The sequence below is a fragment of the Salmonella sp. SAL04213 genome (assembly GCF_046550535.1).
Classification (GTDB): domain Bacteria; phylum Pseudomonadota; class Gammaproteobacteria; order Enterobacterales; family Enterobacteriaceae; genus Salmonella; species Salmonella enterica.
Genome location: NZ_JBGDXS010000001.1, coordinates 57672 through 171782 on the forward strand (window position 1 = coordinate 57672; position 114111 = coordinate 171782).

General features: G+C 50.7%; 117 protein-coding genes, 2 tRNA genes and 5 pseudogenes (1 of these 124 cut by a window edge). 54 read left to right on the forward strand and 70 right to left on the reverse strand.

Annotation, left to right across the window (positions count from 1 at the left end; all coding sequences use genetic code 11):
• The first annotated feature begins 148 nt into the window (after window positions 1–148).
• The 3 genes from hxpB to tcyP all read left to right on the forward strand — a co-directional run bounded on the left by hxpB (window position 149) and on the right by tcyP (window position 3082).
• Entirely contained in the window at window positions 149–817 is a 669-nt protein-coding gene (gene hxpB / locus ACLJPQ_RS00295) for a hexitol phosphatase HxpB (RefSeq protein WP_076932756.1), read from the forward strand.
• 137 nt (window positions 818–954) lie between these two features.
• The gene (locus ACLJPQ_RS00300) at window positions 955–1554 is read left to right on the forward strand and encodes a metal-dependent hydrolase (protein ID WP_000505804.1); all 600 of its coding nucleotides are present in this window, start codon (window positions 955–957) and stop codon (window positions 1552–1554) included.
• A gap of 136 nt (window positions 1555–1690) precedes the next feature.
• Window positions 1691–3082: a cystine/sulfocysteine:cation symporter gene (gene tcyP, locus ACLJPQ_RS00305; protein ID WP_001010654.1), complete on the forward strand. Its 1392-nt coding sequence runs from the start codon at window positions 1691–1693 to the stop codon at window positions 3080–3082.
• Between the two features lie 102 nt (window positions 3083–3184).
• On the opposite strand, the gene cedA is transcribed toward tcyP, so the two are convergent.
• Window positions 3185–3427: a cell division activator CedA gene (cedA, locus tag ACLJPQ_RS00310; RefSeq protein WP_000977510.1), complete on the reverse strand. Its 243-nt coding sequence runs from the start codon at window positions 3425–3427 to the stop codon at window positions 3185–3187.
• 216 nt (window positions 3428–3643) lie between these two features.
• Between cedA and katE the strand changes: the two genes are divergently transcribed.
• A complete protein-coding gene (gene katE / locus ACLJPQ_RS00315; RefSeq protein WP_080184914.1) occupies window positions 3644–5896 on the forward strand; it encodes a catalase HPII in 2253 nt (750 codons plus the stop codon).
• A 43-nt stretch (window positions 5897–5939) separates the two neighbouring features.
• Here the strand turns inward: katE and chbG are convergent, their stop codons facing one another.
• The 7 genes from chbG to osmE form a co-directional block, all read right to left on the reverse strand.
• Window positions 5940–6698, reverse strand: coding sequence for a chitin disaccharide deacetylase (gene chbG / locus ACLJPQ_RS00320; protein WP_000442735.1), 759 nt, complete (start codon window positions 6696–6698; stop codon window positions 5940–5942).
• A gap of 12 nt (window positions 6699–6710) precedes the next feature.
• Window positions 6711–8066 (reverse strand): 6-phospho-beta-glucosidase, encoded by a 1356-nt coding sequence (locus ACLJPQ_RS00325; RefSeq protein WP_080184913.1) that lies wholly within the window; start codon window positions 8064–8066, stop codon window positions 6711–6713.
• A 124-nt stretch (window positions 8067–8190) separates the two neighbouring features.
• Complete coding sequence (gene chbR, locus ACLJPQ_RS00330; protein ID WP_000983393.1) at window positions 8191–9033, reverse strand: transcriptional regulator ChbR; 843 nt, start codon at window positions 9031–9033, stop codon at window positions 8191–8193.
• Between the two features lie 10 nt (window positions 9034–9043).
• Window positions 9044–9391 carry a PTS N,N'-diacetylchitobiose transporter subunit IIA gene (chbA, locus tag ACLJPQ_RS00335; protein WP_000459883.1) on the reverse strand — a complete coding sequence of 116 codons (348 nt, stop codon included), beginning with the start codon at window positions 9389–9391 and terminating at the stop codon, window positions 9044–9046.
• A 50-nt stretch (window positions 9392–9441) separates the two neighbouring features.
• Window positions 9442–10800: a PTS N,N'-diacetylchitobiose transporter subunit IIC gene (gene chbC, locus ACLJPQ_RS00340; protein ID WP_000073063.1), complete on the reverse strand. Its 1359-nt coding sequence runs from the start codon at window positions 10798–10800 to the stop codon at window positions 9442–9444.
• An 82-nt stretch (window positions 10801–10882) separates the two neighbouring features.
• The gene (chbB, locus tag ACLJPQ_RS00345) at window positions 10883–11203 is read right to left on the reverse strand and encodes a PTS N,N'-diacetylchitobiose transporter subunit IIB (RefSeq protein ID WP_000412161.1); all 321 of its coding nucleotides are present in this window, start codon (window positions 11201–11203) and stop codon (window positions 10883–10885) included.
• 300 nt (window positions 11204–11503) lie between these two features.
• Complete coding sequence (gene osmE / locus ACLJPQ_RS00350) at window positions 11504–11845, reverse strand: osmotically-inducible lipoprotein OsmE (protein ID WP_001039301.1); 342 nt, start codon at window positions 11843–11845, stop codon at window positions 11504–11506.
• A 218-nt stretch (window positions 11846–12063) separates the two neighbouring features.
• Between osmE and nadE the strand changes: the two genes are divergently transcribed.
• Window positions 12064–12891, forward strand: a complete 828-nt coding sequence (gene nadE / locus ACLJPQ_RS00355; RefSeq protein WP_000174981.1) for an ammonia-dependent NAD(+) synthetase — start codon at window positions 12064–12066, stop codon at window positions 12889–12891.
• A 120-nt stretch (window positions 12892–13011) separates the two neighbouring features.
• Window positions 13012–13893, forward strand: a complete 882-nt coding sequence (gene cho, locus ACLJPQ_RS00360; RefSeq protein WP_197403522.1) for an excinuclease Cho — start codon at window positions 13012–13014, stop codon at window positions 13891–13893.
• 74 nt (window positions 13894–13967) lie between these two features.
• Here the strand turns inward: cho and spy are convergent, their stop codons facing one another.
• From spy to ACLJPQ_RS00390, 6 genes are all read right to left on the reverse strand, one after another.
• The gene (spy, locus tag ACLJPQ_RS00365; RefSeq protein WP_080184911.1) at window positions 13968–14453 is read right to left on the reverse strand and encodes an ATP-independent periplasmic protein-refolding chaperone Spy; all 486 of its coding nucleotides are present in this window, start codon (window positions 14451–14453) and stop codon (window positions 13968–13970) included.
• Window positions 14454–14788: 335 nt separating this feature from the next.
• Window positions 14789–15757 carry a succinylglutamate desuccinylase gene (gene astE / locus ACLJPQ_RS00370; RefSeq protein ID WP_079842418.1) on the reverse strand — a complete coding sequence of 323 codons (969 nt, stop codon included), beginning with the start codon at window positions 15755–15757 and terminating at the stop codon, window positions 14789–14791.
• Entirely contained in the window at window positions 15750–17093 is a 1344-nt protein-coding gene (gene astB, locus ACLJPQ_RS00375; protein ID WP_000123932.1) for an N-succinylarginine dihydrolase, read from the reverse strand. Before astB ends, astE begins: the two co-directional genes overlap by 8 nt.
• Entirely contained in the window at window positions 17090–18568 is a 1479-nt protein-coding gene (gene astD, locus ACLJPQ_RS00380; RefSeq protein ID WP_080184910.1) for a succinylglutamate-semialdehyde dehydrogenase, read from the reverse strand. Before astD ends, astB begins: the two co-directional genes overlap by 4 nt.
• The gene (gene astA, locus ACLJPQ_RS00385; RefSeq protein WP_001263885.1) at window positions 18565–19599 is read right to left on the reverse strand and encodes an arginine N-succinyltransferase; all 1035 of its coding nucleotides are present in this window, start codon (window positions 19597–19599) and stop codon (window positions 18565–18567) included. Before astA ends, astD begins: the two co-directional genes overlap by 4 nt.
• Window positions 19590–20816: an aspartate aminotransferase family protein gene (locus ACLJPQ_RS00390; RefSeq protein ID WP_031565788.1), complete on the reverse strand. Its 1227-nt coding sequence runs from the start codon at window positions 20814–20816 to the stop codon at window positions 19590–19592. The genes astA and ACLJPQ_RS00390 overlap by 10 nt, the downstream gene beginning before the upstream one ends.
• Before the next feature lie 445 nt (window positions 20817–21261).
• Here ACLJPQ_RS00390 and xthA point away from each other — a divergent pair, with 445 nt between their 5' ends.
• Window positions 21262–22068, forward strand: coding sequence for an exodeoxyribonuclease III (xthA, locus tag ACLJPQ_RS00395; protein WP_000673951.1), 807 nt, complete (start codon window positions 21262–21264; stop codon window positions 22066–22068).
• Between the two features lie 72 nt (window positions 22069–22140).
• Window positions 22141–22557, forward strand: a complete 417-nt coding sequence (locus ACLJPQ_RS00400) for a pyrimidine (deoxy)nucleoside triphosphate diphosphatase (RefSeq protein ID WP_000592136.1) — start codon at window positions 22141–22143, stop codon at window positions 22555–22557.
• Here ACLJPQ_RS00400 and ACLJPQ_RS00405 read toward each other — a convergent pair.
• The gene (locus ACLJPQ_RS00405) at window positions 22517–22792 is read right to left on the reverse strand and encodes a YnjH family protein (RefSeq protein WP_000336847.1); all 276 of its coding nucleotides are present in this window, start codon (window positions 22790–22792) and stop codon (window positions 22517–22519) included. The genes ACLJPQ_RS00400 and ACLJPQ_RS00405 overlap by 41 nt on opposite strands.
• Window positions 22793–23030: 238 nt before the next feature.
• Here ACLJPQ_RS00405 and gdhA point away from each other — a divergent pair, with 238 nt between their 5' ends.
• The gene (gdhA, locus tag ACLJPQ_RS00410; protein WP_000372865.1) at window positions 23031–24374 is read left to right on the forward strand and encodes an NADP-specific glutamate dehydrogenase; all 1344 of its coding nucleotides are present in this window, start codon (window positions 23031–23033) and stop codon (window positions 24372–24374) included.
• 29 nt (window positions 24375–24403) lie between these two features.
• Here the strand turns inward: gdhA and topB are convergent, their stop codons facing one another.
• The 3 genes from topB to ACLJPQ_RS00425 all read right to left on the reverse strand — a co-directional run bounded on the left by topB (window position 24404) and on the right by ACLJPQ_RS00425 (window position 28070).
• Complete coding sequence (topB, locus tag ACLJPQ_RS00415; protein WP_001235874.1) at window positions 24404–26353, reverse strand: DNA topoisomerase III; 1950 nt, start codon at window positions 26351–26353, stop codon at window positions 24404–24406.
• Window positions 26354–26357: 4 nt separating this feature from the next.
• Complete coding sequence (gene selD, locus ACLJPQ_RS00420) at window positions 26358–27401, reverse strand: selenide, water dikinase SelD (RefSeq protein ID WP_001294900.1); 1044 nt, start codon at window positions 27399–27401, stop codon at window positions 26358–26360.
• Window positions 27402–27518: 117 nt separating this feature from the next.
• Window positions 27519–28070, reverse strand: a complete 552-nt coding sequence (locus ACLJPQ_RS00425; RefSeq protein ID WP_080184909.1) for an NAD(P)H nitroreductase — start codon at window positions 28068–28070, stop codon at window positions 27519–27521.
• A gap of 173 nt (window positions 28071–28243) precedes the next feature.
• Between ACLJPQ_RS00425 and sppA the strand changes: the two genes are divergently transcribed.
• The 3 genes from sppA (at window position 28244) to pncA (ending at window position 31895) form a co-directional block, all read left to right on the forward strand.
• Complete coding sequence (gene sppA / locus ACLJPQ_RS00430; protein ID WP_080184908.1) at window positions 28244–30100, forward strand: signal peptide peptidase SppA; 1857 nt, start codon at window positions 28244–28246, stop codon at window positions 30098–30100.
• Between the two features lie 95 nt (window positions 30101–30195).
• Window positions 30196–31212 carry an asparaginase gene (gene ansA, locus ACLJPQ_RS00435; protein ID WP_001170134.1) on the forward strand — a complete coding sequence of 339 codons (1017 nt, stop codon included), beginning with the start codon at window positions 30196–30198 and terminating at the stop codon, window positions 31210–31212.
• 26 nt (window positions 31213–31238) lie between these two features.
• The gene (gene pncA, locus ACLJPQ_RS00440) at window positions 31239–31895 is read left to right on the forward strand and encodes a bifunctional nicotinamidase/pyrazinamidase (protein WP_000184701.1); all 657 of its coding nucleotides are present in this window, start codon (window positions 31239–31241) and stop codon (window positions 31893–31895) included.
• A 350-nt stretch (window positions 31896–32245) separates the two neighbouring features.
• Here the strand turns inward: pncA and ACLJPQ_RS00445 are convergent, their stop codons facing one another.
• Entirely contained in the window at window positions 32246–32524 is a 279-nt protein-coding gene (locus tag ACLJPQ_RS00445) for a YeaC family protein (RefSeq protein WP_001046864.1), read from the reverse strand.
• Between the two features lie 41 nt (window positions 32525–32565).
• A complete protein-coding gene (msrB, locus tag ACLJPQ_RS00450; protein WP_001519539.1) occupies window positions 32566–32979 on the reverse strand; it encodes a peptide-methionine (R)-S-oxide reductase MsrB in 414 nt (137 codons plus the stop codon).
• Window positions 32980–33320: 341 nt separating this feature from the next.
• Here msrB and gapA point away from each other — a divergent pair, with 341 nt between their 5' ends.
• Both gapA and ACLJPQ_RS00460 read left to right on the forward strand, forming a co-directional pair.
• Window positions 33321–34316 (forward strand): glyceraldehyde-3-phosphate dehydrogenase, encoded by a 996-nt coding sequence (gapA, locus tag ACLJPQ_RS00455; RefSeq protein WP_000153505.1) that lies wholly within the window; start codon window positions 33321–33323, stop codon window positions 34314–34316.
• Window positions 34317–34650: 334 nt separating this feature from the next.
• Complete coding sequence (locus tag ACLJPQ_RS00460) at window positions 34651–35535, forward strand: D-hexose-6-phosphate mutarotase (RefSeq protein WP_000608660.1); 885 nt, start codon at window positions 34651–34653, stop codon at window positions 35533–35535.
• A 98-nt stretch (window positions 35536–35633) separates the two neighbouring features.
• Here the strand turns inward: ACLJPQ_RS00460 and ACLJPQ_RS00465 are convergent, their stop codons facing one another.
• The 3 genes from ACLJPQ_RS00465 to ACLJPQ_RS00475 form a co-directional block, all read right to left on the reverse strand.
• The gene (locus ACLJPQ_RS00465) at window positions 35634–36491 is read right to left on the reverse strand and encodes an aldo/keto reductase (RefSeq protein ID WP_080184907.1); all 858 of its coding nucleotides are present in this window, start codon (window positions 36489–36491) and stop codon (window positions 35634–35636) included.
• A gap of 96 nt (window positions 36492–36587) precedes the next feature.
• The gene (locus ACLJPQ_RS00470; RefSeq protein ID WP_080184906.1) at window positions 36588–37784 is read right to left on the reverse strand and encodes an anaerobic sulfatase maturase; all 1197 of its coding nucleotides are present in this window, start codon (window positions 37782–37784) and stop codon (window positions 36588–36590) included.
• 289 nt (window positions 37785–38073) lie between these two features.
• Complete coding sequence (locus ACLJPQ_RS00475) at window positions 38074–38820, reverse strand: MipA/OmpV family protein (RefSeq protein ID WP_000163762.1); 747 nt, start codon at window positions 38818–38820, stop codon at window positions 38074–38076.
• 425 nt (window positions 38821–39245) lie between these two features.
• Here ACLJPQ_RS00475 and yeaG point away from each other — a divergent pair, with 425 nt between their 5' ends.
• Both yeaG and ACLJPQ_RS00485 read left to right on the forward strand, forming a co-directional pair.
• Window positions 39246–41180: a protein kinase YeaG gene (gene yeaG, locus ACLJPQ_RS00480; RefSeq protein ID WP_001518010.1), complete on the forward strand. Its 1935-nt coding sequence runs from the start codon at window positions 39246–39248 to the stop codon at window positions 41178–41180.
• A gap of 122 nt (window positions 41181–41302) precedes the next feature.
• Window positions 41303–42586 carry a YeaH/YhbH family protein gene (locus ACLJPQ_RS00485; RefSeq protein ID WP_000219721.1) on the forward strand — a complete coding sequence of 428 codons (1284 nt, stop codon included), beginning with the start codon at window positions 41303–41305 and terminating at the stop codon, window positions 42584–42586.
• Window positions 42587–42730: 144 nt separating this feature from the next.
• Here the strand turns inward: ACLJPQ_RS00485 and ACLJPQ_RS00490 are convergent, their stop codons facing one another.
• A complete protein-coding gene (locus ACLJPQ_RS00490) occupies window positions 42731–42931 on the reverse strand; it encodes a hypothetical protein (protein ID WP_016705258.1) in 201 nt (66 codons plus the stop codon).
• Window positions 42932–43225: 294 nt separating this feature from the next.
• Here ACLJPQ_RS00490 and dgcJ point away from each other — a divergent pair, with 294 nt between their 5' ends.
• Window positions 43226–44719 carry a diguanylate cyclase DgcJ gene (dgcJ, locus tag ACLJPQ_RS00495; RefSeq protein ID WP_001048654.1) on the forward strand — a complete coding sequence of 498 codons (1494 nt, stop codon included), beginning with the start codon at window positions 43226–43228 and terminating at the stop codon, window positions 44717–44719.
• Window positions 44720–44768: 49 nt separating this feature from the next.
• On the forward strand, window positions 44769–45287 hold the full coding sequence (locus ACLJPQ_RS00500; protein ID WP_010989016.1) for a YbaK/prolyl-tRNA synthetase associated domain-containing protein: 519 nt from the start codon (window positions 44769–44771) through the stop codon (window positions 45285–45287).
• Here ACLJPQ_RS00500 and yoaI read toward each other — a convergent pair.
• Entirely contained in the window at window positions 45284–45391 is a 108-nt protein-coding gene (gene yoaI, locus ACLJPQ_RS00505; protein WP_000272239.1) for a small membrane protein YoaI, read from the reverse strand. The two genes, ACLJPQ_RS00500 and yoaI, sit on opposite strands and share 4 nt — an antisense overlap.
• Window positions 45392–45596: 205 nt before the next feature.
• On the opposite strand from yoaI, the gene ACLJPQ_RS00510 reads away from it, so the two are divergent.
• Window positions 45597–46043 (forward strand): DUF441 domain-containing protein, encoded by a 447-nt coding sequence (locus ACLJPQ_RS00510; RefSeq protein WP_000460698.1) that lies wholly within the window; start codon window positions 45597–45599, stop codon window positions 46041–46043.
• Here ACLJPQ_RS00510 and ACLJPQ_RS00515 read toward each other — a convergent pair.
• On the reverse strand, window positions 46023–46817 hold the full coding sequence (locus ACLJPQ_RS00515; protein WP_000579793.1) for an AraC family transcriptional regulator: 795 nt from the start codon (window positions 46815–46817) through the stop codon (window positions 46023–46025). The two genes, ACLJPQ_RS00510 and ACLJPQ_RS00515, sit on opposite strands and share 21 nt — an antisense overlap.
• Before the next feature lie 100 nt (window positions 46818–46917).
• On the opposite strand from ACLJPQ_RS00515, the gene ACLJPQ_RS00520 reads away from it, so the two are divergent.
• The gene (locus tag ACLJPQ_RS00520) at window positions 46918–48102 is read left to right on the forward strand and encodes a CynX/NimT family MFS transporter (protein WP_080184905.1); all 1185 of its coding nucleotides are present in this window, start codon (window positions 46918–46920) and stop codon (window positions 48100–48102) included.
• 118 nt (window positions 48103–48220) lie between these two features.
• Entirely contained in the window at window positions 48221–48568 is a 348-nt protein-coding gene (locus ACLJPQ_RS00525) for a DUF488 domain-containing protein (protein WP_001222527.1), read from the forward strand.
• On the opposite strand, the gene ACLJPQ_RS00530 is transcribed toward ACLJPQ_RS00525, so the two are convergent.
• Together ACLJPQ_RS00530 and ACLJPQ_RS00535 are read right to left on the reverse strand one after the other, a co-directional pair.
• Window positions 48554–48865, reverse strand: a complete 312-nt coding sequence (locus ACLJPQ_RS00530) for a hypothetical protein (RefSeq protein WP_080184904.1) — start codon at window positions 48863–48865, stop codon at window positions 48554–48556. The genes ACLJPQ_RS00525 and ACLJPQ_RS00530 overlap by 15 nt on opposite strands.
• Window positions 48866–48933: 68 nt before the next feature.
• Window positions 48934–49185 (reverse strand): DUF333 domain-containing protein, encoded by a 252-nt coding sequence (locus ACLJPQ_RS00535; RefSeq protein WP_000673492.1) that lies wholly within the window; start codon window positions 49183–49185, stop codon window positions 48934–48936.
• 195 nt (window positions 49186–49380) lie between these two features.
• Here ACLJPQ_RS00535 and ACLJPQ_RS00540 point away from each other — a divergent pair, with 195 nt between their 5' ends.
• Window positions 49381–49479, forward strand: a complete 99-nt coding sequence (locus ACLJPQ_RS00540) for a YoaK family small membrane protein (protein WP_001589065.1) — start codon at window positions 49381–49383, stop codon at window positions 49477–49479.
• A gap of 138 nt (window positions 49480–49617) precedes the next feature.
• On the opposite strand, the gene ACLJPQ_RS00545 is transcribed toward ACLJPQ_RS00540, so the two are convergent.
• The 6 genes from ACLJPQ_RS00545 to ACLJPQ_RS00570 all read right to left on the reverse strand — a co-directional run bounded on the left by ACLJPQ_RS00545 (window position 49618) and on the right by ACLJPQ_RS00570 (window position 53152).
• On the reverse strand, window positions 49618–49866 hold the full coding sequence (locus ACLJPQ_RS00545) for a GlsB/YeaQ/YmgE family stress response membrane protein (RefSeq protein WP_000512149.1): 249 nt from the start codon (window positions 49864–49866) through the stop codon (window positions 49618–49620).
• Between the two features lie 313 nt (window positions 49867–50179).
• Window positions 50180–50821 carry a hypothetical protein gene (locus ACLJPQ_RS00550; protein ID WP_052938198.1) on the reverse strand — a complete coding sequence of 214 codons (642 nt, stop codon included), beginning with the start codon at window positions 50819–50821 and terminating at the stop codon, window positions 50180–50182.
• Between the two features lie 229 nt (window positions 50822–51050).
• Window positions 51051–51233 (reverse strand): DUF1869 domain-containing protein, encoded by a 183-nt coding sequence (locus ACLJPQ_RS00555; RefSeq protein WP_000513733.1) that lies wholly within the window; start codon window positions 51231–51233, stop codon window positions 51051–51053.
• Between the two features lie 2 nt (window positions 51234–51235).
• A complete protein-coding gene (gene yeaR, locus ACLJPQ_RS00560) occupies window positions 51236–51598 on the reverse strand; it encodes a DUF1971 domain-containing protein YeaR (protein ID WP_001248993.1) in 363 nt (120 codons plus the stop codon).
• Between the two features lie 172 nt (window positions 51599–51770).
• Complete coding sequence (gene leuE, locus ACLJPQ_RS00565; RefSeq protein ID WP_000457190.1) at window positions 51771–52409, reverse strand: leucine efflux protein LeuE; 639 nt, start codon at window positions 52407–52409, stop codon at window positions 51771–51773.
• Window positions 52410–52606: 197 nt separating this feature from the next.
• On the reverse strand, window positions 52607–53152 hold the full coding sequence (locus ACLJPQ_RS00570) for a chorismate mutase (RefSeq protein ID WP_000617988.1): 546 nt from the start codon (window positions 53150–53152) through the stop codon (window positions 52607–52609).
• Window positions 53153–53234: 82 nt separating this feature from the next.
• Here ACLJPQ_RS00570 and ACLJPQ_RS00575 point away from each other — a divergent pair.
• A pseudogene (locus tag ACLJPQ_RS00575) lies at window positions 53235–53389 on the forward strand (hypothetical protein).
• A gap of 78 nt (window positions 53390–53467) precedes the next feature.
• The gene (locus tag ACLJPQ_RS00580) at window positions 53468–53716 is read left to right on the forward strand and encodes a biofilm/acid-resistance regulator YmgB/AriR (protein ID WP_000208086.1); all 249 of its coding nucleotides are present in this window, start codon (window positions 53468–53470) and stop codon (window positions 53714–53716) included.
• A gap of 254 nt (window positions 53717–53970) precedes the next feature.
• Here the strand turns inward: ACLJPQ_RS00580 and ACLJPQ_RS00585 are convergent, their stop codons facing one another.
• From ACLJPQ_RS00585 to ACLJPQ_RS00610, 6 genes are all read right to left on the reverse strand, one after another.
• A complete protein-coding gene (locus ACLJPQ_RS00585; RefSeq protein WP_000190263.1) occupies window positions 53971–54819 on the reverse strand; it encodes a MerR family transcriptional regulator in 849 nt (282 codons plus the stop codon).
• 68 nt (window positions 54820–54887) lie between these two features.
• Complete coding sequence (locus ACLJPQ_RS00590) at window positions 54888–55481, reverse strand: helix-turn-helix domain-containing protein (protein WP_023258668.1); 594 nt, start codon at window positions 55479–55481, stop codon at window positions 54888–54890.
• A 144-nt stretch (window positions 55482–55625) separates the two neighbouring features.
• On the reverse strand, window positions 55626–56414 hold the full coding sequence (aadA, locus tag ACLJPQ_RS00595; RefSeq protein WP_023195346.1) for a cryptic aminoglycoside nucleotidyltransferase ANT(3'')/ANT(9): 789 nt from the start codon (window positions 56412–56414) through the stop codon (window positions 55626–55628).
• A gap of 108 nt (window positions 56415–56522) precedes the next feature.
• Window positions 56523–57170, reverse strand: coding sequence for a metal-binding protein ZinT (gene zinT / locus ACLJPQ_RS00600; protein WP_001537483.1), 648 nt, complete (start codon window positions 57168–57170; stop codon window positions 56523–56525).
• A 111-nt stretch (window positions 57171–57281) separates the two neighbouring features.
• Window positions 57282–57358: transfer RNA gene (locus ACLJPQ_RS00605), tRNA-Arg, on the reverse strand.
• Window positions 57359–57366: 8 nt separating this feature from the next.
• Window positions 57367–57693, reverse strand: a complete 327-nt coding sequence (locus tag ACLJPQ_RS00610; RefSeq protein WP_001183699.1) for a four-helix bundle copper-binding protein — start codon at window positions 57691–57693, stop codon at window positions 57367–57369.
• Window positions 57694–57886: 193 nt separating this feature from the next.
• Between ACLJPQ_RS00610 and ACLJPQ_RS00615 the strand changes: the two genes are divergently transcribed.
• The gene (locus tag ACLJPQ_RS00615; protein ID WP_000456065.1) at window positions 57887–59020 is read left to right on the forward strand and encodes a mechanosensitive ion channel family protein; all 1134 of its coding nucleotides are present in this window, start codon (window positions 57887–57889) and stop codon (window positions 59018–59020) included.
• 81 nt (window positions 59021–59101) lie between these two features.
• Here the strand turns inward: ACLJPQ_RS00615 and ACLJPQ_RS00620 are convergent, their stop codons facing one another.
• The 5 genes from ACLJPQ_RS00620 to ACLJPQ_RS00640 are packed head-to-tail and all read right to left on the reverse strand — an operon-like array spanning window position 59102 to window position 63887.
• Window positions 59102–59692 carry an ATP-binding cassette domain-containing protein gene (locus ACLJPQ_RS00620; RefSeq protein WP_000947454.1) on the reverse strand — a complete coding sequence of 197 codons (591 nt, stop codon included), beginning with the start codon at window positions 59690–59692 and terminating at the stop codon, window positions 59102–59104.
• Window positions 59686–60483: an ATP-binding cassette domain-containing protein gene (locus ACLJPQ_RS00625; RefSeq protein ID WP_080184903.1), complete on the reverse strand. Its 798-nt coding sequence runs from the start codon at window positions 60481–60483 to the stop codon at window positions 59686–59688. The genes ACLJPQ_RS00620 and ACLJPQ_RS00625 overlap by 7 nt, the downstream gene beginning before the upstream one ends.
• The gene (locus ACLJPQ_RS00630; RefSeq protein WP_000966637.1) at window positions 60477–61289 is read right to left on the reverse strand and encodes an ABC transporter permease; all 813 of its coding nucleotides are present in this window, start codon (window positions 61287–61289) and stop codon (window positions 60477–60479) included. Before ACLJPQ_RS00630 ends, ACLJPQ_RS00625 begins: the two co-directional genes overlap by 7 nt.
• Window positions 61279–62253, reverse strand: a complete 975-nt coding sequence (locus ACLJPQ_RS00635) for an ABC transporter permease (protein WP_001520270.1) — start codon at window positions 62251–62253, stop codon at window positions 61279–61281. Before ACLJPQ_RS00635 ends, ACLJPQ_RS00630 begins: the two co-directional genes overlap by 11 nt.
• Window positions 62253–63887 (reverse strand): ABC transporter substrate-binding protein, encoded by a 1635-nt coding sequence (locus tag ACLJPQ_RS00640; protein ID WP_080184902.1) that lies wholly within the window; start codon window positions 63885–63887, stop codon window positions 62253–62255. Before ACLJPQ_RS00640 ends, ACLJPQ_RS00635 begins: the two co-directional genes overlap by 1 nt.
• A 681-nt stretch (window positions 63888–64568) precedes the next feature.
• Between ACLJPQ_RS00640 and ACLJPQ_RS00645 the strand changes: the two genes are divergently transcribed.
• Window positions 64569–64883, forward strand: coding sequence for a TRL-like family protein (locus tag ACLJPQ_RS00645; protein ID WP_000182479.1), 315 nt, complete (start codon window positions 64569–64571; stop codon window positions 64881–64883).
• A gap of 148 nt (window positions 64884–65031) precedes the next feature.
• A complete protein-coding gene (locus tag ACLJPQ_RS00650) occupies window positions 65032–65562 on the forward strand; it encodes a cytochrome b (protein WP_000929974.1) in 531 nt (176 codons plus the stop codon).
• Window positions 65563–65644: 82 nt separating this feature from the next.
• Here ACLJPQ_RS00650 and ACLJPQ_RS00655 read toward each other — a convergent pair whose 3' ends face one another.
• The 3 genes and pseudogenes from ACLJPQ_RS00655 to ACLJPQ_RS00665 form a co-directional block, all read right to left on the reverse strand.
• On the reverse strand, window positions 65645–66688 hold the full coding sequence (locus ACLJPQ_RS00655) for a sialidase family protein (RefSeq protein ID WP_080184901.1): 1044 nt from the start codon (window positions 66686–66688) through the stop codon (window positions 65645–65647).
• 338 nt (window positions 66689–67026) lie between these two features.
• The gene (locus ACLJPQ_RS00660; RefSeq protein ID WP_001218118.1) at window positions 67027–67494 is read right to left on the reverse strand and encodes an Hsp20 family protein; all 468 of its coding nucleotides are present in this window, start codon (window positions 67492–67494) and stop codon (window positions 67027–67029) included.
• Window positions 67495–67646: 152 nt separating this feature from the next.
• Window positions 67647–67918 (reverse strand): annotated as a pseudogene (locus ACLJPQ_RS00665) (hypothetical protein).
• Window positions 67919–68620: 702 nt separating this feature from the next.
• On the opposite strand from ACLJPQ_RS00665, the gene ACLJPQ_RS00670 reads away from it, so the two are divergent.
• Window positions 68621–68965, forward strand: a complete 345-nt coding sequence (locus ACLJPQ_RS00670) for a c-type lysozyme inhibitor (RefSeq protein ID WP_000977728.1) — start codon at window positions 68621–68623, stop codon at window positions 68963–68965.
• Window positions 68966–69718: 753 nt separating this feature from the next.
• Here ACLJPQ_RS00670 and ACLJPQ_RS00675 read toward each other — a convergent pair.
• The 3 genes from ACLJPQ_RS00675 to ACLJPQ_RS00685 form a co-directional block, all read right to left on the reverse strand.
• Window positions 69719–69795 (reverse strand) — tRNA-Arg (locus tag ACLJPQ_RS00675).
• 405 nt (window positions 69796–70200) lie between these two features.
• Window positions 70201–70758, reverse strand: a complete 558-nt coding sequence (gene pagC, locus ACLJPQ_RS00680; protein WP_000789472.1) for a virulence membrane protein PagC — start codon at window positions 70756–70758, stop codon at window positions 70201–70203.
• Between the two features lie 379 nt (window positions 70759–71137).
• Entirely contained in the window at window positions 71138–71266 is a 129-nt protein-coding gene (locus tag ACLJPQ_RS00685) for a hypothetical protein (RefSeq protein WP_023215762.1), read from the reverse strand.
• A gap of 298 nt (window positions 71267–71564) precedes the next feature.
• Here ACLJPQ_RS00685 and pagD point away from each other — a divergent pair, with 298 nt between their 5' ends.
• From pagD to ACLJPQ_RS00720, 7 genes and pseudogenes are all read left to right on the forward strand, one after another.
• Window positions 71565–71828 carry a virulence protein PagD gene (pagD, locus tag ACLJPQ_RS00690; RefSeq protein WP_024137295.1) on the forward strand — a complete coding sequence of 88 codons (264 nt, stop codon included), beginning with the start codon at window positions 71565–71567 and terminating at the stop codon, window positions 71826–71828.
• Between the two features lie 131 nt (window positions 71829–71959).
• A complete protein-coding gene (gene cspF, locus ACLJPQ_RS00695; protein ID WP_001537306.1) occupies window positions 71960–72172 on the forward strand; it encodes a cold shock-like protein CspF in 213 nt (70 codons plus the stop codon).
• 414 nt (window positions 72173–72586) lie between these two features.
• Window positions 72587–73108, forward strand: coding sequence for an RICIN domain-containing protein (locus ACLJPQ_RS00700; RefSeq protein WP_023195340.1), 522 nt, complete (start codon window positions 72587–72589; stop codon window positions 73106–73108).
• A 180-nt stretch (window positions 73109–73288) separates the two neighbouring features.
• A complete protein-coding gene (msgA, locus tag ACLJPQ_RS00705; RefSeq protein ID WP_000497451.1) occupies window positions 73289–73528 on the forward strand; it encodes a virulence protein MsgA in 240 nt (79 codons plus the stop codon).
• 488 nt (window positions 73529–74016) lie between these two features.
• Window positions 74017–74805, forward strand: coding sequence for a putative envelope lipoprotein EnvF (envF, locus tag ACLJPQ_RS00710; RefSeq protein WP_023203476.1), 789 nt, complete (start codon window positions 74017–74019; stop codon window positions 74803–74805).
• 321 nt (window positions 74806–75126) lie between these two features.
• Window positions 75127–75375, forward strand: a complete 249-nt coding sequence (locus ACLJPQ_RS00715) for a hypothetical protein (protein ID WP_080184899.1) — start codon at window positions 75127–75129, stop codon at window positions 75373–75375.
• Window positions 75376–75494: 119 nt separating this feature from the next.
• A pseudogene (locus ACLJPQ_RS00720) lies at window positions 75495–75587 on the forward strand (tail fiber assembly protein); the annotation flags it as partial.
• Between the two features lie 140 nt (window positions 75588–75727).
• Here ACLJPQ_RS00720 and ACLJPQ_RS00725 read toward each other — a convergent pair.
• On the reverse strand, window positions 75728–75952 hold the full coding sequence (locus tag ACLJPQ_RS00725) for a PagK family vesicle-borne virulence factor (RefSeq protein WP_322968085.1): 225 nt from the start codon (window positions 75950–75952) through the stop codon (window positions 75728–75730).
• A 32-nt stretch (window positions 75953–75984) separates the two neighbouring features.
• Between ACLJPQ_RS00725 and ACLJPQ_RS00730 the strand changes: the two are divergent.
• Window positions 75985–76164 (forward strand): annotated as a pseudogene (locus ACLJPQ_RS00730) (hypothetical protein); the annotation flags it as partial.
• A 285-nt stretch (window positions 76165–76449) separates the two neighbouring features.
• On the opposite strand, the gene sopF reads toward ACLJPQ_RS00730, so the two are convergent.
• A complete protein-coding gene (gene sopF, locus ACLJPQ_RS00735; protein WP_080184898.1) occupies window positions 76450–77574 on the reverse strand; it encodes a type III secretion system effector SopF in 1125 nt (374 codons plus the stop codon).
• A 445-nt stretch (window positions 77575–78019) separates the two neighbouring features.
• Window positions 78020–79270 carry an NADP-dependent isocitrate dehydrogenase gene (gene icd / locus ACLJPQ_RS00740; protein ID WP_080090903.1) on the reverse strand — a complete coding sequence of 417 codons (1251 nt, stop codon included), beginning with the start codon at window positions 79268–79270 and terminating at the stop codon, window positions 78020–78022.
• A 171-nt stretch (window positions 79271–79441) separates the two neighbouring features.
• Between icd and rluE the strand changes: the two genes are divergently transcribed.
• The 9 genes from rluE (at window position 79442) to roxA (ending at window position 87631) form a co-directional block, all read left to right on the forward strand.
• The gene (gene rluE / locus ACLJPQ_RS00745; RefSeq protein ID WP_001249412.1) at window positions 79442–80107 is read left to right on the forward strand and encodes a 23S rRNA pseudouridine(2457) synthase RluE; all 666 of its coding nucleotides are present in this window, start codon (window positions 79442–79444) and stop codon (window positions 80105–80107) included.
• Window positions 80104–80433, forward strand: coding sequence for a lysozyme inhibitor LprI family protein (locus tag ACLJPQ_RS00750; protein WP_000825956.1), 330 nt, complete (start codon window positions 80104–80106; stop codon window positions 80431–80433). Before rluE ends, ACLJPQ_RS00750 begins: the two co-directional genes overlap by 4 nt.
• Window positions 80434–80444: 11 nt before the next feature.
• Window positions 80445–80906 (forward strand): NUDIX hydrolase, encoded by a 462-nt coding sequence (locus tag ACLJPQ_RS00755; RefSeq protein ID WP_080184897.1) that lies wholly within the window; start codon window positions 80445–80447, stop codon window positions 80904–80906.
• A gap of 53 nt (window positions 80907–80959) precedes the next feature.
• Window positions 80960–82066 carry a tRNA 2-thiouridine(34) synthase MnmA gene (mnmA, locus tag ACLJPQ_RS00760; RefSeq protein WP_000004540.1) on the forward strand — a complete coding sequence of 369 codons (1107 nt, stop codon included), beginning with the start codon at window positions 80960–80962 and terminating at the stop codon, window positions 82064–82066.
• Window positions 82067–82152: 86 nt separating this feature from the next.
• Window positions 82153–82794, forward strand: coding sequence for a high frequency lysogenization protein HflD (gene hflD, locus ACLJPQ_RS00765; RefSeq protein WP_001519653.1), 642 nt, complete (start codon window positions 82153–82155; stop codon window positions 82792–82794).
• A 3-nt stretch (window positions 82795–82797) separates the two neighbouring features.
• On the forward strand, window positions 82798–84168 hold the full coding sequence (gene purB, locus ACLJPQ_RS00770; protein ID WP_000423763.1) for an adenylosuccinate lyase: 1371 nt from the start codon (window positions 82798–82800) through the stop codon (window positions 84166–84168).
• A gap of 126 nt (window positions 84169–84294) precedes the next feature.
• The gene (gene phoP / locus ACLJPQ_RS00775; RefSeq protein WP_001537766.1) at window positions 84295–84966 is read left to right on the forward strand and encodes a two-component system response regulator PhoP; all 672 of its coding nucleotides are present in this window, start codon (window positions 84295–84297) and stop codon (window positions 84964–84966) included.
• Window positions 84966–86429, forward strand: coding sequence for a two-component system sensor histidine kinase PhoQ (gene phoQ / locus ACLJPQ_RS00780; protein WP_001031685.1), 1464 nt, complete (start codon window positions 84966–84968; stop codon window positions 86427–86429). Before phoP ends, phoQ begins: the two co-directional genes overlap by 1 nt.
• Before the next feature lie 80 nt (window positions 86430–86509).
• Complete coding sequence (roxA, locus tag ACLJPQ_RS00785; RefSeq protein WP_000456514.1) at window positions 86510–87631, forward strand: [50S ribosomal protein L16]-arginine 3-hydroxylase; 1122 nt, start codon at window positions 86510–86512, stop codon at window positions 87629–87631.
• 39 nt (window positions 87632–87670) lie between these two features.
• Here the strand turns inward: roxA and ACLJPQ_RS00790 are convergent, their stop codons facing one another.
• Window positions 87671–89005, reverse strand: a complete 1335-nt coding sequence (locus ACLJPQ_RS00790) for a hypothetical protein (RefSeq protein ID WP_080184896.1) — start codon at window positions 89003–89005, stop codon at window positions 87671–87673.
• Between the two features lie 3 nt (window positions 89006–89008).
• Window positions 89009–90238 (reverse strand): annotated as a pseudogene (gene pepT / locus ACLJPQ_RS00795) (peptidase T).
• A 250-nt stretch (window positions 90239–90488) separates the two neighbouring features.
• Between pepT and potA the strand changes: the two are divergent.
• The 5 genes from potA to potD all read left to right on the forward strand — a co-directional run bounded on the left by potA (window position 90489) and on the right by potD (window position 95977).
• Window positions 90489–91625, forward strand: coding sequence for a spermidine/putrescine ABC transporter ATP-binding protein PotA (gene potA / locus ACLJPQ_RS00800; RefSeq protein WP_000531607.1), 1137 nt, complete (start codon window positions 90489–90491; stop codon window positions 91623–91625).
• Window positions 91609–92472, forward strand: a complete 864-nt coding sequence (gene potB, locus ACLJPQ_RS00805; protein ID WP_000799391.1) for a spermidine/putrescine ABC transporter permease PotB — start codon at window positions 91609–91611, stop codon at window positions 92470–92472. Before potA ends, potB begins: the two co-directional genes overlap by 17 nt.
• 328 nt (window positions 92473–92800) lie before the next feature.
• Window positions 92801–93811, forward strand: a complete 1011-nt coding sequence (sifA, locus tag ACLJPQ_RS00810) for an SPI-2 type III secretion system effector SifA (RefSeq protein WP_080184895.1) — start codon at window positions 92801–92803, stop codon at window positions 93809–93811.
• 315 nt (window positions 93812–94126) lie between these two features.
• Window positions 94127–94906, forward strand: a complete 780-nt coding sequence (potC, locus tag ACLJPQ_RS00815) for a spermidine/putrescine ABC transporter permease PotC (RefSeq protein ID WP_000580299.1) — start codon at window positions 94127–94129, stop codon at window positions 94904–94906.
• Between the two features lie 24 nt (window positions 94907–94930).
• Complete coding sequence (gene potD / locus ACLJPQ_RS00820; protein WP_000759329.1) at window positions 94931–95977, forward strand: spermidine/putrescine ABC transporter substrate-binding protein PotD; 1047 nt, start codon at window positions 94931–94933, stop codon at window positions 95975–95977.
• Window positions 95978–96058: 81 nt separating this feature from the next.
• Here the strand turns inward: potD and cobB are convergent, their stop codons facing one another.
• The 5 genes from cobB to lolC are packed head-to-tail and all read right to left on the reverse strand — an operon-like array spanning window position 96059 to window position 100976.
• Entirely contained in the window at window positions 96059–96880 is an 822-nt protein-coding gene (gene cobB / locus ACLJPQ_RS00825) for a Sir2 family NAD+-dependent deacetylase (protein ID WP_001191856.1), read from the reverse strand.
• 18 nt (window positions 96881–96898) lie between these two features.
• Complete coding sequence (nagK, locus tag ACLJPQ_RS00830; protein WP_000291320.1) at window positions 96899–97810, reverse strand: N-acetylglucosamine kinase; 912 nt, start codon at window positions 97808–97810, stop codon at window positions 96899–96901.
• 28 nt (window positions 97811–97838) lie between these two features.
• Window positions 97839–99083, reverse strand: coding sequence for a lipoprotein-releasing ABC transporter permease subunit LolE (gene lolE / locus ACLJPQ_RS00835; RefSeq protein WP_000168091.1), 1245 nt, complete (start codon window positions 99081–99083; stop codon window positions 97839–97841).
• The gene (gene lolD, locus ACLJPQ_RS00840) at window positions 99083–99784 is read right to left on the reverse strand and encodes a lipoprotein-releasing ABC transporter ATP-binding protein LolD (protein WP_001033714.1); all 702 of its coding nucleotides are present in this window, start codon (window positions 99782–99784) and stop codon (window positions 99083–99085) included. Before lolD ends, lolE begins: the two co-directional genes overlap by 1 nt.
• Window positions 99777–100976: a lipoprotein-releasing ABC transporter permease subunit LolC gene (gene lolC, locus ACLJPQ_RS00845; RefSeq protein ID WP_001534775.1), complete on the reverse strand. Its 1200-nt coding sequence runs from the start codon at window positions 100974–100976 to the stop codon at window positions 99777–99779. Before lolC ends, lolD begins: the two co-directional genes overlap by 8 nt.
• Window positions 100977–101313: 337 nt before the next feature.
• Here lolC and mfd point away from each other — a divergent pair, with 337 nt between their 5' ends.
• Both mfd and ACLJPQ_RS00855 read left to right on the forward strand, forming a co-directional pair.
• On the forward strand, window positions 101314–104760 hold the full coding sequence (gene mfd, locus ACLJPQ_RS00850) for a transcription-repair coupling factor (protein WP_023203483.1): 3447 nt from the start codon (window positions 101314–101316) through the stop codon (window positions 104758–104760).
• 147 nt (window positions 104761–104907) lie between these two features.
• On the forward strand, window positions 104908–105873 hold the full coding sequence (locus ACLJPQ_RS00855; protein WP_000482961.1) for a L,D-transpeptidase family protein: 966 nt from the start codon (window positions 104908–104910) through the stop codon (window positions 105871–105873).
• Window positions 105874–105969: 96 nt separating this feature from the next.
• Here the strand turns inward: ACLJPQ_RS00855 and bhsA are convergent, their stop codons facing one another.
• Window positions 105970–106227: a multiple stress resistance protein BhsA gene (gene bhsA, locus ACLJPQ_RS00860; RefSeq protein ID WP_000800159.1), complete on the reverse strand. Its 258-nt coding sequence runs from the start codon at window positions 106225–106227 to the stop codon at window positions 105970–105972.
• Between the two features lie 241 nt (window positions 106228–106468).
• Between bhsA and comR the strand changes: the two genes are divergently transcribed.
• Entirely contained in the window at window positions 106469–107104 is a 636-nt protein-coding gene (gene comR, locus ACLJPQ_RS00865; RefSeq protein WP_000205986.1) for a TetR family copper-responsive transcriptional repressor ComR, read from the forward strand.
• Window positions 107105–107178: 74 nt separating this feature from the next.
• Here the strand turns inward: comR and ACLJPQ_RS00870 are convergent, their stop codons facing one another.
• From ACLJPQ_RS00870 to hinT, 8 genes are all read right to left on the reverse strand, one after another.
• Window positions 107179–107718: a glycine zipper 2TM domain-containing protein gene (locus ACLJPQ_RS00870; protein WP_001043449.1), complete on the reverse strand. Its 540-nt coding sequence runs from the start codon at window positions 107716–107718 to the stop codon at window positions 107179–107181.
• Window positions 107719–107896: 178 nt separating this feature from the next.
• A complete protein-coding gene (gene ndh / locus ACLJPQ_RS00875) occupies window positions 107897–109201 on the reverse strand; it encodes an NADH-quinone dehydrogenase (RefSeq protein ID WP_000211053.1) in 1305 nt (434 codons plus the stop codon).
• Between the two features lie 253 nt (window positions 109202–109454).
• Window positions 109455–109997 carry an alpha/beta hydrolase YcfP gene (gene ycfP, locus ACLJPQ_RS00880; protein WP_000587943.1) on the reverse strand — a complete coding sequence of 181 codons (543 nt, stop codon included), beginning with the start codon at window positions 109995–109997 and terminating at the stop codon, window positions 109455–109457.
• 24 nt (window positions 109998–110021) lie between these two features.
• On the reverse strand, window positions 110022–111047 hold the full coding sequence (nagZ, locus tag ACLJPQ_RS00885) for a beta-N-acetylhexosaminidase (RefSeq protein WP_000529340.1): 1026 nt from the start codon (window positions 111045–111047) through the stop codon (window positions 110022–110024).
• Between the two features lie 10 nt (window positions 111048–111057).
• Window positions 111058–111882, reverse strand: coding sequence for a thiamine kinase (gene thiK / locus ACLJPQ_RS00890; RefSeq protein ID WP_001257320.1), 825 nt, complete (start codon window positions 111880–111882; stop codon window positions 111058–111060).
• Complete coding sequence (lpoB, locus tag ACLJPQ_RS00895; protein WP_000164353.1) at window positions 111863–112501, reverse strand: penicillin-binding protein activator LpoB; 639 nt, start codon at window positions 112499–112501, stop codon at window positions 111863–111865. Before lpoB ends, thiK begins: the two co-directional genes overlap by 20 nt.
• Before the next feature lie 13 nt (window positions 112502–112514).
• The gene (locus ACLJPQ_RS00900) at window positions 112515–112889 is read right to left on the reverse strand and encodes a YcfL family protein (protein WP_000589563.1); all 375 of its coding nucleotides are present in this window, start codon (window positions 112887–112889) and stop codon (window positions 112515–112517) included.
• A 2-nt stretch (window positions 112890–112891) separates the two neighbouring features.
• On the reverse strand, window positions 112892–113251 hold the full coding sequence (gene hinT, locus ACLJPQ_RS00905) for a purine nucleoside phosphoramidase (protein ID WP_001532068.1): 360 nt from the start codon (window positions 113249–113251) through the stop codon (window positions 112892–112894).
• Between the two features lie 341 nt (window positions 113252–113592).
• Between hinT and fhuE the strand changes: the two genes are divergently transcribed.
• On the forward strand, window positions 113593–114111 hold the start of the coding sequence (gene fhuE, locus ACLJPQ_RS00910) for a ferric-rhodotorulic acid/ferric-coprogen receptor FhuE (protein ID WP_080184894.1). Its footprint extends 1656 nt past the window's final position; 519 of the gene's 2175 nt are visible here — the first part of the coding sequence; it begins with the start codon at window positions 113593–113595; its stop codon lies beyond the right edge, outside the window.

Genomic DNA, 114111 nt, shown 5'->3' on the forward strand with positions numbered 1-114111 from the left:
GAGTTCCCCTTGATAAAGACGCGTCGTTTTGGCCTAAGTCTACCTGTTGATTCCCGTTTTCGCCTGATCTTTAAGGGCGATATACTAAGAACATGGTCATAATGAACGCTTAATTCGTTATTTTTTAATCTCAACAGGAGAGGTTGTGATGTCAACCCCACGTCAAATTCTTGCTGCAATTTTCGATATGGATGGACTACTGATCGATTCCGAACCGCTCTGGGATCGAGCTGAACTGGACGTGATGGCAAGTTTAGGCGTAGATATTACTCGGCGCCATGAGTTACCAGACACGCTTGGGCTACGCATTGATATGGTTGTCGATCTCTGGTTTGCGCAGCAACCGTGGAGCGGCCCCGATCGCCAGGAAGTGACAAACCGTGTTATTGCCCGCGCGATTACGCTTATCGAAGAGACGCGCCCTCTTTTGCCGGGTGTGCGCGAGGCCGTGGCACTGTGTAAAGCGCAGGGGCTATTAGTGGGGCTTGCCTCGGCATCGCCGCTGCATATGCTGGAAAAAGTGCTCACCATGTTTGGGCTGCGCGACAGTTTTGACGCGCTGGCCTCTGCGGAAAAATTGCCCTACAGCAAACCGCATCCGCAGGTCTATCTGGATTGTGCGGCCAAATTAGGCGTTGATCCATTAACCTGCGTGGCGCTGGAGGATTCGGTGAATGGTCTAATCGCGGCAAAGGCGGCGCGAATGCGCGCCATTGTGGTGCCAGCAGAAGAAAACCAGCATGATCCGCGCTTTGCGCTGGCGAATGTCAAACTTAACTCACTGACAGAGCTGACGGCGGCGCATCTACTCGGTTAAGATGTTTCCGAAACAAAGTCAACGGGCAATTAGCCGCTGAGCCAGACGGCAAGCGGCTTTGACAGAGACAAAGAGTTACAACGTCACCACTTCCGCCTACTGTATAAAAACCCTATACTGTATGAATTGACAGTTTAATGGGTTTTATCATGACGGCGGAAGGACATCTTCTTTTTTCTATAGCCAGCGCGGTTTTCGCCAAGAATGCCGAGTTAACGCCCGTCCTTGCACACGGCGACTGGTGGCATATTATTCCTTCGGCTATTTTGACCTGTCTGCTGCCGGATATCGACCACCCCAAATCTTTTCTTGGTCAGCGCCTGAAATGGGTATCGAAACCGATCGCCCGCGCGTTCGGTCACCGGGGGTTTACCCATAGTCTGCTGGCGGTCTTTGCCCTACTGGCGACCTTTTATCTCAAGGTACCTGATACGTGGATTATCCCGGCGGATGCGCTGCAAGGCATGGTACTTGGCTATTTAAGCCATATCGTCGCGGATATGCTCACCCCCGCAGGCGTTCCCTTACTGTGGCCGTGCCGCTGGCGTTTCCGCCTGCCTATTCTGGCGCCGCGCAAAGGCAATCAACTGGAGCGATTTTTATGTATGGCGTTGTTTGCCTGGGCGGTGTGGATGCCGCAGTCCATGCCGGAAAACAACGTCATACGCTGGTCTTCGCAGATGATCACTATCCTGCAAATGCAGTTCAATCGTTTTATAAATCACCAGATTGATTAGTAAATCAACACCAAAGTCATTTTTGGTATAAACCATTCCATTTGAATATAAGAGCCAGCTCACAGTTCTGCTAATCTTGCGCGAACAGAATCGCTAAAACACAGCGCTTCATAATAAAAAAATCAGGAGAACGGGGATGAATTTTCCATTAATTGCGAACATTGCGGTGTTCGTCATTCTGCTGTTTGTACTGGCGCAGGCCCGTCATAAACAGTGGAGTCTGGCTAAAAAAGTGCTTGTCGGCCTTGTGATGGGCGTGATCTTTGGTCTGGCCCTGCACACCATTTATGGCGCTGACAGTCAGGTGTTAAAAGACTCCATTCAGTGGTTCAATATTGTCGGCAACGGCTATGTGCAATTGCTACAAATGATTGTGATGCCGCTGGTATTCGCCTCTATTTTAAGCGCCGTGGCACGACTGCATAACGCCTCTCAATTGGGGAAAATCAGTTTTCTGACTATCGGCACGCTGCTGTTTACTACCCTTATCGCAGCGCTGGTGGGCGTGCTGGTCACCAATCTGTTCGGACTGACGGCGGAAGGTCTGGTTCAGGGCGGCGCGGAAACCGCGCGTCTGAATGCCATTGAGACGAGCTATGTCGGCAAAGTGGCCGATCTCAGCGTGCCGCAACTGGTGCTGTCTTTTGTACCGAAAAATCCGTTTGCGGATCTGACTGGCGCAAATCCTACGTCTATTATCAGCGTGGTGATTTTCGCCGCATTCCTGGGCGTGGCCGCGCTTAAACTGCTGAAAGATGATGCGCCAAAAGGCGAGCGTGTGCTTGTTGCTATCGATACCCTGCAAAGCTGGGTGATGAAGCTGGTGCGTCTGGTGATGCAACTTACGCCTTACGGCGTACTGGCGCTGATGACGAAAGTGGTTGCCGGCTCTAATTTGCAGGACATCATTAAGCTTGGAAGCTTCGTGGTAGCGTCATATCTTGGTCTGGCGATAATGTTTGTGGTTCACGGCATACTATTGGGCGTGAACGGGATTAGCCCGCTGAAATATTTCCGCAAGGTGTGGCCGGTGCTGACATTTGCCTTTACCAGCCGCTCCAGCGCCGCCTCCATTCCACTTAATGTCGAAGCGCAAACCCGCCGCCTGGGCGTGCCGGAGTCCATCGCCAGCTTTGCTGCCTCTTTTGGCGCGACCATCGGCCAAAACGGTTGTGCCGGTCTTTATCCTGCAATGTTAGCGGTAATGGTTGCGCCGACGGTCGGCATCAACCCCTTAGACCCCGTATGGATAGCCACGCTGGTGGGTATCGTTACCGTAAGTTCGGCGGGTGTTGCCGGCGTTGGCGGCGGCGCGACCTTCGCCGCGCTGATTGTGCTGCCTGCCATGGGCTTACCGGTCACGCTGGTCGCGCTGTTAATCTCCGTCGAACCGTTGATTGATATGGGCCGTACCGCACTGAACGTGAGTGGCTCAATGACCGCGGGTACGCTGACCAGCCAGTGGCTGAAGCAGACCGATAAAACCATTCTCGATAGCGAAGAAGACGCTGAACTGGCGCATCGATAATACATTATCGGGAGTTCACATCGTCTGAGACACGACGATCGGCAACTCAAAATGTCTGTCACTAAAAACGCCGGTCTCCAGTACCGGCGTTTTGTTTTTTTCTTAGTCAGCGATTTCGTTTTCCTGGCGAACCTGATTCGCCCAACGCTGCGCCGATTCTGGCACGCTAAAGGCGGGCGACCGTTGAAATGACTCCCCCGTCAGAACAAAGGCAACATATTTACCGCGCAGTATCCAGACGTCGCGAAACGTATCCATTTTTATCGCATGTTCCGGCGGCGCGGGTTCAACACGCGGAATATAGCTAATAATCTGGCGATTTTGCTGGCGAAGAGGTTTCATCATTAATGCTTCACTAAAAGAGGCTAAGGCTAAAAATCAGAAAAACACTATTTTAGCCGATCTTCGCCCCCGACGTCCTGTTCCGCGCGTGCGATTTCCCTATTGAGCCTTGTCTGCCGTTCCGCTCTCCCCCGGCATAATTGCTGAAATGTTCTATAGTTAGAGTGATTTTGACTACTACCACGCCCATTTCAGTGATGAAAGCAGGAGACGAGTTCAATGTCGCATAATGAGAAATCCCCCCATCAGTCCCCCGTGCATGATACCCGTGAATCACAGCCCGGCCTGGACTCCCTGGCACCGTCAGACGGTTCACATCGCCCCACGCCAGAACCGACGCCGCCGGGCGCGCAACCAACGGCCCCCGGCAGCTTAAAAGCGCCCGAGACCGCGAATGATAAGCTCACTGCCCTCAACGCCTTTCGTAAAGGCAGCGAAAATTATGCGCTGACCACCAATCAGGGCGTGCGCATCGCCGACGATCAAAATTCTCTTCGCGCCGGCAGCCGTGGCCCTACGCTGTTGGAAGATTTTATCCTGCGCGAGAAAATTACCCACTTTGACCATGAGCGTATCCCGGAGAGGATCGTTCACGCCCGCGGATCAGCAGCGCACGGCTATTTTCAGCCATATAAAGACCTGAGCGACATCACGAAAGCCGCGTTTCTGTGCGATCCACAGAAAATTACCCCGGTCTTTGTTCGCTTTTCGACAGTACAGGGCGGCGCGGGGTCTGCTGATACCGTACGTGATATCCGCGGTTTTGCGACCAAATTTTATACCGAAGAGGGAATTTTCGATCTCGTCGGTAATAACACGCCGATCTTTTTTATCCAGGATGCGCATAAGTTTCCGGATTTTGTGCACGCCGTTAAGCCCGAACCACATTGGGCTATTCCGCAAGGACAGAGCGCGCACGACACCTTCTGGGACTATGTTTCCTTACAGCCTGAGACGCTGCACAACGTCATGTGGGCAATGTCGGATCGCGGTATTCCACGGAGTTATCGGACGATGGAAGGGTTCGGCATTCACACCTTCCGTCTGATCAATGCACAAGGGAAAGCGACCTTTGTCCGTTTCCACTGGAAACCGTTGGCAGGTAAAGCCTCGCTGGTGTGGGATGAGTCACAAAAACTGACCGGTCGCGATCCGGATTTTCACCGCCGGGATCTGTGGGAGGCCATCGAAGCGGGCGATTTTCCGGAATACGAGCTGGGCCTACAACTCATTGCCGAAGAGGATGAATTTAAATTCGATTTTGATCTGCTCGATCCGACCAAACTGATTCCGGAAGAGTTGGTGCCAGTACAACGCGTCGGCAAAATGGTGTTAAACCGTAATCCGGATAACTTTTTCGCTGAAAACGAACAGGCGGCATTTCATCCAGGACATATTGTTCCCGGCATTGATTTTACCAACGATCCGCTGTTACAGGGGCGTCTGTTCTCTTATACCGACACGCAAATCAGTCGTCTGGGCGGGCCAAACTTCCACGAAATTCCGATTAACCGCCCTACCTGCCCCTACCATAACTTCCAGCGTGACGGTATGCACCGGATGGATATCGACACCAATCCGGCGAACTATGAACCGAACTCCATTAATGACAACTGGCCGCGCGAAACGCCGCCAGCGCCAAAACGCGGCGGCTTCGAATCATACCAGGAACGGGTGGATGGCAATAAAATCCGCGAACGCAGCCCCTCTTTCGGTGAATATTACTCGCATCCTCGCCTGTTCTGGCTCAGTCAGACGCCGATAGAGCAGCAGCATATTATTGACGCGTTCAGCTTTGAGCTGGGTAAAGTCGCCCGCGCGTATATTCGGGAGCGGGTGGTCGATCAGTTAGCGCATATTGATGTCACGCTGGCTCAGGGCGTCGCGCATAATCTCGGTTTTGCACTCACCCATGAGCAAACGCAAATTGCCCCGCCTCCTGATGTCAACGGTCTGAAAAAAGATCCGGCGCTCAGCCTGTATGCGGTGCCGGACGGCGATGTTAAAGGTCGCGTGGTCGCTATTCTGCTAAACGACAAGGTTAACGCCGCCGAACTGTTGACCATTTTGCAGGCTTTAAAAGCCAAAGGCGTCCACGCAAAACTGCTCTATTCACGGATGGGTGAAGTAACGGCTGATGACGGTTCAACATTAACTATTGCGGCAACCTTTGCCGGCGCGCCGTCGCTAACGGTCGATGCGGTAATAGTACCGTGCGGCAATATTGCCGATATCGAGAGTTGCGGCGATGCCCGCTACTACCTTCTGGAGGCCTACAAACATCTGAAGCCCATCGCACTGGCAGGCGACGCCCGACGGTTTAAGGCGCTTTTAAACATTGATAGCCAGGGGGAAGAAGGACTTGTTGAGGCAGATAACGTTGACCACCACTTTATGGACACTCTGCTGACGCTGATGGCGGCACACCGTGTCTGGTCGCGTGCGGGGAAAATTAACGCGATTCCTGCATAAACGGCAAAAAATGCGGCGCATTCTTGCGCCGCAAACTCAGGAGCTAAATATCAAGAAAACTGCCAGGACGATATCCACGTTCCGCAATCGCTGCCTTGAGTGACGCAGACGTCAATACCTCCAGTTCAGTTAAGCGGGGGTAACAATAGGCGCTCTGGCGAATAATGTTGTCCACAAACGCCGGATGACACATCACCTCCAGAGAGGTTTCTCCTCGATGCGTCGAGGCATCCAGAATGCGTAAAAAGCACGCTTCGGTGATCTCCTCGCCGTAAAATTCACTGCTAAATCCTTGAGTGCTGCGCAAATCCGACGGCAGATCGTCGGCGTTCAACACCGTCTGGCGGTCAATACGTAACGCAATCCCGCGCTGCGCCGCAAAACGGGCGACGATGGGGAAAATTTGCGGGAACATATGCACATGATGGTGACTGTCGAGATGCGTTGGCTCGCGGCCAAATACGTCGATGAAACGCTGATACTGACACGCCAGTTCATGCGCAATTTCATCCAGCGGAAGCGTATCCTCCTCCGCCATTTGCCAGATCCATTTCCCCAACAGGCCGTCTCGCGTCAGGCCCGGCATCTCTGACACCGGTTTGCCTAACGTCAAAACAAAATGCATTCCCACCCCAAGCGCAGGCAGCTCGCGGCTAAGCTGCGCCGCATGGTCAATAGCCTCGCCATTGACCAGCGCCGTCGTGGAGGTCACAACGCCGTTGCGATATGCTTCAACAATGCCGTAATTTTGCCCTTTACTCAGGCCAAAATCATCGGCATTCACAATCAACACGCGTTCCATAGCCTACCTCTGTCAGTGGTGCTTACCTTTAAGCGCTTCGATGCAAGCGGCAAAATTAGGCAGCCATTTTTCATGCGCCAGGATGAGCTCACGCGCCAGGACTTCTGCGTCGCGGTCGGAATGCACCAGCGGACTCAGGTTAAGCGCCAGCAGCACATCATTAAAGTTTCCGCTCAGCGCCGCATTGCTGGCCGCGACCTCAAATCCTTTAATAGTGTGGATAAGCCCCAGCACTTTTTCGTCAAAACGGGTGATACGCGGGTGCGGCGTCGCGCCATTGCGTCCCAGAATGCAGGTCATTTCCACCGCCCAGTCCGCCGGGATATTCTCGACATGCCCATGATGTGGAATATTAACGTAATGCTCAGTCTGCTTGTCATTATAAATAGCGTTAATGACTTCACAAGCGGCATCGGAATAATAAGCGCCGCCGCGTTGCTCAAGCTCTTTCGGCTTCACGTTTAGCTCAGGATTTTTGTACAAGTCGAAGAGTTGTTTCTCCACTTTTTGTACGACCTGAGCGCGCGCGCCGCCTTTGTAATATTCGCCCATTTCAATCGCCAACATCTCTTTTTGCTTGAAGTAATACAACAAATAAGAGCACGGCAGCATGTTCAGCGAGCGAATCAATCCTTCACTAAACGGCAGATCAAAGATATTTTTTACGGTTGACGCTTTCAACTGACCGGACGCCACGCCATCCAGTAATTCTGCGAACCGTGAGGTGCCATTCACCAGCACATCTTTAATAAAGACCATATGGTTTAGACCAAACAGGTCAATGGAAAGATCGTCATTCTCATTCAGCACCAGCACGTCATGAATAAACATTTTCATGCCGACAGGAATATTACATACGCCGATGAATTTTTTAAAGTTGGTATGACGATAAACCGCTTCCGTCACCATCCCCGCCGGGTTAGTAAAGTTAATGACCCACGCATTCGGACATAATTCTTCAACATCCTTAATGATGTCAAAAATAACCGGAATGGTACGCAACCCTTTAAATAAACCGCCAGCGCCGTTGGTTTCTTGCCCCAGATAGCCGTGGCTAAGCGGGATACGCTCGTCCAGTTCACGGGCTTTGAGTTGACCAACGCGTAGCTGGGTAGTGACAAAATTAGCGTCTTTCAGCGCTTCCCGGCGATCCAGCGTTTTATACAATTTTAGCGGAACGCCTGCTTTATCAATCATTCGCTGGCAGAGATCATAAATAATGTCCAGCTTCTCTTTCCCGTCTTCAACATCAACCAGCCATAATTCGGTGACAGGTAATTCATGGTAGCGCTTAATAAAGCCTTCAAGTAATTCAGGGGTGTAGCTGCTCCCGCCACCAATAGTGACGACTTTTAATTTCTGGCTCATAATATCTCCCTTCAGTGTATGACACTGATATGTATTACGCTATGCCCGCTCGTAAGAAATAGCGTGACGTTCCCCGCGCTATTGGGGCAAGCGTGAAATGTAATTAATCGAGCAATGCAAACCGTTACTCATTAATTTCCGTCAATCGCTTCCGATAACTATTCGGCGTAAATGAGGTCATCTTCTTAAACGTTTTAATAAACAGACTTGGACTGCTATACCCGGCTTCATAAGCAATATCCGTAACCGAATAGTTGGTCATTTCCAACTGTTTCTTGGCAAAATTAATGCGAATCTCATTAATGATTTGCATCGGCGTTTTGCTGTAATAACGTCGGGTGGCGCGCGTCAGATACTCCTGGGATTTTGCCGACAGGCGCACCATATTTTCCAGCGCATGTTCGCCAAACTGCGTTTTATCATGCATTATCTCCACGGTTGCTTTCAGCCATTGTGGAATATCATCATAAACCTGCTCTTCGCGGTAATGACGTAAGCGGTTTATAATATAAAATGTCACCACTTCGATAAATTCGTCGAGCCCATTGCCGCGAAAATTCAACGACGCAATCACCGTTTCAATATAGGTAAGGAAGGTGCTATTCGCCCTGTATACCTGCGATGCCACAAAACAAAACGGCAGTAACGGAAGATAATGCTGTTCAAAAAAACGTTTACTAATTCCTACGTTCAGAATACGCGTTGCGCCAAACTCATAGAAACTTTGGTGATTCGACCCCACCGGGATAAAAACAAAATCTCCACGTTCCAGCAGCACACGCTTCCCGTTGATCTCCTGGTAATAACGTCCGGTTAATACCAGGGTAAATTCATAGTAGTCGTGCTGATGCAGCCCGGTGACGCTTTCCGTCTTGTTATAGATAAACACATGGAAATTTTTGCCATTGAAGAGCTGCTGCTCATAAACCGTTTTGATTTCCGTTGCGTTAACCTGTAGCTGCATCATCCGCCCCCTGTTATTTCAGTTTCTCATGGAGCTCAATCAACTCAGCGATCAGTTCACGAGCCAGCATTGAGGTCATCAAATGATCCTGAGCGTGAACCAGGACCAGACTGACTTTCATTTTGCCTTCGCCCTGATCGCCTTCGATGAGTTTTGTCTGCACAAGATGCGCTTCATTGAGCGCTATGCGCGACTGGTCCATCATCGCTTTCGCCGCCTCAAAATCGCCTTCTTTCGCTTTTCTGAGCGCGCCATATGCCAGGCTGCGCGCCTGACCAGAATTGATGATAAGCCCCATAACGACTTCTTCGAGTTCCTCAGCCGCTGTCTGGTTATCTACAACATTTTCAAGATCAAACATAGTCTTTCCTCTGATTCAGCCCGGCATGGCATCCCATGCCGACGCGGAGTTTAGAATTTCAGTGCGTTAGCGATATCTTCTTCGCTTTCTTCCTGCTCAATGGCGTTCTGCGCTTTGTTAGCCACCACCACGAAGGGGAGATAAATCAGGGTAGCGACCGCCAGGTTAAATAGCGCAACCAGTAATGCGGCGACGCTGCCGTTGGTGTTAAAGAACGCCCCCAACCCGGTTGGCATGGTCCACGGCGCAATATTGGTAATCGGCGGAATAATACCCAAATAGTAAGCCACCAGCGTAATCGCCGCCAGAATCGGCTGAACCAGAATGAAGGGGATAAACATCACCGGGTTCATAATAATCGGCAGGCCAAACAGGATGGGTTCGTTAATCTGGAAGATACCTGACGGCAGCGCCAGTTTTGCCACCTGGCGATAGTCCGCGCGACGGGATGCGAGGAAGATAGCGATGATCAGACCCAGCGTTGCGCCGCTACCACCGAGGAAGATATAAGAATCCAGCATCGGTTTCGCCCAGATATGGAACGTTTTACCGGCTTCCAGCGCCGCATCGACGGAGCCATACTGCTGGTAAATAGAGATGTTTTCCAGCGCCCAGGGCGTCATGATGCCGCTGTCCAGCGCGGTCAGCGCCAGCGAACCATGAATACCAAAGAACCACAGCAGCGGTACAAAAATGACATATGCCCACCCTACCACGCTACCCAGCGATGCCAGCGGCGTAGAGATAGTGTCCATAATAATCTGATGGAAGTTAGAACCGTAATTAGACAGCGCCCAGGCAATAATCCCCATAATAGAGAGAATAATAAAGCCGGGAATTAATGCTGAGAATGAACGAGACACCGAAGCCGGTACGCTGTCCGGTAGTTTAATCACCCAGTTGCGCCGGACAATAAATGTAAACATCTCCGCGACCACCAGGCCAATAATAATACCGGAGATAATATTCGCGCCGCCCAGCCAGTTAGCGCCTACGGCATAGGCCTCGCCGACACTATACGGCGTTACGGTCATAAATGCCGCCACGGAGAGCAGTCCGGCGGCCAGCGCATCAACCTTGCGCTCTTCCGCCAGCGCCATGCCGATAAAAAATGGCGCCATGAGCGACATAATGCCCAATGTGCCGTTATAGACGTTCCCGCCGATGCCTTTCAATCCATTAAGTGTTTCAATGGTTGAGGCATCAAGCCGAATGCCCATGGAATAAAAAAACGACCCCTCCCCAAAGCTCAGGAAAACGTTATTAATTAATACAAACATCGCCCCCGCAAGGGTTAATGGCATTAAACGAATAAAGCCGTTCTTGATTGCATTAACGTGTGGCTGCTTTCCTATTTTTACAGCAAAAGGAAGGAGTACCTTTTCAAGTGAAGCAATAACGTTACTCATAGAAAAATACCCTTAAATACCGCAATAAAATATTGCGGTTAGTGTATGAAATAACTCTTTGACGGGAAAAATTAAAAAATAATTAATTCGCGGCGGCTTTTTTAATTGCCGCTACCGCAGCTTTAAGCACGCCTAAGCCATCTACCTTGCCGTACAACATTGAATCAATGACTTCTACCGGTTTACCGGGTAATAAACGCTGAATTTCGGGGAGCATATAAGCAATTTGCGGGCCTAATAACACGACGTCCGCTGCCGGGCCTTTTTCACCGGCCAGGGTTTCAGGGAATGCTTCAATAATCACCGGCACTTCATATTTTTCAGCCTGAGCGCGCATTTTTGATACCAGTAAGGATGTTGACATGCCCGCAGAACAAAACAGATAAATGTGTTTCTTTTCCATAAAAACCTTCCTCATGTGCGATTATCTGTCAACCAGATACGCCGCAAGCCTCAACCTGCATCCATACTCTGGGCGACTTGCGTAACCGGATTTACTTTTTTAGGTGGCTGAAATGAGTATACGGGATCGGACCGCCGGATGGTATTTCCTTGACCCACTAAATTGTCTCTCATTGACCTGGCGTTATGACCCCCCTCACATTTCGGGCAAATAATTCGCGATAATAAATAAGGTTATGGCAGGCACAAAAAAACCGGCTCGCAGGCCGGTTTCCTTGAATGTTCAGGCAATGTACAGTTGTTACTGCTTCGGCGCCTGTGGGTCAGTGTCGTACTCCGCACAGGTCTGATAGCCGGAGTTAATCACGTGCCCGGTATCATCCAGCGCAACAAAGTAGGTTTCCGCTTTACCATCACGTTGACCCAGGATGTAGGTCTGACAGGTACCGCGCGCATGAATCATGCTCACTTCAGATGACGGTTTGCCCGCAATCTGCGCAACTTGCGCCCTGCTCATTCCTTTTTTAACATCTTTAACGACAGGCTCAACAAATTGGTCTTTTGTACGATCATACGCCGTACAGCCTGCCAGCATAGTCATTACCGCCGCTGCGCTTAAAATTCCTGCTACGTTCTTGTTCATTTTCCGTCCTCTTGTTTATCAGCGTGTTATGTAAGCCTGGAATACATCAGAACATTTTTCAAGCCGCGCCTCGCGACAAAAAGTCTTTCGGAAAATTCTCTAACGCAGCGATATGTTGTTTTAAACACCGCTTAGCCCGCCAAACCTTGTCGTTTCAGCGGCGAAGGGTTAGCTTTAACAGGGTAAAGATTCATTTTTTTAATGTCGAAGGGGGTTAAATGACTCTGCAGCAAGAGATAATCCAGGCGCTTGGCGCGAAACCGCATATCAACCCTGAAGAAGAAATTCGCCGCAGCGTGGATTTTCTTAAAGCGTACCTGAAAACCTATCCCTTTTTGAAATCGCTGGTGTTAGGCATCAGCGGCGGGCAGGATTCGACGCTGGCCGGGAAACTCAGCCAGATGGCTATCGCCGAATTGCGGGAAGAGACCGGTGATAATGCGCTGCAGTTTATCGCCGTTCGTCTGCCTTATGGCGTGCAGGCCGATGAACAGGATTGCCAGGACGCCATTGCTTTTATTCAGCCGGACAGAGTACTCACCGTCAATATTAAAGGCGCCGTCCTCGCCAGCGAACAGGCGCTGCGCGAAGCGGGAATTGAGCTGAGCGATTTTGTTCGCGGCAATGAAAAAGCGCGTGAGCGAATGAAAGCGCAATATAGCATCGCCGGTATGACTCATGGCGTCGTGGTGGGCACCGACCATGCGGCGGAAGCGATAACCGGGTTCTTCACCAAATATGGCGACGGCGGTACCGATATTAACCCGCTTCATCGCCTTAACAAACGCCAGGGCAAACAGCTTCTCGCAGCGCTGGGCTGTCCTGAGCATCTGTATAAAAAAGTCCCCACCGCCGATTTGGAAGACGACCGCCCTTCACTGCCTGATGAAGCCGCGCTGGGCGTAACGTATGACAATATTGACGATTACCTGGAAGGCAAAACGCTGGACCCCGCCATCGCTAAAACTATCGAAGGCTGGTATGTAAAAACTGAACATAAGCGCCGTTTACCGATTACGGTATTCGACGACTTTTGGAAAAGGTAAGCGTACTTCTACTGTTGTGCCGGATATCGCTCGTCTATCCGGCCTCCTCTCTTCCCAGCCTCTTTTTTAATCACCCATCCGCTGTTATACTGGATGAATAACCAGTTAACGGAGATCACTGTGGTACGGCGTCAATCAGCCCCCCGCCTTGAGTTTGAAGCGGCGGCCATTTACGAATATCCAGAACATTTACGTCCTTTCCTCAGCGAAGCGCCAGCCTTACCGGGCGTCTATATATTTCATAGCGAAAGCGATACGCTGCCGCTTTATATCGGTAAAAGCGTGAATATTCGCAGCCGGGTGCTCTCACATCTGCGAACGCCTGACGAGGCCGCTATGCTGCGACAGGCGCGGCGGATAAGCTGGATCTGCACCGCTGGGGAAATGGGCGCGTTGCTGCTGGAGGCGCGGCTGATCAAAGAACAACAGCCGCTGTTTAACAAACGGTTACGGCGTAATCGCCAGCTTTGCTCTCTACAGTTGAGCGAACAAAAGATTGAGGTCGTTTCCGCCCGCAGCGTCGATTTTTCCCATGAGCCGAACCTGTTTGGGCTCTTCGCCAACCGTCGGGCGGCGCTGCAAAGCTTGCAGAACCTCGCCGATGAACAAAAATTGTGTTATGGCCTGCTGGGGCTTGAACCGGTAAGCCGTGGGCGCGCCTGTTTTCGTTTCGCTCTGAAGCGCTGCGCTGGCGCGTGTTGTGGGCAAGAAACCCCGCAGACGCATTTTCTTCGTCTGCAGGCCTCGCTGGAACGGTTACGTGTGGTTTGCTGGCCCTGGAAAGGCGCTATCGCGTTAAAAGAGAGCCGCCCACAAATGACCCAGTTCCACATTATCAACAACTGGTTATGGCTGGGGGCGGTCCCCTCGCTGGATGAGGCCGCCACCCTGGTGCGCACCCCTGCGGGCTTTGATCAGGATGGCTATAAAATTCTCTGTAAGCCACTAATGTCAGGTCAATATGAGATCATTGAACTGCACACCGACTGTCGCCAGTCATAAAGAAAACCGCCGATCCTGTCCACCTCAACGATTGTGTTGTCGACAAGACCGGCGGTCTTAAATTATGCGGAAAGTTATTCTGCCGCAGCAGGCATTTTACCTTCTTGCGCCGGGCGTTCTGTCAGACGCTTCTCAAAATTAGCGTTATATTGCTTTTTCTGCTCCGGTGTCAGAACGTTATAAATTTTATTCTGGGTTTCCATATGCGCCAGCATATTGGCCTTGCGCTGCGCTTCCATTTTCGTAATTTGCGCTTCGGCTTTGGCTTTATCGAAGGTATCGCTGGCAATAATATCATGCATGGCGCGACGCTCTTCCAGCGGCGGACGTTTCATTTGCTCGCGCTGCGCTTTCATAATGTCGCGAATTTGTTGCTTCTGCGCGTCTGTCAGGTTCAGGTTTTTAAACATCATATCGTGATGTGGGCCAAATTTACCTTTATGCTGCATCATTGGCTTCGCATCCGTTGGCGCGGCGGTGGTAGTCTCAGCGGCATGAGCCAGATTCGCAGCACCCATCGCCAGGGTAGAGGCAACAAATAGAGCAGTCAGTTTACGCATATTTCCATCCTTCCTTTCAGTTATTTTTACGGCATATTTAAAACAGCGCCGTGTTGTCGTGATTAACTTTAACCGTCTTAGCGTCAATTAGTCATAACAACGGTAAAACAATGAAAGTATAAAAAACACTTTTTCGCCAATTGTGAAGAAAAAAAGAATAAATTGCGCAGAGTTGAAAGAGAAATATACAACAGCATGATATAGCAGAAATTATGCAGAACTATAACGCAGCAACGCTTATTAATAAAGCAATTCTCCAGGAATAATCCGTAATAGCATGAAACTGTGTCCCAAATCATCCCTGTAATCCTAACGTGAGCTTACAGGGACATTTATCAGGGAAGTCTTTCCAGCATTAATCCAGCCCGCAATCCGCAGGCGACAGAGGGATTAGGAAAGAGAACATATTCAACGTCATGCGTCACCGTCACGCGCTTATCCCCCTCCTCGGCCAGCAACGTTCCCTTCGCAAAGGCAGTAAAATTCAGCGTTTGCGCATCCATATAAAGCGCGAACTTGTCGCTGTGACGCGTGATTTGCGACACTACCCGATAGCGTAGCGGCGGCGAAAACGAGGTTGACGTTTCGACACCGCTCAGCAGCGCCGACAACGCCTGCGAGGTTACACTGAACTGCGTCAGATCGTTTTGCCCAAACGGCAACGCCTTTCCCAACTCCAGGGTACAGGAAAGCGCGCCGAAATGTTCAGAGCTAAAGTGCGTAAACGTACCGCCGGGCGCCTGATGAAATACCAACGCCTCCAGTCCTGCCGCGCCCAGCCACGCCAGAAAATCCGCCTCCCACGGGCGGTCGCGCTGCGGCAATACGCCAAAACGCAAATGATGCGAGCCACGAATGGCGGTATGCAGATCCAGATGCCAGCGTACCCGCGCCTGGCCAGATGAAAAGAAGGTTTCCAGACTTAGCTCCAGCTCACGCGCCCGCCGCGTTTCATCGCTTTCGGCAAAGGACTGCCAACGCCCGCCAAACATACGGTTCATATCGCTGTGACAGTAGCGTATTCCCGCCGCCAGCGCCTGCGGATTGCCGAGTACCACCAACACTCGCCACGTTAACGTCAAGCTGCCTGAATACAGCGCCGACAGCAGCTTATCCAGCATCTCGACCGGCGCGGTTTCATTACCGTGTATCCCCGCAGAAAGAATTAACGCACGGTCGACCGGCGCATCGGGCGTGAGTTCAAGCAGACCATGGCCTAACCAGCGCCAGCGAAAACCCGCGCCCTTCCCCTGCGTCACCCGTGGTGTCGTGCCGCTTAGCGTCAACGCCAGAAAGTTATCCATCAGCCGCCCCCGTTTGCTGGAAAGGATAAACCGACCCCAAATCCAGCAGACGCGTTAACACATCCAGCGCCTCCCGGCCTTCTCGCAATAATAACGGATCGGCCAGATCGGCGGCGGTCAGGCGATCGCGATAATAACGATCCGCCCACGCGTTAAGGGCCGTAAACAGAGCGTCATTCATCATTACCGCTGGATTCACCGCCCGTCGTTCTTCTTCTGTTAACACCACGCGTAATCGCAGACAGGCCGGGCCGCCGCCGTTGGCCATACTTTCTCGCAAATCAAACACCTGCATCGCGCTGATGGGGTTATCCTCCGCCACCAGCTTATTCAGATAGCGCCAGACGCCGACATGGTCCTGACATTCCCGCGGCAACACTAACAGCATTGAGCCGTCGTCACGGCTTAACAACTGACTATTAAACAGGTAGGTGGCCACAGCATCTGATACAGAAACCTCTCCGGCGGGCACCTCTATCGCCATAAAACCGTCAACGCGCGTACGCAACTGATTAATGAGCACTTTCTGCCGGGCAAATGCCGCTTCGTGACAAAACAATACCTGTCGATTCGAAACGGCGATGACATCATTATGGAATACGCCTTGATCGATGACCTCCGGGTTTTGCTGAGCGAAGATAACCTGTTGCGGATTCACCTGATTAAGACGCGCCACGGCCTCGCTGGCTTCGCGGCTCTGGCGCGCCGGATAACGAGCGGGTCGTATTTCATTCTCCTCTTCGCGCCCATAGACAAAAAGCTGCACGCCTGCCGAACCATACTCGCCGCCAAGACGGTTATGATTCGCCGCGCCTTCATCTCCCAATAATGCGACCTGCGGTAACGCGCTATGCACTGAAAACTGACTTTCATCGCGAAATATGGCGCGTAGCAGCGCTTCGGTAACAGGCGCCTCAAGAGCGCGATGAAATTTATTGTTTAAATTCGCCACCGTCAGGTGAACTTTTCCGTCCAGCGCGTCTGCCGATGGGCAAACCGTCGCCGCATTCGCAACCCACATTGGCGACGCGGAACTCACGCTGGAAAGCCAGCGTGGCGCCTGACGCGCAACCTTATCCAGAATCTGCTCATCGCTACCCGTGAAGCCGAGCTGACGCAACGCCGGAATAAAAGGCCGCTCATGCGGCGGGATCACCGCCTGGGGAAAGCCGGCATCCGCCAGAGCTTTCATCTTTAGCAGCCCCTGCTTTACCGCCAGACGAGGATTCGACATCTGAAAACGGTGGCGGGTCGATGCCTCATTGCCGAAGGATAGCCCGGCATAATGGTGCGTAAGCCCCACCAGCCCGTCAAAATTAACTTCATGCGCCGTCATACCGCCTCCCTGCGAGAAAAGTCGAGGCCAGGGCTTAATGTCGCAGGCAACGTCAGTTCGGGAGATTCCAGACTGGCCATCGGCCAGGCGCAATAATCGGCGGCATACCAGGCGCTGGGCCGATGGTTGCCAGACGCGCCGACACCACCAAACGGCGCAGTACTCGCTGCCCCGATGAGCGGTTTATTCCAGTTAACGATCCCTGCCCGTGCCTCCAGCAAGAGCTGTTCGAACTGCGCGCGATCCGTCGACACCAGCCCACACGACAGACCAAAACGGGTATTATTCGCCAGACGAATCGCCTCATCGAAATGCGCATAACGCCAGACGTTCAGCAGCGGACCAAACACCTCTTCATCCGGCACATCCGCGACGCCGGTCAGCTCAATGATGCCAGGCGTCAGCAGAGAGGTTCCCTCTTTGACCTTCCGCGGCGCCAGTAGCGTGCGACCGCCTAATGCCTCTCGTTGACGCCAGGCCTCCATCACATGCTGTGCCGCCTGCGCTGAAATCAGTCCGCCGATAAACGGCTGCGGATCGTCGTCCCATCTACCGGGCTGCAGACGTCCGGCGACGTCAACCAGCCGCGCCAGAAATGCATCTCCCTGCGCACCCTGTTTTACCAGAAGGCGTCGCGCGCAGGTACAGCGCTGTCCGGCGGTAATAAACGCCGATTGCAGCGTCAGATGTACCGCCGCATCTATATTTGCCACATCCTCAATAATGAGCGGATTGTTTCCGCCCATTTCAAGGGCCAGTATTTTTTCCGGCTGGCCGGATAGCTGGCGATGAAGCTGATATCCGGTACTGGCGCTGCCGGTAAACAGCAGTCCGTCGAGATCGTCGAGCGAACTCAGCGCTTGTCCGGTCTCCCGGCCGCCCTGCACCAGATTAAGAACGCCTGCCGGTAGCCCCGCCCGTTCCCAGAGTTTTATTACCGTTTCCCCGGTCCATGGCGTTAGCTCGCTAGGTTTGAAGATCAGCGTATTGCCTGCCAGCAACGCGGGCACAATATGACCATTCGGTAAATGGCCGGGAAAGTTATAAGGGCCGAATACCGCCAGCACACCGTGAGGACGATGGCGCAACGTCGCGGCGCCATCGACAAGTTCGCTTTTTTGTTCGCCTGTTCTGGCGTGGTAAGCCTTAATCGAGATGGCAATCTTATTGATCATCGCCGTCACTTCCGTCGCCGCCTCCCAGCGCGGTTTACCGGTTTCACGCGCGATGACCTCCGTGAGATCGACTTTATGCGCCTCCAGCAGGGCGGCAAATTTCTCTACGATAGCCTGTCGTGCCGCAAAAGGCTGTCTGGCCCAACGAGGAAACGCCGCGCGCGCCGCCTGACAGGCCTCGGCGACCTGTGCCGCATTAGCGTCATTCCCCTGCCAAAGTATCTCCGCGCTCACCGGATTCGTTTTGCGGCGGCGTTCGCCCTGACCGGTTATCCAGTCGCCGTTTATCCATAGCGTCATACGGTTTTCTCCTCAGCGCAAAGGCGTACCAGCCGAACGTGGTCGCCCGCGCGACATTTCAGCGCATCCAACTGCGCTGCGGTCAGTACAAGTCGTGAAGTCTGAGGATCGGCACGCACCAGCGCGGCCCGAAAGTGGTGATAGTTTTCATTGGCGACCAGACATGCCGGATAGTCGCCAGGCGCGGGTTGCCCTTCCGCGACTTCCACCAGTCGGCTTTTACGAATGGCCCGCACGCGGTCAATATCACACTCCAGCGTCGGCCCACCGTCGAAGATGTCGATATAGTGGCGATAGCGAAAACCTTCCTTTTCCAGCACCGCGCGGGCTGGCGCCGTTTGCGGGTGGACTTCGCCAATCACGGCCTGTGCCTCTTCAGATAAGAAGTGGGTATAAATAGGATGTTTGGGCATCAGCTCGGCGATAAACGCTTTTTGCCCGGTACCGCATAAAAAATCCGCCCGGCTGAAATCCATAGAGAAAAAGCGTTTGCCGAGACTTTGCCAGAAGGGAGAATAACCGTGCTCGTCAATGACGCCGCGCATTTCCGCCACCACTTTCTCATTGAATTTATCGCGAAACGCGGCCATAAACATAAAGCGCGATTTTGACAACAGGTAGCCGTTACCCTCTTTACGCCATTCGGGATCGAGAAACAGCGTGCAAAGCTCACTGCTGCCAGTGTGATCATTACTCAGGAATAATGTTGGCAACGCGTTATATACATTCAGCTCTTTGGAGGCATGAACCAGCGTACCGACACGATAGTTATACCAGGGGTCGTTAAGACCGACCGCGACCTCAATGGCGCAGATCCCGCCGACCTCACCCGTTTCACTGTCCTCGAGAACGAATACATACCCTTGTTCGCCTTTTGGCAGCTCGTCGGACCAGGTTTTTAGCGCGCGTTCAATGCGGGCCGCCAGCGTCGCTTCATTTGCCGGTAGCGAGGTTAAGCCGCCGCCCGTTTTGCCTGCAAGCTGCATCAGCGCGGCGATATCCGCATGTTCGACAGGACGAATCACCCGCATGATGCGCCTCCCGTCTGAAGGCGTTCGCACGCCAGGGCAAAACGATCAAGCCCGGTGGCTATCTCCTCGTCGCTCACATTTAACGCTGGCGCAAAACGCACCACGTCGCCGCCGGCGATGAGCACCATCACGCCTGCTTTTGCCGCTTCCTGAGCGATGAGTTTGGCTTTTCCGGCAAACTCCGTCTGTAGCACACAGCCAAGCAGTAGCCCCAGCCCGCGAATTTCACTGAACATGCCAAAACGTACATTAAGGGTATTTAGACGTTCAATAAACGCATCGTGGCGCTGTCTGACGCCGTTTTGCATCTCCGGCGTATTGATGATATCCAGTACTTTTCCGGCAACTGCCGTCGCCAGCGGATTACCGCCGTAGGTGGTGCCATGCGTGCCTGGCGTCATAACGCTGGCATAGTCTTGCGTGGTCAGCATCGCGCCGATCGGGAAGCCGCCACCCAACGCTTTAGCGGTCGTCAGGATATCGGGCGTAACGCCATAATGCATATATGCATACAGTTCGCCGGTACGTCCGACGCCCGTCTGCACCTCATCAAAAATCAGTAACGCCTGATGCCGGTCGCACAATTCACGCAGCCCCTGCAAAAAAGCTTTCGTGGCGGGGATCACGCCGCCCTCGCCCTGCACAGGCTCTACGATCACGGCGCAGGTATTGTCATCAATTAGCGCGCTGGCGGAGTTCAGATCGTTATAGGCTGCATGACGAATATCCGGCGGCAGCGGCGCAAAGTCCTGTGAATAGGAGGGTTGACCGCCAGCGCTGACGGTAAAGAGCGTGCGACCATGGAACGCGTTTTTAAAGGCCACAATGCCGCTTTTATGATTGCCGACACGATCGTGGGCATATTTGCGCGCCAGTTTTAATGCTGCTTCATTTGCTTCAGCGCCTGAATTACAAAAGAAAACGCGTTCGGCGAAGGTCGCGTCGATCAGTTTTTTCGCCAGTCGCAGCGCCGGCTCATTGGTGTAACCGTTCCCGGTATGCCAGAAGCGATTCGCCTGTTCATTTAACGCCTCGCGCAACGCCGGATGCGCATGTCCCAATGCGTTGACCGCGATCCCGCCAGCAAAATCAATGTACTCTTTCCCCTGCTGATCCCACAGGCGTGAGCCTTCTCCGCGTACAGGAATAAAAGGCGCGGGAACATATACCGGCACCATCCATTCATCAAAGTTTTCGCGCGTAACTGACAGAGACATAGCGACCTCTTTTGGTAAAAATAAAGTTATCTATATGTTAATTAATATGAGTGTTTGCGCTGTAAATGTAGATTGCAGCATTCGTGCCAGCCAGCGTTAACATTGCATAAACAGAAGTGATAAACGGTAAATCAATGGGTTACAGCGTAGCGATATTCACTTTTACTGCATGAAAAGTGAATATTTCCGCATAATCGGTGGCTAAAAAGAGGAAAAAGCGAAATATTATTCAGTTGCCAAATATAATTCTGGAATTGTGATCTTATACGAAATTTACTGGAAATTACCGCCCCGTTCTGGCGCATCTGCACGCAAACCGTGCCATTTTCGCGCTATAGAAAACACCATACGCTTCCATTGGCCGAATCTGACGATGAGTGGCAGTCACCCGGTAAAATTTCTGCTACCATCCCAACACGATTCACCTTGCAAAGTGGCAGTGACTATGAAATTTGTCTCTTTTAATATCAACGGCCTGCGCGCCCGTCCCCATCAGCTTGAAGCGATTGTCGAAAAACACCAGCCCGATGTGATCGGTCTACAGGAGACAAAAGTCCACGACGAAATGTTCCCGCTCGAAGAGGTCGCGAAGCTGGGCTATAACGTTTTTTATCATGGACAAAAAGGCCATTACGGCGTCGCGCTGCTAACAAAAGCCACGCCCATTTCCGTCAGACGCGGTTTCCCGGATGATGGCGAAGAGGCGCAACGCCGCATTATCATGGCGGAAATCCCCTCGCCGCTGGGTAATATCACCGTCATTAACGGCTATTTCCCGCAGGGGGAAAGCCGGGATCATCCGTTGAAGTTCCCCGCAAAAGCGCAGTTTTACCAGAACTTGCAAAACTATCTTGAAACGGAACTCAAGTGCGATAATCCGGTATTAATTATGGGCGACATGAATATCAGCCCGACCGATCTGGATATTGGCATCGGCGAAGAGAACCGCAAACGCTGGCTGCGTACCGGTAAATGCTCCTTCCTGCCGGAGGAGCGTGAATGGATGTCACGGTTACTGAAGTGGGGATTAGTGGACACGTTCCGTGAGGCGAATCCGCAAACGATGGATAAATTTTCGTGGTTTGATTACCGCTCAAAAGGTTTCGTGGATAATCGCGGGCTGCGTATCGACCTCTTGCTGGCAAGCGCTCCGCTGGCGGAACGTTGCGCAGAAACCGGTATAGACTACGACATTCGCAGTATGGAAAAACCCTCCGACCATGCGCCGGTCTGGGCGACGTTTCGTGTTTGATTCCGCTTTCTGATTAACCGTAAGGCCGGGATAGCGCGACGCTCCCCGGCAGGAATAACGACCTTAACGACAATGATAAAAAAACTCGATGTTGTTGCCGCCATCATTGAACGCGACGGCAAAATTCTGCTGGCCCAGCGCCCAGCTCATGCGGATCAAGCCGGTTTATGGGAGTTTGCCGGCGGTAAAGTCGAACCCGGCGAAACCCAGCCGCAGGCGCTTATCCGCGAGCTACGCGAAGAGTTAGGGATTGACGCCACGCCCGGCGTCTATATCGCCAGCCATCAACGCGACGTGTCTGGCCGACGAATTCATTTGCACGCCTGGCATGTGCCTGCGTTTAACGGTCTGATACGTGCGCTGGAACATCAGGCATTAGCCTGGTGTACGCCGGAAGAGGCGCTGGAGTACCCCCTCGCCCCGGCGGATATTCCGCTATTGCAGGCGTTTATGGCTTTACGCGACGCCAGACTAACGGATTCGTGCTGATGGTTTTTTCGTCACGCTGGCACTGGAGCAAGACGCCTTCCACTTTTATTACCGCGCCTTCGGAGTAATTCTGATCCTGGTAAACGCAGCACTGAATGCAGGGCTGGGACGACTGACCGCGCGTGCTGAAAACTTCCGGCGGGACATTCACCTGAATATCAGGACGACTGTTCTGGTTTGCCAGCCCGACCATTGGCATTATCGCCATCACGGCGACCACGAGGCTTCGGCACATAGGATTTCCTTATTTTTCTAAGTATATTCTCAGTATAACGGTAAGCCGCCGTGAAAACTTTAATCCTCTTTTGTCATCGCTTTTAGTTATGACCCTCGCCCCGTTATGAATTTACTTAGCAGCGTCATTTTTTTCTTGCTTACCGTCACATTGCTGATGGTATAGTCGAAAACTGCAAATACATATTCTGATAAAACGCAAATACAACCACATTAATATATAAGAGGTTTTTATATCTATGGATCAGACATGTTCTCTGGAATCGTTCCTCAACCATGTACAAAAGCGCGACCCGCATCAAACCGAGTTCGCGCAAGCCGTCCGTGAAGTCATGACCACCCTGTGGCCGTTTCTTGAACAAAACCCCCGTTACCGCCACATGTCTTTACTGGAACGTTTGGTTGAACCAGAGCGCGTAATTCAGTTTCGCGTAGTGTGGCTGGACGACAAAAACCAGGTGCAGGTAAATCGCGCCTGGCGCGTGCAGTTCAACTCTGCTATCGGCCCCTATAAAGGCGGTATGCGCTTTCATCCTTCGGTAAACCTTTCCATCCTTAAGTTCCTCGGCTTTGAGCAAACCTTTAAAAATGCCCTCACCACGTTGCCGATGGGCGGCGGTAAAGGCGGCAGTGATTTCGATCCGAAAGGGAAAAGCGAAGGCGAAGTGATGCGTTTCTGCCAGGCGCTGATGACTGAACTGTATCGCCATTTAGGGCCGGATACCGACGTACCTGCCGGGGATATCGGCGTGGGCGGGCGCGAAGTGGGCTTTATGGCGGGAATGATGCGCAAGCTTTCCAATAACAGCGCCTGCGTCTTCACCGGCAAAGGGCTTTCCTTCGGCGGCAGCCTGATTCGCCCGGAGGCGACGGGCTATGGCCTGGTCTACTTCACTGAAGCGATGCTTAAACGTCATGGTCTTGGTTTCGAAGGGATGCGCGTCGCCGTGTCCGGCTCCGGCAACGTAGCGCAATACGCCATTGAGAAAGCGATGGCCTTTGGCGCGCGCGTGGTTACCGCGTCGGATTCGAGCGGGACAGTGGTCGATGAAAGTGGCTTCACGCCAGAGAAGCTGGCGCGTCTGTGTGAAATTAAAGCCAGCCGTGACGGTCGCGTCGCTGACTACGCCCGTGAGTTTGGCTTAACCTATCTGGAAGGCCAGCAGCCCTGGAGCGTACCGGTGGATATCGCCCTGCCATGCGCGACGCAGAACGAACTGGACGTTGACGCCGCGCGCGTACTGATTGCCAATGGCGTAAAAGCCGTGGCGGAAGGGGCAAATATGCCAACCACGATTGAAGCGACCGATCTCTTCCTTGAGGCAGGCGTACTGTTTGCGCCGGGTAAAGCCGCCAACGCGGGCGGCGTGGCGACATCGGGGCTGGAAATGGCGCAGAACGCCGCGCGGTTGAGCTGGAAAGCCGAGAAAGTGGACGCCCGTCTGCATCACATTATGCTGGATATCCACCACGCCTGTGTCGAGTACGGCGGCGATAATAAGCATACCAACTACGTTCAGGGCGCCAACATCGCCGGTTTCGTGAAAGTCGCCGACGCCATGCTGGCGCAGGGCGTCATTTAATCCCGTCGTCAGGCCAGATGGCTTTACGCTTATTCGGTCTGACGGCCTGTCTCCTCAGCAGGCGGGCTTTTTTTGCCCGCTCGCTTACGCGGCGCGCTCTTTTTCTTGTCTCCACCGCCTGGCGCGACTATCCCTCTGAAGCGCTTCACCGGCGTGCGCTTAGCCTGCTCGATCAGCTGATATAACGTGCCGACCAGCGGTTGCATAAAATCCTGGTAACGGCACTGTTTTTCGCTGATTTGCGTCAAAACAGATTCCCAGTGAGCGGTCATATCTGGACGGGCCGCCATTTCCGGCAGCGAATGTATTAACGCTTTGCCAGCATCGGTAGAATGAATATAGCGCCCTTTTTTGGTCAGAAAGCTACGTTTGAACAGCAGCTCGATAATCCCGGCGCGCGTGGCTTCCGTCCCCAGCCCATCGGTCGCGCGCAGAATCTTTTTCAGATCTTTATCCTGCACGAAGCGGGCAATTCCGGTCATCGCGGAAAGCAATGTCGCATCGGTGAAATGACGCGGCGGCTGGGTTTGGCGCTCGACCACTTCCCCCTTTTCACACAGCAACTCATCACCTTTGGCGACAACCGGCAGCGGCGTACCGTCGTTTTCCTCGTCGCGCTCTTTACTGCCCAGTAACGTCCGCCAACCGGCCTCCGCCAGAAAACGCGCTTTGGCGACAAATTTCCCTTTGGCGATTTCCAGTTCAATAACGCATTTACGAAACACCGCGTCCGGGCAGAACTGCATCAGATACTGACGCGCAATCAGGGTGTACACTTTCGCTTCGTTTTCCGTCAGATGGACAGAAGAACTGCGCGCCGTCGGGATAATCGCGTGGTGCGCATCCACTTTTTTGTCATCCCAGCAGCGATTGCGCGTATCAGGATTAACCACAGACTGCGGCAGTAAATCCGGGGCGTGGACGCTAATCGCGTTCATGACCGCCTGCCGTCCGGCAAAGTGTTCTTCCGGCAGATAACGGCAGTCGGAACGCGGATAGGTAATCAGTTTGTGGGTTTCATATAGCTTCTGACAAATATCAAGCACGTTTTGCGCGCTCAGGCCAAAGCGTTTGGCGGCTTCAATCTGTAGCGTCGAGAGCGAAAACGGCAGCGGCGCGGATTCTGATTCCCGTTTATCATTATAACTGGTTACCAGCGCGGGCTGACCGTTGATTCGGTTCACTACATGCTCCGCCAGCGGACGATGCAGCAAGCGCCCTTCTTCATCCTGATAAGGTTCACACGCCTCGCTCGGCTGCCAGATAGCGGTAAAACGCTCGTCGGCAGGCGTAACGATGTGCGCCTTCACTTCAAAGAAGTCTTTGGCGACGAAGTTCTCAATCTCTTCGTCTCGCCGCACCACCAGCCCCAGTACCGGCGTCTGTACGCGTCCCACGGATAACACGCCCTGATAGCCAGCATTACGGCCCAGGATCGTGTAAGCGCGGGTCATATTAATGCCATACAGCCAGTCCGCTCGCGCTCGCGCCAGCGCGGAGACGCACAGCGGCACGAAGTCACTGTTCGCCCGCAGCCTGTCGATAGCACGCTCGACCGCCTGCGGATTAAGGTCGTTTATCAGACAACGCCGCACCTGCTGGCGCTTTTCGGCAGGAAGCTGGAGATAATCCAGCACTTCATCAACCAGAAGCTGTCCTTCGCGATCCGGGTCGCCGGCGTGAATAATTTCACCGGCTTGATGCAAAAAGCGCTTAATCACATTGAGCTGTTTGGTGACGGAAGGACGAGGCTGAAGCTGCCATTTTTCCGGCACGATAGGCAGGTCAGCCAGATTCCAGCGCGCATAACGGCTGTCATACGCATCCGGCTGCGCCTGTTCCAGCAAATGACCAATACACCAGGTGACGACCTGCCCGTTTCCGCACTCAATAAAACCATCGCCTTTACGGTGCGGTTTTGGCAGCACATCCGCAATGGCGCGCCCCAGACTCGGTTTTTCGGCAATAAACAACCGCATCAGGTTAACGAATCTCAACCATAGCGCGACCGCCGCGGGCCTCGACCAGTTCGCCAATCGCGGTCAGATCGATACCAAATTCCGCCGCGGTGGCTTTAACATCGTCTTCGGCGTCCGGCGTTACCGCCAACAACAGACCGCCTGACGTTTGCGGATCGCACAGCAGGCTACGAACTTCACGCGACATGTCGCCCATCAAATGACCATAGCTGGCGAAGTTGCGCTCTGTGCCGCCCGGTACGGCGCCCAGGGCAATATACTCTTCCACGCCCGGCAGTTTAGGGATGTCCTGATAGCAAAGCAGCGCCTGCACGCCTGCGCCCTGGCACATCTCGCTCAGGTGCCCCAGCAGGCCAAAACCGGTAACGTCAGTCATAGCTTTTACGCCATCGATATTGGCAAACGCCGCGCCAGCAACGTTCATCCGACACATGACTTCCGTCGCCAGCCCCTGATGTTCAGGCTTAAGCAGCGATTTTTTCTCGGCGGTGGTCAACACGCCAATCCCCAACGGTTTGGTCAGAAAGAGTTTGCATCCCGCCTGCGCGGTACTGTTTTTCTTCACCCGTTCGGTCGGCACTACGCCTGTGACCGCGAGACCAAAGATCGGCTCCGGGGCGTCAATAGAGTGTCCGCCCGCCAGCGCGATACCGGCCTGACGGCAGGCAAAGCGCCCCCCCTCGGTCACTTCACGCGCAATATCGGGCGACAGGGTATTAATCGGCCAGCCAAGGATCGCGATCGCCATAATCGGTTTGCCGCCCATCGCAAAAATATCGCTGATGGCGTTTGTTGCCGCAATGCGGCCAAAATCGAACGGGTTGTCGACTATCGGCATAAAGAAGTCGGTGGTGCTGATGATACTGGTGCCATTACCCAGATCGTAAACCGCCGCATCATCGCGGGTTTCATTACCCACCAGCAGATTCGGGTCGACGAACTTCGCCTGCTCGCTATGCAGGATAGTCTCCAGCACTTTAGGGGAAATTTTACAACCACAACCAGCGCCGTGGCTGTATTGCGTTAAACGAATGGCTTGCTCGCTCATGGACATCTCCTGTCATTGCATTCGCGCTATGGTAGCGCTCATTCCCTGATGTGGTAAGTATCACTGTCTGAATTACCGCGCCTTTGCTCAGAATCCAGACAGTTTTATCCCTCAGCGTCAGAAATAACGCACAAACGGCGTGGGGTCGAGGGTACCGATCGTCGTTGACGCTTTGAGCTGCGGCGTGCCGAGATAGAGAAAACCAACAATTTTATCCTGCGGGCGGCACTCAAAGGCTTCCCGCAGGATAGCGCTCTCCGTTAATGCGCCGCTACGCCAGATACCATTAAACCCTTGCGCAATCGCCGCCATTTGCATCGCCATCACCGCGCATCCGGCAGACATCTCCTGTTCCCACACCGGAACCTTATGGTTTTCTTCGCATTTCGCCACCACGGTAATGATCAGCGGTGCGCGAAACGGCGCATTACGCGCTTTTTCGATCGCTTTCTCATCGCCCCCGGCAGCGACAGCGCCTTGTTCAAGCACGGCGCTGAAGCGGTCGCGCCCCTCTCCTTCAATCACAAAAAAACGCCACGGCTGTAGAGATTTATGATCGGGAACACGCATTCCCGCCCGCAGAATGTTCTGTAATTGCTCTCCGACAGGCGCCGGTTCTGCGAGACGAGAGGCGCTACGACGGTTGACCAGCAGTTCTAGTGCATCCATTTGATTAACTCCAGCAATGATATTTATTCACAAAATTAACACGGGAGCGGATTTTGTTACAGCGCAGGCAGTGATTCCTGCTGACAACTGCCTGATGGGTCATTACGATAGCCACATCTTAATGCTTTATCCTCACCAAGGTATAAGCGTTGTTACTCAGATAGGGAGAATACATGCGAACCCTGTGGCGATTTATTGCCGGATTTTTTAAATGGACGTGGCGAGTGTTGAACTTCGTCCGTGAAATGGTACTCAACCTGTTCTTTATTTTTTTGGTTCTGGTGGGCGTTGGGATCTGGATGCAGATCGGTAACGGCAGCAACAGTGAGCAAACCGCGCGCGGCGCTCTGCTGCTGGATATTTCCGGCGTCATTGTGGATAAACCGTCTACCAATCACCGTCTGGGCGCGCTGGGTCGCCAGTTATTTGGCGCCAGCTCCGACCGTCTGCAGGAAAACTCCCTGTTTGACATCGTCAACGCTATTCGTCAGGCGAAAGATGACCGTAACATCACTGGTATCGTTCTGGATCTGAAAAACTTCACCGGCGCCGATCAGCCGTCAATGCGCTATATCGGTAAAGCGCTGCGCGAATTCCGCGACAGCGGCAAACCGGTTTTTGCCGTGGGTGAAAACTACAGCCAGGGTCAGTATTACCTCGCCAGTTTCGCCAATAAAATTTGGCTTTCCCCACAGGGTCAGGTAGACCTTCACGGCTTCGCTACGAATGGCCTGTACTACAAAACGCTGCTGGATAAACTGAAAGTCTCTACCCACGTTTTCCGGGTCGGCACCTATAAATCCGCCGTCGAGCCGTTTATCCGCGACGATATGTCGCCCGCCGCCCGCGAGGCCGACAGCCGCTGGATAGGCGAACTGTGGCAGAACTACCTGCATACCGTTTCCGCCAATCGCCAGATTTCGCCGCAACAACTCTTCCCCGGCGCGCAGGCTATTATCGACGGGTTAACCAGCGTGGGCGGCGACACCGCCAAATATGCGCTCGACCATAAACTGGTGGACGCCCTCGCCTCCAGCGCAGATGTTGAAAAAGCGCTGACGAAGCAGTTTGGCTGGAGCAAAACCGAAAATAACTATCGCGCGATCAGCTATTACGATTATTCGCTGAAAACGCCTGCGGATACCGGCGGTACTATTGCGGTTATTTTCGCCAATGGCGCGATTATGGATGGCGAAGAAACGCCAGGGAATGTCGGCGGCGACACTACGGCATCGCAGATCCGCGACGCACGCCTTGATCCTAAAGTGAAAGCGATTGTGCTGCGCGTCAATAGCCCAGGCGGTAGCGTCAACGCCTCCGAAGTTATCCGCGCCGAGCTGGCGGCAGCAAGAGCGGCTGGCAAACCGGTGGTGGTCTCAATGGGCGGTATGGCGGCCTCCGGCGGTTACTGGATCTCTACGCCGGCAAACTATATCGTGGCCAGCCCCAGCACGCTGACGGGTTCAATTGGCATCTTCGGCGTCATCAATACGGTAGAAAACAGCCTGTCGTCGATTGGCGTACACAGCGACGGCGTTTCCACCTCGCCGCTGGCGGATATTTCGATGACCAAAGCACTGTCACCGGAAGTGCAGCAGATGATGCAACTCAGTATTGAGTACGGCTACAAACGCTTTATCACACTGGTGGCAGACGCGCGTAAGCGTACGCCGGAGCAGATTGATAAAATCGCACAAGGCCATGTCTGGACCGGAGAAGACGCGAAAGCCAATGGTCTGGTGGACAGTCTCGGCGACTTTGACGACGCCGTCGCCAAAGCGGCGGAGCTGGCGAAACTGAAACAGTGGCATCTTGATTACTATCAGGACGAACCGACGGTCCTTGATATGGTCATGGACAGTATGACCGGATCAATACGCGCCATGCTGCCGGAGGCCATTCAGGCGATGCTCCCGGCGCCGCTCGTTTCCGCCGCCAACACGGTGAAGGCCGAGGGGGATAAACTGGCGGCATTTAACGATCCGCAAAACCGTTATGCGTTCTGTTTGACTTGCGCGAACGTTCGCTAATGCTTCATCAATAGCCATACCGGATGGCGGCGTCTGCTCATAGCCGCCATCCGATAATCATTAATACGTCCTTCGCGACACGACTGAACATTATCATGCAAAAGAAATCAATTTACGTTGCCTATACCGGCGGCACTATCGGTATGCAGCGCTCAGATAAAGGGTATATCCCGGTGTCCGGGCACCTTCAGCGTCAGCTGGCGCTGATGCCGGAATTCCACCGCCCGGAGATGCCGGATTTTACCATCCATGAATATGCCCCGCTGATGGATTCATCAGATATGACGCCGGAAGACTGGCAGCATATCGCTGCAGATATCAAAGCGCACTACGATGAGTATGACGGTTTTGTTATTCTGCACGGCACCGACACGATGGCGTTTACCGCATCGGCGCTCTCTTTCATGCTGGAAAATCTGGGCAAACCGGTCATTGTGACAGGGTCACAAATTCCGCTGGCTGAGCTGCGCTCCGACGGGCAAATTAATTTGCTGAATGCGCTTTATGTCGCCGCCAACTACCCTATTAATGAAGTAACGCTGTTTTTTAATAATCGTCTGTTCCGCGGCAATCGCACGACCAAAGCCCATGCGGATGGTTTTGACGCTTTTGCCTCTCCTAATCTGCCGCCCTTGCTGGAAGCAGGAATTCACATTCGCCGTTTAAATACGCCTCCCGCGCCCTACGGTTCTGGTGAATTAATCGTTCACCCTATTACGCCGCAGCCGATAGGCGTAGTGACGATTTATCCGGGGATTTCCGCCGAGGTAGTACGTAACTTTCTGCGTCAGCCGGTAAAAGCGCTGATTCTGCGCTCTTATGGCGTAGGCAACGCGCCGCAAAATAAAGCGTTTTTACAGGAGCTGAAAGAGGCCAGTTCGCGCGGCATCGTGGTGGTTAACCTGACGCAATGCATGTCAGGGCGAGTCAATATGGGCGGGTACGCTACCGGTAATGCGCTGGCGCACGCTGGCGTGATTGGCGGTGCCGATATGACCGTCGAAGCTACCTTAACCAAACTGCATTATTTGTTAAGCCAGGGTCTGGACACTCAGGCGATTCGTAGCGCGATGGCGCAAAACTTGCGTGGTGAATTGACGCCGGATGATTAAAAAATCCCGACGACAAGGAGAAGATAATGACAAACCGGGCCTTATTACTGGTCGACTTGCAAAATGACTTTTGCGCCGGCGGCGCGCTGGCTGTAGCGGAAGGCGACAGTACCATCGACATCGCCAACGCTCTTATTGACTGGTGCCAGCCCCGGCAGATTCCGGTGCTGGCCAGCCAGGACTGGCATCCCGCGCAGCATGGCAGCTTCGCCAGCCAGCATCAGGCGGAACCCTATAGTCAGGGAGAGCTGGACGGGCTGCCGCAAACGCTCTGGCCGGATCACTGCGTTCAACATACCGACGGCGCGGCGTTACATCCCCTGCTTAACCAACATGCGATTGACGCCTGCATCTATAAGGGTGAGAACCCGCTGATTGATAGCTACAGCGCGTTTTTTGACAACGAACATCGGCAGAAAACTACCCTTGATACCTGGCTTCGCGAGCATGACGTTACCGAGCTTATCGTGATGGGGTTGGCGACCGATTACTGCGTAAAATTTACGGTGCTGGATGCGCTAGAGTTGGGCTATGCCGTTAACGTTATCACCGATGGCTGTCGCGGCGTGAATATTCACCCGCAGGATAGCGCACACGCGTTTATGGAGATGGCGGCGGCAGGCGCGACGCTGTATACGCTGGCAGACTGGGAAGAGACGCAGGGCCAGGCTGTCGCCAGGTAGCGGAGCAGGTATCGTATCCGGTCAATACATCACGCAACGATGAGACCATTGCATAGATCTTTGGGCCGGATACGTCACGTCAGCGTCGCTACCAGGCAAAGCTCAACGCAGGCTGGAGAGCGCTTCTAACGAAACAGATTAAAAAGCGCGGGCTGGCCGGCGCAATGTTCTGGGAATAGGCCGCCAATGACAATAATCAGTTAGCGAAACAGTTGGCGGACTCGCTGGACATTAAGCGTAATGGGTAAAAATATGGCGGGCCTGTGCCTGACAGCAATGTGCAGGCCCGGTAAGCACAACGCATCGGCAATGAAACCGCCGGATGGCGACTACCTCTTATCCGGCTGCCGTTACTGCATTTTCAATGTCGCAATCGGCTTTGACGTAATACCGAAATCCGCTTTGAGCTGCTGCTTGCTTTTCATCACCATCTGACCGTGAGTATCGATCGTCATATGTTGCGCTTCGGTATTGTGCCGCGCCTGCCATAGCATCACCAGTTGCAGGCTGTTTTCTTTCTGTTCCGGCGTCAACGCCACGCCATCCGGCCATTTACCCAGCTCAACGGCGGTGGATAAACGTTGATACACTTCCGGCGTCATGCTGTTAATGATCTCATCAAGATTCATGATGTGTCCGCTCCTGTGGAATAATTTGCTGAATCGTTTTTTCAGCCTTTCAGTTGATCGCCGTTTTTCTCGTCAGAAAAGGCCAGCGAGGCCGAGTTAACGCAATAGCGCTCACCGGTTGGCTGCGGCCCGTCCGGGAAAACGTGTCCGAGATGCGCATCGCAGTTACCGCAACGAATTTCGACACGCTGCATGCCATGAGAAAAATCGTCTATGTAACGAATCGCCTCTTCGCTGACAGGCTGGTAAAAGCTAGGCCAGCCGCAGCCTGAATCGTATTTGGTGTGGGAGTGAAAAAGCGGCGTATCACAGACCAGGCAGTGATAAACCCCATCGCGTTTATTATGTAGCAGGCGTCCGGTAAATGGCGGTTCTGTGCCACGATCCTGCGTCACATAGAATTGCATTTCGGACAATTTTTTCTTGAGTTCTTCTGCTGAAGGTTGGTTAGCCATTTGCTCACATCTCACTTTAAACGTGCTCACATTGCCTGACCGATTCTAACAAAACATTAACACCTCAGTACCAACTTTTGTTCTAAACTTGATCATTGCGAAATGGCGGCTCACGAATCGTGACTGATGTCACATTATTATCTCGGTTGCCCTTTAAAATTCGGGGCGGCGCCCCCATGTGGTTTCAAGCCGAAAGGAAGAGTGAGGCGAATCAGCCGCGCAAAGGTTGTGCAGAGGATTGATTTGTCGCAATGATTGACACGATTCCGCTTGACGCTGCGTAAGGTTTTTGTAATTTTACAGGCAACCTTTTATTCACTAACAAATAGCTGGTGGAATATATGACTATCAAAGTAGGTATCAACGGTTTTGGCCGTATCGGTCGCATTGTTTTCCGTGCTGCTCAGAAACGTTCTGACATCGAGATCGTTGCAATCAACGACCTGTTAGACGCAGAGTACATGGCATACATGCTGAAATATGACTCCACTCACGGCCGTTTCGACGGTACTGTTGAAGTGAAAGACGGTCATCTGATCGTTAACGGTAAAAAAATCCGTGTTACCGCTGAACGCGATCCGGCTAACCTGAAATGGGACGAAGTTGGTGTTGACGTAGTGGCTGAAGCTACCGGTATCTTCCTGACTGACGAAACCGCGCGTAAACACATCACCGCTGGCGCGAAAAAAGTGGTTCTGACGGGTCCGTCTAAAGACAACACCCCAATGTTTGTTAAAGGCGCTAACTTTGACAAATACGAAGGCCAGGACATCGTTTCCAACGCTTCCTGCACCACCAACTGCCTGGCGCCGCTGGCTAAAGTTATCAACGACAACTTCGGCATCATCGAAGGTCTGATGACCACTGTTCACGCGACTACCGCAACCCAGAAAACCGTTGACGGCCCGTCTCACAAAGACTGGCGCGGCGGCCGCGGCGCATCTCAGAACATCATCCCGTCCTCTACTGGCGCTGCTAAAGCGGTAGGTAAAGTACTGCCGGAACTGAATGGCAAACTGACTGGTATGGCGTTCCGCGTTCCGACTCCGAACGTATCCGTTGTTGACCTGACCGTTCGTCTGGAAAAAGCGGCTACCTACGAGCAGATCAAAGCTGCTGTTAAAGCTGCTGCCGAAGGCGAAATGAAAGGCGTTCTGGGTTACACCGAAGACGACGTTGTATCTACCGATTTCAACGGCGAAGTATGCACTTCCGTGTTCGATGCTAAAGCAGGCATCGCGCTGAACGACAACTTCGTGAAACTGGTCTCCTGGTACGATAACGAAACCGGTTACTCCAACAAAGTACTGGACCTGATTGCTCACATCTCCAAATAAGTTGAGATGACACAGTCATTGGTAAGAGCGACTCAGGTCGCTCTTTTTTTTGCTTAAAGATATACCCGTCATACTTCAAGTTGCAGGTGTGTTGGCTATGCTTTCTCACCCGAATCACTGACGGAAGTCGAACTTATCGGGATGAATCAGGGATGTCCATGTCCCTGGCCGGAGATGACCTACGGTTGTTCAAATTCGTTCCCGATGAATTTGTCGTTCACTTGCCGCGTTACTCGGCCTGCGGCCTCGCCTCTACGGGCCAGCGCAAGCACTGGTCAAGGCACAAGCGCCTTGTCATGCAACTCGAATTATTTAGGGTTAAGAGGATTGCGTAATGATTAATAAAATTTTTGCCCTCCCGGTTATCGAACAGCTTACCCCTGTCCTTTCCCGTCGTCAGCTTGATGACCTGGATCTGATCGTCGTTGACCATCCGCAGGTTAAAGCCTCTTTTGCATTACAGGGCGCGCACCTTCTCTCCTGGAAACCCGTTGGCGAGGAAGAGGTATTGTGGCTCAGTAATAATACGCCTTTCAAAACCGGCGTGGCGCTACGCGGCGGTGTACCGATCTGCTGGCCCTGGTTTGGACCTGCGGCTCAACAGGGTCTGCCGTCACACGGCTTTGCGCGTAATCTTCCGTGGGCGCTAAAAGCGCATAATGAAGATGATAATGGCGTAATGCTGACATTTGAGCTGCAAAGCAGTGAGGCCACCCGGAAATACTGGCCGCACGATTTCACGCTGCTGGCTCGTTTTAAAGTGGGCAAAACCTGTGAAATTGAACTGGAAGCGCATGGCGAGTTTGCAACCACATCCGCGCTCCACAGCTATTTTAACGTTGGCGACATCGCCAACGTTAAGGTCAGCGGACTCGGCGATCGGTTTATTGATAAAGTTAACGACGCTAAAGAAGGTGTCCTGGCCGGCGGTATACAAACCTTTCCGGACCGTACCGATCGCGTTTACCTCAATCCTGAAGCATGTAGCGTGATCCACGATGCGACATTAAACCGCACGATTGATGTGGTCCACCACCATCACCTTAACGTCGTAGGCTGGAACCCTGGCCCGGCGTTGTCCGTCAGCATGGGCGACATGCCGGATGACGGCTATAAAACGTTTGTCTGCGTTGAAACGGTTTACGCTACTGCGCCGCAACAAGCCACAGAAGAAAAACCCTCTCGTCTGGCGCAGACTATCTGCGTCGCTAAACGCTAAAAGTGAATGGATAACGGCGTTGCTATAGGATCTGAAAGGCGTCAGCCGCCATCAGGCATGACCTGCCGGATGGCGGCGCTTACACATTTTATCCGGCGTCACACCATATCCAACGCGGTTTTCCCTTTTGGCGCAGGCCAGGCGTTGTCCAGTAAGGCAAGTTCGTTTGCTGACAAGGCGATCTCAAGCGCCGCCGCATTTTGCTTCACGTGTTCTGTACTTCCGGCTTTCGGGATCGCCATCACGCCCGGATGCGCAATCACCCACGTCAGTAAGATTTGCGCCGCCGTTGCGTTATGCGCTTGCGCAATTTCATTCACCACCGGATGATTCAGTAAACCGCTACGTAACCGGCCAGCCTGCGCCAGCGGGCTATAGGCCATCACTGGCATTCGCTGTTGTTGACACCACGGCAATAAATCATACTCAATACCGCGTGACGCCAGATGATAGAGCACCTGATTTGTCGCGCATTGCTGTCCCCCAGGGATGCGCCACAGCGCCTGCATATCGTCATAATCAAGATTAGAGACTCCCCAACGGCGAATTTTCCCCTGCGCGATTAGCCGCTCCATACCTTCTACGGTCTCTTCGAATGAAAAGCTTCCGGCCCAGTGCAATAGATAGAGATCGAGATAATCTGTTTTCAGACGACGCAGGCTTTCTTCACAGGCGGCAACTATCTTCTGACCGCCAGCTTTCCACGGGTACACTTTTGACACCAGAAATGCCTCATCGCGTCGCCCTGCTAACGCCTCGCCCACGACCTTTTCCGCCCCGCCGTCGGCATACATTTCCGCTGTATCAATAAGGCGTAACCCCAAATCCAGCCCCGCGCGCAACGCCGAAACCTCGCGCTGACGTTGATCCGCGCGCTCGCCCATATACCATGTTCCCTGTCCGATGGCAGGAAGCGTCACCTGCCCGCAAAACGTTACGTTTTTCACTGATTTCATTTCCTTTTCAATGTCACTCGACGGTAAAACAATACAGGACTCTTAGACCCTACGGTAATGTCCGGCATCATACCGCGCAAGGGGGCGATTTTCTTGTCACAGACGAACGTCATCCGCAATCATGTCGACGATGCGGGTAATATGCGCGGCGGGTCGCTGATTCAGTAATAATTGCCGCATCACATTCATATAGGGCGTCACATGTTGAAAGAACTCCAGATATCCTTTACAGAGATAATTTTGCCGTTCGCCGCCGTCCATGCAAATTCGATGTTTCGGACAACCGCCGTGACAGGCAAAGCGCCACGTACAGTTCTGGCAGCGTGAGGAAAGGTTTGCTTTAGCCGCGCCAAACTGCTGCTGAAAAGGAGAGGCCGCCATTTCTTCTAAAGAGTGTTGCTGCAGATTGCCCAGTTTATAGGCGGGAAAAACAAAATGGTCGCAGCTAAACACGTCGCCATTCTGCTCCACCAGCAAACTTTGCCCGCAGGTCGACTGCATCGTACAAAGCGTGGCGGGCTCCCCCATCCAGACGCCAAGTAAGTTGTCAAAAAGCTGTACGAATATGCGTCCGACATCGTGACGTATCCATTGATCAAAAACATCGCACATAAAGGCGCCCCACCCTTCAGGCGTGACGGAAAAGGGCATCAGCGAAGGCGAATCCTCATTGTCAGATAACGTCAAAGAACGCTGCGCTTTTTGCGCGAGCGGCTCAACAATGGGAATAAATTGCAGGTGTTTACTTTCCAGTTCCTGCGTCAAAAAATGATAAATAGCGTTGCCATGACGGCATGACGCATCATTCACGACAGTGAGCGTGTTGAACTCGACATCATTTGCCTGCAGAAGGCGGATAGCATTAACGACTCGGGAAAAAGACGCCCGCCCTGACGGCGTTTTCCGGTAATTATCATGAACGGCTTGCGGCCCATCAATCGATATACCAATCAGGAACTGGTGCTGCGCAAAGAAAGCCGCCCACTCTTCATTGATTAATACGCCATTGGTTTGCAGACTGTTGTAGATAGTTTTGCCGTTGGCATAGCGTTGCTGCAAGCGCACCACTTTTTGGTAAAAAGAAAGACCGCATAGCGTCGGCTCTCCCCCCTGCCAACAAAACGAGACCTCTGATGATGGCGTATCATCAATTACCCGGCGGATATACATCTCCAGCACATCGTCAGACATGACGCGCTGGCCCCGGGGTTTATCAAGATAGAAACAGTACTTGCAGGATAAGTTACACAGACTGCCGCTGGGCTTGGCTACGGTATTGAATACTATGCTCATTCGTCTTACTCGCTGTGAAGAATGGGTATAGCATAAGCGGGACGTGACAGGGCGATATCAGCCAGCATTGCAACAATTATTACGCTAATTGTTAGCGCAGTTGTAATCACCTGGATTTTTCATATAAAAGGCTAGTTTTTTAAATTGATGTAACAAAGTATAAATCACATAAGGCTGCGCCATACCCGGTCAACAGCGCATTTATGCAAGCCGTCATGTTCGCGTTTCAGACAGCACAAAGCCCGCATAACGCAGGCTTTGTCGTGGTTTTTCCGGCAAATTCAATCAATCAGAATCTATAGGTCACGCCAGTAGAAAGGATACCGGTCCAGGATTTATCCACCATCGGGCTGTCGGTAATTTCATCCGACAGACGGGTGTAGCGCGCAGTACCATATACGCTCCAGTTACCGGCGAAATTATAGTTAGCGCTCAGTTCAAGATACGGGTTCCAGCTATCGTTCGGGTTATAGCCGCGCAGGCCGCTACGCGAAGATTCTTTACGTGATACGCCGTAATAGTAATCGTTCTGGTTCTCGCTATTCCATTCAACCCCGATACCAGGCGTTAAGGTCAGCCCGCCATTGGTATACCGATACAGCCAGGCCAGATCCCAGACAATACCGTTACTGTTATCCAACGTATCCCCTGCCAGTGAGGTACGCAGGAATCCATACTGGGTGTGGTGCGCGTAAGAAACGCCCGCCATCATAGTACTTTTACGCCTGTCCAGACGACGCAACTGATGGTCATCGCTGTCGCCCGGTTTGAAGTACATCGGGGACCAGTATGCCATGATTGACAACTTATCGGCATTGTCATTCCACAAGTAGTACCCGCCGCCCAGACCACGGAACCAGAAGTTTTCGCTTTCATAAGCGATGACCGGTATCGGATAAACGTCGCTATCGTAATCTTTATAAGGGTGTTCAACCACACCAACGCCTGCGCCCAACGTCAGGTTGCTTTCAGCGTGCGCGACGCTGGCGGATGTTGCAATAAACACGCCAAGAGCCAGAAGTTTAAGTTTGGTCACAATCCATAATTCCTTATTCAAATGTTCTGCGGCAAAAGTGTAACCGCCAATACCTGTAAGCCCAACTATTTTACACAATGTAACCGTTTAATATCACCATCACCGATTATTTTCAGATGATCGGCTGATGATCGTTATGTGACCGGGAACGCTTTTTCTGATATCCACCAGCCTTTTCTACCTGATGAGTTATTGATATGTCATCGAAATCCACTGACGCGTACAGGCAAGTTTTGCAAATGCCATCTACGCTTAATGTTAAGAAGGTGTATCACCGGACACGTTGATCTTCTGACCAATAAAATGGCATGAGAGTTGCTTTTTTTCCTTAGCAGAGACGGCGTTCAGTCTACCTCTTCCGGGAGCCTCTACTATTCATATGAACGGCTCTTAACATGTGCGAAAAAACGAAAGGATGGCATATCATGAATATATTCGATCACTATCGCCAGCGTTACGAAGCTGCCAAGGACGAAGAGTTCACACTGCAGGATTTTCTTACCATTTGTCGGCAAGATCGCAGTGCTTATGCCAACGCGGCAGAGCGGCTATTAATGGCTATCGGCGAGCCTAATATGGTCGACACTGCCCAGGAACCCCGACTTTCCCGACTCTTCTCCAACCGGGTTATTGCTCGCTATCCTGCGTTTGAAGAGTTTTACGGCATGGAAGACGCGATTGAACAGATTGTCTCTTATCTGAAACATGCGGCGCAAGGGCTGGAAGAGAAGAAGCAAATTCTCTATTTGCTGGGACCTGTGGGGGGTGGCAAATCATCGCTCGCTGAACGGCTGAAATCGCTAATGCAGCGCGTGCCAATTTATGTTTTAAGCGCCAACGGCGAGCGTAGTCCGGTCAACGATCATCCATTATGCCTGTTTAATCCGCAGGAAGACGCGCAGATTCTGGAAAAAGAGTACGGTATTCCGCGCCGCTATCTAGGTACGATTATGTCCCCGTGGGCGGCCAAACGCCTGCATGAGTTTGGCGGCGATATTACTAAATTCCGCGTGGTGAAAGTCTGGCCCTCCATTCTGGAGCAGATTGCCATCGCCAAAACGGAACCCGGCGATGAAAACAACCAGGATATTTCGGCGCTGGTCGGCAAGGTGGATATTCGTAAACTCGAACATCACGCCCAGAACGATCCGGATGCGTATGGTTACTCTGGCGCGCTATGCCGCGCTAACCAGGGGATCATGGAGTTCGTCGAGATGTTTAAAGCGCCTATTAAGGTGCTGCACCCCTTGCTGACCGCAACTCAGGAAGGTAACTACAATGGTACGGAAGGTATTTCTGCCCTGCCCTTTAATGGCATCATACTTGCCCACTCAAACGAATCTGAATGGGTGACTTTCCGTAACAATAAAAATAACGAAGCGTTCCTCGACCGTGTCTATATTGTGAAGGTGCCTTATTGCCTGCGAATCTCCGAAGAGATCAAAATCTACGAGAAACTACTTAATCATAGCGAGCTGGCTCATGCGCCCTGCGCGCCGGGCACATTGGAAACGCTTTCGCGCTTCTCGATTCTCTCCCGCCTGAAAGAGCCGGAAAATTCCAGTATTTACTCGAAAATGCGCGTTTATGACGGTGAAAGCCTGAAAGATACCGACCCTAAAGCCAAATCGTACCAGGAGTATCGCGACTATGCGGGCGTGGATGAAGGGATGAACGGTCTCTCCACCCGATTCGCCTTTAAGATCCTCTCCCGAGTATTCAACTTCGACCATGCGGAAGTAGCGGCAAACCCGGTACATCTGTTCTACGTTCTGGAACAACAAATCGAGCGTGAACAGTTCCCGCAGGAGCAGGCTGAGCGTTATCTGGAGTTCCTGAAAGGCTACCTGATCCCGAAATACGCCGAATTTATCGGCAAGGAGATCCAGACGGCCTATCTCGAATCTTACTCTGAGTACGGGCAGAACATTTTTGATCGTTACGTGACTTATGCGGATTTCTGGATTCAGGATCAGGAGTATCGCGACCCGGATACCGGTCAACTGTTCGATCGCGAGTCGCTGAACGCCGAACTGGAAAAAATTGAAAAACCAGCGGGTATCAGTAACCCGAAAGATTTCCGTAATGAGATAGTAAACTTTGTCCTGCGCGCCAGAGCCAACAATAGCGGCCGTAATCCAAACTGGACCAGTTACGAGAAGCTGCGCACGGTGATTGAGAAAAAAATGTTCTCTAATACTGAAGAGCTGTTGCCGGTCATTTCTTTTAACGCCAAAACGTCGACTGACGAGCAGAAAAAGCATGACGACTTTGTCGATCGGATGATGGAGAAAGGGTATACCCGTAAGCAGGTTCGTTTGCTGTGCGAGTGGTACCTGCGCGTGCGTAAATCGTCGTGATGTTAATGCCCGGTGGCGCTTGCGCTTACCGGGCCTACAAAGTAATGTTCTGTAGACTGGCTAAGCGTTAGCGCTATTCGGCACTGACAGAACAGGCGCTCAGTTGGCAGTACGGGGGGCATATGACCTGGTTCATAGACCGACGTCTTAACGGCAAAAATAAAAGCACGGTGAATCGCCAGCGCTTTTTGCGTCGTTATAAAGCACAAATTAAGCAGTCGATTTCCGAAGCGATTAATAAACGCTCAGTGACCGATGTCGACAGCGGAGAGTCCGTCTCTATTCCAACCGATGATATTAGCGAACCGATGTTTCATCAGGGGCGCGGCGGTCTGCGCCATCGCGTCCATCCGGGTAACGATCACTTTATCCAGAATGATCGCATTGAGCGTCCGCAAGGCGGTGGCGGCGGTTCCGGCAGCGGTCAAGGTCAGGCCAGCCAGGACGGCGAAGGCCAGGATGAGTTTGTTTTTCAGATTTCAAAAGATGAGTATCTGGATCTGCTCTTTGAAGATTTAGCGCTGCCTAATCTGAAGAAAAACCAGCATCGCCAGCTTAACGAGTATAAAACTCACCGCGCCGGTTTCACCTCAAACGGCGTACCGGCCAATATCAGCGTGGTACGTTCGCTACAAAACTCTCTGGCGCGCCGTACAGCAATGACGGCAGGAAAACGCCGCGAACTGCACGCGCTGGAAACGGAACTGGAGACCATCAGCCACAGCGAACCAGCGCAACTGCTTGAAGAGGAGCGGTTACGTCGGGAGATTGCCGAACTACGGGCTAAAATCGAGCGAGTGCCGTTTATCGACACCTTTGATTTACGCTATAAAAATTATGAAAAACGGCCTGAGCCCTCCAGCCAGGCGGTGATGTTCTGTCTGATGGACGTCTCGGGTTCGATGGACCAGGCAACCAAAGATATGGCCAAGCGTTTTTACATTCTGCTCTATCTGTTTTTGAGCCGAACGTATAAGAACGTAGAGGTGGTTTATATCCGCCACCATACCCAGGCGAAGGAAGTGGATGAACATGAGTTCTTTTATTCGCAAGAGACCGGCGGGACGATTGTCTCCAGCGCGCTTAAACTCATGGACGAAGTGGTTAAAGAGCGCTACGACCCCGGTCAGTGGAACATCTATGCGGCGCAAGCGTCAGACGGTGATAACTGGGCCGACGATTCACCGCTGTGTCATGAGATTCTGGCGAAAAAGCTGCTGCCGGTAGTGCGCTATTACAGCTATATCGAGATTACCCGCCGCGCCCACCAGACCTTATGGCGCGAGTATGAACATCTGCAGGCGACGTTCGATAACTTCGCCATGCAGCATATTCGCGATCAGGAGGATATTTATCCGGTATTCCGCGAATTGTTTCAGAAACAGAGCGCCAATCAAAGCGCATAAATAAATCCGCCCGTTCATATGTCGGGCGGGTTTTAATAAGCCTGGTGTTCGGTTTTTATGACTGAAGCAATTACCCACGAATAGTCTGAATGAAGGTATTCCAGCATATCGGGTAATTTAACCCATTAATAGAATTCCATCATGTTAATAACACCAAGGCCAAGACCAAGGCCCCAAATGTCCTGGTTGCCCCACTCCAGGAGGAACAATGTGACAGGCAGGGACTTTATCAAAAACATGATCCAAAACATGTGAAAAAGGATCATCCGCCATCGCCGACGACGTAAAACCTGCTGCCAGTAATGCAAAAAATAAAATCACAGCCATCTCTTTAAATCGTTTCATAGAGCCTCAGAACGGAAGTAAATTATTATCCTTACCACTTCACACTCCTTTCATCATCATAATAAAGGTTATTTTCTTTTTGTCACAAATAGATCAGTATTGTTGGTTAAAAATTTAGTTTTTATCACAATAGTCACACCTGAAAATATAAACAAAGCGTATTAATTGGTTTATTAAACCGAGAATGATTTTTATTCCATAACATCAACACGTTTTATTTTTAAACAGTCTATTAGAGGAATTCTCATCGCTATGGTAAACTAACGCATCCGACTTTCAGGGCTGTAGTTCATCATGAATTTGCATCATAAAGCGCTCAGGCACTTTATCTCGGCAAGCGTCATCGTTTTGACATCGTCCTTCCTGATTTACGAACTTATTGCCAGCGACAGGGCAATGAATGCCTATATGCGTTATATCATGGAGAGAGCCGATTCGTCGTTTTTGTACGATAAGTACCAGAATCAGAGCATCGCCGCACATTTGATGCGAACTTTTGAAGCGCCGGGAGACCCCGTCACTGCAGAAAAACGCCGCGCGTTTTGCGACGCCTTTGAGGCTATTAACGGTACGCACGGCGTCAACCTGACCCGGCATAATTATCCGGCGCTACATGGCACCCTGCAAACCGCCGCTACACAGTGTACCGATAATCTTGATGACGCCCTTTTACTGCCTGCGTTTGATCAGGCGGTAAGCATCAACCGTTCGCAGGACGACCACAGCCACGGGCTGGGCACACTGGAGCTTAAATTCCGTTATTACGTTGATTTAAATAAACATTATGTCTATTTCTATGATTTAATCAACTCACGGCGCTTCGCCATGCATCGTTGGACTTTTTTACAAAAAGGCACAATGGGTATTAACAGAAAAGATATAGATAAACTTTTTACCGGCCGTACGGTTATTTCAAGTATTTACATGGATGATATTACCCAGGAAAACGTCATGAGCTTTTTAACGCCAGTCTATCTGGCGGGAACGTTAAAAGGTATCGTGATGGTGGATGTTAACCAGGATAATTTAAAAAATATTTTTTATACCCAGGACCGTCCGCTGGTTTGGCGTTATCTTAACGTAACACTAAAGGATATGGACTCCGGAAAAGAAATTATTATTAATCAAAGCAAAAATAATCTGTTTCAATATGTGAATTATAGCCATGATATCCCTGGTGGGCTGCGCGTTTCGTTGTCCCTTGATTTTACCTATTTCCTTGTCTCGTCCTGGAAGGCGCTGGCCTTTTACTTACTGGCAACGGCGCTCCTGCTTAATATGGTACGGATGCACTTTCGGCTTTATCGCAACGTCACACGCGAAAATATTAGCGATGCCATGACCGGGCTTTACAACCGTAAAATATTAACACCGGAGCTGGAACAGCGACTGCAACGCCTGGTCAATGCCGGGACGCCGGTGACATTTGTCGCTATTGATTGCGATAGGTTAAAACTGATCAACGATACCCAGGGGCACCAGGAAGGCGACCGAATTATTACCCTGTTGGCGAAAGCGATTAAAACATCGATTCGTAAAAGCGATTACGCCATTCGCCTCGGCGGCGATGAGTTCTGTATTATTCTTGTTGATTACGCGGCGGATTTGGCTATCCATCTGCCGGAGCGTATTATTCGTAACCTGCAAATTATCGCACCGGATAAGACAGTCCATTTTTCTGCCGGGATTTATAATATGCAGCCCAATGATACGATTAATGATGCCTACCAGGCTTCCGATGCGCAGCTCTATCTGAACAAACAACAAAAACAACATCGTTCATCATAGTGCTTCGCAGTAAATGTTCATATTGCACCAGGAGTGAGAAATGGCCGAAATGACTGAAGTCGCGAAGGGTGTCGCTACACACCAACGTTTAGTGGCTTTATTAACCCAGGAGAACGCGCGCTATCGTGTGGTGAACCATGAAGCTGTAGGGAAATGCGAAGCGGTATCTGAAATACGCGGTACTGCGCTGGGCCAGGGCGCAAAAGCGCTGGTCTGTAAAGTCAAAGGCAACGGCGTCAACCAGCACGTTCTTGCTATTCTGGCGGCCGATCAGCAAGCCGACCTCTCTCAGCTTGCTTCACATCTGGGCGGCTTACGCGCTTCCCTTGCCAGCCCGGCGGAAGTCGATATGCTGACCGGCTGCGTTTTTGGCGCGATCCCGCCTTTCAGTTTTCACCCCAATCTGAAACTGGTCGCCGATCCGCTCCTGTTTGAGCGTTTCGATGAAATTGCCTTTAATGCCGGCCTGCTGGAAAAATCAGTCATTATGAATACACAGGACTATCTGCGCATCGCCCGGCCAGAACTGGCAGTCTTCCGCCGCTTTCAGTCATCGCCAACGGCTTAGTCCCCTTCACCTTCAAGGAGCAATACAGACACAACGATAATGATAAAAATGGCGAAAAACGACGCCGTAATCATCAGCGCTTCAAGAAACGGTGGATCGTACATAATTGTATCCTCAGGAAGACAACAATGACGGTTCACCGGTTAGCAATACGCGGCGTTGATGACAATTTAATGATAACGTCGTTTTTCACGTAGAGATTGTCTTTCAGGCAGTTGCCTGAAATCCGCATCAATCGTTAAAAAGGCCTGTGCGCTTTGCCGTTTGGGCGTAAAGTAGTCAGGCTTACTTTTTGGCAAGGAAACCATAATGTTTGATGTCACTCTGCTGATCCTGCTCGGACTGGCAGCTCTGGGATTTATCAGCCACAACACCACTGTCGCCGTCTCAATTCTGGTGCTGATTATTGTCCGCGTAACCCCGTTGAATACCTTTTTTCCCTGGATTGAAAAACAGGGGCTCACCGTCGGGATTATCATTCTGACCATCGGCGTAATGGCTCCCATCGCCAGCGGAACCCTACCGCCCTCCACATTGATCCACTCTTTTGTGAACTGGAAATCGCTGGTCGCGATTGCCGTCGGCGTTTTCGTCTCCTGGCTGGGCGGTCGCGGCATTACGCTGATGGGAAACCAACCGCAGCTCGTCGCCGGGCTGCTGGTCGGTACGGTACTTGGCGTCGCGTTGTTTCGCGGCGTGCCGGTCGGCCCACTGATTGCGGCAGGGCTGGTCTCCTTAATTGTGGGGAAGCAGTAACTCGCCCGTCAGATACTGGCCTGGCGTCTGCCCCAGGCCTTTTTTAAACATGGTAATGAATGCCGTGGTGGAATCATAACCCAGCATTTGCGCCGTCTGCTGTACATTACGTCCCGCGATCAGCGCTTGTAGCGCCAGAATTAATTGCAACTGATGACGCCAGCGACGAAAGCTTAGCCCCGTCTCTTTGACGACCAGCCGGGCAAGGTTACGCTCGCTCATCGCGAATACGCTGGCCCACTGCCCTAACGTATTCCATCGCGCGGGCTCCTGCGCCATTGTCTCAACCATTTGGCGGATTTTCGGATGCCCCGATACCGGTAATTGCAATTGTTCCTGCGGCTGCTGCGGCAGTTCATCAAACAACACCTGAATAAGGCGCTGCGTCGGCATTTGCGCTCTTTCGGGATCGGTTCTGCGCGCCAGCGACAAAATCAACTCCCGGCATAACGGCGAAATTTTCAGCGTGCAGCAACGCTCCGGCATGACGACCGCTGCAGGTTCAATAAATAAAAAGCACAGCTCCGCCCCTGCGGTCACATGGTTACTGTGCGGCAGCGAGCCGGGGAGCCAGACGGCATACTGGGGCGGAACCATCCACATCGCATTTTCCACCTCGCAGGTAATCGCGCCGTGCAGAGCGAGAATCAACTGTCCCTTGCGATGCTGATGGCGAGGGCTAAACAGTTCATCATCCCTGGCGCGAATACAAAAGGCCACAGCGGCATCGTGGTGAAGGTCGGGATCGTAACCGTCCAGTCTCAGGCCAATCATTATATTGTCCGATTTTAGCGATAAATTGTCATTTTAGCTTGATTCATCCAAACAGTAAAAACTGTTAAGGTATCGCCTCGCCTGACGAGATGAGAAAACGATGACGACAGCCCTTTCACCACGCGGCAAACAGGGCGCTTTACTGATTGCCGGTATTTTGATGATAGCCACTACGCTGCGCGTAACATTTACCGGCGCTGCGCCGTTGCTGGAGACAATCCGTTCGGATTACGGTCTTTCCACCGCCCAGACGGGCCTGCTAACAACCTTGCCGCTTCTGGCGTTTGCGCTGGTTTCGCCGCTGGCGGCCGGTATTGCCCGCCGGTTTGGGATGGAACGCAGTCTGTTTGCCGCAATGCTGCTGATTTGCGCGGGTATTGCTCTCCGCTCCCTGCCCTCCGCTGCATTGTTGTTTGCCGGAACTGCCATTATTGGGTGCGGGATAGCGCTGGGTAATGTGCTGCTACCAGGATTGATTAAGCGCGATTTTTCACAACATGTCGCCAGGCTGACGGGCGCGTACTCATTGACGATGGGCACCGCCGCCGCGTTGGGGTCTGCGCTGGTGGTTCCGCTGGCGTTGCACGGTTTTGGCTGGCGCGGCGCGCTGTTAATGCTGATGCTGTTTCCGCTGTTGGCGTTTCTTATCTGGTTGCCGCAGTGGCGCACTACCCGCTCAGCTAACCTGAGTAGCTCCCGGGCATTACATGAACGCGGTATCTGGCGTTCGCCTTTAGCCTGGCAAGTTACGTTGTTTCTGGGACTTAACTCACTGATTTATTATGTGATTATCGGCTGGTTACCAACAATACTCATCAGCCACGGTTACAGCGAAGCACAGGCAGGATCGCTACATGGCCTGCTGCAACTGGCGACCGCGGCGCCTGGGTTAGCCATTCCGCTTATTTTGCACCGCTTTAACGATCAACGCTGGATTGCCGCGCTGGTCTCACTCTTGTGCGCAGTGGGCGCGGCGGGGCTTTGGTTTGTGCCGGGCCAGGCGATCATCTGGACGCTACTGTTCGGCTTCGGTTCAGGCGCGACGATGATCCTCGGCCTGACGTTTATCGGCCTGCGCGCCAGTTCGGCGCATCAGGCGGCGGCGCTTTCCGGCATGGCGCAGTCGGTCGGGTATTTACTGGCGGCATGTGGGCCGCCCGTCATGGGAAAACTTCATGATGCCAGCGGTAGCTGGTATCTACCGCTGTCAGGCGTGACGGTTCTGGCTATCATCATGGCGATTTTCGGCCTCTACGCTGGACGCGATCGAGAGATAGCGTCATAAATAAACCTGATACCCACTTGAATGCCTGATGACGCTTCGTTTATCAGGCCTGATCCATTAAAATCATTACCGCTATCCGACAAAAGTACCGTAAGCGACACCATCACAGGAGGGAAAAATGCGAATCCAGTGTAAGCGCGTCTATTTCCCGGCGGAAAAAGACGATGGTTATCGGGTATTGGTTGACAGGCTATGGCCGCGCGGCATTAAAAAAGCAGCGCTGGTCTATGATGAATGGAATAAGGCCATTACGCCCTCCACCGAATTGCGCAAAGCCTTTCATAGCGAACTGATTGATTTTAACCACTTCGCGCAGCAATACCGGGCAGAACTTGCGCAACAGCATCAAGAAGGCAAACGGCTGGCGGATATTGCCCGACACCAGCCGCTAACGTTGCTATACGCCGCTAAAGATACTCGCCAGAACCATGCCATTGTGCTGGCAGAGTGGCTACGAGAGCTGTGATTGTCGTGCCGCCACCTGGTCTGGTTGTCTGTCCGGGGACAACGGCATCAAATGTTCTGCCCGCACCCAGGCAAAACCGTGCTGACCATCGGCGGAGGCTACGTCGCCCGTAACCAGCCACAGCGCCCGAGGCGCTTCTTTCGGCAGTAAGGTGACGTGTCCATTTACTGGATTAATGAATTCATCTCCGGGTTGGCACAGGCAAAATAGCTCAACCGATTTACCAATATTCTGCCGTCCGGCGGGTGTTTTAGCGCCAATAACTATTGCCAACGCGCCCGGCTTTAACTGAAACATATTTTCTTGCGCCGCATGAAACTCATTATCAGATTGTTCTTAATCATATCCCGTCGGACCGCAGGTTGTCACTTTTTCGTATCAGGGTGCTCTCTGCGCCATAATGTCCACTCATCAATGATTTCGCCATTGGGCAATTTGCAATCGGAACGCACGCCTTGTGGGGTCTGCACCGGCATCAGCGTACCGCCCTGTTGCTCACAGTAGACGGCTGCCGGATTAGGCATCCCAATACGCGGCGGCCTGGGGGCGTTGGGTTGCGACGATGAACAAGCGCTCAGCAGCAATACGCCTGGCAACGCAATCCACGTAAATTTCATAACGACTCCTTAAAGCGATATTTTGTCCAGGATAACCTGGCGGGTACGCTATTTCCATACTTTCTGTCAGCGCTTTAGTGGGTGTTTATCCCGGGTTAAGTCAGTAATAACCACGCTCTGTCACAAAGCAACCGACCTTTTGTCGCTGAGAAAACCCTGCTATTCTGGCGCCCCCTGAACAGTGAAGGTAATAGCATGAGAGTGGGTATCCTCTTCCCTGTCGTCATTTTCATTACGGCAATATTATTTTTGGCATGGTTTTTTATTGGCGGTTACGCCGCGCCGGGAGCATAACCATGAGGAAAACAACGATGGTGTTGATGGGCATCGCGCTAATTGCGGCGGCGGGTACCGAACTGGGCTGGTGGTAAATTCATTTTGAATAATAAAGGCTACCTGTCGTAGCCTTTATTATCTCTGAAAGTTCTGCGTTTAGCTTTTGATTTTTCTGTAGATTAACAGCACGACAATCGCGCCGATCACCGCGACTGCAAAGCTGCCGAAGTTGAAACCATCCACTTTGCCAAAGCCAAAGAACGTACTGATCCATCCTCCGACTACCGCACCAACGATCCCCAGAATGATCGTCATAAAGAATCCGCCGCCATCTTTACCTGGCATGATCCACTTAGCCAAAATACCCGCAATAAGTCCAAAAATAATCCATGAAAGAATGCCCATTTTTTCCTCACTTATGTCTTAACGTTAGCGGTTTATTTGCCGTTAAAAAGAATAGCACATCGTCAGGAAAGTGAAGTTTGTGATATCCATCACCTTTTAGCGTCGTGGATAAAAGCGCATAAATATCAGGGTTGCAATCATTAATGATAACGATTATCTTTATCAATACCGAGTGGTTGAGTTTATAACCCACCTGTTCGGTACGACATTGCTCACATTGCTTCCAGTATTATTTGCCCGCCTCACCGAGTGCGGGCTTTTTTTGCTAACCGCTATCTATCCCATGGCGAATTCATGGTCTTTTTCAGCCGCGCTATTTTGCGTGATACGGGGTCATCTCCAGCGCAGTACATTCATCCTGCTTGTCCTGCTGCATAAACCCCACGGTCACCATAAACAAACCGATCATAAATGGCACTTCATAAAGCTCTTCAATCAAATCTGTGTAACGAGCGTTATGCAGGAATATCGGCGACAACCACCGATGATGCTCGACAGTGTCGGAAATCAGATATGAACATGCCGTCACGGTAAACAGCCACAATGGCAGAGGAGCGTCCCGTAGGCGACGAACAATCTCCTTACGGAGCCCGGCAGAAAACAGGACTGGCAAGACTAACGCAGCAATTAATAGCACTGAAATCGTTCTGAACAGCATACGCGGCTCGTCAGGGAAATAGTCACGCCCCCAACTGGTGCTTCTACCCAATAGCACCACCCACCAGACAACAGCCCATAGCCAAAACTGCTTTGCCCCTTCGGGACGGGAAAGTGGCCGTATATACCAGGCGGTAAATAGCGCCCCAAACAGTAACCATAACGCTTGTCCGTTTTCAATCCATCGGACCACCACGCCGTTAAGCAAAGGCAATTGCCAGTCCGCCGTAAACGGGATGACCACAGCGGCAAGCGCAAGAGTAAGTGCTGACGAAGTTAATCGGGTATCGAGTTTCATGATTATAAGACTCTTCTGGTTTTTAATACCCAATCATAAGTTTTATGAATACGCTCTCATTAGCAAACAATGCGATATTCTTAATGTTTTCTTAATGTTTCTTTTCAACCCATGTCTGATGTAAATAAACAGCGCTTTTCAATACGCAAAAACCGCATCACGCTGGCGACGCGCGATGCGGCTTCTGATTTAAAAAATCACTTTATATCAAATAGATACTACAATATCCTTACCAACCGCAAACGTCGTGTTCGTTTTCGGTATCGTAGGAACGCACGGTATTGACCAAATCCTTCACAACTTCTGCTGCAACTTCAGGTACCAGCAACGTCATCGGTGCTTCCGTTTCATAGTCCACAGAGACGCCGTTGCTATTATTCGTGACCGTGACGGTATAAGTAGCTTTTCCCATTATTATTCTCTCCCGGCATGAATGACTTTTCGTGAGGTCGCCCCTTCCATCAGTACTTCCGGCGCGACAAAAAAGTCGATGTTAAAATAGGTATCATCCGTCATGACCTCAATATTGTGCCACTTTTCCGGAGGAAACACGCCAAACTCGCCGGCATTGATCACCATGATCTCTTCCGGCTCAGAGCAATGTTCATCAGCGTATCCGAGATATTTGACCGCCCCCTGCATCACCGAGAGGCGAGGATAAACGCCGGGTCGCGTTCCCTTATCAAGGTGGCGTTCGAAAATTCCGGCAGGCGCCGTCTCTTTGTTCCAGAAGGGCGTGGAACGTGTATGGATATGATTTTGTGGAATTTGCCGCATTTGCTTCCCTCTTCCCGCAGGTTACTCAGCGATAATCTCATCGCTGTCGTAAAAAGGTTACGCTCCAAAAACAGCATTTTAAATACCATTTATTGGTTACTATTTTGCTGTTTTCCACGCAATAAAACCGAAAGGAGAGCAATGACCCGCCGTTGACGACGGGTCCAGGTGGTTAAGACTGGAGCGTTGCCAGGCGGGCGGCAAACCCGACGAAAAGAAGGCCAATCAACGAATTGCCCACTTTTGCCAGTTTCTTTTTGGTACCAATATAGTGGGTTACAAAAGCGCCAGAAAGAATTAAAAAGCTCAGATAGCAAAAACTGACGATTTCAAGGGTGGTGGCCAAAATAAAAAATGACACCCCAGTATGCGGCGCAGTAACGTCAATAAATTGCACAAAAAAGGAAACATAAAAAAGTATGGCTTTAGGATTCGTCAGGCTAAGAATTAAAGCACGCTTAAAAATAGCGCCAAAAGGAACTACCGTTTCCGTCGCCGCACGCCCTTTTGAGGTCAGCGTGGCGTAAAGGATTTTTGCGCCAAGGTAGAGCAGATAAAACGCGCCGAGATAGCGAACAATGTTAAACAGAACCGGCGTTGTTTTGATCAGCGTCGCCACGCCCGCATACGCCAGAAACATTAATATCGCATCGCCGATAAACACGCCGCATGCGGCAAGATATCCTCCTTTAACCCCGCGTCCCACGCTGTTTTTAAGCACAAAAAGCGTATTCGGCCCCGGTACCAGAACGATAAAAATCGCCCCAACCAGGTACGTCCAATAATTCAGAACACCATACTCCGCGAACACATTAACCTCTTCCTGAAAACATTTACGCTTAGCTGCGAAACAGTATGCTAACGAATGCACCGGAAGATGGGAAGCGAAACCACGTCTCTCCAGGCCGCTATTCCGCCACGCTTATATCCACATCACCCAAAAACGTTCTTGTATCGCGCCCCCCGCAGGCAATCACCAGGTATTGGCCCACGTTTCCTCATGGGGAATTAACGCGCGCGTCGTACCAAAGATAGGGCTGCCAACACATCACTGATATCGCTCTCATTCAGATTCGGCGCATTAAACTTCGCTCTCAGCCACACCATATCCTCGTGGCTGAAAGCGCCGACCATCAAGCGCTGGCTGATAATGATCAACATTTGATTATCAAGTTGTCGAATACGTTGCCGGGTGACCGACAAGGTTTGTATCGGAAAGGAGGGTTCTGAGCCGGTTCGCCACTGCGCTAAATAGCGGTACTGTATCGCTTTACTGGCATCCATTAGCGAACGAATAAAAGGGGTTATCGAATGCGGGTCCAGACCGTTATTTTTCGCTTCTTCTTCGGCCTCGGCAAAAACATTTTGTTCACGCGTGAAATCCTCTATCGGCAGATGGTGCTTCATTTTATAAGCAGCCACATCTTTCATTAATAACATGCGTTCATTGAGCGCGGTTAAGAGCGCGCCAAGCGATACCGACGTTACCGAATCGGCAAAAGTGGTGCTGCACATCAATAAAGAACAAAGAAAAATGGCGATATGACGAATCATTAATCAACCTCCTTTTACGGAGGCCTGACAGTAATTTACCTTTATTAAGATAACATTAAGTAATTATTACAGATGGGTATTAATGCTTATTCGTTTAAACTGGAGTGATAAAAAGAACAGGCCGTTGATTCTACGGAATCTTCACCTTCACTTAAAGTGTATAAAATATACAACAAATCACACAAATGTGATGCACATCACGTTTTTATGATTTTTTATTACGGTTTTATGATATAGGTCTAATTTTAATAGGTCACTAATTTCTCTCCCCCGCTCAGGGAGATCGGCTTCAATTTACATCGAATATGGTGAAATATGACTACCATTACACTAGTCAACGAACAAAATAGTACTGGCAATCCTTTTTCTGCACATATGTTATGTGAACAGCGAGCTATTCAGGAAATTACTTACGAACTATTGCAATCGCAGCAGCATGTCTCAAATAAGGATATCATCGCCAAACTTATTGAAAAACTGGAAACAGAAAAAGACGTAGTGCAGCTTGATATTTACCGTAATGCCTTAGAAGCCGTTTTGTTTCAGACACCTGACGACATCTAATATATACCCAAAATAATTCGAGTTGCTTAAAGGCGGCAAGGGAGTGAGTCCCCAGGAGTATAGATAACGATGTGACTGGGGTGAACAACAAATCTGCCGGGAGCAGATTTGAACGTCGCGTGCGACGGCCCGTCAGAGCGAGGCCCATCAATGGGCCGAGTAATCCGTAGCCAACACATAAGCAACTTGAAGTATGAAGGGTATAAACAAGGGAGGGGGTTACTCCTCCCCTGTTCGTTAATAATGCAGATGCCTCAACGTGCGGTGCCTGATTTTTCGTAGCCGTTTGCATGGATTTGCGGTGCAACATGCTGCATACTTTCCGGCATCTCATGCTGCCGATATACGGCTGGCAGTAATGTTAAGCCTGAGCCATTTTTCACATGAAGACTAAATTTACCCGATTCTTTTAAAGCCTGAATAAGATTTTCCTGCGCGGGGGTTAATGTCTCATCATGCCACAGAACAATATGCTCGAAAGACGTTGATAAAAGATCGGGCATCGGCGCCTGCCAGGGGATGACTTCAACTCGCATACCTTCACTACAATATTTAATCGTTTCGAGCCATAGCTCAATGGGGTCGTTCAGCGAAAACGCAGCAATAAGCATTGTGCCTGCTGGCGCCTTTCGTACGCTACTTAGCTGGAACGTGGCGTATTCAATAATCGCAGTATCCAGTAATGCCTTTTCAAATCGGCGTGCATCATCATCGCCTGCGGACAACCACAGCCGTAAAGGACGCAGTATTGACTCAATGACGATACACGGCGGAATTTCCCGACCATAACGCCAGAGTAATTTTCGCAATTTGGCGGGTTCGAATTTTCTACACTGCGCTAAAATCTCTTCCTGGTAAAATAACCATCCCGAGCGGCAATGCGTTTCTTCACCATAGAGTGCAGGTTTAATCTCTTTTAATGAGAAGCCTTTGCTTAACGCGTCGATAATATGCTGTATTCTGATAGCATCTTCTATGCAATAAAAACGATTGCCAGCTTCATCTTTGGTAGGTTGAAGCAGGCCATAGCGTTCCCAGGACCTGATATTTGCTGTTGTGACACCACACTGCGCCGCCATTGCGCTAATACTAAAAGTAGCCATGCCTGTCTGGCCTCATGATGATGTAAGAAAGCATAGTGAACCTAAACGCCATCAGAAGCAAATCATTATTAAGCAATGACCTTACTATTTACACGGGAAATTACATTATCAACATTATTTATTGTAAGCCAGTGCATAAAAGCTTTAGAGACGGACAGTATTTGATAATCCAGAACTGTTCTACAACCTAATTTAGTCAGAACATGGTAGCGTACTGAGTAAATAGTTTTTAAATGTACATTTAGCTCACAGCTTATTTGTCGGATATCCATTCCTTTAACAAGCATCGCCAAAACATTTCTTTCATTCGCCGTTAATCTGACTTTCTCTGACCTGGGAAAAAATTGACCAGCAGCGGCCAAAATCAGTAACTCACGCCACTCAGCAATAGAGGCATCGACCTTTATTCGATATATGGCATGATGTTCATCAATAAAGTTATATTCATTATGGGTAACAATTCCAATGAGTACCGTTTTAAATGCGGAAGTAATATACTGCTGTACGGTGTAGTAATCGTCGATATCAAAAATAATATAATTTACGTTACCAGCTATTATTGCGACGTCCTTAAATAAGGACTCCAGACCATAATTAAGAAACAGGTTTTCGCTCAATAGTCTTGTATCTGTCTTTAAAACAGATGATGCGGAACCAGTCATATCCACCTCAACAAAACGAGAGCCATGTGGAAATATCCATTCGATGGCCCGCATAAGATCATCTGCTTACTTCAGCGATGAGAACCTATTAAGTAGTAGTTGAGGAACGCCGTTTGCGCAACCTGACAGACGTCCTGGGGCATCTTATGTGAACTGCGTGGGGATGTGCGCTTTCGCAAAATCCACAAAGCGTACGACCGCAGGCAGCAAAATATGCCAGTCCTGTTGCTCCAGACCTAAATATTCACGCTGCGCCGCACGCAACGTGGCAGCATACTCTTCCGGCAACTGAGGTAACAGCCAGTCAGCCGCCGCATCCTTAGAGGTAAATCTCCCGGTAGAAAGGGTGTACCAGATACGCGCCAGGGTTAAAACGATATGATACTCATCTCCCTGCACATCTGCCGTGGATTGCCAAAGGTCGAGGGGATAACGCAAGGCCTTCAGCAACTGCGCCGCAGGGGCTGGCGTGAACAGCCGTTCCGCGCGTTCGCCCTTTAGCGGTATACTGGTTTCCAGAATTTGGGTTATCAGTAACACAATGTCCCAGTCCTGCTGCGCTGGTTCATAAATCCCCTGACAAATGTCCTCTCTTAGCCACTCGCCAAATTGCATTTCCCGGGCAGGTGGAAAACACCAGGGAACCAGCTGCGAATAAAGCACGACAGTGACCTCCAGAGCGCGTTTTTCTGCTGACGCCCCCGGCGGCGATGAAAGCGCCAGCAATTCCTGCATCAGCGTTGCGCGTTGGGCCTCCGTCAGCGGCTGGCATATTGTCACCAGTAGATCAATGTCGCTGTTTGGCTTCAGACCGCCCGCAACAGCGGAACCATATAAATGAATAGCACGCAACGTATCGCCTGTAACACGAGTAATCAGGCGACATGCCGCTTCCGTTTGGCATTGAATCGAGGGCGGTATGGACAGCGTCATCATCGCTCCGGGGGCGCAGGTATTTTTTATATTGATTGCCAGAAATATGGCATAACGGCAGAAAAAAAGCTCGCTATTCATAGCGAGCTTTTAACATTGCAATCAGACTTAATGATGTAGCATTTCGTCAACGACCTCATTCGCCTTTAACTGATAAGGATAATAGGTAGGCCAGTTTTCCATCTCTTGCAGCAATGCCTGCTGCGAGGTATTTCCCATAAAGATATGGAAGTGCGCCGATTTGCGCGGGGCAATGATATGATCGCTAAACTGAACATATTTAGGCGCTTTGCTATTCGCATCTTTACATTCGAACAGGTAGCGCACCCCTTTTTTACCCGATGCGTAAGTCAGAATTTTATAGCCGGCATAATTGTATTTACAGGATGCAACGTTATTGTCGCGATGGAATTCTATAACGCCATTTTCAATGCCAATAGTCTCAACATTTGTCGCGTATCCTTTGCGATAATACGCTTTAATATCCTCAAACGTTTTCTCCGGGTCTTTCTTCGCCTTTTGCCTGAAGACAGGGTCCAGCTCGCCGCTGACCAGATAAGGATAGACGGATTGCCACATACCATCCCAGTCGGTGAGCGCGCGATCGCGTACATTAGCGTCATCAAACACGCCCGCTGCCGCTTTTTGCTCAACCTCCGTCATCGGCGCGCCATGAGCATGATGACCATGCGCGAAGGCAGGACTATTTACCAACAGCATTCCCAGAAGCATTGTCAGTTTTTTTAAATGAATCACCAAAACGTTACCCTCATCTTTCTTAGAAAGATGATTGTTATATTATAACATTGCATTTATTTCAACAGAAACTCAGCGGCCACCGCGCAGGTGGCCTTTTTTGATATCAACTGGTCCGCCATCGAGGAATTGAACCCCGAACCTTAGAGGTAGAAGCTCTATGCTCTATCCGGTTGAGCTAATGGCGGAAGAAAAATTACGCGGCCATTTTAAGGCAGGCGTCTGCGCATTGGCTGCATGCCCGCGCGCAATTCTGGCAATGGTCGTGATCGTGCCTTGCACACTCTTCGGCGCAGGCTTTGCAGATATCCGCGCACAGGCGGCATAATTTTTGTGAGTACTCGCTTTCCAACGCCATAAATTGCGCCGCCAGGCGACAAATGGCCGCACATTGCATATCTAACTGGATGCAGTGCTTCATCATTTCGACGTTATCTTCACGCAGACAAGAAGAGGCGCAGATATCACACGCCGCCGCGCATTCATAACACTGCTCAATACACTCACGATGTTCTTGTTGCATAAATGACTCCTTATTTTATTAAGAGGAGTAGATAAGTCTGCACAGAAACGCCGGGATAGCCAAACGGCTACCCCTCTTTTTCATACTTTTTGAACAAAAGTGCTGAATAAAACAGCAATAGTAAAGCCGGAAATCGGCCTCCGTGATGTGACGTCTATACTGTAATGTTCATCTGCTTTTCATCGGAGGTAAAATGGAGTATTTAGCACGACTAAATATCGTTGCGATGCTGATGTCAACGACGTTCTGGATCAATCTGGCGGTCGTTTTTTTCGTCACCCTCATTACTTACTGGCTCATCAACTGGCTACTTAATGTGGTCTATAAAGCGCTACAACGCCCGGATAAAAAGGATGATGCTCATGGGCGGCTGCGGCCTATTGTTTTCGAGATGCTGAAAAAGACCAGTAAGATGCTAATCTTTTTTGCCGCATTTCTCTTTAGCCTGCGCTTTGTCGCCCTGCCCGACCGGTTATTCTCTACCCTCTCTCACGCCTGGTTTTTAGTGGTTGCGATTCAAATGGCGATTTGGCTTGATCAGGGCGTACAGTCATGGATGCGTCATTTACTGTATGCCCCAGGCTCCAATAAAAACCCGGTGACGTTAGTCATTCTTGGTATGATTTTGCGCGTGCTCGTCTGGTCTATGATGTTGCTCTCCATCCTGGCGAACGTCGGCGTGGATATTACCGCACTGGTAGCCAGCCTCGGCGTGGGCGGTATTGCTATTGCCCTGGCGGTACAAACCGTTCTGAGCGATGTCTTCGCTTCGCTGTCGATTGGTTTCGATAAGCCCTTCGAGATCGGCGATTTCGTCGTCTTTAATGATGTAGCCGGTACGATTGAACATATCGGTTTGAAAACCACTCGCATCCGTAGCCTCAGCGGCGAACAGATCGTTTGTGCGAACGCGCAGTTGTTGCAGCAAACCATACATAACTATAAGCGAATGCAAACGCGTCGTATCGTGTTTACTTTTGGCGTCGCCACTGCGACACCGCCGGAAAAGTTACGCCTCATCGGCGATATGGTGAAAAAGATTATTACCGATGTCGGCGAAACACAATTCGACCGCGCCCATCTACTGGCCTTTGGTCAGGATCGGCTGACCTATGAGGTGGTGCATATCGTCAATACCGCGGATTACAATAAATACATGGATATTCAGCAAGAGATAAATATCCGTATTATTGAAAAACTCATTGAGAATGATATCGAACTGGCGCTGCCAAGTCTGGTCGTTAGAGCCCCTGTACAGGTTGAAGAGACCAGGGACTACAGTAATACCGCTGATGCAAAAAACGCAGATAAACGCGTCATGCAGTAAAATCTCTGCCGACAATACCGGGAACCCATGGGTTCCCGGTGCGTTAACGGCGACACGGCAATGCGGAGAAACGACTTGCGGCTATTCCACCTGTAAATGGCGGGTACAGACTTGATCAAGTAGCGCAGACTGATGACTAATCACCAACATCCCTAATGAACGGCTGCGGCACACCTCAAGCACGTATCCCCATATCGCTTTTTGAATAGACGGATCGAGTTGCGCCGTCATTTCGTCGGCAATCAGAAAACGCGTTCGTGGGTCAAGCGCGCGCAGTATCGCAATACGCGCCAACTCCCCGCCTGAGAGCTGCATTGGCCGACGCGTCAGCCACTCGGGCTGCACATGCAAACGCCTCATCGTTTCCAGGTCAGGCTGCCAGGCATCACGCACAGCGTCTCCGGCGCTTCGCCAGGGATTAAACGTCAGTTCAGGATGCTGGGGAACAAGCTGTACCGGACAATACTGATGCAGGGGTAACGGGCTGCCGTCCAGCAGAACGTCGCCCGCCGTCGGCTTTTGCCATCCGGCCAGGACGCGCCCCAACGTTGTTTTCCCCGTTCCGCTTGGCGCATGAATTCCTACCCGTTCACCGGCAGAAATCGTAAACGTCAGGTTCTGCCATAAGACTTTCCCGCCCTGACGAATAACGAGGTCGCGGCAGCTTAGCATTCTATTCCCTCTCCGGTCGGCATAAATAACGGGTTTAGTTCAGGCAATGCCTGCCATTGCCGTTTTAACGGCTCACTCATCTCTTCCGGCTGTAACTGCTCGCAGCGGATATTGTCCGTGATATAACCCTGATGCAGCGCCACAATGCGATCGGCATACCGCGCCGCCAGCAGCAGGTCATGAGTCACCCACAGCACGCCGCATCCCCGCTTGCAAAGACCTCGCAAGTGCTCGAGCAACTGGTTTGCCAGTGCGGTATCAAGCCAGGCGGTGATCTCATCCGCGAGGATATAACGAGCCTGGCTAAGCGAGGCGTGGCACGCCAGAATTCGTTTAGCCATCCCGCCGGAGAGCTGGCGGGGAAAGCGTTCCAGGACTGTCGGTGCAAGATCGCTCTGCTGTAATAGCTGTACCATTTGCGTCTCATCCCAGGCGCGTCCGGTCAGATGACATGCTCTGTTCAAATGTTTTCTAATATTCAGCATGGGATTAAGCGCCTGTACCCCCTGCGGCACGTAGCTAAACGTATTGCCCCTAAGCTGCCTGATGGTATGTCTGTCCAGCCGGTTGCCATCAAGCGTAATCTCCCCCCGAAAGCGTAAATTTTCCGGCAGCAGATCGAGCAGGCATTGCAGCAGCAGACTTTTGCCCTCCCCGCTGCCGCCAACCAATGCCACCATTTCGCCGGGCGCGATATCAAAAGAGACATTCTGTAATAACGGCGACCAGCGTCTCGCGCCATACCAGCGATAACGCGCGCTTTCCAGCGTAACCTGTTGTAAACTCAGCATACGTCACTCCTTAGCCACAGCCGCTGAATGGCGCGCGCAAACTGATCGAAGAGCATCACCAGCGTGAATAACATTAGGCCGGGAAACAGCACCAGCCACCAGTTACCATGGCTAATAAACCGTAACGCATCCGCCAGCAACAGCCCCAGCGAAGGCTCATGCGGCGCCAGCCCAAACCCCAGAAAACTTAACGCCGCGCTGTGCAATACCGCATGAGGAAACATCAATAACGTTCCCGTCAACCATTGCGGCAATAGCGCCGGAAAATAGTGATATCGCCAGCAATAAAGGTGTCCATGCCCCAGACGATAGGTCAATGTCAGGTAGTCACTCTGCGCTACCCGCTCCGCGTCGGCGCGCAGAATCAGCGCCAGACGGGGCCAGTGCGTTAACGCCACGGCCGCAATGACGCCGCTTTTACCGCCGCCGAGTGTAAAACAGATAAGGATCAGCAGAAGTAAATGCGGCATGGCGAGCATAGCATCGGTTATCAGCCGCATCAGGAGGTCCAGCCGGGGATGAATACGCGCCACTGCCGCCATCACTAGCGCGATAACGCCGCTGCACAGCGCGGCGCCAACGCCAATTTGTAAACTGGTGAAGGCCCCCTGAAAGCAACGAAGCCATACATCACGCCCCAGATTATCGGTGCCAAACCAGTGCTGGATATCAGGCGACAGATGCCGGGCAAGCAGATTAACCTCTGGCGGCTGGCTCAACGTGGCATAACCGTATCCGGCAATAAACAGCAGACAGGTAACGGAGAGGATCAGACGAAACAACGTCGGGGCAGGATTATAGAGCATCGGGACGCTCCAGCGATCGATTAAGCACCACCACAAGCCAGGCTGAAATCGTATTTCCGGCAAACACTAATAGCGTACAGAATAAAACGATCCCCATGAGTAGCGGGACATCGCCACGCAGGCCGGCATCGATAGTAGCCTGTCCCAACCCCGGATACGCAAAGACTTTTTCTGCCAGTAACGCCCCCCCCATCAGTTCGCCCAGAGAAGCAAATTGTAAGCAGAGCGCTGGGGTAATCGCATGACGTAACACCTGGTGACGTAACAGCGACCATCCTTTATCCCCCTGAGCGCGCGCAAAACGAATAAATTCGCTCTTCATTACGCTGGCTATTTTTTCTCGCGTATGCAGCGCAATTTGCCCCATGCCCAACAGACTTAATGCACATACCGGCAACACAAGATGGCGTAAACGTTCCGATAAAAGAGCTGTTCCTGCATTATTTCCGGGGTCCCAGGCGCAACAAACAGGTAACACCGGCCAGCGGACGGCAAACAGCGCCAGCAGCAGCATTGCTATCCAGAAAGTGGGCAACGATGACAATAAGTAGCTGATACGGCAAATCATCTTATCCGGCCAGCGGTGGAGAAAACGTCCGGCCAGAAAACCCAATGTCACGCCCAGCACACCAGACAATAGCCAGGCGCCTGCCAACAGCGCGAATGACGTCGCAAAACGTTCCCGGATCACGCTGGCGACAGGCATGTTGAACAGCATGGAATACCCCATGTCACCCTGGAGCAGACGCCAAAACCAGTGACCGAAACGCTCCCACAGCGGCTGGTCAAGCCCCCAGCGCGCCGCAATCCGCGCATATTGTTCTGGTGGAACATGGAGCAGATCGTTGCCAATATAAGCGCGGATAGGATCAACGGGCGAAAAGCTAAGCAAAATGAAGGTGCCGGCAGCCACCAGCACCAACAGAATAATCAGCCGCAAAAAATGACTGAAGAACAATTTCATCACCGACAGGTCCAGGTCCAGTCATCAAGATTGTTTAACACCGACCAGCTACCGTGGATTTCTGGCGCGCCTTTTCCCAGATCAATACAGGGGTTGGCCAGATAGGTATGCTGAATATTAAGCAGCCATGCCCATGCCGCATCGCCCTGAACGCCCGCGCCCTGCTTCCCATCCCACTCAACCTGCTGCCAGAAAGGAATCGCCTTTTGCCAGTCAGGCGCATCTATAGCCTGTTTCAGATGTGCTTCTACCGCAGGGTTGCTGTAATAGCCCGGGTTATAATATTCCACACCAGCGGCTTTCCCGCTGTAGTGATGGAAGAGTTCCATCGGGTCCAGACTTCCCCAGCCAAACAGCGTAGGGTTAGCGTGCATATGGCGCTCTACAGTTTCCCAGCTTCCCGATTGCAACGAGACGACAATGCCTAAAGGCTGCAACATGGCGCGCACCGCCTCGGCCAGATCCCGTCGGGTGCTGTCGCCACTGGCATACCATAAGGTCAGACGCGCTTCTTTACCTGCTTTTTCACGCACGCCCGCACTGTTTATCTTCCAGCCGGCCTCTTCCAGGATGGCGCGCGCTTTTGCAATATCGCCATCGCTGAATATCACTGAAGGATTTTGCCACGGCAATCCCTGCACCGCGCTATAGGCGGGTATCGCATGGCCTTCCATCACCTGTTCCGCCAGTTGCTTACGATTAATGGCATAGTTAATTGCGCGTCTGATAGCGACATCAGCGGTCACATCGTTGCCGACAGGATAACCGTTAGCATCCTTTTTACCGGCAGGCACCATCGGGAAGACAATGCCCCGGTTTTCAACGCTATCGCGTACCCAGAGTTTAAGATTATCCTGCTGCGGGGCCACCGCCATAGAAGGGGCAATGCGCACCAGACCTAACTGTCCGCTGCGCGCGGCGGCATAAGCATTATCTTCATCCAGAAAGACAAAAACCAGCCGGTTAAAGTCATTCTTTTTACCCGCATACCAGGGATTAGCTTCAACGATCAGTTGCTGACCCGGCTGAAAGCTGACCAGTCGGTATGGACCGGCGCCTATCGGTTCACGGGCGAACGTTTTTTCATCATAACGGCTGGCCGGAACAATCCCTAACGATCCTAATACATTCACAAAGGTGCTCTGCGGATGGCTCAGCGTCATCTCAATTCGGCGCGCATCCAGCGCTCGCGCATGACTAAAGTTGCCCATGTCAATTTTACCGCCGCTCTTCGCCGCTTTGTTATATGTAAAAACGACATCTTCGGCAGTTAATGGCGAGCCATCGGAGAATTTCAGCCCGGGTTTTAAGGTCAGTATCCAGGTTTTACCATCGGGGCTGGTGTCCACTTTTTCCGTCAGTAAATTACCCCAACTCATATCGGCGTTTTGCTTGAGCAACGGCGCATGAAGCAATAAGTAACTGCCGTGGCTCCAGCCCAGCATAGGATCAAAGCCTTCCGTTGGCTCAGGGCCAATGGCCAGCTTTAAGGTATGGCCATCTGCCGTGTCCGACGCGGCGAAAAGCGGCGAGGTGAATGCCAGAGTCAGCGCGCACGTTATGAGCGCCAGTTTGCCTTTAATCATCAGTTTACCCCAGATTATACGTTGTTTTTGTTTCTCCCGGCGCAGCATAAACGTCGAGAGACCTCCTGAGGACGGCATTATGGCGAGCATTTGTAAGGAAAAAATTGATGCAGAACAGAAAGTATGACGATCTTTTAAAAACATCATACGCACAAACGTCGGGAGCGCCAACGTGGGCTAAAGGCCGCTTTTGACGGGGATAAAACGCAAGGGAAATGACGCCAGGAATACCGGGTTAATTAACGCCATCTTATTCTCTTATTTCCTTTCTATTCTGTATTACGTCTTCCCATCCGACGCTGTTCATTTTCTCAACGTTATTAGTCAGTACTGAAACGTAAGAAGGTATCGTAATTAGCGCTTCATGGCTTTAAACCTAAACCAATATTAAACGAACCGGGCGTTAATGAAACTTACCAGCAGAACGCCAGTCATATGGCAACCCGATGAAATGACATGCTATGGAGTCCAACCGAAAAATGTTAACGCCGCCAGGGCTCGTGATGATTTTTTTAGCCGTACTGTTCTCATTGCTGACAGGGTGCGCAAGTTATAAAAACACGGCATGGGGAATATATCCGGCTTCAACGGATATTTGTCCATCAGGTACGACATCAACAGGAGGGTGCAAAGAGTAATACCGCATATTTAATATACACCACTTTTTAAATGACTGTCCGGACATTTTCGGACGGTAAGTTTTCTATTAATTTATAATGGACTAATCCCATGACAAATAAAAAACACATTTTTTCAATTATCTTTATTGGTTCTCTTTTAACGGGGTGTGCTACAGGACCATCACCGACAGGGATTGGCTTATATACGGATGTTAAAGGGCCAATTACTGCCACGAGTCTCCCGGCAACCAAAACCGGTAAAGCGTGTGCGCAAACGGTATTGGGTATTGTAAATACCGGCGACGCATCTATTGATTCAGCGAAAAAAGCGGGCGATATTTCTTTAGTGTCGAGTGTTGATTATGAAACTACAGGCTCATATCCGTTTTATGGTAAAACCTGTGTTGTCGTAAGAGGACAATAACAACAGTAAGCCGGCGATGCCGCCGGCTTTTTATCCCATTTTACGTGCCGCTATCTCTGTCTGTTCCTTGCGACTCAGCCCCCGCTTTAAGGTTCTGTTAAGATTTTACGCATACCCTACAAGCAGTTGTTAATAAAGGATAATAATAATGGCACATTTCTCAAGACTGCAAATAACGCTTCACTGGTTAACACTGCTCCTGACAGGCATCGCATATGCGGCTATTGAGTTACGGGGGTGGGCGCCAAAAGGCTCCAGCGTTTACCTGTTTATGAAAGACATGCACTATGACATGGGCGTTCTGGTCTGGGCGCTGATGTTTTTACGGTTATATCTTAAACACAAATACCCGGATCCGGTCATTACGCCTCCCCCTCCTCACTGGCAGCACGTAGCCGCTAAATTAATGCATATCGCGCTTTATCTCACTTTTCTCGCCTTACCGCTGCTGGGCGTCGCGATGATGGCATCAGGCGGGAAAAGCTGGAGCTTTTTTGGTTTTACTGTACCGGTATTTTTGACGCCAGATAGCACCCTAAAATCGGATATAAAGCGTATTCATGAAATGCTGGCCAATATCGGCTATTTCCTGATTGCCATGCATGCAGCAGCGGCGTTGTTTCACCATTACATACAAAAAGACGATACATTTTCAAGGATGTTACCCGGTAAATCATGACTATTTCGGCCATCCCGACGTGAGAGAGCACGCCGGGCAAGGCATTATTATTCCAGCGCTATCGGTTTCGACTGATAGCGCCTTATACCGTTTGTAATCGACAATATACGATATTTTTCCGGTTCCACGTGTAGGTGATATGTACGACGCCGCCCTCGCTAATAATAGCGGGATAAGAATACTCACCGTGGTCACTTTCCAGGTCCAGTAGCGGTAGCCATGATTCGCCATTATCCTGGGAAGCAATCAGTGAAAGCGGATAGCGCTTTCCCCAGTTGCCGTTGACCGGATTTAACGCAAGAATCAGCGTACCGTCCTGCATACTAACCAGATCGATACCACTATTATTATTCGGTAAAGATGTCGCGCGGGCAACAGACCAGGTAGCGCCATAGTCGATTGAATCACTGCGAAAAATTGCCCCGCGTGTGCTTCGTAACAACATATGGATATGCCCCGGAGAAGACTCCCACAGCGTAGGCTGAATAACGCCATCCCAGCGCAGGAGGTTTTCCAGACAACATTCCCACAACATCCCCTTTTTTACACCATCCCACAACGCTACGTTTGTCCCGGAAATAGCGTTATCAGGCTCCAGCGGAACAAAAGAGATATTCCAGTGTTTTCCTTCGTCAGAGGATCGATCCACAAATGCCCTCCACCGTTCAGGACTTTCAATCGACCCTGGCGCAATCCAGGCGCCATTTGATGCCAGCAGGAGTTTATTTTTTACGGGACCGCGCGGCAAAATATCATCGTTAACCAACGGAGCTGGCGTACTCCAGGTAAATCCTCGATCGCTGGAGGTGATAAACCAGGTTTTCCACACGTGTACGTCGCTGCCTACTTTATAAAATAACCACAATTTATCCGACGGGTAAAATAACACCGGATTCCAGTGCGCTTCCCCCTCGCGTGCCGCCACTCGCTGCGGTGTTGTCCAGAGATTATGTTCATAGCGAGATAGCCAGATGGCTGTATCTTCGCTTCCTTCGCGCAACCCCGCGAACCATGCGGCCACGAGCGTACCGCACGGTAAGCGAACAAGCGTAGAGGCATGGCACTGGAAGGACTCGGTTCTGCTTTCCGGTAAAATGACCTGCCGATTGACGAGCGCTAATTTCATACCTGCCTCTATTAAATAAGGTAAAAAGCATCAGCTTTTTTACGTATGAAAGTAGTGTTAGCAGAAATAGCATCAACGCGGTGAAAACGATGAACCGCTATACGAATTTATGTTCAGATATCGCGCCCATAACAGGCAGAATGTCAAGAGTGGACAAAAATTGGACTGACCTCGCGGATAATTCCAACTTACCGCCGTCCAATGGCGACGAGGTCAGTGGCACGGGATAATATAGAGGTCAGAGCTATAATATTTAGCGATCTGTGCCTACAAGCATGACGGGATACTTTTCGCTACAGGCAATGAAGGCCCGTCTAAACGGGCCTCTATTAACGCGATTATGATTTGTGTTCAATCGCCTTTGGTTTGCTTTCTATGGCAATTTTTTTCGGTTTCTCGCTTTCAGGGATCTCCTGGTAAATCTCGACCAACAAGAGGCCCTGTTCCAGTTTCGCATTATTCACCTTAGCATGTTCAGGCAAAGAAAAACTCAACTGGAAATCCGCCTTACGAATACCACGATAAATCCAGTGCGTCTGATCCTCTACCGTCTCTTCAGTGTGTTTACCCGTAATATTCAGGTTGCCGCCAACCGTTTCAATTTCAAGCTCTTCCTCTTTCCAGCCAGGAACGCTCACGGTAAGCAGATAGTTATTCGCATCGCGCTTTTGCAGATCGTAAGCTGGCGTCGCAGCGACTGGCGTATCTCCTGTTAATTGACTGAAAAGTCTATCAATACGGTTGAAACGGTCAGAGAAAAGAGAATCAGCAAACACGGGAAGTGCTGACAAGGTTCTGAGTGCCATCATTAACCTCCTGAATCACTATTCAAAAGTTCAACATCAAGGCAAGCATTGCTTGTCCACTGACTACATAGGGACGGAAAAAACATTTTCAAGTCTATAAAAGCCTTTTTTTAGTCACGAATTTAAGTAGTTAACGAAAAGTCTCATCCCGTTCATTGCCATTTCCGCTGTCCCTTCATCTTTACAATTTTCTTCACCACCACAATTGATAATGATTATCAATTGCATTAGTGTATACAGGTTGGTTATGGCAGTGACCAACGCCCTTCTCCATTATCAAACCCAGCGCCGCCTTCGGGCGGCCTTTTGGGAGGAAATATGGTCGCCAAAAATAAAATTCACGGTCGTCGTATTCGTCAGTCTCTGCAACAGTTACATCATCGTTGTCTTTTTCAGCAACTGGCGGTAAGCCCACCAGGAACAAAATATGTTTCAGTCACCGCTGAAACAAAAAACTGGCTTATTCATCTTGTGACTTCAGAGGGCCGCTAGCACGCGGTAGTGACTGTCCATGTTGTCGCTAAAATTTTAATGAAATGACATTTATACACCTACGATTTGCGCCCGGCTACTCCGGGCGCCATACCTGAAGATATGACCCCCGTTGCCAACTGACTGGAATTTTAGCTATCGTCTCCGACGTAGAAAAATTCGATATCTTTATTAAACCATTTATCAATGTTGTGCCACATCAGACAACCGGTCAGAAAACTTGCGATCAATATCCCTCCTATAAGCCACTTTTTCACATATACTCCTGAATAACCCCTGTTGATGCCATTATCTGATCGATAATAAAAAGACCATCATTTGAAGAAATAGTTTCACTGACAGATACCGTATGAAACGAGACAGTGAACAGTACCGTTTTCTTCGATTTTTATGCCATAGTATTGAGCAGTGGTGACAATCATTTTCTATCGCACCATAATGATTTGCAGCCTATAGTTTATGATTTTAAGATTTGTCTACTCATCACATATGCCAGTGATGGATAAATTATAATACGCTTTTCTGGCGCACTTTTCGTCAGTAAACAGGAATACTACAGCATTCATCGTATTGATGCCGCCTTATCTCCCGTTCTTCAGGGAATTAACGACAATTTTATGCACAAAGGATACTAATGATGAAACGTAAATTGATCCCATTTACCCTCTTTCTCGCGACACTTAGCGCCAGTTCCACATCTATAGCAGCTTCGCAGGAGATTTCTAAATCTATATACACCTGTAATGATAACCAGGTTATGGAGGTGATTTACGTCAACACCGAGGCTGGAAACGCCTATGCGATTATCAGTCAGGTAAACGAGATGATCCCGATGCGGTTAATGAAAATGGCCTCCGGAGCAAATTACGAAGCCATAGACAAAAATTATACTTATAAACTTTATACCAAAGGCAAAACGGCTGAACTGGTGGAAGGTGATGATAAACCTGTTCTCAGTAACTGTTCCTTAGCTAACTAACCTTAAGAAATGCCTGAAGGCTCATCAGGCATTTCCACTTCAACCTTTCTGTAACGTAACGTTAAAGAATATGTGAATCACTACCATAGTATAATGGCTAATTAGTAACCACTTTTGAACGTGGTTAATCCTATTTTTAAAGAAAAGTTCGAACTGTCTGAATTGTCGTTGTTGAGTGTTTAAATGTTTTGCTTTATTAAGTGACCCAGGTAGAATTCGCAGCGGCTGGTAACCATTCATATTCGCACTATTGAACGATCACCGGCCAACCGCGCCAGGGTCTTGCATACGCTCTGGCGCGGTTAAATCCCCAGGCCATAAACGAAATCACTGGTTTCTACTATTGATCGTATCTTTCACGTTAACCTGCATTATGCTTGCCCACCTGATGTAAAAATACACCGCTCTGAACCATAGGGTGTGAATTTCATTTTATAAAAATTGCGGTGCCGGGTGCCTCCCGGTGAACCATACCACAGTCAATATGGTTCGCGAGGAACATTAACTATTTGACTGGACGCCCCGCCGCAAAGGGGGATTCACCGCATAAGAAAAATCTACAACTCACAAGTAATAAAAGACAATAACATTTTTGTGCATTTTTTATAAATGACTATCTTGTCACGTAATAAATGAAATTATTCTGTAACAGGATTGCAAGACAATACTTATTCAAAACTGAAGTGGTCAGTGGGAGTCGAACCCACATCATCAGCCTGACACTGAGGTAATAACATTATACGATAACCACATTGGACCGCCACCGAGGCCTCGAACCTCGCACCATCAACTTAGGAGGTTGATGCTCTATCCAGCTGAGCTAGTGGCGGCTGGGGACTTCTGCCAGGCGCAAAAAAGGTGCTCTCCTGGATAAAATACATACCTTGCTACTTTTCAGTAGTCGTTCAACGGCAGGTACAATATGCGAAGGCGGTCACAAAATCTTGATGACATTGTGATTAATTCCAGGAAAATTTTTCAGAGTGAATCTTGTGAGATCTGGCGTTATTTACACCAGATTTTCCTTCCTGCTTATCACCTACCTGAGCAACCTTGATTGCTTACCACAATCCTTTATCTGTGCTTATGCTGGTGAGATGTTATGTACAGCGTCACTATGACGAAGAGAGTATGACGAAGAGAGAAAAGACAGGCAGGTACGTGTCACTGGTAAAGAAGCCCTGTTTTATTGACTGGCGGTGCGGAAGGCGAACCTTCCGCATAGCTTATGCTTTTCAGAAACGGTATCCAACCCCGACGTTGAAGCCGTTTATTTTTGTAGAGGAGATGTTGCTTCCTTCATACCCAACATCAACGACGATATTCTCCAGCGGATTCATCTGTACACCCGCGCCCCAGGCAAATCCCGTTTTCCTTGAGGAAATTTTGTTAGAAAAAGAATCGCCATCCTGAGTGGAATGTTCTTTAAACGTCGCCTTTACCGTGCCGACACCCGCCAGCGCGTATAACGAAAAATTGTCAGACAATCGATAGGCTGGCCCAACCATAAAAGAGCCGTACTTCACCTCAAACTTGTCATGGTAATGAATACCTTCAGGCTCAATAGACCCGGAAGCCTGGCTGTCTCCATATAAGTAACTTAGCGAGGAAATAAAACTTACCGGAGAGTCATCCTCATAACGGTATTTCACATTTACCCCTCGGATATTTTTGAAATCCTGAACTTTACTTTGTGCATACCCCACGGAAAAGGCGTTAGTATCGGCCTGTGCAACATTTACAACCAAAACGCTTGTAGTAATAACTAAAGTGGATAAAATAATATTTTTCATAACAACTCCTTAATACTACTTATTATTTACGGTGTGTTTAAACACCTGCAGTACCGATCCGGCATTCAGTTATCGCCACTATGCCGAATCGACAAAACCACGAATAATTCACCGCTATCGCTCCTGATGTGTTTACTTCCTGAAAGATATTTTTACTACCGAAGCACTCTATCGCTCATTTAGGTAACCGGTTCTACAATGTCATCTAACTTTTATAGATTTGAATGCTAATTTTTCTCACGCATATATATTTAACAGAAACCATAAAGTATTTAGCCACTATAGAACAACAAACTCGCCATACAACCATTTAATATTTAAAGCAAAAACCTCACAACCACATTAAGAAACCTGACGCCGATCGGCTAAAAACATGTCATTAAGCAAACTCGCCATATAACCAGAACATATCGCATTGTGCTTCACAGTCCTCACGTGACGCTCCAGCCGCAATACCGTTATATGCCATCGCTGGCACCGTAATCATATTCACCATGATGCTTAGCACGATTTATTCCCGCTCCGATTTAATCTTTTAATATGTCTATCAGTTACAACATTTCTTGTTATAAGAATAGAATCAACACCACAATTCCAACATAAATATCACCCGTGTTGAGAGAAAATTTACATTCCAGAAAAATAATAACGGACGCAAATATTAAACACTCGATAAAAAAGTCTATTTCGCTATAAAACCCATTATTATTAAGAGTGGTTAACTCTTCGTTGAATAAAAAATGTCAATGACGCTCCATAATTCAGGAGATGAACTTCACAAGTCATTACATATAACAGGAGGTGCTATGAAACATCATGCTTTTATGCTTTGGACATTACTTATTTTTTCATTCCATGTTTTGGCCAGTTCAGACCATTGTTCTGGTTTACAACAGGCATCATGGGAAATTTTTATCTACGATTTTGGTAGTAAAACCCCGCAACCACCTACAAATACCGATAAAAAGCAAGCCAGGCAGATTAGTTCACCTTCCTGCCCGACGACAAAACCCATGATGTCCGCACCAACCAACGACGCCAGGAAAGGGAATACTTTCTCCAGAACATAATGTTATTTATCTACAATGGTGCCGAACGACTACTTTTAGCCATCCGGAAATCTTAATTGCCATCAAATATAGCTGGCATTATTTTTCCTGACGTGTATAGTGCGCCTCGTTATCCCCATTAAGGAATTTGTTTGTCTCGTAAAATGACAGGAATTGTCAAAACCTTTGATTGTAAGAGCGGTAAAGGTCTCATCACCCCCTCCGATGGACGCAAAGATGTTCAGGTCCACATTTCAGCATGTCGCCAACACGAAACAGAAGCGCTTATCCCCGGTATACGCGTTGAGTTTTGTCGTATTAATGGCCTCCGCGGACCTACCGCCGCCAACGTTTATCTTTCATAATTCGTCACTCGGCATTTTTTCAGAAAAATTTAGCGAGCCCGTATACCTCCGCAGTCTGCTATGAGGCTTTGCCTGAAAGGCTGCAGAATGTTTTCAGTGGCGAAGATCTAAAGGATTTATTTTGCTAATGACTCCTGTGAGCTCTTTTATCATATATCGGGTGTCCCCCCTTCTCACTTTGTTTAACGTGAAGAAATGTACAGCCGTTTTTCACTGTGATAGCATCTAATATTGCAAAAGTATTTAACGCTATATACCCATCGTCACAGGAGTGGCTGGCTGCGCGCATTTAACCGAAGTATTTATGTGATTCTATCGGAATTATCTCTATTGCCGCTCAATGCTACGTCATATTCAGTGGGTATAAATCGCCAATATAGTTGTAACGCTATTTATTTTTAGGGTAATAATTGAATGACTTTGCTTTCAGGAAAAACCACACTGGTTCTCTGCCTCTCCTCTATTTTATGTGGATGTACGACGAACGGCTTACCCGCACCTTATAGTATTAATTTGTCGTTCCCGGTCATTACACAAAACCAAATTAATTCCGGTGGTTATTACATAAATGACGCGGAACAAATTCGGACAACTGATGGTCTGTGCCTTGATGCAGGCCCAGATCAACAGAATCGTTTGACGCTGCGGGAGTGTAAGCATGTGCAATCTCAGCTTTTCTCATTTCACCGAGATAGAATCACGCAGGGTGAGAAATGTCTGGATGCCGCAGGACAAGGTACAAAAGAAGGCACACCAATCATTCTTTATTCATGCACGGGTAATGATAACCAGCGCTGGCTCACTGATGATAACAAAATTAAGGGGAAACAGAGCCGAAAATGCCTGGGCACAAATAGCATTATTGTCAGAAAAGGCGACCCTGTTGTGTTGGCCGATTGCGATTTTAGTCGCGCCCTGGAATTTACCATCAGGTAGCAGGACACCGCTGTGAAGAGAGAGCCGCTAACCTCATGACACGACAACAGGTTAGCGACCTTTACTTCCACGTGCGGTCACGTCCGCAACGTCAGGATGACAAAACGGCGGCTAAACCTTGACACCAGTTATATACCCAGCTTAAATACTGGTCATCCAACCAGTAAAAAGGAAATGGCGATGTTCGTCGAACTCGTTTATGACAAGCGAAATGTTGAAGGTTTGCCAGGCGCACGCGAAATCATCCTCAATGAACTCACAAAACGCGTACATCAACTTTTTCCCGACGCGCAAGTGAAAGTTAAGCCAATGCAGGCGAACGCATTAAACAGTGACTGTACAAAAACCGAGAAAGAACGGCTGCACCGTATGCTGGAAGAGATGTTTGAAGAGGCTGATATGTGGCTGGTCGCCGAATAACGTCCCCTCCTGCGAAAGCGACATGTCCGATCGAAAACAGCGCCCTGAGGCGCTGTCTGTGACGATATAACGCAAACGCCACCACTCAGAACATGTTGTTGTTGATATCTCAGACCGGTATGTGGAACCGACATTCATCGCTTCACTGGCCTGTCGGTATGAATAGCCCTTATCAACAATCAGCTATGCGCATTCCAGCCTGAACTCTGAAAGTACGTTTGGTTTTTTTGTTTATTAAGAGGCTATCCCATTAGACTCTTTTATTCGCCAAACTGGCTTTAACGATTACGCCTACTGGGATAGGTTCTAAACTTATCATCAATACGTAAAATACCTATTTACGAACAAAAAGTAACAGGTAAAAATCCGAAATAAAACCAGCATAACTAAAACTTACTGCAGATATGCACACGCATTATTACTATGTTTCCAGGATAGTCTCGACCAGTCAAGGCATCTATTTTATATAAAAAAGGGAAATACTTCACATGAATAAGATACATGTTACATATAAAAATCTCTTACTTCCGATTACCTTCATCGCGGCAACTCTAATTAGCGCCTGTGATAACGATAAAGATGCCATGGCGGAAGCTGAAAAAAATCAAGAGAAATACATGCAAGAAATCCAGCAAAAAGAGCACCAGCAATCAATGTTCTTTTACGACAAATCCGAAATGCAAAAAGCTATTGCCAATATCAACGCAAAAGGTGGAGCCAATCTTGCGATTATTGAAGTCCGTTTCTTCAAGGGCGGGTATTCATTCATTCGACAGAGCGTTAACACCCCTGCTAAAGTAGAGATGTTTAAATTTAACAACGGCTACTGGGGGGGACCTTCGCCTGTCAACTTAACCATCTTTGGCACTATAACAGAGGAGCAAAAACAAGAAGCACTAAAAGAGGCTTTATTCAAATTCGACTCGATCAATTTCAGCATTATACCAGAGCGTATTCAGGAAACAATTAAACGCGCTAACGCCAGTGGCATCATTTCCGTTACGGAAGATAGCGATATCGTTGTACGAGCAGAGATAGCTCATAATGGCGAATTCGTCTATGACATTACCATCACTGCTAAAAATACAGCACGTGCGGTAATGACCTTAAATAAGGATGGTTCTATTGCCGGATATGAGATCAAAGAACCTTTCGACCCAAAAAAAGAAGCCGAAAAAGCACAGCAACTTGTTGAACAATCGAGAAAAGACATTGAAAGTCAGCGTAAAAAAGCAGCTGAAAAGATGAACGAAATACAGCAGACATTTAAAAAATAGTAGGCGATACAAACATTGATAAAAATCATAGCGCGAAAGAACACGTGCCAGGTACTAAAGCACTGCCTGAAGACAGCGAATCGCCATTTCATTCTCTGACACTGTAATTTTTCGTACTCAAAATGTTTATTTATTGAGCCTTTTGTGGATAAACAGGTGAAGTTATGTGACGCCAGGAACCAGGTCCAGCGGGCGTACTTGTTGGAGCCAGTGTGAAGCCGGGCAGCGCGCAGAAACCGGAGCGTACACGTTGTACGTGAGAATTTCGATCACTGCCCGACCTAAAAATGGCGAATAAGATAGATATTTTAAAGAGGTAATATGAAGAATTTTTTCAAAATAATTACTGATTTCATCGCGAATATTTCCCTTGATCTATTTGCTATATTTTTATGCATGCTATTCGTATACAAAACAGGACCATCAATTGGTGTGATGTCATTTTTTATTGCATTAATTATGTATATCATTCTTCATTTTATTTTTTACTCATTTCGTGAAAAAATCATAAAAAAATATTCAAATAAGTATTTAAAATTACTGTTTTTAGCTACAAATTCAGCGCAATAAAACAGAGCAACTTAAAAACAAAAAATTAGATGTAGCGAGGTGGAAGAGGACTGCCATGTACTGGACCATGCGACAGGTCGGGAGAGGAACGTACGGGAAAGAGCGCAATACTGTCATTGATGGCAACAGATGATGAGCGACGAATGGAAAAATACAGGGTGTTGGTAAACCGTGTGGACACATCAAAACCTGACTGGCCTGACAGGCCTGTAAGCCAGCAATATAACGTTGTGAAAAATCAGGCTGGCGTTAATAAAACACACCAGCCTGAGGTAATATTCAGTTCAGGATGAGCTGATGAAACATAATAGCCTGATATACCCTCAATCCTGATATGGTTTTCTGTAAAAAACTAACAACCACAAATATCACACCACCCCGGTGGCGTCAGCTCACCTGCTGGATAATGGTCACACCAGCCTGGGCGAATAAATGCTTCGGGGCCTGACTGCCAGCCACGGGAGGCGTGTTTTGTATTATCTGGTGGGGGTTTTGAATCACTGGCAGCCATCGCCGACGCCGAAAAGGCTGTAGCCGACAACACCAGAAGCAATGGGAAAAATACACGATGTCTCATAATATCACCCGTAAATATTAAGATTATCCTTGCTGTTAACTTCCCTCACTTTCAGCATAACTCATGCTTCATCATCATTGAATAAACAATTAAGTTTGTTGAACGAAAATTTACTTAAAGAAAAAATAATAAGCCTTAATATTTTTTGCAGTATTTCAACTTATAGCAGAATAAATGTGCGTAGATGGCGTAAAAACCTGATGAGCAGGAATATCGATAGCCAGTAAATCACTCCTGTGGTAATGCTGGACACCTGATGACTGTTAAGGTCGCTTCATCTGTAGCGCCGGTGAATTCCAGCGATTTAAGTGAAAAGTAGCCAGCAGGCGCCTCTGCTGGTCCATGTTCCTCTATTTTTCAGGCCATACTGAGGTGCCACACAGGTATCTGCCAGAGCGGTCCTGCTATAATAAATATAAAAGCAGTTACTGCCTACCTCAAGAAGTATGTGCTCATGATCATTTAAAGCTCTTTTAAAGAGACTGATAATAAGCTTGTCAATATAATATTATGCAGTCTCTATTAAGCGCCTGGTTTATTTGTTTTGCATAATCATATAGTTGACTTTCCGAGTAAGAGTTTTCTTGCAAAGACAAATAAACGTGCTTTATATCTCTGAATAAACATACATCACCATGAATATGAGCCTCTATATAATTCCCTTCATAGCCTGTACCATAATTAGAATGAGCTAAAAATTTTTCGCCCTTAGCCATTTTAACCAAACTCTTAAAGCAATTATAACCAAAAAAATCATTTTGACAGGATGCAATCAGGTTCTCCATATGGCAAAATGTAGATAATTTACTCGTATCCAGGCCAAATCTGTGGCCGTAGATATCAAAAGGTGAGAATGTACAATTTGTTTTTACATTATCATTTAATTCAAAAAATGATTTCCCATAGGCGCTGGCACCTCCATTTTCACCGTTCAGAAAGTCCAGTGCAGCATAAATTGGTCTGCTTGTAGGGCTAAAAATTCTACTGTTGGGAGTATATGCTACGGAAAAACCGCCTGTCTGACCATATGGGGCATAAGGTGAATCTGCAAGCTTCTCCAGTTCAAATGCTTTAGTTTCAACTGAATCACGTCCGACATTATAAGCGGGTAAATCGCCTGGTCTGCAACCTAATGCATAAGAGTTCAGATATTCTTTATTTTTTAAGAGAGAGACAAAGTCAATTTTGGCTGCATTAAAATTTATTGTCAGCCGGGCATTTTGTAAAACATCCACCATCTTATTTAGCAAGAGAGCGCAATCTATTTCGGCACCACACTCACGGCTTATCCGCCTGAGCGCTTTTTCTCTTATTATGTCAGCGTCGCGCTGACACCTGGAATGAATATGCGCAAGTACTTGTTTTCCAAAAAGGCGACCATACACCTTTTTACGCTCTTCATTGCTGAGACCGCAAAACACTTCGTCAAAAGAAAGCTTGTACGCTGCGCTTACAGAACCGCTCACCGCTCTGCTTTCTGGAAATGGTGGAACATCTTCAACAACATTTTTAACTTGCTGAATATCTGAAGACAGAGGAGTACGTCCGACATTTTTTTCCTTATCTGTTTCCAGATATTCCGGAACCTTTACACTTCCACTATAGCAGATAGGTTTGAGCATATGACTCCTGAATTTTTACGACTAATAGTATTCACTTTCGCTGACGTATTCTTTACCAGGCTGATATTTCAACACCTCTTAACAGTCTTGTAGAAGTGCAAATAAAGACACTAATAATTTCATAAAATGCTTAATCTACCTACTATTGCAGGCAATAAATCATCACCTTTTATTGAAATAATCCCCTGATAATAAAAACAAATCTGGTAAGGCACTTTCAAAAAATAGCCAAACCACACATCATAAAGAAAACCACCACAATCAAAATCGGTAACTATCAGCTTTCAGGGGGTCTCAGGTTATCATGACGATCGGGGTAAAGGATGGATTACTATTGCGGTCAGAATTGAGGGAGTTTTGATAAATTTTTTTGATAACCGTTCGAATGCTAATAATAAAAACGGGGACGTTAAGTCCCCGTTTTTGTTTTTAACAATTATCGTTATTACATATTTGCGATAATCGCGTCGCCAAACTCACTACATTTCAGCAGCTTAGCGCCGTCCATCAGACGTTCGAAGTCATAGGTCACGGTCTTCGCGGCAATCGCGCCTTCCATACCTTTAACAATCAGGTCTGCGGCTTCGAACCACTGCATGTGGCGCAGCATCATCTCCGCAGACAGAATAATGGAGCCTGGGTTGACTTTATCCTGGCCCGCATATTTCGGCGCAGTCCCGTGAGTCGCTTCAAACAACGCGCATTCGTCGCCGATATTCGCACCCGGTGCAATACCGATACCGCCAACCTGAGCCGCCAGGGCATCGGAAATATAGTCACCGTTCAGGTTCATACAGGCGATAACGTCGTATTCCGCCGGACGCAACAGGATCTGTTGCAGGAACGCATCGGCGATAACGTCTTTAATCACGATCTCTTTACCCGTGTTCGGGTTCTTAATTTTCAGCCACGGACCGCCGTCAATAAGCTCACCGCCGAACTCGTCGCGCGCCAACTGGTAGCCCCAGTCTTTAAACGCGCCTTCGGTGAACTTCATGATATTGCCTTTATGTACCAGCGTAACGGAATCGCGATCGTTGGTAATAGCGTATTCAATCGCCGCGCGAACCAGACGTTTAGTGCCTTCTTCAGAACACGGTTTGATACCGATACCGCAGTGCTCCGGGAAGCGAATTTTCTTCACGCCCATCTCTTCGCGCAGGAACTTGATCACTTTCTCAGCGTCTGCAGAGTCAGCTTTCCATTCAATTCCGGCGTAGATGTCTTCAGAGTTTTCACGGAAGATGACCATATCGGTCAGCTCCGGATGTTTCACCGGACTTGGCGTGCCCTGATAGTAACGAACGGGACGCAGACAAACGTACAGGTCAAGCTCCTGACGCAGGGCAACGTTCAGAGAGCGGATACCGCCGCCAACCGGCGTGGTCAACGGACCTTTAATCGCTACGCGGTAATCACGAATTAAATCAAGGGTTTCAGCGGGAAGCCAGACATCCTGGCCGTAAACCTGTGTGGATTTTTCTCCGGTGTAAATTTCCATCCAGGAAATTTTACGCTCGCCTTTATAGGCTTTCTCGACGGCGGCATCGACCACTTTAAGCATGGCTGGAGTGACATCAACACCGATACCATCGCCTTCAATAAACGGGATAATCGGATTCTCAGGAACGTTGAGTTTGCCGTTTTGCAGGGTGATCTTCTTACCTTCCACCGGAACAACTACTTTGCTTTCCATTCACCTCTCCTTCGAGCGCTTCTGGTTTGCTCGTCTGTCATCGCGCTGCATGTGCAATGGCGTCCTGCTGCACGACTGCGTTAGAGCAATTTTTTGTTAATGTTTTGTAATGAGCATGTCAATACTACCCTATTGTTTGCCGCCATGAAAGACACTCATTATTGCGCTATAATGCGGCAATTAATAAGTTCTGAAAACACCATGCAAAAAACTTCTTTTAGAAATCACTACGTTAAGCGATTCAGCTCACGACAAGCATCTAAATCACGGAAAGAAAACCAGCCAAAACGCGTGGTTTTGTTCAATAAACCTTACGATGTGTTGCCGCAGTTCACGGATGAAGCAGGTCGCCGCACGTTAAAAGATTTTATTCCTGTGCAAGGCGTTTATGCCGCAGGCCGCCTGGACCGCGACAGCGAAGGGCTTTTGGTGCTGACTAATGACGGCGCGCTGCAGGCGCGCCTCACGCAACCGGGCAAACGCACCGGCAAGATTTACTATGTTCAGGTAGAAGGTATCCCGGATAATGCAGCGCTGCAGGCGCTTCGTACTGGCGTCACGCTCAACGATGGCCCTACCCTGCCCGCCGGTATTGAGATTGTCGCGGAGCCTGACTGGCTGTGGCCGCGCACCCCGCCGATTCGCGAACGGAAGAATATTCCCACCAGTTGGCTAAAAGTCACCTTATATGAAGGCCGCAACCGCCAGGTAAGACGCATGACAGCGCATGTCGGTCATCCCACTCTACGATTAATTCGTTACAGCATGGGCGACTACACGCTCAACGGCCTCGATAATGGACAGTGGCGCGAGATCGCACAGGAGAAAGACAGATGAAACGGCTTCTCATTGCTTTTGCTTTATTAACACCGTTATCCGTTAATGCGGCCAGCTTCGACTGCCAGAAAGCGCAGGCTGCGGATGAAAAGGCTATCTGCGCGCACCTGACGCTGAATGATAAAGACGTGGAAATGCACACCAAATATCAGTTTCTGAAAGGGTTGTTCGCGATGGGCAGTCGCGGCGCCCTGCAGGACGCCCAGCAGAGCTGGCTTAAACAGCGTCAGCAGTGCAAGGCCGACGTCACCTGCCTGACAAAAGCTTATAACGAGCGTCTGAAACAGCTTGACGCGATCTATGACCACATTGATAAACCGCTTTAATAAGGATGCCTATGTTCAAGCCGCACGTGACCGTTGCCTGCATCGTACATGCCGAAGATAAATTTCTGGTGGTGGAAGAGACCATCAACGGTAAATCGTTATGGAATCAACCTGCCGGACACCTGGAGGCAGATGAAACGCTGGCGCAGGCCGCCGCGCGTGAACTGAGGGAAGAGACTGGCATCACGGCGCAACCACAGTATTTTATCCGTATGCATCAGTGGATTGCGCCGGATAAGACCCCGTTCCTGCGCTTTTTATTCGCTATCAAGCTTGATCATATTTGCGCGACCGAACCCCATGACAATGACATCGATTGCTGCCGTTGGGTGAGCGCCGACGAGATTCTGAACGCGCCGAATTTACGTTCTCCGCTGGTGGCTGAAAGCATTCGCAGTTATCAAACGGGACAACGTTACCCCTTATCTATAGTGGGCGAATTTAACTGGCCGTTTACAGAGGGTGTCAAGTAAAGGGCTGCGTGGTAGAATACGCCGCCTTGAAGTTCAATGTCGCGAGTATTCCAATGTCAGAAAGCCCAAAAAAAGTGATCGTCGGCATGTCCGGCGGTGTCGATTCCTCCGTTTCCGCCTGGCTGTTGCAACAACAGGGTTATCAGGTAGAAGGCCTGTTCATGAAGAACTGGGAAGAGGACGATGGTGAGGAATACTGTACCGCAGCAGCCGATCTGGCTGACGCGCAGGCCGTGTGCGATAAGCTTGGCATTGAACTGCATACCGTTAATTTTGCCGCAGAATATTGGGATAACGTCTTTGAACTGTTCCTTGAAGAGTACAAAGCAGGCCGTACGCCGAACCCGGATATTCTGTGCAATAAAGAGATCAAATTTAAAGCCTTCCTTGAATTTGCCGCAGAAGATTTAGGCGCCGACTATATCGCCACCGGTCACTACGTCCGCCGCGCGGATGTAAACGGCAAAAGCCGGTTGTTGCGCGGGCTCGACGGCAACAAAGATCAGAGCTACTTCCTCTACACACTTGGCCATGAGCAGATTGCGCAAAGTCTGTTCCCGGTTGGCGAGCTGGAAAAACCGCAGGTGCGTAAAATCGCCGAAGATCTGGGGCTGGTAACCGCAAAGAAAAAAGATTCTACCGGTATCTGCTTTATCGGCGAGCGCAAATTCCGCGACTTTTTAGGGCGCTATCTGCCTGCGCAGCCGGGGAAAATCATTACCGTTGACGGCGATGAAATCGGCGAGCATCAGGGTCTGATGTATCATACGCTCGGTCAGCGTAAAGGGCTGGGAATCGGCGGCACCAAAGACGGTAGCGAAGACCCCTGGTATGTGGTGGATAAAGACGTTGAAAACAATGTGTTAATTGTCGCCCAGGGGCATGAGCACCCACGTCTGATGTCGGTAGGCCTCATCGCCCAGCAGCTACATTGGGTCGATCGCGAACCGTTCACCGGCACCCTGCGCTGTACGGTAAAAACCCGCTACCGCCAGACCGATATTCCGTGCACGATTAACGCGCTGGATGACGATCGTATCGAGGTCATTTTTGACGAGCCGGTTGCCGCCGTTACGCCGGGCCAGTCCGCTGTCTTTTACAGCGGCGAAGTCTGCCTGGGCGGCGGCATTATCGAGCAGCGACTGCCGCTGACGGTCTGATTATTCAATACACAACACCATTCAAGTCGCCTCAAAGCGGCTTAAAAGATGAAGTGTATTTTATTTGATACAAGGAAGCAGTGATTGTGGCAAAGAATTATTATGACATCACCCTCGCGCTGTCTGGCATTTGCCAGTCGGCACGCCTGGTGCAACAACTGGCGCACCAGGGGCACTGTGATGCCGACGCGTTGCACGTTTCACTCAACAGTGTCATTGATATGAATCCCAGTTCTACTCTGGGCGTGTTCGGCGGCAGCGAAGCTAACCTGCGTCTTGGTCTGGAAACACTGCTCGGCGTGCTGAATGCCAGCAGCCGACAGGGACTTAACGCCGAACTGACGCGTTATACGCTTAGCCTGATGGTGCTGGAGCGCAAGCTGTCATCCGCCAAAGGCGCATTGAATACGTTAGGCGATCGCATTAACGGCCTGCAGCGCCAGCTTGATCATTTTGATTTACAGTCAGACACGTTAATGAGCGCCATGGCGGGCATCTACGTGGATGTGATTAGCCCATTGGGCCCGCGCATTCAGGTGACGGGCTCCCCGGCCGTTCTGCAAAGTCCGCAGGTGCAGGCCAAAGTCCGCGCCTCGCTACTGGCAGGCATCCGTGCAGCCGTGCTCTGGCATCAGGTAGGCGGTGGTCGCCTACAGCTTATGTTTTCTCGTCATCGCCTGACGACTCAGGCAAAACAAATTCTTGCTCATTTAACCCCGGAGTTATGATCTATGGAATTATCCTCACTGACCGCCGTTTCCCCTGTCGATGGACGCTACGGCGATAAAGTCAGCGCGCTGCGCGGAATTTTTAGCGAATACGGTTTGCTGAAATTTCGTGTACAAGTCGAAGTACGTTGGCTGCAGAAATTAGCCGCGCACGCAGCGATCAAGGAAGTTCCTGCTTTTGCTGCCGACGCAAACGGTTACCTGGATACGCTTGTGGCAAACTTCAATGAAGAAGATGCCGCGCGCATTAAAACCATTGAGCGCACCACGAATCACGATGTGAAAGCGGTTGAGTATTTTCTGAAAGAAAAAGTCGCCGCGATCCCAGCGCTACATGACGTTTCCGAGTTTATCCACTTTGCCTGCACTTCTGAGGACATTAACAACCTGTCGCACGCGTTAATGCTCAAAACCGCGCGCGATGAAGTGATCCTGCCTTACTGGCGTCAGGTGATTAACGCGGTTAAAGATCTCGCCACGCAGTATCGCGATATTCCTCTGCTCTCCCGCACCCACGGCCAGCCGGCAACGCCTTCCACTCTGGGTAAAGAGATGGCGAACGTGGCGTATCGAATGGAGCGTCAGTTCCGCCAGCTCAACCAGGTGGAGATCCTCGGTAAAATTAACGGCGCCGTAGGCAACTATAACGCGCATATCGCCGCCTATCCGGAAGTTGACTGGCATCAGTTCAGCGAAGAGTTCGTCACCTCGCTGGGCATCCAGTGGAACCCTTACACCACCCAGATTGAACCACATGATTATATTGCGGAACTGTTTGACTGTATCGCGCGCTTTAACACCATCCTGATCGATTTCGATCGCGATGTCTGGGGCTATATTGCGTTGAACCATTTCAAACAGAAAACCATCGCCGGGGAGATCGGTTCTTCTACTATGCCGCATAAAGTTAACCCCATTGACTTTGAAAACTCAGAAGGCAACCTCGGTCTGTCTAATGCAGTGTTGCACCATCTGGCAAACAAACTGCCGGTTTCCCGCTGGCAGCGCGATCTGACCGACTCAACCGTCCTGCGTAACCTGGGTGTCGGCATCGGCTATGCGCTTATCGCTTATCAGTCCACCCTGAAGGGCGTCAGCAAGCTGGAAGTAAACCGCGATCATCTGCTTGACGAACTGGATCACAACTGGGAAGTATTAGCTGAACCGATCCAGACCGTCATGCGCCGCTATGGTATTGAAAAACCATATGAAAAACTGAAAGAGTTGACCCGTGGCAAGCGTGTTGATGCCGAAGGAATGAAACAGTTTATTGATAGTCTGGCCCTGCCGGAAGCAGAAAAAACGCGCCTTAAAGCCATGACGCCGGCAAATTATATCGGTCGCGCTGTGACTCTGGTCGACGAACTTAAATAATGTCTGCCTCACCCTCTTTTCTTCAGAAAGAGGGTGACTATTTGTCTGGTTTATTAACTGTTTATCCCCAAAGCACCATAATCAACGCTAGACTGTTCTTATTGTTAACACAAGGGAGAAGAGATGATGCGCGTACTGGTTGTAGAGGATAATGCATTATTACGCCACCACCTGAAGGTTCAGCTCCAGGATTCAGGTCACCAGGTCGATGCCGCAGAAGATGCCAGGGAAGCTGATTACTACCTTAATGAACACCTTCCGGATATCGCTATTGTCGATTTAGGTCTGCCGGATGAAGACGGCCTTTCCTTGATACGCCGCTGGCGCAGCAGTGATGTTTCACTGCCGGTTCTGGTGTTAACCGCGCGCGAAGGCTGGCAGGATAAAGTCGAGGTTCTCAGCTCCGGGGCCGATGACTACGTAACGAAGCCATTCCACATCGAAGAGGTAATGGCGCGTATGCAGGCGTTAATGCGCCGTAATAGCGGTCTGGCCTCCCAGGTGATCAACATCCCGCCGTTCCAGGTGGATCTCTCACGCCGGGAATTATCCGTCAATGAAGAGGTCATCAAACTCACGGCGTTCGAATACACCATTATGGAAACGCTTATCCGTAACAACGGTAAAGTGGTCAGCAAAGATTCGCTGATGCTTCAGCTGTATCCGGATGCGGAACTGCGGGAAAGTCATACCATTGATGTTCTCATGGGGCGTCTGCGGAAAAAAATACAGGCCCAGTATCCGCACGATGTCATTACCACCGTACGCGGACAAGGATATCTTTTTGAATTGCGATAATGAATAAATTTGCTCGCCATTTTCTGCCGCTGTCGCTGCGGGTTCGTTTTTTGCTGGCGACAGCCGGCGTCGTGCTGGTGCTTTCTCTGGCATATGGCATAGTGGCGCTGGTCGGCTATAGCGTAAGTTTTGATAAAACCACCTTTCGTCTGCTGCGCGGCGAAAGCAACCTGTTTTATACCCTCGCCAAATGGGAAAATAATAAAATCAGCGTTGAGCTGCCTGAAAATCTGGACATGCAAAGCCCGACCATGACGCTGATTTACGATGAAACGGGCAAATTATTATGGGCGCAGCGCAACATCCCCTGGCTGATTAAAAGCATTCAACCGGAATGGTTAAAAACGAACGGCTTCCATGAAATCGAAACCAACGTAGACGCTACCAGCACGCTGTTGAGCGAGGACCATTCCGCGCAGGAAAAACTCAAAGAAGTACGTGAAGATGACGATGATGCCGAGATGACCCACTCGGTAGCGGTAAATATTTATCCTGCCACGGCGCGGATGCCGCAGTTAACCATCGTGGTGGTCGATACCATTCCGATAGAGCTAAAACGCTCCTATATGGTGTGGAGCTGGTTCGTATACGTGCTGGCCGCCAATTTACTGTTAGTCATTCCTTTACTGTGGATCGCCGCCTGGTGGAGCTTACGCCCTATCGAGGCGCTGGCGCGGGAAGTCCGCGAGCTTGAAGATCATCACCGCGAAATGCTCAATCCGGAGACGACGCGTGAGCTGACCAGCCTTGTGCGCAACCTTAATCAACTGCTCAAAAGCGAGCGTGAACGTTATAACAAATACCGCACGACCCTGACCGACCTGACGCACAGTTTAAAAACGCCGCTCGCGGTTTTGCAGAGTACGTTACGCTCTTTACGCAACGAAAAGATGAGCGTCAGCAAAGCTGAACCGGTGATGCTGGAACAGATCAGCCGGATTTCCCAGCAGATCGGCTATTATCTGCATCGCGCCAGTATGCGCGGTAGCGGCGTATTGTTAAGCCGCGAACTGCATCCCGTCGCGCCGTTGTTAGATAACCTGATCTCCGCGCTCAATAAAGTTTATCAGCGTAAAGGGGTGAATATCAGTATGGATATTTCACCAGAGATCAGTTTTGTCGGCGAGCAAAACGACTTTGTCGAAGTAATGGGCAACGTACTGGACAACGCTTGTAAATATTGCCTGGAGTTTGTCGAGATTTCGGCTCGCCAGACCGACGATCATTTGCATATTTTCGTCGAAGATGACGGCCCAGGCATACCCCACAGCAAACGTTCCCTGGTATTTGATCGCGGTCAGCGCGCCGATACCCTACGACCAGGACAAGGCGTGGGGCTGGCTGTCGCGCGCGAGATTACGGAACAATACGCCGGGCAGATCATTGCCAGCGACAGTCTGCTCGGCGGCGCCCGTATGGAGGTCGTTTTTGGCCGACAGCATCCCACACAGAAAGAGGAATAAACATTTCTGTGCGTTCTTCCACGCATCTCGTTAAGCATCCGTTATAATCGGTGTCAGATACCAGCCTGCGGATACTTAACATGGAATACCAATTAACTCTTAACTGGCCCGACTTTCTTGAACGCCACTGGCAAAAACGCCCGGTGGTCTTAAAACGTGGGTTTAGCAACTTTATCGATCCGCTCTCGCCGGATGAGCTGGCGGGGCTGGCGATGGAAAGCGAAATCGACAGCCGTCTCGTTAGCCATCAGGATGGCAAATGGCAGGTCAGCCATGGCCCTTTCGAAAGCTACGATCATCTGGGTGAGAGTAACTGGTCGCTGCTGGTACAGGCGGTAAACCACTGGCACGAACCCACCGCCGCCTTGATGCGCCCGTTCCGCGCTCTGCCGGACTGGCGTATCGACGATCTGATGATCTCCTTTTCCGTTCCCGGCGGCGGCGTTGGCCCGCATCTGGATCAGTATGATGTGTTTATTATCCAGGGAACCGGTCGCCGTCGCTGGCGCGTGGGCGAAAAGCTGCAAATGCGTCAGCACTGCCCACATCCCGACCTGTTACAAGTCGATCCGTTCGAGGCCATTATTGATGAAGAGCTGGAGCCGGGCGACATTCTGTATATTCCGCCAGGATTCCCGCATGAAGGCTATGCGCTGGAAAACGCCATGAACTATTCGGTCGGTTTTCGCGCGCCCAATAGCCGTGAGCTGATCAGCGGTTTTGCCGATTACGTCCTGCAACGGGAGTTGGGCAATACATACTACAGCGATCCGGATATGCCGTCCCGCAAGCATCCGGCGGATATCCTGCCGCAGGAGATGGATAAACTGCGTAATATGATGCTCGATTTGATCAATCAACCCGCGCATTTCCAACAGTGGCTTGGCGAGTTTCTCTCTCAGTCACGCCACGAACTGGATATTGCGCCGCCGGAGCCGCCGTATCAGCCTGATGAAATTTACGATGCCTTAAAGCAAGGCGAGGTATTAGTACGTCTCGGCGGGCTTCGCGTATTGCGTATCGGCGATGAGGTCTATGCGAATGGCGAAAAAATAGACTCTCCGCATCGCCCCGCTCTGGAGGCGCTCGCCAGTCATATTGCACTGACCGCTGAAAACTTCGGCGATGCGCTGGAAGACCCGTCCTTCCTCGCGATGCTGGCGGCGCTGGTGAATAGCGGGTACTGGTTCTTCGAAGGATAAGAACATCGCAATGCCCGGCGACCGCCGGGCTGACGCAAACTATCCACAACGATCGCCGCCAGGTTTGGCGAAATCGTTATATTGCGGATCGCCCGGATAAATCGAGTGGGCCATTCGATGGCGAAATGACATTTGCCGATAGCGCCGCGCCAGTACGTTATCTCCAAGACCTTCGGCAATATTAGCCAGTTGCTGTAATCGTTCATACTGCATCTTTGCTGGATAAGCTACGGCATCAAGCGTAAAGGCGCGTTCCGCAAAGTCTTTTGCTTGTTCAAGCTGTTGATTATTCTTATAAAGTAGCGAAATACCATACAACACCATGGATACGTCAGACTGCCGACGTTTATATTCTGCCAGCAATGGGAGATAGAGGGAAGTACTGTCCAGGTCGATGTTTTCGGGCAAATAAAAGCGTAATCGTGATATTACCGTCGCCATTGGCGTTAAACGGCTCTGGTAATACGCGATAAGTTTAAGGTAGAGATCTTTCGCTTCCTTATAATGATGGCCCTGTGCATAAAAGCCAGCAAGATTATTGCTGTCAACCGTCATTTCGCCGAATTCGGCGCCATAAAGCGTTTGCTTAATTTTTAGCGCCTGACTTAGCGCATTAATCGCCTCGCTAATATGCCCTGCATTATAAGCAATATCCGCTTTCTGCTGCAAAAAAGAGGCGACGCGCTCACGATTATCCCAGGTTTTATCCCGTAAAATAACGTTCAGCCACTGCCGCTCCGTTGCGTCTATCTTCGCCAAATAATAGGCTTTACGCGCACTATCACATTCGACATCCCGCTCTTCCAGCGCATCAGAATAAGCGTCGCGCATCCTGTTTAAGGTATAAACCAATGCTTCCGTCGATGCCTTTTTGTCTTTAAGACGCCACGTTAATGCCTGCTCTTGCCAGGCTATTCGCTGACGGTAATCAACCTTGATCTCGTATCGCCACTGCTCTGTAGATGAATACTCTATATGGCGATCGTCACTGTAAACATTAAAGGCCGCAAGGTGTTCAAACATATCGGCCCGATCGCCCGGATAAGTGCCCGCCGGAAATGTTTTCATGATTGCCCGCGCTCGCAGCAGCATTTGCGGCGTTAATTCAGGTTTACCCAGCCATTGATAAATATCGCTTTGTAATAGCAGGCTACGAACAAGCTGTATTGAGCGTTTGCCATATTGCCGCGAGGCCAGCCTCACCGCATCATCAATAAACGTCATGCAGGTTTCATCGCCGGTCATAAAACATGCTGCAGATTGTTGCTGGCGCTGGGACCAGGAAGGCGGATATTCGGCGCTCCAGGCAGAAAAATTGATGGCGGAAAATATCCCGCCATAAATAATAAAACGCTTCACCACAATGCGTAACATTCGCTACTGGCCGCGCTTCGCCGTCAGCTCCGCGATACGTACAATCACCTGTACCGCTTTTTCCATCCCCTCCAGCGTCACAAACTCATGTTTACCATGATAGTTATATCCGCCGGTAAAGAGATTAGGACACGGCAGGCCCATAAACGACAGTTGCGCCCCGTCTGTACCGCCGCGAATCGGTTTCATCTCCGGCGTAATATGACAGTCGCGCATGGCCTGCTGGGCGATATCGAGAATATGCGGATGCTCAACCACTTTTTCGCGCATATTGTAATAACTGTCTTCAATCACCAGTTCGATATAGCAGTCCGGATGCAGCCCCTTACCGACTTTTTTGGCAATCTCCATCATTTTGCGTTTACGCGCTTCAAACTGCTTACGGTCGAAATCGCGAATGATGTAGTGCATTTCGGCCCGGTCAACGGTGCCTTTCATGCTGGCCAGATGATAAAACCCTTCGTAACCTTCAGTGGTTTCAGGCGCTTCATCCGCCGGCACTTCCGCGTGAATCCTCGCCGCCAACGACAGCGCATTGACCATCACGCCTTTCGCCGTACCAGGATGCACGTTATTGCCGACGATTTTGATATTCACCGAGGCGGCATTGAAGTTTTCAAACTCCAGTTCGCCCACGCCGCCGCCGTCGACCGTATAGGCCCACTGCGCGCCAAACTCCTCAACATCGAAGTGCTTCGCGCCTTTCCCTACCTCTTCGTCAGGCGTAAACGCCACTTTAATGTCGCCGTGGGGAATAGGATTACCTTTCAGCACCGCCAGCGCGGTCATGATCTCCGCAACGCCGGCTTTATCGTCCGCGCCCAGCAATGTCTTACCATCGGTAGTAATCAGCGTCTGTCCCAGTAATTGATGCAGTACCGGGAACATCACGGGTGACAACACCTCATCGCCAATCCCTAATGCTATATCGCCGCCGCGATAATTCTCGACAATCTGCGGATTAACGTTTTTACCGCTGAAATCCGGAGAGGTATCCACATGGGAGATAAAACCAATGGCGGGAATATCCCCCTCAACATTGGCCGGGAGCGTCGCCATCAACGTCCCTTTTTCACTTAATGTAATGTTAACCAGCCCCATCTCTTCGAGCTGCTGTTTGAGCAAACGTAGTAACTTCCACTACCCCTCAGTGCTGGGAACCTGCCGAACACCCGACTTTGATTGGGTATCCAGCGATACGTAGTGTAAAAAACGCTCAAGTAGTTTATCCATGCAGTCACCCTCACTTTTCGTGACAACATTATTAATAAGCAAGAAAAGACAAATATTGCGTCAGGTCACTTTTATCCCTGCAAACAAGAATATTTCACTTTGACACGCTTTCTGACTATAAAGCTAAGTCAGTAATTCGCAACAAGGATTGGCGATCACAGTGGTTTGCCGTAGAATGACCGCCCTCATTAAGAGTGATTAAGGTGGTTAACCACAAACCCCGCAGCGGTCAGCCATCCGTTGCGTTTACATGGGACAGAGTAAGAAATTGAATAATCAACCGCGTTCGCTTTCACCGCTGGTGCTTTTGTCGGGAATTAGCAAAAGTTTCGATGGCAAAGAGGTCATTTCGCAACTGGATTTGACCATTAACAATGGCGAATTCCTCACACTGCTTGGCCCTTCCGGCTGTGGTAAAACAACCGTTCTTCGCCTGATTGCCGGCCTGGAAACCGTTGATGCCGGGCATATCATGTTGGATAACCAGGATATCACCCACGTTCCCGCCGAAAATCGTTATGTAAATACCGTATTTCAAAGCTACGCTTTATTTCCGCATATGACGGTGTTTGAAAATGTCGCGTTTGGCTTACGAATGCAAAAAACGCCAGCCGCCGAGATAGCGCCTCGCGTGACCGATGCGCTGCGTATGGTGCAGCTTGAAGAGTTTGCACAACGTAAACCGCACCAGCTTTCCGGCGGACAGCAGCAGCGTGTGGCTATCGCTCGCGCGGTGGTGAATAAACCTCGCCTGTTATTACTGGATGAATCGCTTTCCGCGCTGGACTATAAATTGCGCAAACAAATGCAGAACGAGCTTAAAGCATTACAGCGTAAACTCGGTATCACGTTTGTTTTTGTCACTCACGATCAGGAAGAAGCGCTCACCATGTCCGATCGTATCGTGGTAATGCGTAATGGCGTGATTGAGCAAGACGGCACGCCGCGTGAAATCTATGAAGAGCCAAAAAACCTGTTTGTCGCCGGTTTTATCGGCGAAATTAACCGCTTTGACGCGACCGTCATTGAACGGCTTGATGAACAGCGCGTCCGCGCCAGCGTAGAAGGTCGGGAGTGCAATATATACGTCAATTTCGCTGTCGAACCGGGCCAAAAACTGAACGTCCTGCTGCGACCGGAAGATCTACGCGTCGAAGAGATCAACGATGATAACCACATCGAAGGGCTTATCGGCTACGTGCGCGAGCGCAATTATAAAGGTATGACGCTGGAGTCGGTGGTTGAACTGGAAAATGGCAAAATGGTGATGGTCAGCGAATTCTTCAACGAAGACGATCCTGACTTCGACCATTCACTTGACCAAAAAATGGCCATTAGTTGGGTAGAAAGCTGGGAGGTCGTACTGGCTGATGAAGAACACAAGTAAATTCCAGAATGTAGTGATTGTCACTATCGTCGGTTGGCTTGTGTTGTTTGTTTTTCTGCCCAACCTGATGATCATTGGCACCAGCTTTCTGACCCGTGACGACGCCAGTTTCGTCAAGATGGTCTTTACGCTGGATAACTACGCACGCCTGCTCGATCCGCTCTATTTTGAAGTGCTCCTGCACTCTCTGAATATGGCGCTGATCGCCACCCTCTCCTGCCTGGTGCTGGGCTATCCTTTTGCCTGGTTCCTGGCGAAGTTACCGGAAAAGATACGTCCGTTATTGCTGTTTTTGCTGATTGTTCCTTTCTGGACCAACTCACTGATCCGCATCTATGGGCTAAAAATATTCCTGAGCACTAAAGGCTATCTCAATGAATTCCTGCTGTGGCTGGGCGTGATTGATACGCCGATTCGCATCATGTTCACCCCGAGCGCCGTTATTATCGGCCTGGTTTACATTTTGCTGCCGTTTATGGTCATGCCGCTCTACTCCAGCATTGAGAAGCTCGACAAACCGCTACTGGAGGCCGCACGCGATCTCGGCGCCAGTAAAATGCAAACGTTCATCCGCATCATTATTCCATTAACCATGCCGGGCATTGTCGCCGGTTGCCTGCTCGTGATGCTACCGGCAATGGGCCTGTTCTACGTCTCCGATTTAATGGGTGGCGCGAAAAACCTGCTGATTGGTAACGTCATTAAGGTACAGTTCCTGAATATTCGCGACTGGCCGTTTGGCGCGGCGACCAGCATTACGCTGACCATTGTGATGGGACTCATGCTGTTGATTTACTGGCGGGCTTCCCGCTTATTGAATAAGAAGGTGAGTGATATAAGCGATTAATTGCGCAACGCTAACAAATCCACACGCATCCAGGCATGAAGTTTATTCAAGGGTAAACTTCATGCCTCCGGCATAAAAAACGCATGAAAGCAGTTGCCGCCAGTATTGCAAATCTACAGCATCATCCGCGCCAGGCCTTCTTTTATTTTTACCTGTAGCGACGCTATCACAGACAGTAATGCGTTTATACGCGAAGCTCTCAGGTTTTATACTGATTGCCAGTCTCTTTTAAAAATTATATTACATCCGATGCGCCCGCAGTTGAGATAAAAAGGGTCGATTTAATCAATTATGTAGTCATTTTTACTCCAGTATAAGTGAGATTAATATGCCGATTACTATAGGGAATGGTCTTTTAAAAAGTGAAATCCTTATCAATCCCCCAGGGAATACGAAAGAAACATGTTGCAAAGTTTTATGGGAAAAAATTAAAGACTTCTTTTTTTCTACTGGCAAAGCAAAAGCGGACCGTTGTCTACATGAGATGTTGTTTGCCGATTGTACCCCCACACGAGAGCGGCTTACAGAGATTTTTTTTGAGTTGAAGGCATTAGCCTGCGCATCGCAAAGAGATAGATTTCAGGTTCATAATCCTCATGAAAATGATGCCATCATGATTCTTCGTATCATGGATCAAAACGAAGAGAACGAATTGTTACGTATCACTCAAAATACCGATACCTTTAGCTGTGAAGTCATGGGGAAGGTCTATTTTTTAATGAAAGATCGCCCGGATATTTTAAAATCGCATCCACAAATGACGGCCATGATTAATAGAAGATATAGCGACATCGCAGATTACCCCCTCCCTTCGACATTATGTCTCAATCTTGCTGGCGCGCCGACATTATCGGTTCCATTAGACAACATAGAGGGGTATTTATATTCTGAATTGAGAAAAGGACATTTAGATGAGTGGAAAACGCAAGAAAAGGTAACCTACCTGGCAGCGAAAATTCAGTCTGGGATTGAAAAGACAACGCGCATTTTACAGCATGCGAATATATCCGAAAGTACTCAGCAAAACGCATTTTTAGAAACAATGGCGATGTGTGGATTAAAACAGCTTGAAATACCACCACCGCATACCCACATACCTATTGAAAAAATGGTAAAAGAGGTTTTACTGGCGGATAAGACGTTTCAGGCGTTCCTCGTAACGGATCCCAGCACCAGCCAAAGTATGTTAGCTGAGATAATCGAAGCCATCTCTGATCAGGTTTTTCACGCCATTTTTAGAATAGACCCCCAGGCTATACAAAAAATGGCGGAAGAACAGTTAACCACGCTACACGTTCGCTCAGAACAACAAAGCGGCTGCTTATGTTGTTTTTTATAAAATCAGACGACGCTTTCTCAGACGTCACGTTCAGGGTTTACTCACGTACTTCCTGTTTGCCTACAGAGTAACCTCTTGCCTGGCGCAATAATGCCGCATATGACCGGATCGGATGAGAATAGTCATTTAAATGGCCTTTTTTTCCCGCTCGTCTGGCAATTTGTTGTAAAATTCGCGGCTTCAAGCGGCAGCTTGCTTCTTCCTGGCTGCTGATAACCGCGAGACGTTTTGGAGAGATTTTGGAGAAGAGAAAAAATTGTTCATTTTCAATACTCTAAAAGCACCCCATCCTCTGAATAAGAAGGTGGAACTTGAATGATCGGTCGGCTGCTCCGTGGCGGTTTCATGACTGCCATCTATGCGTATCTGTATATTCCCATCATTATTCTGATCGTGAACTCCTTCAACAGTTCGCGGTTCGGCATTAACTGGCAGGGCTTTACCACTAAATGGTACGAACTACTGGTCAATAACGACAGTCTGTTGCAGGCCGCTCAACATTCACTGACGATGGCGATTTTTTCAGCGACCTTCGCCACGTTGATTGGCTCGTTAACCGCGGTGGCGCTTTATCGCTACCGCTTTCGCGGGAAGCCATTCGTCAGCGGGATGCTGTTTGTAGTAATGATGTCGCCGGATATCGTGATGGCGATCTCCCTGCTGGTGCTGTTTATGTTACTCGGCATTCAACTGGGCTTTTGGTCGTTGCTGTTCTCGCACATCACCTTTAGCCTGCCGTTTGTGGTCGTCACGGTCTATTCGCGCCTGAAAGGCTTTGATGTCAGAATGCTGGAAGCCGCAAAAGACCTGGGGGCCAGTGAGGTAACGATTTTACGCAAAATCATTCTGCCGCTGGCGATGCCGGCGGTGGCGGCGGGCTGGTTGCTGAGCTTTACGTTGTCGATGGACGATGTAGTGGTCTCGTCGTTTGTCACCGGGCCGGGCTATGAAATTTTACCCTTAAAGATTTATTCCATGGTAAAAGTCGGCGTTTCACCAGAAGTGAACGCGCTGGCGACCGTTTTATTGGTGCTGTCTCTGGTAATGGTCATTGCCAGCCAGCTTATTGCTCGTGATAAAACCAAGGGCCGATAAGGCCCGTAATTCAGGGGACGTTAAATGAAAAAATGGTCACGCCACCTGCTCGCGGCGGGCGCCCTGGCGCTGGGTATGAGTGCCGCTCATGCCTCCGACAACGACACGCTCTATTTCTATAACTGGACTGAGTATGTACCGCCGGGCCTGCTGGAACAGTTCACTAAAGAGACCGGCATTAAGGTGATTTATTCGACCTACGAGTCGAACGAAACCATGTATGCCAAACTCAAAACCTATAAAGATGGCGCGTATGACCTGGTTGTTCCTTCTACATACTATGTCGACAAAATGCGCAAAGAAGGCATGATCCAGAAGATCGATAAGTCGAAATTAACCAATTTCCACAACCTCGATCCGGAAATGCTCAACAAACCGTTTGACCCCAACAACGATTATTCTGTCCCGTATATCTGGGGCGCAACGGCGATTGGCGTGAACAGCGATGCTATCGATCCAAAAACCATTACCAGCTGGGCTGACTTGTGGAAACCGGAATATAAAAACAGCCTGCTTTTAACCGACGATGCGCGAGAAGTCTTCCAGATGGCGCTGCGCAAGCTAGGTTATTCCGGTAACACTACCGATCCGAAAGAGATCGAAGCGGCATATGAAGAGTTGAAAAAACTGATGCCGAACGTAGCGGCCTTCAACTCCGATAATCCGGCGAATCCGTATATGGAAGGGGAAGTCAACCTGGGGATGGTGTGGAACGGTTCAGCCTTCGTTGCTCGTCAGGCTGGCACGCCGCTGGAGGTCGTCTGGCCGAAGGAAGGCGGTATTTTCTGGATGGATAGCCTGGCTATTCCGGCGAACGCGAAAAATAAAGAGGGCGCGCTGAAGCTAATCAACTTCCTGCTGCGTCCTGACGTCGCGAAAGAGGTGGCAGAAACCATCGGCTACCCTACCCCCAACCTGGCGGCGCGTAAGCTGTTAAGCCCGGAGGTCGCCAATGATAAGTCGCTCTATCCGGATGCGCAAACCATCAGCAAAGGCGAGTGGCAAAACGATGTCGGCGACGCCAGCGCCATTTATGAAGAGTATTATCAGAAGCTAAAAGCAGGACGCTAATTCAGCCAAAGCGCCTGTCGGGCCTACAGATGAACGTAACGTGAAATGTAGGCCGGATAAGGCGTTACCGGGCAAACAGCACTACAGCCCTTTCAGGAATTTATCAACAAATTCCGGCACAACCTGGCTTGCCGGGCCGTAGTGCTTCTCTTCAAACTCGCTGCCGACCTGGCTTGGCTCAAGATTCAGTTCCACCGTATGTGCGCCGTGCAGTTTTGCTTCATGCACAAACCCCGCAGCCGGATAGACATGACCGGATGTGCCAATGGCGATAAAAATATCCGCCATCGACAGCGCCATATAAATTTCATCCATGCCAAGCGGCATCTCGCCAAACCACACCACGTGCGGACGTAGCGGCGCCGGGAACTGGCAGCAGTGACATTTATCTTCCGGCATCACATCGCCGTTCCATTCCAGAATTTGGCCGCTTTGCGAACAGCGCACCTTCAACAGCTCGCCATGCATATGAATGATGTTGCGGTTGCCCGCGCGTTCATGCAAATTGTCGATGTTTTGCGTCACCAGCAAAAAGCGATCGCCAAGCGCTTCTTCAAGCTTCGCTAACGCCAGATGCGCCGCATTGGGTTGTATTTCCGGCTGTTGAAGCTGCTGACGGCGGGCATTATAAAATGTCTGCACCAGCCCCGGATTACGGGCGAATCCTTCCGGCGTTGCCACGTCTTCAACCCGATGCTCTTCCCAAAGGCCATCCGCCGCGCGAAACGTACGAATACCAGACTCTGCAGAAATTCCTGCACCTGTAAGGACTAATACTCTTGGGTTTTCCATCATTTCCGGCACCACTCTGTCTCTGAAAAAGATCCGCTGGCGCAGACGTTCACGCAACAGACGTTTATTTTTACGAAAGCGGCTTAATCGATGAAACCGACGCGACTGCATAACAACCTCTTTTTTTGATTAGTCGGTAAGATGTAAAAAAGCAGCACCGCGCATCCCACCTGCATCCCCATGCCGCGCACGCTCAATGCGCGGCGCGCGGGCAACAGGGAGGAGATGGCGCGGCAGTCTTTCCGCCAGTTGCGTTGTTATTGCCGTAAAGTTCGATAGTCCGCCGCCGATCACCAATAAATCGGGATCGACAATCGTCAGTATATTCCCCAGACAAACCGCCAGTAAATCCAGATAGCGCTCAACATGCGCGTGCGCCTGCTCATCACCCTGCTCCCACAACGCGATAATCTCCGGCGCCTGCAGCGATTGATCATAATAATGCTGATATAGCCACGCAAACCCGCGCCCGGACAGATAATTCTCAATGCAGCCCATCTGACCGCATCCACAACGGCGGAGAGGAAAATCAAACCCCATCAACGTTAGCGCGTCAACCGGCAAACGCATATGGCCAAACTCGCCGGTGATATAGCTCTGACCGGTAATCGGCTTCCCGTTTAGCACCAGGCCACCGCCGACGCCGGTGCCGAGGATAAGCCCCATAACCAAAGGATATTGCGTGAATTCATCATCCCAGGCTTCGGACAAGGCAAAACAGTTAGCGTCATTGTCCAGACGCACATCGCGATCCAGTCGGGCGCTGAGATCGGCGCGCAACGGCTTACCGCTGGCTGCCGGGACATTCGCGGCGTACAGCGTGCCGTCTTCGGTTTCCGGCATACCGGGTATGCCAATCCCTACCGACCCTTTTACGCCAAATCGCTGGTCGGCTTCCGCGACCAGTTCGCACACAGCGTCTAAAAAGGCGCTATAGCTGGCATGAGGCGTGGGAACCCGTTTTTCCCACTGCAGCCGCCGCGTTGAGTCAAATACGCCTAACGCAATCTTTGTTCCGCCAATGTCAAACCCGTAATACATCACCGCTCCTTGTTTTTATATTCCGCGATTACTGACCGCTCAATACTCGCGCAGGGTCAATGTTGCTCGCCCGCCGCGCCGGATACCAGCTCGCCAGTAAGCTTAACAACAACGCCGTGACCAGTACGTAAACAACGTCCAGCCAATGTAATTCGGATGGCAGGAAGTCGATAAAATAGATATCACCGGACAAAAACTGATGCCCGATCGCCTTTTCAATCCCATTAATAATGGCGGTAAGCTGAAGCGAAACGACAACGCCGATCGCCACGCCAATCAAACTACCCAGCAAGCCCGCCAGTAGTCCGTACCAGACGAAAATGGCACGAATCAAACCATCTTTCGCCCCCAGCGTTCTTAATACCGCAATGTCGCCGCTTTTGTCTTTTACCGCCATCACTAAGGTGGAAACGATATTAAAACAGGCCACGCCGATCACCAGAATCATCGCCAGATACATAATGGCGCGAATCATCTGGATATCGCGATACATATAGCCGTAGGTGCCGATCCAGCTCTTAATGTAGACATAGCTGTTAGTCACCTCACCCGCGTCACGCACCAGTTTGTTCGCATTAAACACGTCGTGGACTTTAAGCGCGATACCGGAAACGCTGGACCCCATATCCAGATACTGCTGCGCATCCTCAAGCGGGATCATGGCGAAGCTGTGATCGAGCTGGCCGCTCAGTTGCAGAATCCCGATGACATGCAAACGCACGCGTTTGGGCTGGAGCAGCTTATGGTCGGCATTCGCATTGGGGATCATGATGGACACCCAGTCGCCCTGTTTCACGTTCAGCGCATCGGCGACGCCTTTGCCGATAATGATCTGCTGCTCGCCCGCTTTGAAATGATCCCAGGCGTGATTTTGCACAAATGACGGTAACGCGCTAAGCTGCTGCTCTTGCTTAGGGTCGACGCCTTTAACCTGAATGGCGCGCAAATTCGCCCCGCTCTCTACCAGGCCGGTAAAATTGATATACGGCGCGGCGGCGGCAATGCCCGGCACCTTCTGCACTTTTGCCAGCGCTTCACGCCAGTTGGTCCACGGCTGATTGACCGCTTCAATCTCCCCGTGCGGAACCACCGCCAGAATACGGTTATTCAACTCGCGTTCGAAACCGTTCATCGCGCTTAAACCGACAATCAACACCGCCACGCCCAGCGCGATACCGATGGTAGAAATGACGGAAATGAGCGAAACCATACCGCCGCGCCGCCGTCCACGGCTGAAACGCAAGCCAATTAACAATGATAAAGGCGACGCCATTACTCCGCCCCCATCAGGCTCAGTTCCGCCGTCAGGCGGCCATCGCGCATCTCAAGCTGGCGGCTCATACGTTTCGCCAGTTGCAAATCGTGAGTCACCACCAGAAACGCGGTTCCCTGCAGACGATTTAACTCGCCCAAAAGCTCAAAAATACTGTCGGCATTACGCGCATCCAGATTACCGGTCGGCTCATCCGCCAGTACCAGACGCGGATTATTCACCAACGCGCGCGCTATCGCGACACGCTGGCGCTCACCGCCGGAAAGTTCCGAAGGTCGATGGGTTGCGCGATGCTCCAGCCCTACGGCGTGCAGCATTTCTCGCGCCCGAGCATCAATCTCCGCCGGTTTCTTTTTGCCAATCAATAATGGCATCGCCACGTTTTCCAGCGCCGTAAAATCCGGCAGGAGATGATGAAACTGATAGATAAACCCCAGTTTCTGGTTACGTAATTCCGCTTTTGCCGCAGAAGAGAGTTTGCTCATCGGCTGGCCGCTAAAAATCACATCGCCAGAGGTAGGCGTATCCAGCCCGCCTAACAGATGCAGCAACGTACTTTTACCCGAACCGGAACTGCCGACGATCGCCATCATTTCGCCTTCGCCGATACTGAAGCTGACATCGTGCAACACGTCGGTTTGTACGGTGCCTTCCTGATAGCGTTTGCACAGGTTGTCGCATTGCAACAGGATCTTATTCATAACGTAAAGCCTCAGCGGGTTGAGTGGCGGCAGCGCGCCAGGAAGGATAAAGCGTAGAAAGCAGCGCGATGGCCATTGCCACCAGAGCGATAACGATCACCTGTAACGGCTCTATCGCCACGGGCAACGCAGCGCCATCCAGAAACGCGCCGATGATCGGCATCAGGTTATTCAGTTGGCTGGCAAGCAATGCGCCCAGCGCGGCGCCCAACAGCGCGCCGATAATCCCGGCGCTGGCGCCCTGCACCATAAAGACCATCATAATTTGTCGCGGCGTCAGCCCTTGAGTTTGTAAAATCGCCACTTCGCCCTGCTTCTCCATGACCATCAGACCCAACGAAGTAATAATGTTAAAAGCCGCGACCGCCACGATGAGGCTCAGCAACAATCCCATCATGTTCTTTTCCATGCGCACAGCCTGGAACAACTCGCCTTTACGTTCGCGCCAGTCCTGCCACTTCGTGCCTTGCGGCAGCGGCTGTTGGCTGAGGGTATCGACTTGCAGCGGTTCATCCAGCCACAGACGCCAGCCGGTAATATTGCCTGCCGGATAGCGCATTAAACGCGACGCGTCCTGAATATTGACCAGCATTTCATAGCCATCGACCTCGCTATTGGCGGCAAATGTGCCAATCACCGTAAACAGACGCTGGCTGGGCAGACGTCCCATTGGCGTAAACTGGCTGGCAGATGGCACCATTAGCCGAATCTGATCGCCGCGGTTGACCCCTAACTGTCCGGCGAGCTGCTCGCCGAGGATGACATTATACTTACCCGGCTGTAATTCGCTTTGCTTCACATTGACCAGATACGGCGTTAACGGATCTTTTTGCGCCGGATCGATACCCAACATCACGCCAACCGCAACGCTACGCGCGCTTTGCAGTACGACATCGCCCGTCGTCAGCGGCGCAATACGGTTAACGCCTTGCAGATTCACCGCTTTTTCCGGCATCTGATTCGGGTTAAGAGAACCATGTTCAGCAGAAAGGATGGCCTGAGGCATCAAACCAAGAATGTTATTTTGCAGTTCGCGCTCAAAACCGTTCATCACCGACAATACCGTGACCAGCGCCATCACCCCCAAGGTAATGCCGATAGTGGAAAGCCAGGAAACGAAGCGACCGAAGCGATCTGCTGCACGCCCGCGCATGTAACGCAGGCCGATGAATAGAGCGACAGGTTGATACATGTAATCCGTCTGGTTGCTGTTAGCAAAGTCCCGAGTATATAAGCGAAAGCGGAATGCGTAAATGTCTGAACCGTAAGAGTTCGTCAGCGCTATTCTGAAAAAGGCCGACAAATCAAGTCACTTACATGTTCATACTTTACCTGTTCGACGTGTTATCCGGCGGATTCAATTTGCTAATAAACAACGATCGCGGATAATAAAGAACATTGCTTATCAGTCATATGCCCCTGAATACCTGAGTCCTTCATGCTGTCCCGGCGCGCAGCCAACCATGAAGCAGCCTGAAGGGTGACGCGTAGAGTGCGGCGTAAAACAAAAAGAGATACTGACAACCGTTATGCCTGAAAAACAACGTTACACGCTGCCGACAAAAGCGGGCGATCAGCGCCAGTTGGGCGAACTTACCGGTGCCGCCTGCGCTACGCTGGTGGCGGAGATAGCTGAACGCCATGCCGGTCCGGTGGTACTTATAGCGCCTGACATGCAAAATGCTCTGCGATTGCATGATGAAATCCGCCAGTTTACCGATCAGATGGTGATGAACCTGGCGGACTGGGAAACGCTACCGTATGACAGCTTCTCCCCGCATCAGGAAATTATCTCTTCGCGTCTGTCCACGCTCTACCAGTTGCCGTCGATGCAGCGCGGCGTCTTGATTGTACCGGTAAACACCCTGATGCAGCGCGTTTGTCCGCATAGCTATCTGCATGGTCATGCGCTGGTGATGAAAAAAGGCCAGCGGCTGTCCCGCGACGCTCTGCGCGCGCAGCTTGACAGCGCCGGTTATCGGCATGTCGATCAGGTGATGGAGCATGGCGAATACGCGACGCGCGGCGCGCTGTTGGATCTCTTTCCGATGGGCAGCGAACAGCCTTATCGCCTCGACTTTTTTGATGATGAAATCGACAGCCTGCGTCTGTTTGACGCGGATACCCAACGTACGCTGGAGGAGGTCGAGGCCATCAATTTGTTGCCCGCGCACGAATTTCCTACCGACAAAGCCGCTATTGAGCTTTTCCGTAGCCAGTGGCGCGATACCTTTGAGGTAAAACGCGACGCCGAGCACATCTATCAGCAGGTCAGCAAAGGCACCCTGCCCGCCGGGATCGAATACTGGCAGCCGCTCTTTTTCAGCGAACCGTTACCGCCATTATTTAGCTATTTCCCCGCCAATACTCTGGTGGTGAATACTGGCTCGCTGGAAACCAGCGCCGAACGCTTTCAGGCCGATACGCTGGCGCGTTTTGAAAATCGCGGCGTCGATCCTATGCGCCCGCTTTTGCCGCCGGAAGCCCTCTGGCTACGGGTAGATGAGCTCTTTTCCGAGCTTAAACGCTGGCCTCGCCTCCAGCTTAAAACCGACCATCTGCCGGAAAAAGCCGCCAATACCAATCTTGGTTTCCAGAAATTACCGGATTTGGCTATCCAGGCGCAGCAGAAAGCGCCGCTGGACGCGCTGCGTAAATTCCTCGAATCTTTCAGCGGTCCGGTGATTTTTTCGGTGGAAAGCGAAGGACGCCGCGAAGCTCTGGGAGAGCTCCTGGCTCGCATAAAAATCGCGCCGAAGCGAATATTACGCCTGGACGAGGCGCAGGATGCGGGACGCTATCTGATGATTGGCGCCGCAGAACATGGCTTTATCGACACCCAACGCAATCTGGCGCTGATTTGTGAAAGCGATCTCTTGGGTGAACGGGTGGCGCGTCGCCGCCTGGATTCCCGCCGCACGATCAACCCGGATACGTTGATTCGTAACCTGGCGGAGCTCCACGTCGGTCAACCGGTAGTGCATCTGGAGCACGGCGTCGGACGCTATGCCGGTATGACCACTCTGGAGGCTGGCGGCATCAAGGGTGAGTATCTGATGCTCACCTACGCCAATGACGCCAAACTGTATGTGCCGGTTTCCTCATTGCATCTGATTAGCCGCTATGCCGGCGGCGCGGAAGAAAGTGCGCCGCTGCATAAACTGGGCGGCGACGCCTGGTCGCGCGCCCGGCAGAAAGCGGCGGAAAAAGTGCGCGATGTCGCAGCGGAACTGTTGGATATTTATGCGCAACGGGCGGCAAAAGAGGGTTTTGCCTTTAAGCATGATCGTGAGCAGTATCAGTTATTCTGCGACAGCTTCCCGTTTGAAACGACGCCCGATCAGGCACAGGCGATTAACGCCGTATTGAGCGATATGTGCCAACCGCTGGCGATGGACAGGCTGGTGTGCGGCGACGTCGGCTTCGGCAAAACCGAAGTGGCGATGCGCGCCGCGTTCCTGGCGGTGGAAAACCATAAACAGGTGGCGGTACTGGTGCCGACTACGCTGCTGGCGCAGCAACACTATGACAACTTCCGCGACCGTTTCGCCAACTGGCCGGTACGCATTGAGATGCTGTCTCGCTTTCGCAGTGCCAAAGAGCAGACGCAAATCCTGGCGGAAGCCGCCGAGGGTAAGATCGATATTCTGATCGGTACGCATAAACTGCTACAAAGCGATGTGAAGCTGCGCGACCTCGGCCTGCTGATTGTCGATGAAGAGCACCGTTTCGGCGTGCGCCACAAAGAGCGAATTAAGGCGATGCGCGCCGATGTCGATATTCTGACGCTCACGGCGACGCCGATCCCGCGGACGCTGAATATGGCGATGAGCGGTATGCGCGATCTCTCCATTATCGCCACCCCCCCTGCCCGTCGTCTGGCGGTAAAAACCTTTGTCCGCGAGTATGATAGCCTGGTAGTAAGGGAAGCGATTCTGCGTGAAATCCTGCGCGGCGGTCAGGTTTACTATTTGTACAATGACGTCGAAAATATTCAGAAAGCCGCAGAGCGGCTGGCGGAACTGGTGCCGGAAGCGCGAATCGCTATAGGCCACGGGCAGATGCGCGAACGTGAGCTGGAACGGGTCATGAACGATTTCCACCATCAACGTTTTAACGTGCTGGTGTGTACTACCATTATCGAAACGGGGATCGACATTCCCACCGCTAACACGATCATCATTGAACGTGCGGATCATTTCGGCCTCGCGCAGTTGCACCAGCTGCGTGGCCGCGTTGGGCGCTCGCACCACCAGGCCTACGCCTGGCTGTTGACGCCACATCCTAAGGCCATGACCACCGATGCGCAAAAACGGCTGGAGGCGATTGCGTCGCTGGAGGATTTAGGCGCCGGGTTTGCGCTGGCGACCCACGATCTGGAGATCCGCGGCGCGGGCGAACTGCTTGGCGAAGAGCAAAGCGGCTCAATGGAAACCATTGGCTTCTCACTCTACATGGAACTGCTGGAAAACGCCGTTGATGCGCTGAAAGCAGGCCGCGAACCCTCGCTGGAAGATCTCACCAGTCAGCAAACGGAAGTCGAGCTGCGAATGCCGTCGTTACTGCCGGATGATTTTATTCCGGATGTTAATACCCGGCTGTCATTCTATAAACGCATTGCCAGCGCGAAGAACGAAAACGAGCTGGAGGAGATCAAAGTGGAATTGATCGACCGCTTCGGCCTGCTGCCCGATCCGGCGCGTAATCTGCTGGATATCGCCCGCCTGCGCCAACAGGCGCAAAAGCTCGGCATCCGAAAACTGGAGGGTAACGAGAAAGGCGGAACGATTGAGTTCGCCGACAAAAACCACGTTGACCCCGCCTGGCTTATCGGGTTGCTGCAAAAACAGCCGCAGCATTTCCGTCTGGATGGTCCGACGCGCCTCAAGTTTATTCAGGATTTAAGCGAACGTAAAACGCGTATAGACTGGGTACGCCAGTTTATGCAGCAACTGGAAGAAAACGCTATTGCATAAGCGTCAGGCCGGGCGTCATTACTCTGCGTCCGGCCTAATCTTTACAAATTCTTTGCACTTCCCTGCAGTTCCAGACACAGCCAGCCGCCATAATTCTTATTTCCTCTTTTATAAAAATAACCACATAATAATCATGGGCTTATTATAATGTTCAACAATACGCGACTCTCTCGCTGGTGGGCGTTGTTTGCGCTTACCGCGACCATCATGCTTGCCCTTCCCGCGCAGGCGAATACGTGGCCTCTTCCACCCCCCGGCAGTAGACTGGTGGGAGAAAATAAATTCCATGTCGTTGAAGACGACGGCGGCTCGCTGGAGGCGATCGCCAAAAAATATAACGTGGGCTTTTTAGCCCTGTTACAGGCCAACCCCGGCATTGATCCTTACGTGCCACGCGCAGGCAGCGTGCTGACGATTCCGCTGCAAACGCTGCTACCGGACGCGCCACGTGAAGGTATCGTCATTAACCTCGCGGAATTACGGCTTTACTATTATCAACCGGGGAAAAATACGGTCACGGTCTACCCTATCGGGATTGGCCAACTGGGCGGCGATACCCTGACGCCAACGATGGTGACGACCATTTCGGATAAACGCGCCAATCCAACCTGGACGCCGACCGCCAATATTCGCGCCCGTTATAAAGCGCAAGGCATCGATCTCCCCGCCGTGGTGCCTGCCGGTCCCGATAACCCAATGGGGCATCACGCGATTCGTTTAGCGGCCTACGGCGGCGTCTATCTGTTACATGGCACGAATGCCGATTTTGGCATTGGTATGCGCGTCAGTTCCGGCTGTATCCGTCTGCGCGACGGTGATATAGAGACATTGTTCCGTCAGGTCACGCCGGGAACCAAAGTGAATATTATCAATACGCCGATTAAAGCCTCGGTGGAGCCAGGCGGCGTGCGACTGGTGGAAGTTCATCAGCCGCTGTCTAAAAATATAGGCGACGATCCGCAGGTGCTGCCGATTGTGCTGAATGGCCCGATGCAGGCCTTTAAGGACGCGCCGCAGACCGATGCTGCGGTGATGGAACATGTTATGGAAGTGCGTTCCGGAATGCCGGTGGATGTAACCCGTCAAGCAGAGGCGAAACCGCAGTCGCTGTAAGCGTGAATAGCTGACCGACAAAAAAGCCTCGCGATGCATCGCGAGGCTTTCTCTTTTTATTGTGGCAATCGCAGCGGCATTAATGAGGGTTAATGCTTACTTATAGATTACCGCCGTACCGTGAAGGGTATTCGGGCCGGTAACAGAGGTAATACGGAAAGACTTCGCCCCCATCTCCTGCGCTTTTTGCGCCAGCTGATCTTCCAGCGAGCCCAGATTCGTGCCGCCATTCGCGGAAATGGTGCCGAACTTCTGTTGACCTTCTGGCGTTGCCTGAACTTCAACGGCGGCGAAGCTGGCGAATGAGAGCGAACTCAGTACCGCAGCAGCGATGAGGGTTTTTACGTTTTTCATAGTGATGACCTTTAGCAGATGAATGGGTGTCGTAAGCATTAACTTAACGATCGATAAATTAATCATAGATGTGATCTACATCACACGTCAACCTCTTTTTATAATGATCGTTATATAATTTATAAAGATGTTATTTTTCATGTGAATAGAATTGATTTATTTTTCTAATGAATACTCTGGAGCCAGAAGTGGTTTGTTTTTATAATAGAGAGACCGCTCTTTAAACAGGTACAACGGCATCATGACAACGGATACCACGAGTTGCGCGAAGAAAAGCCGTGGCCGACCAAAAGTGTTCGACAGGGAAGCCGCGCTTGATAAGGCCATGACTCTCTTCTGGCAGCACGGCTATGAAGCAACTTCGCTTGCCGATCTCGTAGAGGCTACCGGGGCGAAAGCGCCTACTCTCTATGCGGAATTCACTAACAAAGAAGGATTATTTCGCGCTGTCCTGGATCGCTACATCACTCGCTTTGCCTCAAAACACGAAGCCCAGCTCTTTTGTGAAGAGAAAAGCGTGGAATCGGCGCTGGAAGATTACTTCACAGAAATTGCCGCCTGCTTTACCAGTACAGACACGCCGGCTGGCTGCTTTATGATTAATACGTCCGCCACCCTCGCCGCCTCCTCGCGCGATATCGCCCGCACGGTAAAATCACGCCACGCCATGCAGGAACAGACGCTCATCCAGTTTCTGCGCCAACGTCAGGAGCGCGGTGAAATTCCGGCGCACTGTAACCCGCAGGCGCTCGCAGAATATATAAACTGTATTTTACAGGGAATGTCGATCAGCGCCCGTGAAGGTGCCACCTTCGAACAACTGATGCAAATTACGCGTACGACTCTGCGCATCTGGCCTGAACTGCTCAAGTCCTGAACGACGCGGCTTCGGATAAAAAAAAGCCCCTCAGCCTGAGCGAATGAGGGGCTAACTTGCAGAGTACAGCTTTTTTATGCTTTGTTATTCAGAACCAGTTGGCCATTGCCGTCGAGGGGAATTTGCGTTCCGGGGTCTTTATCCATGCGGATTTTGCCCTGCTGATCGCCAATTTTGTAGGTCACGTCGTAGCCAAGCATCTTTTCAGATTTGTCATACACCGTCTTACAGCGTTGCTGCGTGGTAGTGTAGGTATCACTTTCCTGCATTGATCCCTGGATTTGATTGCCAGCATAACCGCCGCCCAGCGCCCCGACGACCGTCGCCACATCTTTACCACGACCGCCGCCAAATTGATGTCCAATCACGCCGCCTGCTACTGCGCCAAGCACCGAGCCGGCAATACGGTTTTCGTCCTGAACCGGTCTACGATGCGTGACCGTGACATTACGGCACTCCTGACGCGGCGTTTTTACCGTCTCTTTAATCGGTTTAGCCGATATCACCTGCGCATACTGCGGACCACGATCAAATACGTTGAGACTGGCCACTGCCGCCACACCCAGCGCAGCCGCTACGCCAATCCCTATACCCGCCAACATTGATTTATTCACGGGAGTTCCTCCTTCGTTGCTATTGGTAACAATTTTGCAACCAGTATGCGAACAAAGCCAATCGGAATGAGGATGAAAAATGCGGGATGAGGCGGTAAAGCTGAAGGATTCGGACAACTCCGAAGCAAGAGATGGAGAAGCGCTCACCGGCGCGAGCAGCCGGTGAGGCGCAGAGAAATTAATGCAGTTTCAGGCGCGGACGAATGACGCGGTTAATACTGCCCACCAGCATCATCAGGCCGGTTTTAAAGTATCCATGCAGCGCTATCTGGTGCATACGGTATAGCGAGATATACACGAAGCGGGCGATACGTCCTTCAATCATCATTGAACCGCGGGTCAGGTTCCCCATCAGACTACCCACGGTAGAGAAGTTGGACAGAGAGACCAGCGATCCATGATCTTTATACTGGTAAGCTTTCAGCGGTTTGCCATTCATCTGCGCCAGAATGTTATTCATCGCGCAGGTAGCCATCTGATGCGCCGCCTGAGCGCGAGGCGGCACAAAACCTCCCTCCGGACGTGCGCAGGAAGCGCAGTCGCCAATCGCATAAATATCAGGATCGCGCGTGGTTTGCAGCGTCGGTTCCACCACCAGTTGGTTAATGCGGTTCGTTTCCAGACCACCAATCTCTTTCATAAAATCTGGCGCTTTGATACCCGCCGCCCACACCATCAGATCGGCCTGAATATATTCACCTTCTTTCGTATGCAGACCGCCTTCGTCGGCGCTGGTGACCATAGTTTGCGTCAGCACGCGAACGCCCAGTTTGGTCAGTTCATTATGCGCGGCGCTGGAGATACGCGGCGGCAACGCAGGCAGAATACGCTCGCCAGCCTCAACCAACGTCACGTTCAGCGCGTCGTTGGTCAGCCCCTTATAACCATAGCTATGCAGCTGTTTTACCGCATTATGCAGTTCAGCCGACAGCTCAACCCCCGTCGCACCGCCGCCAACGATGGCGATATTGACCTTACCGTTCGCGCCCAGATTAGCCGAATACTTGAGGAACAGGTTCAGCATCTCCTGGTGAAAACGGCGCGCCTGATGCGGGTTATCGAGGAAGATACAGTGCTCTTTCACGCCCGGCGTGTTGAAATCATTAGAGGTGCTGCCCAGCGCCATCACCAGCGTGTCATACGCGATTTTGCGCTCCGGCACCAGCAGTTCGCCCTTTTCATCACGCAACTCGGCAATGGTGATGGTTTTCGCTTCGCGATCGATATCCATCACCGACCCCAGCTGGAACTGGAAACCATGATTGCGCGCATGGGCCAGATAGCTCAGCGCATCCACGCCTTCGTCCAGAGAGCCAGTCGCCACTTCGTGCAGCAATGGTTTCCACAGATGGCTGTGATTTCTGTCTACCAGCGTGATTTTCGCTTTTTTCTTGCGCCCCAGTTTATGGCCTAACTGCGTCGCCATTTCCAGCCCGCCAGCGCCGCCGCCGACAATCACGATCTTTTTTAATGGTGTAGTCAACGTGACCCCCTTAAATTTATTAACCAATTGTTAATTAAAAGTTATTAGCATAGCCTTTAATTAACAACAAGTTACGTTAATGAGAATAAGCTTCTGATATGAGAATAGCATGAACGGTGCATTGGTCATACCAAAATTGATGTGCATCAAGTTTTCATGCTGAAAAGATAGACAGTTTGCGAGAATTGAGCATAAAAAAACCAGCCGCAAGGCTGGTTATCCGGTCACTGATAACGCCATATTGCCGGGGGCGTTATCCCAGCGTTTTAAACGCTTTGATACGTTGCAAATGCGGCGAAATATTTTTGAATTTGTGAGTCTGTTCCTCATCCCACACAATTTCATAAAACGGGTGAAGCGCTTGCGCTGAGCGTTGGCTGTCCAGCGCTTCGTCATGACGCGAGAGGATCACCAGACAACGATCGCGATTTTTTTCGCGAAAGTTGGTCACGCACTTTGTAGCGATGTCCGCATATTCTTCCGGGCGATCGATTTTCCCCTCCATGTTTTCATAGGGGAACAGGTTCGGGTTAAAAACCACCTGACGGATATCGCACAAAAAGCCAATCCGCTCCGCCCAGTAACCGCCCAGCCCCACGCCACAGATTAAAGGGCGCTCGTCCACATTCAACTGCAACATTTTGTCCACTTCTTTCAGCAGATGCTGCATATCGTGCTTAGGATGCCGCGTACTGTAGCTTACCAGCCGAACATCCGGGTCGATAAACTGTAATTGCAACACTTTTTCATGGTTGCCCGGACTATTTGAATCAAAACCGTGTAAATAAATAATCATCTGGCACCCTCACGAAAACTCGAGTTAATGACCTGCTTTTTCTTCCTGCCAGCGTTCATGTAACTGGTTGAGCTGGGCGCTGGCTGTTTTCCAGCGTGCTGAGTCCATGAGCTCCCGGCGTGAAAATGAACCTTTATGATACAAACGTGTAACACGTTCTGCTTTGATCGGCGACAGATTATCCAGCACGCTGACTGCGCCTTTACGATTATTGCAGACCAGAATCATATCGCAACCCGCATCCAGCGACGCCTGAGCGCGCTCAGCATAGCTGCCCATAATCGCCGCGCCCTCCATCGACAGATCGTCGGAGAAAATGACGCCGTCAAAGCCTAACTCCTGACGCAGCACCGTTTTCAGCCAGTACGGCGAACCGCTTGCCGGGCGTGGATCGATAGCGCGGTAGATCACGTGGGCAGGCATAATCGCATCCAGTTTATTCTCGCTAATCAGCGTGCGGAACACCGACATATCTTTGCCACGGATGTCCGTTTCAGGACGTGGATCGCACGGCGTCTCTTTGTGGGAGTCCGCCGTGACCGCGCCGTGGCCGGGGAAATGCTTACCGGTCGTTTTCATCCCGGCGTCATGCATGCCGTCAATAAAGCGCGTTGCCATTGCCAACGCTTTTGCGGGATCGGCATGATAGGAGCGCTCGCCAATTGCCGCGCTGATATGCCCGACGTCCAGCACTGGCGCAAAACTGATATCAATATCCATCGCGATCATTTCGCTGGCCATCAGCCACCCTGCCTCCTGCGCCAGTCGTCCCCCCTCTTCCAGCCCATGCAGCGCAAAAAAAGATTGCGCCGCGGGCAGGCGGGTAAACCCTTCACGGAAACGCTGTACGCGCCCGCCTTCCTGATCGACGGCCACCACCAGATGGTTACGCGATGCCGCCCGAATCTGGCGCACTAATTCGCGCAGCTGTTCCGGGTCATGGTAATTACGCGTGAACAGAATAAGCCCGCCAACCAGCGGATGCGCCAGTATCTCGCGCTCCTCCGCATCCAGCTCACATCCTTCGACATTCAACATTACTGGGCCCACACTGCTCTCCTTATCCTTTCATACGTAGCTGGCGCCAGGTTTCATCGGCCAGCCTGATAAATTGTTGCTCGCCGGTTTGTCGCCAGCGGTATTCGAACCACCCTGCTTTTAGCATAATGACCCAGGGGTGCCATAATCGTATCTGTCGCCATAGCTGCCGGGCGTCGATTCGCGCGCGCGCGGCATAAGCGTCTGCCAGTTGTCGGTGCTGGCGTTCATCCTCAACCCATACTGCCGCCAGCTCCAACGCAATATCGCCGTCGCCGGCATACTCCCAGTCAATCAGTCTCAACCCGGCGGACGTTAATACTATATTGTCGCCATGGACATCCATATGCAAAGGCGCGAGCCGCAGCGGGCGAGGTTCACCGTTTTTTTGCAACTGTTTGAGCCGCCGCAACCAAAACGGCGTACGCCTTGCCGGATCGCAACACGACCAGTACTGCGCCAATAGTGGCGATAGCGCGATACGCCAGCCAAAACGCGGCTGTTGATGCAAATGATACAGTAAGGCCGCCAGTTCGTCGGCATCTGGCAGAGCGGAATTTACCACACCATGCAGATATTCTACCGCCATCCAGCCCGGCGTATAAAAAAGCGCTCGCGGCGCCAGACTGGCCGGCAATTGGGATAAGGCGCGGTGATGACGTAAAAAATGGGCTGGTGGAGCGTCGGGGTCGTGATGACGGCGCAGCACGATACGGTGAGTATCGTGAGCAATAATACAGCTCCCGCCGCTTAGCCCCTGCGATGCGGCGACGGCGGGACGATACTGGGGAAAATAGCGCGACAGGATCTCGTCGCGCGTTAAGGGATTATTGTTGTTGGACCGCACCTTTACCTGACCAGATTATCTCGCCAGTTTGCACCAGCATTAACTGCATCTGTAATGCAGGCGCGTTAACGTTACCGGATGCGCTGGAGTAAAGTACATATTGCGCCCCGACATTGCGCGCAATGCCAATAGCTTTACTGCGCGTTCCCAGACTATCCTGCGGAGACAACCCTAACTGCTGTTTTGCCATCGAGAGTTGCTGTACGGAGACCAGCGTAAATTTACCGTTGTTCGCCAGCGCATTACGTAACGTTTCCGTTGCCTCGTTCGCATTTAACGACCCATTCGTCCGGTTATTCACGCTGTCGACAAGCAATACGTTTCCGGCCGTCACGCCATCAGCCTGCAACATTTTGCTGACCAGCGGTTGCATCGCGCCGTTCCAGTCATAGTGGCGCACCTTAGGCGCTGGCTGGCCCGTTTGATCTTCATGTTCGATCGGCCCCGGTTGCTGTGGAATGGTTGGCACAGACGGCACAACAGGAGGCTGCGGCGGCTGCGCGGGTTGTTCTGGCGCTGGTTTTACCTCTTCAACTGGCGCAGGTTGACGTTGCGCCATACACCCGGAGAGAAATATCGCCAGCGCAGCAATGGCAGCGTAGCGATGCATTTTTGTCATCAAAATTCACTCCTCACAAATAAAGATAAAGCCTGACCTTATGCGCCCCCAGATAATTGGCGCTGCCAAATAGCGTTACCGACGAACGCGCGGGTATGGTTACGCTACGCGGCGCCTCCAGCGGATGCATCTCCAGCCCCCGCGCGTCATACCAGTAAAACCGATAATGAACGGTTATGGGCTCTTGCCTTTCGTTATAGACGCGGGAAGAGGCTGATGGCTGGATATCAGACGCCGTCAGCTCAGGCGGCTCTGCGGTCACGCCCGCCGCCAGAACCGTGGACTCCATCACCAGCGACTGCGCGTCGCTTACCGGAATTTCAGGGTGTGACCGGCAGCCGGTAAGCAGCAGCAAGCCCAGAGAAACCGCGATGCATCCTTTGATCATACTTACAAGCCTTTATGCGCCAGCATCGGGCCTAGCGGGCGGCCGCCCAGTAGGTGCATATGGATATGATAAACCTCCTGGCCCCCATGACGGTTGGTATTCATGATTAAACGATACCCATCTTCGGCAATGCCTTCCTGTTCGGCGATTTTCGCCGCCACGGTGATCATCCGACCTAACGCCTGTTCATGTTCCGCCGTCACGTCATTGACGGTTGGGATCAGGATATTGGGAATAATCAAGATATGCGTCGGCGCCTGCGGTGAAATATCACGAAAGGCGGTGACCAGCTCATCCTGATAAACGATATCCGAAGGGATTTCACGACGAATAATTTTGCTGAATATAGTTTCTTCTGCCACGACGTTTTCCTTTTTCATAATAGCCCTTGCAGCGCACATGCTACGCCGAGCCATACTGCGAGTATAGAGTATGAGCGAGTTACCGACGCTCTTTCAACTTTAACCCACGATTTATTAAGCGAAAAATGACTACATGCTGGACTTACCGCCATATCCCCCTGCCATGACGCCTTTGTACGCTTAAAAAATATTTCTAGTTTCCCTGGTTATACCGTTTTACACATTTAATACAAATGCGTATATTTCTCATTTGCATTTTTATGCGCATTAACTAGCAAAGAATGAAAAGGTTCAACGTCATACGTCCTGAACTTACCCCAATAACAAGCAAGGATTTTCAGATGTCTTTCATTCAATACCGCCGGGACAAACACCTTCCGTCCACCGCCGCACCGTCGCTGTTAGCTATGGGTATGGCGATAGCATTTATGCCTGCCGCCTTCGCGGCTGAGGATACCGTTATTGTCGAAGGCGCGACGACCGCTGACGCCGTAAACCGTGAAGAACAGGATTACAGCGTGAAAACGACCGCAGCGGGCACCAAAATGCCGATGACTCAGCGCGATATCCCGCAGTCGGTCAGTATTGTCAGCCAACAGCGTATGGAAGACCAGCAGTTGCAAACCCTGGGCGAGGTGATGACCAATACGCTGGGAATCAGTGGAAGCCAGGCTGACTCCGATCGCATCAGCTATTACTCGCGCGGGTTTGAAATTGACAACTATATGGTGGACGGTATTCCAACGTATTTTGAGTCCCGCTGGAATCTGGGCGATGCGCTAACGGATACCGCGCTGTATGAGCGCGTGGAGGTGGTTCGCGGCGCGAATGGGCTGATGACCGGAACCGGCAATCCTTCT

Bases quoted from the DNA above. Each gene is read 5' to 3' on its own strand.
- mfd (WP_023203483.1), top strand. From the start codon at position 101,314: ATGCCTGAAAAACAACGTTACACGCTGCCGACAAAAGCGGGCGATCAG.
- ACLJPQ_RS00555 (WP_000513733.1), bottom strand. From the start codon at position 51,233: ATGGGAAAAGCTACTTATACCGTCACGGTCACGAATAATAGCAACGGC.
- ACLJPQ_RS00460 (WP_000608660.1), top strand. From the start codon at position 34,651: ATGATTAATAAAATTTTTGCCCTCCCGGTTATCGAACAGCTTACCCCT.
- ACLJPQ_RS00500 (WP_010989016.1), top strand. From the start codon at position 44,769: ATGACTGAAGTCGCGAAGGGTGTCGCTACACACCAACGTTTAGTGGCT.
- potA (WP_000531607.1), top strand. From the start codon at position 90,489: ATGGGACAGAGTAAGAAATTGAATAATCAACCGCGTTCGCTTTCACCG.
- xthA (WP_000673951.1), top strand. From the start codon at position 21,262: ATGAAATTTGTCTCTTTTAATATCAACGGCCTGCGCGCCCGTCCCCAT.
- gapA (WP_000153505.1), top strand. From the start codon at position 33,321: ATGACTATCAAAGTAGGTATCAACGGTTTTGGCCGTATCGGTCGCATT.
- phoP (WP_001537766.1), top strand. From the start codon at position 84,295: ATGCGCGTACTGGTTGTAGAGGATAATGCATTATTACGCCACCACCTG.
- chbA (WP_000459883.1), bottom strand. From the start codon at position 9,391: ATGTTTGATCTTGAAAATGTTGTAGATAACCAGACAGCGGCTGAGGAA.
- astA (WP_001263885.1), bottom strand. From the start codon at position 19,599: ATGCGGGTGATTCGTCCTGTCGAACATGCGGATATCGCCGCGCTGATG.
- ACLJPQ_RS00530 (WP_080184904.1), bottom strand. From the start codon at position 48,865: ATGTTTCAGTTAAAGCCGGGCGCGTTGGCAATAGTTATTGGCGCTAAA.
- lolE (WP_000168091.1), bottom strand. From the start codon at position 99,083: ATGGCGTCGCCTTTATCATTGTTAATTGGCTTGCGTTTCAGCCGTGGA.
- icd (WP_080090903.1), bottom strand. From the start codon at position 79,270: ATGGAAAGCAAAGTAGTTGTTCCGGTGGAAGGTAAGAAGATCACCCTG.
- cobB (WP_001191856.1), bottom strand. From the start codon at position 96,880: ATGCAGTCGCGTCGGTTTCATCGATTAAGCCGCTTTCGTAAAAATAAA.
- gdhA (WP_000372865.1), top strand. From the start codon at position 23,031: ATGGATCAGACATGTTCTCTGGAATCGTTCCTCAACCATGTACAAAAG.
- ACLJPQ_RS00325 (WP_080184913.1), bottom strand. From the start codon at position 8,066: ATGAGCCAGAAATTAAAAGTCGTCACTATTGGTGGCGGGAGCAGCTAC.
- ycfP (WP_000587943.1), bottom strand. From the start codon at position 109,997: ATGATTATTTATTTACACGGTTTTGATTCAAATAGTCCGGGCAACCAT.
- chbR (WP_000983393.1), bottom strand. From the start codon at position 9,033: ATGATGCAGCTACAGGTTAACGCAACGGAAATCAAAACGGTTTATGAG.
- ACLJPQ_RS00750 (WP_000825956.1), top strand. From the start codon at position 80,104: ATGAAACGGCTTCTCATTGCTTTTGCTTTATTAACACCGTTATCCGTT.
- ACLJPQ_RS00445 (WP_001046864.1), bottom strand. From the start codon at position 32,524: ATGAATCTTGATGAGATCATTAACAGCATGACGCCGGAAGTGTATCAA.
- ACLJPQ_RS00300 (WP_000505804.1), top strand. From the start codon at position 955: ATGGGTTTTATCATGACGGCGGAAGGACATCTTCTTTTTTCTATAGCC.
- ACLJPQ_RS00535 (WP_000673492.1), bottom strand. From the start codon at position 49,185: ATGAAATTTACGTGGATTGCGTTGCCAGGCGTATTGCTGCTGAGCGCT.
- ACLJPQ_RS00510 (WP_000460698.1), top strand. From the start codon at position 45,597: ATGTTTGATGTCACTCTGCTGATCCTGCTCGGACTGGCAGCTCTGGGA.
- ACLJPQ_RS00540 (WP_001589065.1), top strand. From the start codon at position 49,381: ATGAGAGTGGGTATCCTCTTCCCTGTCGTCATTTTCATTACGGCAATA.
- ACLJPQ_RS00625 (WP_080184903.1), bottom strand. From the start codon at position 60,483: ATGCTGAGTTTACAACAGGTTACGCTGGAAAGCGCGCGTTATCGCTGG.
- astD (WP_080184910.1), bottom strand. From the start codon at position 18,568: ATGACGCTATGGATAAACGGCGACTGGATAACCGGTCAGGGCGAACGC.
- ACLJPQ_RS00670 (WP_000977728.1), top strand. From the start codon at position 68,621: ATGATGAAACGTAAATTGATCCCATTTACCCTCTTTCTCGCGACACTT.
- dgcJ (WP_001048654.1), top strand. From the start codon at position 43,226: ATGAATTTGCATCATAAAGCGCTCAGGCACTTTATCTCGGCAAGCGTC.
- ACLJPQ_RS00635 (WP_001520270.1), bottom strand. From the start codon at position 62,253: ATGAAATTGTTCTTCAGTCATTTTTTGCGGCTGATTATTCTGTTGGTG.
- ACLJPQ_RS00650 (WP_000929974.1), top strand. From the start codon at position 65,032: ATGGCACATTTCTCAAGACTGCAAATAACGCTTCACTGGTTAACACTG.
- ACLJPQ_RS00465 (WP_080184907.1), bottom strand. From the start codon at position 36,491: ATGAAATCAGTGAAAAACGTAACGTTTTGCGGGCAGGTGACGCTTCCT.
- ACLJPQ_RS00630 (WP_000966637.1), bottom strand. From the start codon at position 61,289: ATGCTCTATAATCCTGCCCCGACGTTGTTTCGTCTGATCCTCTCCGTT.
- ACLJPQ_RS00715 (WP_080184899.1), top strand. From the start codon at position 75,127: ATGAAGAATTTTTTCAAAATAATTACTGATTTCATCGCGAATATTTCC.
- topB (WP_001235874.1), bottom strand. From the start codon at position 26,353: ATGCGGTTGTTTATTGCCGAAAAACCGAGTCTGGGGCGCGCCATTGCG.
- pncA (WP_000184701.1), top strand. From the start codon at position 31,239: ATGACAAACCGGGCCTTATTACTGGTCGACTTGCAAAATGACTTTTGC.
- ACLJPQ_RS00585 (WP_000190263.1), bottom strand. From the start codon at position 54,819: ATGGCTACTTTTAGTATTAGCGCAATGGCGGCGCAGTGTGGTGTCACA.
- yeaG (WP_001518010.1), top strand. From the start codon at position 39,246: ATGAATATATTCGATCACTATCGCCAGCGTTACGAAGCTGCCAAGGAC.
- ACLJPQ_RS00570 (WP_000617988.1), bottom strand. From the start codon at position 53,152: ATGATTCGTCATATCGCCATTTTTCTTTGTTCTTTATTGATGTGCAGC.
- pagD (WP_024137295.1), top strand. From the start codon at position 71,565: ATGAAACATCATGCTTTTATGCTTTGGACATTACTTATTTTTTCATTC.
- ACLJPQ_RS00390 (WP_031565788.1), bottom strand. From the start codon at position 20,816: ATGTCTCTGTCAGTTACGCGCGAAAACTTTGATGAATGGATGGTGCCG.
- potB (WP_000799391.1), top strand. From the start codon at position 91,609: ATGAAGAACACAAGTAAATTCCAGAATGTAGTGATTGTCACTATCGTC.
- nadE (WP_000174981.1), top strand. From the start codon at position 12,064: ATGACTCTGCAGCAAGAGATAATCCAGGCGCTTGGCGCGAAACCGCAT.
- ACLJPQ_RS00700 (WP_023195340.1), top strand. From the start codon at position 72,587: ATGACTTTGCTTTCAGGAAAAACCACACTGGTTCTCTGCCTCTCCTCT.
- yeaR (WP_001248993.1), bottom strand. From the start codon at position 51,598: ATGCGGCAAATTCCACAAAATCATATCCATACACGTTCCACGCCCTTC.
- ACLJPQ_RS00615 (WP_000456065.1), top strand. From the start codon at position 57,887: ATGGAGTATTTAGCACGACTAAATATCGTTGCGATGCTGATGTCAACG.
- ACLJPQ_RS00525 (WP_001222527.1), top strand. From the start codon at position 48,221: ATGCGAATCCAGTGTAAGCGCGTCTATTTCCCGGCGGAAAAAGACGAT.
- potC (WP_000580299.1), top strand. From the start codon at position 94,127: ATGATCGGTCGGCTGCTCCGTGGCGGTTTCATGACTGCCATCTATGCG.
- chbC (WP_000073063.1), bottom strand. From the start codon at position 10,800: ATGAGTAACGTTATTGCTTCACTTGAAAAGGTACTCCTTCCTTTTGCT.
- selD (WP_001294900.1), bottom strand. From the start codon at position 27,401: ATGAGCGAGCAAGCCATTCGTTTAACGCAATACAGCCACGGCGCTGGT.
- ACLJPQ_RS00610 (WP_001183699.1), bottom strand. From the start codon at position 57,693: ATGCAACAAGAACATCGTGAGTGTATTGAGCAGTGTTATGAATGCGCG.
- chbB (WP_000412161.1), bottom strand. From the start codon at position 11,203: ATGGAAAAGAAACACATTTATCTGTTTTGTTCTGCGGGCATGTCAACA.
- katE (WP_080184914.1), top strand. From the start codon at position 3,644: ATGTCGCATAATGAGAAATCCCCCCATCAGTCCCCCGTGCATGATACC.
- ACLJPQ_RS00485 (WP_000219721.1), top strand. From the start codon at position 41,303: ATGACCTGGTTCATAGACCGACGTCTTAACGGCAAAAATAAAAGCACG.
- msgA (WP_000497451.1), top strand. From the start codon at position 73,289: ATGTTCGTCGAACTCGTTTATGACAAGCGAAATGTTGAAGGTTTGCCA.
- chbG (WP_000442735.1), bottom strand. From the start codon at position 6,698: ATGGAACGCGTGTTGATTGTGAATGCCGATGATTTTGGCCTGAGTAAA.
- nagK (WP_000291320.1), bottom strand. From the start codon at position 97,810: ATGTATTACGGGTTTGACATTGGCGGAACAAAGATTGCGTTAGGCGTA.
- rluE (WP_001249412.1), top strand. From the start codon at position 79,442: ATGCGGCAATTAATAAGTTCTGAAAACACCATGCAAAAAACTTCTTTT.
- ACLJPQ_RS00545 (WP_000512149.1), bottom strand. From the start codon at position 49,866: ATGGGCATTCTTTCATGGATTATTTTTGGACTTATTGCGGGTATTTTG.
- osmE (WP_001039301.1), bottom strand. From the start codon at position 11,845: ATGAACAAGAACGTAGCAGGAATTTTAAGCGCAGCGGCGGTAATGACT.
- ACLJPQ_RS00645 (WP_000182479.1), top strand. From the start codon at position 64,569: ATGACAAATAAAAAACACATTTTTTCAATTATCTTTATTGGTTCTCTT.
- ACLJPQ_RS00655 (WP_080184901.1), bottom strand. From the start codon at position 66,688: ATGAAATTAGCGCTCGTCAATCGGCAGGTCATTTTACCGGAAAGCAGA.
- lolD (WP_001033714.1), bottom strand. From the start codon at position 99,784: ATGAATAAGATCCTGTTGCAATGCGACAACCTGTGCAAACGCTATCAG.
- potD (WP_000759329.1), top strand. From the start codon at position 94,931: ATGAAAAAATGGTCACGCCACCTGCTCGCGGCGGGCGCCCTGGCGCTG.
- ACLJPQ_RS00725 (WP_322968085.1), bottom strand. From the start codon at position 75,952: ATGAGACATCGTGTATTTTTCCCATTGCTTCTGGTGTTGTCGGCTACA.
- ACLJPQ_RS00580 (WP_000208086.1), top strand. From the start codon at position 53,468: ATGACTACCATTACACTAGTCAACGAACAAAATAGTACTGGCAATCCT.
- ACLJPQ_RS00660 (WP_001218118.1), bottom strand. From the start codon at position 67,494: ATGGCACTCAGAACCTTGTCAGCACTTCCCGTGTTTGCTGATTCTCTT.
- ansA (WP_001170134.1), top strand. From the start codon at position 30,196: ATGCAAAAGAAATCAATTTACGTTGCCTATACCGGCGGCACTATCGGT.
- ACLJPQ_RS00855 (WP_000482961.1), top strand. From the start codon at position 104,908: ATGTTCAACAATACGCGACTCTCTCGCTGGTGGGCGTTGTTTGCGCTT.
- ACLJPQ_RS00400 (WP_000592136.1), top strand. From the start codon at position 22,141: ATGATAAAAAAACTCGATGTTGTTGCCGCCATCATTGAACGCGACGGC.
- cedA (WP_000977510.1), bottom strand. From the start codon at position 3,427: ATGATGAAACCTCTTCGCCAGCAAAATCGCCAGATTATTAGCTATATT.
- lolC (WP_001534775.1), bottom strand. From the start codon at position 100,976: ATGTATCAACCTGTCGCTCTATTCATCGGCCTGCGTTACATGCGCGGG.
- yoaI (WP_000272239.1), bottom strand. From the start codon at position 45,391: ATGTACGATCCACCGTTTCTTGAAGCGCTGATGATTACGGCGTCGTTT.
- ACLJPQ_RS00790 (WP_080184896.1), bottom strand. From the start codon at position 89,005: ATGTTACGCATTGTGGTGAAGCGTTTTATTATTTATGGCGGGATATTT.
- pagC (WP_000789472.1), bottom strand. From the start codon at position 70,758: ATGAAAAATATTATTTTATCCACTTTAGTTATTACTACAAGCGTTTTG.
- ACLJPQ_RS00520 (WP_080184905.1), top strand. From the start codon at position 46,918: ATGACGACAGCCCTTTCACCACGCGGCAAACAGGGCGCTTTACTGATT.
- ACLJPQ_RS00590 (WP_023258668.1), bottom strand. From the start codon at position 55,481: ATGACTGGTTCCGCATCATCTGTTTTAAAGACAGATACAAGACTATTG.
- comR (WP_000205986.1), top strand. From the start codon at position 106,469: ATGACAACGGATACCACGAGTTGCGCGAAGAAAAGCCGTGGCCGACCA.
- sifA (WP_080184895.1), top strand. From the start codon at position 92,801: ATGCCGATTACTATAGGGAATGGTCTTTTAAAAAGTGAAATCCTTATC.
- spy (WP_080184911.1), bottom strand. From the start codon at position 14,453: ATGCGTAAACTGACTGCTCTATTTGTTGCCTCTACCCTGGCGATGGGT.
- tcyP (WP_001010654.1), top strand. From the start codon at position 1,691: ATGAATTTTCCATTAATTGCGAACATTGCGGTGTTCGTCATTCTGCTG.
- hxpB (WP_076932756.1), top strand. From the start codon at position 149: ATGTCAACCCCACGTCAAATTCTTGCTGCAATTTTCGATATGGATGGA.
- ACLJPQ_RS00900 (WP_000589563.1), bottom strand. From the start codon at position 112,889: ATGATCAAAGGATGCATCGCGGTTTCTCTGGGCTTGCTGCTGCTTACC.
- ACLJPQ_RS00405 (WP_000336847.1), bottom strand. From the start codon at position 22,792: ATGTGCCGAAGCCTCGTGGTCGCCGTGATGGCGATAATGCCAATGGTC.
- ACLJPQ_RS00490 (WP_016705258.1), bottom strand. From the start codon at position 42,931: ATGAAACGATTTAAAGAGATGGCTGTGATTTTATTTTTTGCATTACTG.
- ACLJPQ_RS00515 (WP_000579793.1), bottom strand. From the start codon at position 46,817: ATGATTGGCCTGAGACTGGACGGTTACGATCCCGACCTTCACCACGAT.
- purB (WP_000423763.1), top strand. From the start codon at position 82,798: ATGGAATTATCCTCACTGACCGCCGTTTCCCCTGTCGATGGACGCTAC.
- envF (WP_023203476.1), top strand. From the start codon at position 74,017: ATGAATAAGATACATGTTACATATAAAAATCTCTTACTTCCGATTACC.
- ACLJPQ_RS00425 (WP_080184909.1), bottom strand. From the start codon at position 28,070: ATGGATGCACTAGAACTGCTGGTCAACCGTCGTAGCGCCTCTCGTCTC.
- sppA (WP_080184908.1), top strand. From the start codon at position 28,244: ATGCGAACCCTGTGGCGATTTATTGCCGGATTTTTTAAATGGACGTGG.
- roxA (WP_000456514.1), top strand. From the start codon at position 86,510: ATGGAATACCAATTAACTCTTAACTGGCCCGACTTTCTTGAACGCCAC.
- mnmA (WP_000004540.1), top strand. From the start codon at position 80,960: ATGTCAGAAAGCCCAAAAAAAGTGATCGTCGGCATGTCCGGCGGTGTC.
- msrB (WP_001519539.1), bottom strand. From the start codon at position 32,979: ATGGCTAACCAACCTTCAGCAGAAGAACTCAAGAAAAAATTGTCCGAA.
- astE (WP_079842418.1), bottom strand. From the start codon at position 15,757: ATGGATAACTTTCTGGCGTTGACGCTAAGCGGCACGACACCACGGGTG.
- ACLJPQ_RS00755 (WP_080184897.1), top strand. From the start codon at position 80,445: ATGTTCAAGCCGCACGTGACCGTTGCCTGCATCGTACATGCCGAAGAT.
- ACLJPQ_RS00620 (WP_000947454.1), bottom strand. From the start codon at position 59,692: ATGCTAAGCTGCCGCGACCTCGTTATTCGTCAGGGCGGGAAAGTCTTA.
- astB (WP_000123932.1), bottom strand. From the start codon at position 17,093: ATGACGGCGCATGAAGTTAATTTTGACGGGCTGGTGGGGCTTACGCAC.
- aadA (WP_023195346.1), bottom strand. From the start codon at position 56,414: ATGACGCTGTCCATACCGCCCTCGATTCAATGCCAAACGGAAGCGGCA.
- sopF (WP_080184898.1), bottom strand. From the start codon at position 77,574: ATGCTCAAACCTATCTGCTATAGTGGAAGTGTAAAGGTTCCGGAATAT.
- bhsA (WP_000800159.1), bottom strand. From the start codon at position 106,227: ATGAAAAACGTAAAAACCCTCATCGCTGCTGCGGTACTGAGTTCGCTC.
- ACLJPQ_RS00550 (WP_052938198.1), bottom strand. From the start codon at position 50,821: ATGAAACTCGATACCCGATTAACTTCGTCAGCACTTACTCTTGCGCTT.
- lpoB (WP_000164353.1), bottom strand. From the start codon at position 112,501: ATGACAAAAATGCATCGCTACGCTGCCATTGCTGCGCTGGCGATATTT.
- phoQ (WP_001031685.1), top strand. From the start codon at position 84,966: ATGAATAAATTTGCTCGCCATTTTCTGCCGCTGTCGCTGCGGGTTCGT.
- ACLJPQ_RS00640 (WP_080184902.1), bottom strand. From the start codon at position 63,887: ATGCTGCGCCGGGAGAAACAAAAACAACGTATAATCTGGGGTAAACTG.
- ACLJPQ_RS00470 (WP_080184906.1), bottom strand. From the start codon at position 37,784: ATGAGCATAGTATTCAATACCGTAGCCAAGCCCAGCGGCAGTCTGTGT.